This is a genomic window from Nostoc sp. (assembly GCF_036917555.1).
In the GTDB taxonomy this organism is placed as follows: domain Bacteria; phylum Cyanobacteriota; class Cyanobacteriia; order Cyanobacteriales; family Nostocaceae; genus Nostoc.
On sequence record NZ_JBALDD010000024.1, the window covers coordinates 1 to 115343 of the forward strand.

Annotated in this window: 104 protein-coding genes and 2 pseudogenes; 41 read left to right on the forward strand and 65 right to left on the reverse strand. The window is 41.4% G+C overall.

The genetic code is table 11. The annotated features are described in order from the left end of the window. Window positions 1-712 precede the first annotated feature (712 nt). The gene (locus V7K60_RS11420; protein ID WP_334925558.1) at window positions 713-1084 is read left to right on the forward strand and encodes a DUF2237 family protein; all 372 of its coding nucleotides are present in this window, start codon (window positions 713-715) and stop codon (window positions 1082-1084) included. 98 nt (window positions 1085-1182) lie between these two features. On the opposite strand, the gene V7K60_RS11425 is transcribed toward V7K60_RS11420, so the two are convergent. The 5 genes from V7K60_RS11425 to V7K60_RS11445 all read right to left on the reverse strand — a co-directional run bounded on the left by V7K60_RS11425 (window position 1183) and on the right by V7K60_RS11445 (window position 6904). Further along, window positions 1183-3423 carry a hybrid sensor histidine kinase/response regulator gene (locus V7K60_RS11425; protein WP_334925561.1) on the reverse strand — a complete coding sequence of 747 codons (2241 nt, stop codon included), beginning with the start codon at window positions 3421-3423 and terminating at the stop codon, window positions 1183-1185. A 4-nt stretch (window positions 3424-3427) separates the two neighbouring features. Further along, entirely contained in the window at window positions 3428-4000 is a 573-nt protein-coding gene (locus V7K60_RS11430) for a chemotaxis protein CheB (protein WP_334925563.1), read from the reverse strand. Between the two features lie 64 nt (window positions 4001-4064). Further along, window positions 4065-4928 (reverse strand): metal ABC transporter permease, encoded by an 864-nt coding sequence (locus V7K60_RS11435; protein WP_334925565.1) that lies wholly within the window; start codon window positions 4926-4928, stop codon window positions 4065-4067. Between the two features lie 45 nt (window positions 4929-4973). Continuing rightward, a complete protein-coding gene (locus tag V7K60_RS11440) occupies window positions 4974-5753 on the reverse strand; it encodes a metal ABC transporter ATP-binding protein (protein WP_334925567.1) in 780 nt (259 codons plus the stop codon). Between the two features lie 149 nt (window positions 5754-5902). Then, window positions 5903-6904, reverse strand: a complete 1002-nt coding sequence (locus V7K60_RS11445) for a metal ABC transporter substrate-binding protein (RefSeq protein ID WP_334925569.1) — start codon at window positions 6902-6904, stop codon at window positions 5903-5905. 802 nt (window positions 6905-7706) lie between these two features. Here V7K60_RS11445 and V7K60_RS11450 point away from each other — a divergent pair. From V7K60_RS11450 to V7K60_RS11470, 5 genes are all read left to right on the forward strand, one after another. Then, entirely contained in the window at window positions 7707-8207 is a 501-nt protein-coding gene (locus V7K60_RS11450) for a DUF2231 domain-containing protein (RefSeq protein WP_334925571.1), read from the forward strand. After that, entirely contained in the window at window positions 8204-8821 is a 618-nt protein-coding gene (locus V7K60_RS11455) for a DUF2231 domain-containing protein (RefSeq protein WP_334925572.1), read from the forward strand. The genes V7K60_RS11450 and V7K60_RS11455 overlap by 4 nt, the downstream gene beginning before the upstream one ends. A gap of 39 nt (window positions 8822-8860) precedes the next feature. Continuing rightward, the gene (locus V7K60_RS11460; RefSeq protein ID WP_334925819.1) at window positions 8861-9787 is read left to right on the forward strand and encodes a cytochrome c oxidase subunit II; all 927 of its coding nucleotides are present in this window, start codon (window positions 8861-8863) and stop codon (window positions 9785-9787) included. 13 nt (window positions 9788-9800) lie between these two features. Next, entirely contained in the window at window positions 9801-11462 is a 1662-nt protein-coding gene (gene ctaD, locus V7K60_RS11465) for a cytochrome c oxidase subunit I (RefSeq protein ID WP_334925573.1), read from the forward strand. A gap of 95 nt (window positions 11463-11557) precedes the next feature. Further along, the gene (locus tag V7K60_RS11470; RefSeq protein WP_334925575.1) at window positions 11558-12160 is read left to right on the forward strand and encodes a cytochrome c oxidase subunit 3; all 603 of its coding nucleotides are present in this window, start codon (window positions 11558-11560) and stop codon (window positions 12158-12160) included. A gap of 114 nt (window positions 12161-12274) precedes the next feature. On the opposite strand, the gene V7K60_RS11475 is transcribed toward V7K60_RS11470, so the two are convergent. The 3 genes from V7K60_RS11475 to V7K60_RS11485 all read right to left on the reverse strand — a co-directional run bounded on the left by V7K60_RS11475 (window position 12275) and on the right by V7K60_RS11485 (window position 14787). Then, on the reverse strand, window positions 12275-12871 hold the full coding sequence (locus tag V7K60_RS11475) for a hypothetical protein (protein WP_334925821.1): 597 nt from the start codon (window positions 12869-12871) through the stop codon (window positions 12275-12277). Between the two features lie 202 nt (window positions 12872-13073). Further along, the gene (locus V7K60_RS11480; protein WP_334925577.1) at window positions 13074-14435 is read right to left on the reverse strand and encodes a helix-hairpin-helix domain-containing protein; all 1362 of its coding nucleotides are present in this window, start codon (window positions 14433-14435) and stop codon (window positions 13074-13076) included. 217 nt (window positions 14436-14652) lie between these two features. Beyond that, window positions 14653-14787 (reverse strand): hypothetical protein, encoded by a 135-nt coding sequence (locus tag V7K60_RS11485; protein WP_334925579.1) that lies wholly within the window; start codon window positions 14785-14787, stop codon window positions 14653-14655. Here V7K60_RS11485 and gatA point away from each other — a divergent pair. After that, a complete protein-coding gene (gene gatA, locus V7K60_RS11490) occupies window positions 14786-16246 on the forward strand; it encodes an Asp-tRNA(Asn)/Glu-tRNA(Gln) amidotransferase subunit GatA (protein WP_334925581.1) in 1461 nt (486 codons plus the stop codon). The genes V7K60_RS11485 and gatA overlap by 2 nt on opposite strands. A gap of 120 nt (window positions 16247-16366) precedes the next feature. Here the strand turns inward: gatA and V7K60_RS11495 are convergent, their stop codons facing one another. Both V7K60_RS11495 and V7K60_RS11500 read right to left on the reverse strand, forming a co-directional pair. Then, window positions 16367-16831, reverse strand: a complete 465-nt coding sequence (locus tag V7K60_RS11495) for a helix-turn-helix domain-containing protein (protein ID WP_334925583.1) — start codon at window positions 16829-16831, stop codon at window positions 16367-16369. Between the two features lie 294 nt (window positions 16832-17125). Beyond that, window positions 17126-18037, reverse strand: a complete 912-nt coding sequence (locus V7K60_RS11500; RefSeq protein WP_334925585.1) for a Calx-beta domain-containing protein — start codon at window positions 18035-18037, stop codon at window positions 17126-17128. A gap of 634 nt (window positions 18038-18671) precedes the next feature. Here V7K60_RS11500 and V7K60_RS11505 point away from each other — a divergent pair. From V7K60_RS11505 to V7K60_RS11515, 3 genes are all read left to right on the forward strand, one after another. Then, on the forward strand, window positions 18672-18815 hold the full coding sequence (locus tag V7K60_RS11505; protein WP_334925587.1) for a hypothetical protein: 144 nt from the start codon (window positions 18672-18674) through the stop codon (window positions 18813-18815). A gap of 77 nt (window positions 18816-18892) precedes the next feature. Continuing rightward, window positions 18893-20020: an acyltransferase family protein gene (locus V7K60_RS11510; RefSeq protein ID WP_334925589.1), complete on the forward strand. Its 1128-nt coding sequence runs from the start codon at window positions 18893-18895 to the stop codon at window positions 20018-20020. Window positions 20021-20300: 280 nt separating this feature from the next. After that, a complete protein-coding gene (locus V7K60_RS11515) occupies window positions 20301-21011 on the forward strand; it encodes a CAP domain-containing protein (protein WP_334925590.1) in 711 nt (236 codons plus the stop codon). 172 nt (window positions 21012-21183) lie between these two features. On the opposite strand, the gene V7K60_RS11520 is transcribed toward V7K60_RS11515, so the two are convergent. The 8 genes and pseudogenes from V7K60_RS11520 to V7K60_RS11555 all read right to left on the reverse strand — a co-directional run bounded on the left by V7K60_RS11520 (window position 21184) and on the right by V7K60_RS11555 (window position 29860). After that, entirely contained in the window at window positions 21184-22566 is a 1383-nt protein-coding gene (locus V7K60_RS11520; protein WP_334925592.1) for a carotenoid oxygenase family protein, read from the reverse strand. A 245-nt stretch (window positions 22567-22811) separates the two neighbouring features. Beyond that, window positions 22812-23384 (reverse strand): DUF7453 family protein, encoded by a 573-nt coding sequence (locus V7K60_RS11525; RefSeq protein WP_442944384.1) that lies wholly within the window; start codon window positions 23382-23384, stop codon window positions 22812-22814. Continuing rightward, window positions 23385-23810 (reverse strand): hypothetical protein, encoded by a 426-nt coding sequence (locus tag V7K60_RS11530; protein WP_334925595.1) that lies wholly within the window; start codon window positions 23808-23810, stop codon window positions 23385-23387. Between the two features lie 129 nt (window positions 23811-23939). Further along, window positions 23940-24188: a hypothetical protein gene (locus V7K60_RS11535; RefSeq protein ID WP_334925597.1), complete on the reverse strand. Its 249-nt coding sequence runs from the start codon at window positions 24186-24188 to the stop codon at window positions 23940-23942. Between the two features lie 45 nt (window positions 24189-24233). Further along, window positions 24234-24509: pseudogene (locus V7K60_RS11540) on the reverse strand (efflux RND transporter permease subunit); the annotation flags it as partial. A gap of 84 nt (window positions 24510-24593) precedes the next feature. Further along, window positions 24594-26180, reverse strand: a complete 1587-nt coding sequence (locus V7K60_RS11545) for an efflux RND transporter periplasmic adaptor subunit (protein ID WP_334925599.1) — start codon at window positions 26178-26180, stop codon at window positions 24594-24596. A gap of 944 nt (window positions 26181-27124) precedes the next feature. Further along, the gene (locus V7K60_RS11550) at window positions 27125-28414 is read right to left on the reverse strand and encodes a glycosyltransferase family 4 protein (protein WP_334925600.1); all 1290 of its coding nucleotides are present in this window, start codon (window positions 28412-28414) and stop codon (window positions 27125-27127) included. Between the two features lie 867 nt (window positions 28415-29281). Next, window positions 29282-29860: a PEP-CTERM sorting domain-containing protein gene (locus tag V7K60_RS11555; protein ID WP_334925602.1), complete on the reverse strand. Its 579-nt coding sequence runs from the start codon at window positions 29858-29860 to the stop codon at window positions 29282-29284. A gap of 559 nt (window positions 29861-30419) precedes the next feature. On the opposite strand from V7K60_RS11555, the gene glyS reads away from it, so the two are divergent. After that, window positions 30420-32573 (forward strand): glycine--tRNA ligase subunit beta, encoded by a 2154-nt coding sequence (glyS, locus tag V7K60_RS11560; RefSeq protein ID WP_334925604.1) that lies wholly within the window; start codon window positions 30420-30422, stop codon window positions 32571-32573. An 82-nt stretch (window positions 32574-32655) separates the two neighbouring features. Next, window positions 32656-34173: a UDP-N-acetylmuramoyl-L-alanine--D-glutamate ligase gene (gene murD / locus V7K60_RS11565; protein WP_334925606.1), complete on the forward strand. Its 1518-nt coding sequence runs from the start codon at window positions 32656-32658 to the stop codon at window positions 34171-34173. Between the two features lie 139 nt (window positions 34174-34312). Here the strand turns inward: murD and V7K60_RS11570 are convergent, their stop codons facing one another. The 4 genes from V7K60_RS11570 to V7K60_RS11580 all read right to left on the reverse strand — a co-directional run bounded on the left by V7K60_RS11570 (window position 34313) and on the right by V7K60_RS11580 (window position 36547). After that, window positions 34313-34537: a type II toxin-antitoxin system HicB family antitoxin gene (locus tag V7K60_RS11570; RefSeq protein WP_334925608.1), complete on the reverse strand. Its 225-nt coding sequence runs from the start codon at window positions 34535-34537 to the stop codon at window positions 34313-34315. Window positions 34538-34592: 55 nt separating this feature from the next. Continuing rightward, complete coding sequence (locus tag V7K60_RS35220; protein WP_442944385.1) at window positions 34593-34757, reverse strand: type II toxin-antitoxin system HicA family toxin; 165 nt, start codon at window positions 34755-34757, stop codon at window positions 34593-34595. A gap of 372 nt (window positions 34758-35129) precedes the next feature. Continuing rightward, window positions 35130-35738 (reverse strand): hypothetical protein, encoded by a 609-nt coding sequence (locus V7K60_RS11575; RefSeq protein WP_334925610.1) that lies wholly within the window; start codon window positions 35736-35738, stop codon window positions 35130-35132. Window positions 35739-35959: 221 nt separating this feature from the next. Further along, the gene (locus V7K60_RS11580) at window positions 35960-36547 is read right to left on the reverse strand and encodes a thylakoid membrane photosystem I accumulation factor (RefSeq protein WP_334925612.1); all 588 of its coding nucleotides are present in this window, start codon (window positions 36545-36547) and stop codon (window positions 35960-35962) included. A gap of 287 nt (window positions 36548-36834) precedes the next feature. Between V7K60_RS11580 and V7K60_RS11585 the strand changes: the two genes are divergently transcribed. The 3 genes from V7K60_RS11585 to V7K60_RS11595 all read left to right on the forward strand — a co-directional run bounded on the left by V7K60_RS11585 (window position 36835) and on the right by V7K60_RS11595 (window position 39760). Then, window positions 36835-38172: a Mur ligase family protein gene (locus V7K60_RS11585; RefSeq protein WP_334925614.1), complete on the forward strand. Its 1338-nt coding sequence runs from the start codon at window positions 36835-36837 to the stop codon at window positions 38170-38172. Between the two features lie 63 nt (window positions 38173-38235). Continuing rightward, the gene (locus tag V7K60_RS11590; RefSeq protein WP_334925616.1) at window positions 38236-39054 is read left to right on the forward strand and encodes a type 1 glutamine amidotransferase; all 819 of its coding nucleotides are present in this window, start codon (window positions 38236-38238) and stop codon (window positions 39052-39054) included. 82 nt (window positions 39055-39136) lie between these two features. Beyond that, a complete protein-coding gene (locus V7K60_RS11595) occupies window positions 39137-39760 on the forward strand; it encodes a Uma2 family endonuclease (RefSeq protein WP_334925618.1) in 624 nt (207 codons plus the stop codon). A 7-nt stretch (window positions 39761-39767) separates the two neighbouring features. On the opposite strand, the gene V7K60_RS11600 is transcribed toward V7K60_RS11595, so the two are convergent. Beyond that, a complete protein-coding gene (locus tag V7K60_RS11600; protein ID WP_334925620.1) occupies window positions 39768-40055 on the reverse strand; it encodes a hypothetical protein in 288 nt (95 codons plus the stop codon). Between the two features lie 353 nt (window positions 40056-40408). Here V7K60_RS11600 and V7K60_RS11605 point away from each other — a divergent pair, with 353 nt between their 5' ends. Then, on the forward strand, window positions 40409-43090 hold the full coding sequence (locus tag V7K60_RS11605; protein WP_334925622.1) for a COR domain-containing protein: 2682 nt from the start codon (window positions 40409-40411) through the stop codon (window positions 43088-43090). 192 nt (window positions 43091-43282) lie between these two features. Here V7K60_RS11605 and V7K60_RS11610 read toward each other — a convergent pair whose 3' ends face one another. The 5 genes from V7K60_RS11610 to acnB all read right to left on the reverse strand — a co-directional run bounded on the left by V7K60_RS11610 (window position 43283) and on the right by acnB (window position 51262). Continuing rightward, window positions 43283-43888, reverse strand: coding sequence for a Uma2 family endonuclease (locus tag V7K60_RS11610; RefSeq protein ID WP_334925623.1), 606 nt, complete (start codon window positions 43886-43888; stop codon window positions 43283-43285). Window positions 43889-44084: 196 nt separating this feature from the next. Then, window positions 44085-45719 carry an NAD(P)H-quinone oxidoreductase subunit 4 gene (locus V7K60_RS11615; RefSeq protein ID WP_334925625.1) on the reverse strand — a complete coding sequence of 545 codons (1635 nt, stop codon included), beginning with the start codon at window positions 45717-45719 and terminating at the stop codon, window positions 44085-44087. 497 nt (window positions 45720-46216) lie between these two features. Then, complete coding sequence (locus tag V7K60_RS11620; protein ID WP_334925627.1) at window positions 46217-46408, reverse strand: type II toxin-antitoxin system HicB family antitoxin; 192 nt, start codon at window positions 46406-46408, stop codon at window positions 46217-46219. Between the two features lie 107 nt (window positions 46409-46515). Next, window positions 46516-48408, reverse strand: a complete 1893-nt coding sequence (locus V7K60_RS11625) for an NERD domain-containing protein (RefSeq protein ID WP_334925629.1) — start codon at window positions 48406-48408, stop codon at window positions 46516-46518. Window positions 48409-48601: 193 nt separating this feature from the next. Then, a complete protein-coding gene (acnB, locus tag V7K60_RS11630) occupies window positions 48602-51262 on the reverse strand; it encodes a bifunctional aconitate hydratase 2/2-methylisocitrate dehydratase (RefSeq protein ID WP_334925631.1) in 2661 nt (886 codons plus the stop codon). A gap of 333 nt (window positions 51263-51595) precedes the next feature. On the opposite strand from acnB, the gene V7K60_RS11635 reads away from it, so the two are divergent. From V7K60_RS11635 to V7K60_RS11655, 5 genes are all read left to right on the forward strand, one after another. Continuing rightward, the gene (locus V7K60_RS11635; RefSeq protein WP_334925632.1) at window positions 51596-51916 is read left to right on the forward strand and encodes a 2Fe-2S iron-sulfur cluster-binding protein; all 321 of its coding nucleotides are present in this window, start codon (window positions 51596-51598) and stop codon (window positions 51914-51916) included. Between the two features lie 148 nt (window positions 51917-52064). Then, window positions 52065-52244 (forward strand): hypothetical protein, encoded by a 180-nt coding sequence (locus V7K60_RS11640; protein WP_334925634.1) that lies wholly within the window; start codon window positions 52065-52067, stop codon window positions 52242-52244. 102 nt (window positions 52245-52346) lie between these two features. Continuing rightward, the gene (locus V7K60_RS11645) at window positions 52347-53411 is read left to right on the forward strand and encodes a DUF3326 domain-containing protein (RefSeq protein WP_334925635.1); all 1065 of its coding nucleotides are present in this window, start codon (window positions 52347-52349) and stop codon (window positions 53409-53411) included. 30 nt (window positions 53412-53441) lie between these two features. Beyond that, window positions 53442-54038 (forward strand): CPBP family intramembrane glutamic endopeptidase, encoded by a 597-nt coding sequence (locus V7K60_RS11650; protein WP_334925637.1) that lies wholly within the window; start codon window positions 53442-53444, stop codon window positions 54036-54038. Window positions 54039-54261: 223 nt separating this feature from the next. Beyond that, complete coding sequence (locus V7K60_RS11655) at window positions 54262-54882, forward strand: CP12 domain-containing protein (protein WP_334925823.1); 621 nt, start codon at window positions 54262-54264, stop codon at window positions 54880-54882. A gap of 153 nt (window positions 54883-55035) precedes the next feature. On the opposite strand, the gene V7K60_RS11660 is transcribed toward V7K60_RS11655, so the two are convergent. The 8 genes from V7K60_RS11660 to V7K60_RS11695 form a co-directional block, all read right to left on the reverse strand. Beyond that, window positions 55036-56151 (reverse strand): LptF/LptG family permease, encoded by a 1116-nt coding sequence (locus V7K60_RS11660; RefSeq protein ID WP_334925824.1) that lies wholly within the window; start codon window positions 56149-56151, stop codon window positions 55036-55038. A gap of 227 nt (window positions 56152-56378) precedes the next feature. Beyond that, window positions 56379-57107 (reverse strand): LPS export ABC transporter ATP-binding protein, encoded by a 729-nt coding sequence (gene lptB, locus V7K60_RS11665; protein ID WP_334925639.1) that lies wholly within the window; start codon window positions 57105-57107, stop codon window positions 56379-56381. A gap of 30 nt (window positions 57108-57137) precedes the next feature. Then, entirely contained in the window at window positions 57138-57635 is a 498-nt protein-coding gene (locus V7K60_RS11670) for an LptA/OstA family protein (RefSeq protein WP_334925641.1), read from the reverse strand. Window positions 57636-57934: 299 nt separating this feature from the next. Further along, complete coding sequence (locus V7K60_RS11675; RefSeq protein WP_334925643.1) at window positions 57935-58327, reverse strand: DUF309 domain-containing protein; 393 nt, start codon at window positions 58325-58327, stop codon at window positions 57935-57937. After that, window positions 58324-58689, reverse strand: a complete 366-nt coding sequence (locus V7K60_RS11680; protein ID WP_334925826.1) for a ferredoxin thioredoxin reductase catalytic beta subunit — start codon at window positions 58687-58689, stop codon at window positions 58324-58326. The genes V7K60_RS11675 and V7K60_RS11680 overlap by 4 nt, the downstream gene beginning before the upstream one ends. A 206-nt stretch (window positions 58690-58895) precedes the next feature. Beyond that, window positions 58896-60080, reverse strand: coding sequence for a DUF58 domain-containing protein (locus V7K60_RS11685; protein ID WP_334925645.1), 1185 nt, complete (start codon window positions 60078-60080; stop codon window positions 58896-58898). A gap of 63 nt (window positions 60081-60143) precedes the next feature. Then, window positions 60144-60287 (reverse strand): hypothetical protein, encoded by a 144-nt coding sequence (locus V7K60_RS11690; protein WP_334925647.1) that lies wholly within the window; start codon window positions 60285-60287, stop codon window positions 60144-60146. Window positions 60288-60528: 241 nt separating this feature from the next. After that, window positions 60529-61116 (reverse strand): Uma2 family endonuclease, encoded by a 588-nt coding sequence (locus V7K60_RS11695; protein ID WP_334925649.1) that lies wholly within the window; start codon window positions 61114-61116, stop codon window positions 60529-60531. 134 nt (window positions 61117-61250) lie between these two features. On the opposite strand from V7K60_RS11695, the gene V7K60_RS11700 reads away from it, so the two are divergent. From V7K60_RS11700 to V7K60_RS11710, 3 genes are all read left to right on the forward strand, one after another. After that, complete coding sequence (locus tag V7K60_RS11700) at window positions 61251-61655, forward strand: DUF29 domain-containing protein (RefSeq protein ID WP_334925651.1); 405 nt, start codon at window positions 61251-61253, stop codon at window positions 61653-61655. Between the two features lie 300 nt (window positions 61656-61955). Beyond that, window positions 61956-62249, forward strand: a complete 294-nt coding sequence (locus V7K60_RS11705) for a DUF433 domain-containing protein (protein WP_334925652.1) — start codon at window positions 61956-61958, stop codon at window positions 62247-62249. After that, window positions 62246-62386, forward strand: coding sequence for a hypothetical protein (locus tag V7K60_RS11710; RefSeq protein ID WP_334925654.1), 141 nt, complete (start codon window positions 62246-62248; stop codon window positions 62384-62386). Before V7K60_RS11705 ends, V7K60_RS11710 begins: the two co-directional genes overlap by 4 nt. Window positions 62387-62418: 32 nt before the next feature. Here V7K60_RS11710 and V7K60_RS11715 read toward each other — a convergent pair whose 3' ends face one another. From V7K60_RS11715 to typA, 6 genes are all read right to left on the reverse strand, one after another. Then, on the reverse strand, window positions 62419-62721 hold the full coding sequence (locus V7K60_RS11715) for a hypothetical protein (protein ID WP_334925656.1): 303 nt from the start codon (window positions 62719-62721) through the stop codon (window positions 62419-62421). A 140-nt stretch (window positions 62722-62861) separates the two neighbouring features. Beyond that, a complete protein-coding gene (locus V7K60_RS11720; RefSeq protein ID WP_069069125.1) occupies window positions 62862-63095 on the reverse strand; it encodes a hypothetical protein in 234 nt (77 codons plus the stop codon). After that, complete coding sequence (locus tag V7K60_RS11725) at window positions 63092-63355, reverse strand: BrnT family toxin (protein ID WP_442944379.1); 264 nt, start codon at window positions 63353-63355, stop codon at window positions 63092-63094. Before V7K60_RS11725 ends, V7K60_RS11720 begins: the two co-directional genes overlap by 4 nt. Window positions 63356-63440: 85 nt before the next feature. Further along, window positions 63441-63722 carry a hypothetical protein gene (locus V7K60_RS11730; RefSeq protein ID WP_334925658.1) on the reverse strand — a complete coding sequence of 94 codons (282 nt, stop codon included), beginning with the start codon at window positions 63720-63722 and terminating at the stop codon, window positions 63441-63443. 83 nt (window positions 63723-63805) lie between these two features. Further along, a complete protein-coding gene (locus tag V7K60_RS11735) occupies window positions 63806-64924 on the reverse strand; it encodes a TIR domain-containing protein (RefSeq protein WP_334925660.1) in 1119 nt (372 codons plus the stop codon). Between the two features lie 120 nt (window positions 64925-65044). After that, on the reverse strand, window positions 65045-66835 hold the full coding sequence (gene typA / locus V7K60_RS11740) for a translational GTPase TypA (RefSeq protein ID WP_334925662.1): 1791 nt from the start codon (window positions 66833-66835) through the stop codon (window positions 65045-65047). A 613-nt stretch (window positions 66836-67448) separates the two neighbouring features. On the opposite strand from typA, the gene V7K60_RS11745 reads away from it, so the two are divergent. The 3 genes from V7K60_RS11745 to V7K60_RS11755 all read left to right on the forward strand — a co-directional run bounded on the left by V7K60_RS11745 (window position 67449) and on the right by V7K60_RS11755 (window position 71667). Then, window positions 67449-68819 (forward strand): serine/threonine-protein kinase, encoded by a 1371-nt coding sequence (locus V7K60_RS11745; RefSeq protein WP_334925664.1) that lies wholly within the window; start codon window positions 67449-67451, stop codon window positions 68817-68819. Between the two features lie 68 nt (window positions 68820-68887). After that, on the forward strand, window positions 68888-70351 hold the full coding sequence (locus tag V7K60_RS11750) for an ABC transporter substrate-binding protein (RefSeq protein ID WP_334925666.1): 1464 nt from the start codon (window positions 68888-68890) through the stop codon (window positions 70349-70351). Window positions 70352-70614: 263 nt separating this feature from the next. Continuing rightward, on the forward strand, window positions 70615-71667 hold the full coding sequence (locus tag V7K60_RS11755; RefSeq protein WP_334925667.1) for a hemerythrin domain-containing protein: 1053 nt from the start codon (window positions 70615-70617) through the stop codon (window positions 71665-71667). An 81-nt stretch (window positions 71668-71748) separates the two neighbouring features. On the opposite strand, the gene V7K60_RS11760 is transcribed toward V7K60_RS11755, so the two are convergent. The 9 genes from V7K60_RS11760 to V7K60_RS11800 form a co-directional block, all read right to left on the reverse strand. Continuing rightward, window positions 71749-72933, reverse strand: coding sequence for a M20 family metallopeptidase (locus V7K60_RS11760; protein WP_334925669.1), 1185 nt, complete (start codon window positions 72931-72933; stop codon window positions 71749-71751). A gap of 279 nt (window positions 72934-73212) precedes the next feature. Continuing rightward, window positions 73213-73776, reverse strand: coding sequence for a pentapeptide repeat-containing protein (locus V7K60_RS11765; RefSeq protein WP_334925671.1), 564 nt, complete (start codon window positions 73774-73776; stop codon window positions 73213-73215). 462 nt (window positions 73777-74238) lie between these two features. Continuing rightward, on the reverse strand, window positions 74239-75999 hold the full coding sequence (locus tag V7K60_RS11770; protein ID WP_334925673.1) for a serine/threonine protein kinase: 1761 nt from the start codon (window positions 75997-75999) through the stop codon (window positions 74239-74241). A gap of 250 nt (window positions 76000-76249) precedes the next feature. Further along, a complete protein-coding gene (gene rpsU, locus V7K60_RS11775) occupies window positions 76250-76438 on the reverse strand; it encodes a 30S ribosomal protein S21 (protein WP_012407716.1) in 189 nt (62 codons plus the stop codon). 117 nt (window positions 76439-76555) lie between these two features. Next, window positions 76556-76879 (reverse strand): RNA recognition motif domain-containing protein, encoded by a 324-nt coding sequence (locus V7K60_RS11780; RefSeq protein WP_104909692.1) that lies wholly within the window; start codon window positions 76877-76879, stop codon window positions 76556-76558. A gap of 544 nt (window positions 76880-77423) precedes the next feature. Then, window positions 77424-77723, reverse strand: coding sequence for a hypothetical protein (locus tag V7K60_RS11785; protein WP_334925675.1), 300 nt, complete (start codon window positions 77721-77723; stop codon window positions 77424-77426). Between the two features lie 12 nt (window positions 77724-77735). Continuing rightward, a complete protein-coding gene (locus V7K60_RS11790; protein WP_334925677.1) occupies window positions 77736-78143 on the reverse strand; it encodes a hypothetical protein in 408 nt (135 codons plus the stop codon). After that, window positions 78130-78396, reverse strand: coding sequence for a hypothetical protein (locus V7K60_RS11795; protein ID WP_334925679.1), 267 nt, complete (start codon window positions 78394-78396; stop codon window positions 78130-78132). The genes V7K60_RS11790 and V7K60_RS11795 overlap by 14 nt, the downstream gene beginning before the upstream one ends. A 267-nt stretch (window positions 78397-78663) precedes the next feature. Further along, on the reverse strand, window positions 78664-78897 hold the full coding sequence (locus V7K60_RS11800; protein ID WP_334925680.1) for a hypothetical protein: 234 nt from the start codon (window positions 78895-78897) through the stop codon (window positions 78664-78666). 846 nt (window positions 78898-79743) lie between these two features. Between V7K60_RS11800 and V7K60_RS11805 the strand changes: the two genes are divergently transcribed. Beyond that, entirely contained in the window at window positions 79744-79926 is a 183-nt protein-coding gene (locus V7K60_RS11805) for a CsbD family protein (protein WP_334925682.1), read from the forward strand. Between the two features lie 147 nt (window positions 79927-80073). Here V7K60_RS11805 and V7K60_RS11810 read toward each other — a convergent pair whose 3' ends face one another. From V7K60_RS11810 to V7K60_RS11830, 5 genes are all read right to left on the reverse strand, one after another. After that, entirely contained in the window at window positions 80074-81381 is a 1308-nt protein-coding gene (locus V7K60_RS11810; RefSeq protein WP_334925684.1) for a CO2 hydration protein, read from the reverse strand. A gap of 102 nt (window positions 81382-81483) precedes the next feature. Further along, on the reverse strand, window positions 81484-82980 hold the full coding sequence (locus V7K60_RS11815) for an NADH-quinone oxidoreductase subunit M (RefSeq protein WP_334925685.1): 1497 nt from the start codon (window positions 82978-82980) through the stop codon (window positions 81484-81486). Between the two features lie 383 nt (window positions 82981-83363). Further along, window positions 83364-84077 carry a carbonic anhydrase gene (locus tag V7K60_RS11820; RefSeq protein WP_334925687.1) on the reverse strand — a complete coding sequence of 238 codons (714 nt, stop codon included), beginning with the start codon at window positions 84075-84077 and terminating at the stop codon, window positions 83364-83366. Window positions 84078-84128: 51 nt separating this feature from the next. Then, window positions 84129-86006 carry an NAD(P)H-quinone oxidoreductase subunit F gene (locus V7K60_RS11825; protein WP_334925689.1) on the reverse strand — a complete coding sequence of 626 codons (1878 nt, stop codon included), beginning with the start codon at window positions 86004-86006 and terminating at the stop codon, window positions 84129-84131. Window positions 86007-86375: 369 nt separating this feature from the next. Continuing rightward, window positions 86376-86561, reverse strand: a complete 186-nt coding sequence (locus tag V7K60_RS11830) for a hypothetical protein (RefSeq protein ID WP_334925691.1) — start codon at window positions 86559-86561, stop codon at window positions 86376-86378. Window positions 86562-86698: 137 nt separating this feature from the next. Between V7K60_RS11830 and V7K60_RS11835 the strand changes: the two genes are divergently transcribed. The 5 genes and pseudogenes from V7K60_RS11835 (at window position 86699) to V7K60_RS11855 (ending at window position 88536) form a co-directional block, all read left to right on the forward strand. Beyond that, the gene (locus V7K60_RS11835) at window positions 86699-86914 is read left to right on the forward strand and encodes a hypothetical protein (RefSeq protein WP_334925693.1); all 216 of its coding nucleotides are present in this window, start codon (window positions 86699-86701) and stop codon (window positions 86912-86914) included. Continuing rightward, window positions 86904-87026, forward strand: a complete 123-nt coding sequence (locus tag V7K60_RS11840; protein WP_334925695.1) for a hypothetical protein — start codon at window positions 86904-86906, stop codon at window positions 87024-87026. The genes V7K60_RS11835 and V7K60_RS11840 overlap by 11 nt, the downstream gene beginning before the upstream one ends. 85 nt (window positions 87027-87111) lie before the next feature. Then, window positions 87112-87351 carry a hypothetical protein gene (locus V7K60_RS11845; RefSeq protein ID WP_094347747.1) on the forward strand — a complete coding sequence of 80 codons (240 nt, stop codon included), beginning with the start codon at window positions 87112-87114 and terminating at the stop codon, window positions 87349-87351. Further along, a pseudogene (locus V7K60_RS11850) lies at window positions 87348-87806 on the forward strand (HNH endonuclease). The gene V7K60_RS11845 and the pseudogene V7K60_RS11850 overlap by 4 nt, the downstream one beginning before the upstream one ends. A 142-nt stretch (window positions 87807-87948) precedes the next feature. Further along, on the forward strand, window positions 87949-88536 hold the full coding sequence (locus V7K60_RS11855; protein WP_334925697.1) for a Uma2 family endonuclease: 588 nt from the start codon (window positions 87949-87951) through the stop codon (window positions 88534-88536). Here the strand turns inward: V7K60_RS11855 and V7K60_RS11860 are convergent. Then, window positions 88519-88821 carry a hypothetical protein gene (locus V7K60_RS11860; RefSeq protein ID WP_334925699.1) on the reverse strand — a complete coding sequence of 101 codons (303 nt, stop codon included), beginning with the start codon at window positions 88819-88821 and terminating at the stop codon, window positions 88519-88521. The two genes, V7K60_RS11855 and V7K60_RS11860, sit on opposite strands and share 18 nt — an antisense overlap. Before the next feature lie 72 nt (window positions 88822-88893). Between V7K60_RS11860 and V7K60_RS11865 the strand changes: the two genes are divergently transcribed. After that, complete coding sequence (locus tag V7K60_RS11865) at window positions 88894-90966, forward strand: pentapeptide repeat-containing protein (protein ID WP_334925701.1); 2073 nt, start codon at window positions 88894-88896, stop codon at window positions 90964-90966. Window positions 90967-91090: 124 nt separating this feature from the next. Here V7K60_RS11865 and V7K60_RS11870 read toward each other — a convergent pair whose 3' ends face one another. Further along, window positions 91091-91660: a Uma2 family endonuclease gene (locus V7K60_RS11870; protein WP_334925703.1), complete on the reverse strand. Its 570-nt coding sequence runs from the start codon at window positions 91658-91660 to the stop codon at window positions 91091-91093. An 86-nt stretch (window positions 91661-91746) separates the two neighbouring features. Here V7K60_RS11870 and V7K60_RS11875 point away from each other — a divergent pair, with 86 nt between their 5' ends. After that, window positions 91747-93288, forward strand: coding sequence for an FAD-binding oxidoreductase (locus tag V7K60_RS11875; protein ID WP_334925704.1), 1542 nt, complete (start codon window positions 91747-91749; stop codon window positions 93286-93288). 29 nt (window positions 93289-93317) lie between these two features. Further along, on the forward strand, window positions 93318-94022 hold the full coding sequence (locus V7K60_RS11880; protein WP_334925706.1) for an actin-binding WH2 domain-containing protein: 705 nt from the start codon (window positions 93318-93320) through the stop codon (window positions 94020-94022). Window positions 94023-94256: 234 nt separating this feature from the next. On the opposite strand, the gene V7K60_RS11885 is transcribed toward V7K60_RS11880, so the two are convergent. After that, on the reverse strand, window positions 94257-95294 hold the full coding sequence (locus V7K60_RS11885; protein ID WP_334925707.1) for a chemotaxis protein CheB: 1038 nt from the start codon (window positions 95292-95294) through the stop codon (window positions 94257-94259). A 458-nt stretch (window positions 95295-95752) separates the two neighbouring features. Between V7K60_RS11885 and V7K60_RS11890 the strand changes: the two genes are divergently transcribed. After that, window positions 95753-95893, forward strand: coding sequence for a hypothetical protein (locus tag V7K60_RS11890; RefSeq protein WP_334925709.1), 141 nt, complete (start codon window positions 95753-95755; stop codon window positions 95891-95893). A 161-nt stretch (window positions 95894-96054) separates the two neighbouring features. Beyond that, entirely contained in the window at window positions 96055-99864 is a 3810-nt protein-coding gene (locus tag V7K60_RS11895) for a CheR family methyltransferase (protein ID WP_334925711.1), read from the forward strand. 419 nt (window positions 99865-100283) lie between these two features. On the opposite strand, the gene V7K60_RS11900 is transcribed toward V7K60_RS11895, so the two are convergent. After that, on the reverse strand, window positions 100284-100706 hold the full coding sequence (locus tag V7K60_RS11900; RefSeq protein ID WP_334925713.1) for a lysozyme inhibitor LprI family protein: 423 nt from the start codon (window positions 100704-100706) through the stop codon (window positions 100284-100286). Window positions 100707-101454: 748 nt separating this feature from the next. Between V7K60_RS11900 and crtR the strand changes: the two genes are divergently transcribed. Continuing rightward, window positions 101455-102516, forward strand: a complete 1062-nt coding sequence (crtR, locus tag V7K60_RS11905; protein ID WP_334925715.1) for a beta-carotene hydroxylase — start codon at window positions 101455-101457, stop codon at window positions 102514-102516. Between the two features lie 153 nt (window positions 102517-102669). Here the strand turns inward: crtR and V7K60_RS11910 are convergent, their stop codons facing one another. Both V7K60_RS11910 and V7K60_RS11915 read right to left on the reverse strand, forming a co-directional pair. Beyond that, window positions 102670-103596, reverse strand: a complete 927-nt coding sequence (locus tag V7K60_RS11910; protein WP_334925717.1) for a phosphodiester glycosidase family protein — start codon at window positions 103594-103596, stop codon at window positions 102670-102672. A gap of 84 nt (window positions 103597-103680) precedes the next feature. Then, entirely contained in the window at window positions 103681-104940 is a 1260-nt protein-coding gene (locus tag V7K60_RS11915; protein WP_334925719.1) for a DUF4912 domain-containing protein, read from the reverse strand. 637 nt (window positions 104941-105577) lie between these two features. Between V7K60_RS11915 and V7K60_RS11920 the strand changes: the two genes are divergently transcribed. Beyond that, entirely contained in the window at window positions 105578-105775 is a 198-nt protein-coding gene (locus tag V7K60_RS11920; RefSeq protein ID WP_334925721.1) for a hypothetical protein, read from the forward strand. Window positions 105776-106281: 506 nt separating this feature from the next. After that, complete coding sequence (locus V7K60_RS11925; RefSeq protein ID WP_442944386.1) at window positions 106282-111690, forward strand: translocation/assembly module TamB domain-containing protein; 5409 nt, start codon at window positions 106282-106284, stop codon at window positions 111688-111690. Window positions 111691-111762: 72 nt separating this feature from the next. Here the strand turns inward: V7K60_RS11925 and V7K60_RS11930 are convergent, their stop codons facing one another. The 3 genes from V7K60_RS11930 to V7K60_RS11940 form a co-directional block, all read right to left on the reverse strand. Beyond that, window positions 111763-112692 (reverse strand): polysaccharide deacetylase family protein, encoded by a 930-nt coding sequence (locus V7K60_RS11930; RefSeq protein ID WP_334925725.1) that lies wholly within the window; start codon window positions 112690-112692, stop codon window positions 111763-111765. A gap of 579 nt (window positions 112693-113271) precedes the next feature. Next, on the reverse strand, window positions 113272-113610 hold the full coding sequence (locus tag V7K60_RS11935; RefSeq protein WP_334925726.1) for a hypothetical protein: 339 nt from the start codon (window positions 113608-113610) through the stop codon (window positions 113272-113274). Window positions 113611-113876: 266 nt separating this feature from the next. After that, a complete protein-coding gene (locus V7K60_RS11940) occupies window positions 113877-115232 on the reverse strand; it encodes an aromatic ring-hydroxylating dioxygenase subunit alpha (RefSeq protein ID WP_334925728.1) in 1356 nt (451 codons plus the stop codon). Window positions 115233-115343: the final 111 nt, after the last annotated feature.

The following is a 115343-nucleotide window of genomic DNA, read 5'->3' on the forward strand; positions in this document are numbered from 1 at the left end:
GAATCAGGCAGTAGTCTTTGCCTGTGAAACTACTTTACACTGCTTTACAATTTTTAATCAAGTTTTATTACTTCAGTAAATCTGATATGAGTTATCAGGTTTGCTTATTTAAAGGCAAACAATGAGACAAGAATACGCCAAAGTGATATCACATATTTGGTTAGCTCTTTAGAATCGGTGTCTGATTTATGTCTACGATTGCTCAATGGGAGTAACACTCTGTTCACACAGCCTTTCGTGGAAAAGGGAACAAGAAATTCTGATGGTCAGAAGCTACTTCGATTTGTAAAGACTGGCTCCTGTATTACACCAAATTAATTATTTGCTTATTTATCCGGGAATAATAGCTTTGTGTATTACCGCTGTTCTAAAAAAATTAACCTTCAGCTTATTACTGAGGGCTTTTTTTGTTTGGCAAAATGGCATATCTGTAAATTAGAGGGTTGTTATGGTATTGGAGTAGGATACATTCCATGCGAAAGTACTGACTTGCATTACCCCTGGCTAACTACCAGGGGTTTTTATCTAAACTGAGAGCGATCGCTCTTAAATATTCTGCTGAGAAATTTATTTTTAGCGATTTTGAGATAAGTAATTTTAAAATTCCCTGCATTTGGGAATTAATTAAAGATAACGATTTTAATTCAACCAGGGAATTGACAATAAATATAAGCTTATATCAAGTGGAAAAATCAAGTACAACGAATTAACGATGACAGACGCTAAAAATGTAATCGATGGAAACCTAGAGGTTTGCTGTACTTCTCCCGTGACTGGGTTTTACCGCGACGGTTTTTGTCGTACAGGTGGTCAAGATTTCGGGTCGCATGTCGTATGTGCCCAAGTGACATCAGAATTCCTGGAGTTCACCAAATCGCAGGGGAACGATCTCAGCACAGCTGCTCCTGATTTTAATTTTCCTGGATTGAAGCCTGGCGATCGCTGGTGTTTATGTGCTTCTCGCTGGCAAGAAGCTCTAGAAGCTGGTGTTGCTCCACCCATAATACTTTCAGCAACCCATGCTAGAGCTTTGGAAGTGGTTTCTCTAGACGAACTCAAAAAACATGCCCTAACTTCGTCTTAATTGGGATTGGGCGATTGGGCATTGGGCATAAGAGGCAGAGGGGAAAACTACTGTAACTTCTCCTCTGCCCCCCTGCTTTCCCCACTCCCCACTCCAAATCAACTGACTGGAACTTCAATAGGCAGTTCTAATACATTGACAACTGCAGAAATCAACTTATTGGGGTCAATTGGCTTAGATAAATGCTGCTGAAACCCTGCTCTTAGGGCTTCCAAGCGGTCTTCCTCTCGCGTGTATGCTGTTAAAGCGATCGCGGGGATGCGTCCGCCTTTTTCTGGTTCTAAAGATCGCAGTTTCCTAATTAATGTATAACCATCTTGCTCTGACATACCGATGTCGCTAATCAGGATATCTGGTTTTGCTTGTTCAAGTACTACTAGGGCTTCATTAACTGATCCTACCGCAGTGGCAAAAGCCCCATACTCCTCAAACATAAAACTGAGAAAGTTACGGGTATCTGTTTCATCATCTACAACTAAAACTCTTAATCCAGCAAGGGGCGTAGATGCTACAGAGGAGGAAATTTTTCCTGTTGCTTCTCTATTTACCCTATTGTTTTGTAAGAGTGGTAGTCTTACAGTAAAGGTTGCTCCTTGCCCAATGCCTAAACTTTGGGCAAAAATTGTCCCCTTGTGTAGTTCTACTAGATGACGGACGATCGCTAATCCTAGTCCTAATCCATTGTGCGATCGCGTTGTGGTACTGTCTGCTTGCCGAAAACGCTCAAATACTTTGGGTAAAAACTCGGAACTGATACCAATGCCTGTATCGATAACTTGAATTTGGGCGTACTGAGATTTTGAATTTTGAGATTTTGCGGAAAGTTTAAGACTCGGCTCCCGACCATCAGAATTTTCCAAGACAGATTTTAGATTATTGCTTTCTTCAGTGTTTGCAGAGTCTAAATTTTCACTATTAGATTTAAATCCAAAATCGTTCGACTGGGTTGTACTGAGCCTTGTGGAAGTAGCACTTACACCGTTCGCGTAGCGTTCTGCAGGAAAGTCTGAAATCGGCAATCCAAAATGCTTTGACAGCCTGACTTCTACCCTACCACCTTTAGGCGTAAACTTTATTGCATTAGTTAGTAGGTTCCAGACAACTTGCTGTAAACGGGCTGGATCGCCATAGACTGACCCTATCGAAGTATCCAGCACAGTATTTAATTGAATATCTTTTGGCTCTGCTAGGGGACGCACTGCCTCTAAAGCTGCCTCCATCACCGAGATTAGATTCACTGCCGATACGTTTAACCGCAACTGACCACGGATAATCCGGGATACGTCCAAGATATCCTCAATTAGTTGCATTTGAGATATGGCGTTACGTTCGATCGCCTCCAAGGCGCGGGAAGTGGCTTTTTCGTCAAGTTTTTTGGTGCGGAGGATTTTTGACCAGCCGAGCATTGAGGTTAGAGGCGTGCGGAGTTCGTGGGAGAGAACAGCTAGAAACTCATCTTTCATTCGATTCGCAGCTTCTGCTTCCTGTCTTGCTGTTTGTTCGCGAATCACTTGAGCGCGGACTTCTTCTGCTTGCTTGCGTTCGGTAATATCTTCAAGAGTGCCTACATAACCCAACAAGTCTCCTTGACTGGAAAGCATCGGTGATGAACGAACTTGAACCCAACGAATGTTACCGTGAGCAGCTTGAAAGCGAAATTCTTCTGAGTATTCCCGACCTTCACAAATGTAAGCAGACCAACTAGCGATCGCTCGTTCTTTGTCTTCTGGATGAACAGATTCCAGCCATCTCTTTTCTAAACTCTCTGACGCTTTCAAGCCACAAATTGCCTGATAGCGCGGATTAGTATATTTACAGTTACCTTCGGTATCAGTTTCAAAAATGCCAACGGGTGAGCAGGTACTTAGTGATCGGAATCGTTCTTCACTTTGCCTGAGTTCGGTATTCACAGCTACCAGTTGCGCTGTTTGTTGCTTGATGGCTTCTGTTTTCTTAAATAGTTCTACAAATACTGTGACTTTAGAAGTCAAGATATTGGGGTCTAGTGGTTTGAGCAGATAATCAACAGCACCCAAAGCATAGCCTTTAAACAGCATTTGGTCGCTGGTACTAAAGGCGGTGAGAAAGATAATTGGAGTATGACGCGATCGCCCCCGATTGCGAATTAAAGTAGCAGTTTCAAAGCCATCCATCCCTGGCATTTGCACATCCAGCAAAATCACCGCAAAGTCTTGATGCAGCAGACACCTCAAAGCTTCTTCCCCGGAAGTAGCTCTCACGAGATTCTCCCCTAGTTTTTCTAGGATTGCCTCTAGTGCCAGCAAATTTTCTAGTTTATCATCTACTAGGAGGATGTTGACTTTGGGTTCCATCTGCATCGGTTTATTTCTGTAATAATTGACAAAGCTTGACCATCTGGGAAGCAATGTTTGAGAGTGTCAAAATCCAGTCTACTGTAATAGCAGAAATTGCTGCCTCTGGCATAATGTCGCTCTCCGCTGTGGCAGGTTCTTGTACAATGGTAATTCCTCCCCGCGCTTTTATTTTCTTAAGACCTTGCATACCATCTTGGTTTGCTCCTGTCAATATTACACCAATAACTTCCTCTGTGTAGACATCAGCTGCCGACTCAAACAGCACATCAATAGATGGCCTAGCATAAGAAACAGGCTGATCAGTCGAAAGAGCAAAGTGACCTGGTTCAACCAGTAAGTGGTAATCTGCTGGGGCTATGTAGATATGTCCCGATAGTATTTCGTCCTTGTCTTCCACTTCTCGAATTTTCAACAAAGTGGATTCTTGTAATAAATCCTGGAGTGTGTTGCTAGACTCTTTATGACGGTGTTGCACGATTGCGATCGGTACAGGGAAGTCTGCTGGTAAATTACCCAGGACAATTTTCAATGCTGATAATCCGCCTAAAGAAGTACCAATTACCACAATTTTAAACGACACTTGTTTCGCCCTCACACCTGGAGAATGTGGGTTATGTAAATAGCTAAAGCTCTTTCATACTGAATCAGTCAGTATTTTCCTGCTTCTTTGCTCTTACCAGTAACCCATGTTTAGGTGCAAAAATCATTGCTATGACAAACAACAAGGTTTGCAACACCACAATGCAACCCCCTGTTGCACCATCGATATGATAGCTGATGTAAGTCCCCATGACACTAGAAAATACGCCCGATGCCATTGCAATTAGTATCATGTGGTCGAAACGGTCTGTTAATAAATAAGCCGTTGCTCCCGGAGTAACTAACATCGCTACAACCAGAATAATTCCTACTGTCTGGAGTCCGGCGACAGCAGTTAGCGATAGTAATGATAGTAAAATATAGTGTAGTACTCCTGTATTCAAGCCGATGGAACGTGCATGAGTGGGGTCAAAACAAAATAATAGTAGGTCTTTGCGTAAAATAGCTATTGTTACTAAAGTAATTACGCTAATAATCACTGTTTGGATAATGTCTTCATTAGAAATACCCAAGACATTCCCAAACAAAATGTGCGTCAAGTCTACGCTGCTTGGAGTTTTGGAAACTAGTACTAAACCCAAAGCGAAAAATCCTGTAAATACAAGTCCGATGACAGTATCTTCCTTAATTCTCGTCTTCGCTTTGATATAACCGATCGCAATAACTGAACCCACTCCAAAGACAAAAGCGCCTACAGCAAAAGGGATATTTAAAACATAAGCAATTACTACCCCAGGCATTACCGCATGGGAAACAGCATCTCCCATTAATGCCCAACCTTTGAGGGTCATAAAACAAGATAAAACAGAACAGACCACCCCAACCAAGGCACTTACACAAATTGCCTTTACCATGAATTCATGCTGTAGAGGTGTAGTTAACCAGTCTAACATTGCAAGAGTATTCATATTTTTATAACTCTAATCCAAGCAATATCAATTAAAAATTATCAATCAATCAGATTCATTTTTATTTCCACGGATGATCTGACTTTTGCTGAAAGATAAATCTCCAAGAGAACCGCCAAAAGTACGTGATAGATTTTCTTCTGTGAATACTTCGGATGTATTACCATAAGCTAAAATAGTACGATTAATGAGTACTACTTGGTCACAGAAAGTAGTGATAGAGGCTAAATCATGGGTAGAAATTAAAATTGTATGGCCTTCTTCTCGCAATTCCAGTAATAAGTCAATCATCGCTTTTTCTGTTTTGATATCTACCCCAGTGAAAGGTTCATCTAATAGCAAAACTGTTCCCTGTTGTGCTAAAGCACGGGCGAGAAAGGCACGTTTTTTCTGTCCACCAGAGAGTTCTCCAATTTGGCGATCGCGCATTGACCACATTTGCACTCTCTCCAAACTCTCTCTCACCACTCTGTCATCTTTCGCTGACGGAATTCGCAGTATATTCATGTACCCGTAGCGCCCCATCATCACCACATCATGGACACTGACTGGAAAATTCCAGTCCACTTCTTCTGACTGTGGTACATAAGCGACCAAGCTTTTTTTCTGTACAGTTTTTATCGGTAAGCCATTAATCAAAACCTGTCCTGTAACTGGCTTCAGAAAACCCATAATCGCTTTAAATAGGGTTGATTTACCACTACCATTCATCCCGACTAAACCACTAATTGAACCTGCTTGAATTTGCAAATAAGCACCATGTAAAGCAACTTTACCGTGGTAAGCAACTGTCAGATTTTCGACATTAATACTAATAGATTTCACTAAAAATCACCTCTAAGATTAATCATTAGTTTGTAGTAAGTGACTCCAGCATTTTTGCGAACACGTAATGTTTTCCAGAAAACAAAATAGGACTAAAGTCCTTACTACAGGCTAATTTTAAATAATTAAATTTATTCTTACATACTTGCTCACTTTTCCTCTAATCCTTGAGTTAGAGTAGTAATATTAAGTTCTAGCAACTTGAGATAAGTTGGTGCTGGCCCGTTTGCTGGAGACAGCGAATCAACGTAAAACACTCCACCAAACCTTGCTCCTGATTCTCTAGCTACCTGACGTTGCGCTCCATCGTTTACTGTACTTTCACAGAAAACTACAGGTATTTTATTTTGTTTAACTATATCAATGACTTTTTCTAGCTGTTTAGGAGTAGCTTGCTGTTCAGAATTGACTGCCCAGAGATAAGCTTCTTTCAAGCCATAATCGCGGGTGACGTATGAGAACGCGCCTTCACAGCTTACCATGTAGCGCTTGTCTGCTGGAACTACCGACACGCTTTTTCGCAGTTTCTCATCAACTTCTTTAATTTTTTGGCTGTATGTTTTGGCATTGGTATTATAAGTCTCTGCATTCACTGAGTCTAAATTAACTAATGCTTTGCGAATATTCTCTACATAAATCAAGGCATTTTGTGGTGACATCCAAGCATGGGGATTAGGTTTCCCTTTGTAGGTATCCTCCGTAATTTCTACAGGTTTAATTCCCTCACTTAGAGTAACATGAGGTACATTAGGGACGCTGTTATACAATTTCTGTGCCCAACGCTCTAAATTTAGACCATTATTCAAAATTAGGTCTGCTTTTTGCGCCCTCACCAAATCGCTAGGAGTTGGTTCGTAACCATGAATTTCCGCCCCTGGTTTGGTGAGAGATTCAACAATTGCCTTGTCTCCCGCCACGTTTTGCGCCATATCTGCGATGACTGTAAAGGTGGTAAGAACTACTTTTTTACCTTTTTTATCTAGATTGGGGGTGGTAGTTGTGGCTGAGTTTGGACTTAACTGTGGTTGAGAATTAGAGGCTGACGGGTTACACCCAGCCAAACATAGCCCCAATAGTAGCCCAGACGCTATAGCCAATTTTTGTCCGTACTGCGGTAGTTGCATCTGAAACTTATTGATATTAAATTTCATTATAGCAATTTCATAATTTTCTCATTTTTGTCTTACTTTAACAGAAGTAAGACAAGAGTGAAAGAATTATGAAAATAATATTAGAGAAAAAAAAGCGAATTTGTTGCAATCAACTGTATTTCTGGGTTCTGACTTAACCTGGATTTGCCTTGATTCCTTCCTTTTCTCATTTTACGATACTTTTTAAGTAGTTCAAATATTTTTGTTGTTTGGATCACAAACCAATATTTTTTTATTGTGAAATACCTTACAGACAAATCTTATGTTTGGAGTTTTTTGTATTTCAAATAATGCAAAAATCAATACATTGCAAATTTTTTTTTTGTTAGATAACTAACTTTTAAAAGTTTAATATTTATTGTTTTGACAATTCATAAAAATTTACTTAAGCTAAAAGATAGATTAAGCAAATCAACAAACGACAGCGATTTTATTTAGCTACACCAAGAATTGTTGTTACAGACTATTGGCATAAGGAAATGAATCAAAACCAAAATTATTCTATGTAGGGAATTTAACCAGATTTGGCTATAAAAAGCTAAGACATGATTAAGCGTACTTAACCACGCAGATATTGAACAGAATTCGGTCAATTATGGATGGATACTTGTGGTGATGTTAGTGAGTGTCCATCAATTCTTGAAGCTTGACTAACGATTTTAGATTTTTGATTAGGTCTTCTAGTTTATATCTCGTCTGGGACGGAATAAATCTAAAAGACGCTCGCTAAGACTGCGCGATCGCCAATCCAAAATCCAAAATTTATTGACCAAAGTGCGGTAGATATGTCCAGGAGAAGACGATGCTTGAGTATTTTACATCTTTGAACGATCACAATTTGCCCTATCCAGATACGGTTCATCCCATCGTTGTCCACTTCGTAATTGCAATGGTGTTGTTTTCCTTCTTCTGCGATGTAATTGGCTATTTTACTGGTAAATCCGGTCTTTTTGAGGTGAGTTGGTGGAATATGTTGGTTGCTACGATCGCCATCTTCGTCGCGATTATTTTTGGTCAGTTTGAAGCGGGATTAGCACAGCCTTACAGCCTAGCAAAATCGGTGCTAAATTTGCATACGCTAATTGGTTGGTCGCTTTCAGGAATTATCACAGCGATTACAGCTTGGCGCTATGTCATTCGTGCCCGTAACCCGCAAAAAGTACCGATTTATTATTTGGGAGCCGGACTAGTTTTAACCTTGATAGTTGGCTTGCAGGTATATCTCGGCGATGAACTTGTTTGGGTCTATGGATTGCATACCGTGCCAGTTGTGGAAGCAGTAAAGGATGGTGTGTTGCGATGAACTCAGAATTAATTGACCAATTGAGCGGCTCTCTAGGCGCAAACGGATTACCTTACACAATTCCCATTCATCCCAACTTAGTCCATCTGACAATAGGTTTGTTCATCATTGCGATGACCTTTGATATTGTTGGTGTTCTGTTCCCCTTTGAAAAATGGGTTTTCAAATTTTTGGCAATTACTGTGGAACGTGACAATTTATTTGATGTTGGCTGGTACAACATGTTAGCTGCCAGCATCATCACATTTTTCACTGTCGGGGCAGGCTTTTACGAAATGCTATTGGCTACACCACCAGCTGATATGAAGAGTGCCTGGGGATTGCAGGCAATGGAAACTATGCTCTGGCATGGTATGGGTGGTGTGTTCTTATTAGCGTTGATTGTTGGCATGACCATCTGGAGAGCATGGCAGCGCTTCGTTTGGGGCAAACAACCATATAAACAGACAGATAGAGAAGTGCAATGGATCTATCTGTTCGCAGGCATAGCAATCATGTTCATTATGTACATCCACGGCACACTAGGAGCGCAACTAGCCACCGAATTTGGCGTACACAATACAGCAGATAGTTTGCTGCGATTAGGTCAAGACCTGAACACAACACTCAAATAAGTCATTTACCCCATGCCCAATGCCCAATAACTAATGACCATGAAAATCCAGAAGATTTTAAATATTTTGACGCTGCTTACAGGCGCGATCGCAGTGACTTCTATGAGTCTCTGGATTGGCAAACAGGCTTACTCCTGGCTTCCTCCCCAAGCAGCAGCCGAATCCCTACTAATTGATGATTTGATTAGCTTCTTAGTAACCCTCGGTGCCTTCATCTTCTTGGGAGTAACAAGTACTCTGATGTATTCTGTAATCTTCCATCGGGCAGTCAAAGATGACTTCACTGACGGCCCCCCGATTGAAGGAAATATCACCCTAGAAGTTGTCTGGACAGCAATCCCAATTCTATTGGTATTTTGGATTGCAGGCTACAGCTACCAAGTTTATGAACAAATGGGAATTCAAGGCCCATCAGAATTAGTTCATTTGCATAATCCATTAGGAATGCAATCGGCTCATGCAGATCCAAAAGATGCCCCAGCTAACGCCTTAGCAGAATCGGTAGAAAAAATCGACGTACTAGCTAAACAGTGGGCGTGGGTTTTTCACTATCCCGAAAGAGATGTTACTAGTACCGAATTGCATTTACCGAGCGATCGCCGAGTACGTTTAGCGCTAAAATCACAAGACGTTCTCCACGGCTTCTATATACCTGCATTTCGCCTCAAGCAGGATATTATTCCTAACCATGCGATCGACTTTGAATTTACTCCCATCCGCCCAGGACAATACCGATTGACCGATTCTCAATATAGCGGTACATACTTTGCGACGATGCAGGCGAATGTGGTCGTCGAATCTCCTGAAGATTATCAGCAGTGGCTGGCACAAGCTGCAACCCAAAAGCCATCCCTAGCAAATAATCAGGCAGCTTCTGAGTATGCTCAAACATCCAATCAATCAGTCCAAACTGGTTGGGTCACAGTTCCACCTGCTGCACCTCCTCTAGTCAATTCACCTGGTTGAAAGGAAAGTAACCATGACTAATGTTCCTATTGAAGGTATCCTTCTCCCGAATGAGAAGCCTAACCACGAATCTCCGAGTAACTGGAAAGAATACTTCAGCTTTAGCACTGACCATAAAGTTATTGGTATCCAGTATCTCGTTACCTCATTTTTCTTCTTTCTCGTCGGCGGTATCTTTGCAATGGTGATGCGGGGAGAACTGATGACACCCGAATCAGATTTAGTCGATCGCACTGTCTATAACGGGATGTTCACCATGCACGGCACTGTGATGCTGTTTTTGTGGACATTTCCCTCGTTGGTTGGTTTTGCTAACTATCTAGTCCCCCTGATGATTGGGGCGCGAGATATGGCATTTCCCCGCCTGAATGCCGTCGCCTTTTGGATGGTACCAGTAGTTGGGATTTTGATGATGGGTAGCTTTTTTGTCCCTGGTGGCCCAGCCCAAGCTGGCTGGTGGTCTTACCCGCCAGTTAGTCTCCAGAATCCCACAGGTAACTTAATTAATGGTCAAGTTATCTGGCTCTTAGCGGTGGCAATATCCGGCGTATCCTCAATTATGGGGGCAGTCAACTTTGTCACCACAATCGTCAAGATGCGGGCCCCCGGAATGGGCTTCTTTCGGATGCCCATGTTTGTCTGGGGAGTATTTAGCGCCCAGATTATCCAATTATTCGGATTACCTGCACTGACAGCCGGCGCGGTGATGCTGCTACTCGACCTCACAGTTGGCACCGCCTTTTTTGACCCCGCCAAGGGTGGGAATCCAGTTATGTTCCAGCATTACTTCTGGTTCTACTCCCATCCCGCCGTTTACGTGATTATTTTGCCCGTCTTTGCGATTTTCTCAGAAATCTTCCCAGTTTATTCACGTAAACCTCTATTTGGTTACAAAGTAGTTGCTATTTCATCCATCTTGATTGCAGGAGTGAGCGGCATTGTTTGGGTACACCACATGTACGTTAGTGGTACATCAGGATGGATGCGGTTGATTTTCATGCTGACGACGATGTGTGTATCTGTCCCTACAGGAATTAAAGTATTTGCCTGGGTGGCAACTATTTGGGGCGGTAAACTGCGGCTAAATACCCCCATGCTGTTTGCCTTGGGCGGATTAGTCATGTTTGTCTTCGCTGGTATCACAGGCATCATGCTTTCCTCCGTACCAATCGATGTCCACGTTAACAATACCTACTTTGTGGTAGGACACTTCCACTACATCCTCTACGGCACCGTGACGATGGGCTTATTTGCTGCTATCTATCACTGGTTCCCCAAAATGACTGGGCGGATGTACTCTGAAAGTTGGGGTAAAATCCACTTCTGGCTAGCTTTCATCGGCACCAACCTCAACTTTTTACCCATGCATCCCTTAGGATTGCAAGGAATGTTACGCCGAGTTGCTTCCTACGCCCCAGAGTATCAATTCTGGAACATTATCGCTAGCCTTGGCGGATTTCTCTTGGGAATGTCCACCTTGCCCTTCATATTCAACATGGTGATTTCTTGGATGCAAGGCGAGAAAGCACCTGCTAACCCTTGGCGGGCAATTGGACTAGAGTGGTTAGTTTCTTCACCCCCCCCAGTAGAAAACTTTGAAGAAACTCCCATCATCATCTCCGAACCCTACGGCTACGGCAAATCAGAACCCTTAACATCCAACCTCCCAGAATAAACGCAAACTATCGGGAAGACGCAAATAACCCTCCGCGTACCTCTGCGCTTCCCTCTGCATACCTTTGCGTTTCAAATTCCCCCTCAAAAACCAAAATGGACAGCTATATCAATTCCCACGAATTGCCCCATATAAGCGCAGAACACAGCCACGACGAAGAAGGCAACAAAATGTTTGGCTTCATTGTCTTCCTCCTGTCAGAAAGCGTCATCTTCTTAAGTTTTTTTGCTGGATATGCCATCTACAAAACAACAACACCTAACTGGCTACCAGTTGGTGTTTCTGGACTAGAAATAAAAGAACCAGCAATCAACACAGTAATTCTTGTTGCTAGTAGCTTTGTAATTTACTTAGCAGAACGCGCCCTTCAACGCCATGACTTAGTGAAATTTCGCCTATTTCTGTTGGCAACAATGGCAATGGGAACTTACTTTTTAGTTGGCCAAGCGATTGAATGGAAAGGCCTCACCTTTGGTTTCACCTCCGGGGTATTTGGTGGAACTTTCTATCTGCTTACAGGCTTCCACGGTTTGCACGTGTTCACTGGCATCCTGTTGCAGTTAATAATTTTGATACGTTCTTTCCTACCTGGCAACTACGATACAGGTCACTTCGGCGTCAATGCAACTTCATTGTTTTGGCACTTTGTCGATGTTATCTGGATTATTTTGTTTGTCCTTATCTATGTTTGGCAGTAAATATTGATGGGAAGGAAAACCCAGATAATTTCTCTGGGTTGGTGTATGGGGCATTGTTAATTACTTTTATGCCCTATACACCATTCACTGTAATAACTATATTTAGGTCTTAGTTCAACCTTTCAAATTAACCTTCTCCTCAAACTTTGACCCATCTTGATGAGATAAAAATTTTTCACTACTATGATAACTTCTTCGCCATTGTTCGAGCTTATCTATAGATATTGATTTAGATGTGACATTCACACCATTTCCTCGCCAAGCAACTTCTGCATCTGTTGTGAAAACCCCGCACTCTAATTGATCTAGCCTCATATTCCAATATTCGCTGAATCGACCTTTTAAAGTAATAACTTGCTCAAATACCTTGTTTCTATGCTTATTTCTTCTTTTTCGTTCTGTTGCTCCAGTTGCTTCTGTATCAATAAACTTAGTTTCAACTAAAAACAGACTACCTTTAAAGGTCAGGAAGACAAAATCACACTTCCCTAAATCTGTATAATCTGAAATTGGAGATTTTTCAAATAACAGCAATTCAGCGCACGAGGGAAACAACTCTTTAATATTCAGAAATAAATAAGCTTGCAATAGAAGTTCCTTGTCATAAGGAAACAATATCACTCCTTCAAAAAATTTTTGAATGTCCTCGTGAGTTTGGGGTTGAATTTTTTTACAGTATGAAACAAATCTATGTAGCTCGTTGACGATCATCAAGTTCTAACTCCTTCCCCCGGTCGCAGCCTTCAGGGTATTAGCATCAAAAGATACCACTCCCTCAAAGAAATTATCATCCGCATAAGTAACTAAAAAAACGATTAAAATCCTGGATACTTAAGGCAATTTACTGTTGACAGTTCAAGAAAACTAATTTTTAATTTGCTTTTCAGTATTGGTGGATTTTTCACTGCTGGCGTCAGCTACCAGTCAGGGATTTTATATGAGCATGAAAACTGGCGTTTTGTAAAGCTTGAACAGTTATTCGAGAATCTTGTACACAAAATTGCCAACCCAAGCGAACAAGCTTACGAGAAGTTTCAGTTTGGATAATTCCAATCACTGGCATTTTTGCCTTTTCTTTGTCTACTGAGTGATCTTGTAAAATTGTTTTCAAGTGATGTAGGTAATCGATATTACCTGCTTGCTGGGGATTTAACTCCACCATCACCATTTGTACTGTTTCCACTGGTTCTGCATCTTCAAGAATAAATTGAGTTTGCTCGTCACGTCGATCTACTTTTCCCCAAATAATCAATCTCGTATCAACTTGGAGTATGGAACTAATACGTTCATAAGTTTTCGGAAAAACTACAGCTTCTGATTGTGTAGTTAGGTCTTCTATTTGCAAGATTGCCATCTGATCGCCTTTTTTTGTCACCACTTTTTTGACGTTATTTAACATCACAACTGCACAAAGCCTTGTTTCTTCTCTTTGATCTGCCAGTTGCGAAAGGCTAATTGGAGTCAAAAGTGGTACTATTTGCCGTAAGGATTTCAGTGGATGATCTGATACATAAAAGCCTAGTAATTCTTTCTCCTTTTGCAACTTTTCCTGTGGGGTAAAATCCATTATGGGTTTAGATTTTGGAGCATTTTCAAAGGCATTACTTGCTCTTTGATTCTGAGTCGAAGAAAAGCCGTCGCCCAATAAATCAAATAGATTCCCTTGACCACTAGCTCTATCTTTCGCACGAGATTGTGCCCAATCATACACTAATTCTGAGTCGTTAATTAACTGTTGGCGGTTGGATTCAATTTTGTCAAAGGCTCCGCAGTAAATCAATGACTCCAGGGTTCGGCGGTTAACAGCACGTAAATCGACGCGATCGCAAAAATCAGCGAGTGATTTAAACTCTTTAAACTCTCCTGCTTCATTTCTCGCTTCCAAAATACAAGCGATCGCATTTTGTCCTACATTACGCACCGCCGAAAATCCAAAGAGAATCTTGCCTGCCGTTGGGGTAAAATCAACACCAGAACGATTAATATCTGGCGGATCTATGGAAATCCCCATATTTGTACAGTTAGTAATATATCTTTGTACCTTATCGGTATCACCACTATTAGCCGTTAACAGCGCTGCCATATATTCCAATGGGTAATTAGCTTTTAAATATGCTGTTTGATAAGTTACATAACCATAGGCTGTCGAATGGGATTTATTGAAACAATTAGCAGCTATTAAGCCATTTTTTATCGTAAAATTATGGTCACGCTCAACCCCAATGTCATAAACATTTTGTTTGCCTAAATATTTACGTGTGGCTATTTTTATCATCCTACCTTACCTCGAAAAATTTTGTGGAATTGATAAATTGATGAAGTTTGTAGTATTAATAAGGTGGTAATACAAAATTATATCATTAGAAAACACTGCTATACTCTTACACAAAACTAGCCAATATATATGAAAACTTTGGCAAACTATTCAATAGACGGTTGATAGCTATGTATTTGCTGTTTTTCAAAAGTTATTAAACACATTTCAATACATATTAATCCACTTTGTCAGATGAATGGGGAATGGCAAGCAGAGAAGAATAAGCAATGCCCAATGCCCAATAACCAATACCCAATTTTGACCAATATGTACTAGAATCAATGACTTGAGTCACAAAGAGAGCAATCATGGCATCCATCCGCGAGTTGCACCAACAGCTGGTTAAAAAAGAACGTTCTGCCGTTGAAATCACCCAAGAAGCTTTAGAGCGCATTCAAGCGTTAGAGCCGAAATTGCACAGCTTTTTATGTGTGACGGCAGATCGGGCATTAGAGCAGGCTGGTGCTGTGGATGCCAAAATTGCCGCGGGAGAAGAAATTGGGCTGCTAGCAGGCATTCCTGTAGGGATCAAGGACAATATGTGTACCAAGGGAGTTCCTACCACCTGCGCCTCCCGGATTTTGGAAAATTTCGTGCCGCCTTATGAATCAACAGCGACGCAAAAACTGGCAGATGTTGGGGCAGTAATGGTAGGCAAAACCAACTTGGATGAGTTTGCAATGGGTAGTTCTACAGAAAACTCTGCCTATCAAGTCACGGCTAATCCTTGGGATTTGTCACGAGTTCCAGGTGGTTCTTCAGGGGGTTCGGCGGCGGCAGTGGCATCCCAAGAATGTGTAGTTGCTCTTGGTTCTGATACTGGCGGTTCGATTCGGCAACCTGCATCTTTCTGCGGTGTGGTGGGAATGAAACCCACTTATGGTTTGGTTTCTCGTTATGGTTTGGTGGCTTACGCTTCATCTTTAGATCAAATTGGGCCATTTGGAAATACGGTAGAAGATGCCGCAATATTATTAAGTGCGATCGCAGGTTACGATCCCAAAGACTCTACCAGCCTGAAAGTTGCCATTCCCAACTATGCTGCTAGCTTAAAACCAAACTTCAAACCCAGAGGTCAGCTAAGAATTGGTATCATTAAAGAAACTTTTGGTGAAGGTTTAGATGCTGTAGTGGAACAAGCTGTTACCAAAGCAGTAGATCAACTACAAAGTTTGGGAGCGGAAATTCATATAATTTCTTGTCCCCGCTTTCGCTATGGCTTACCCACCTACTACATCATCGCCCCATCAGAAGCATCAGCAAACCTGGCTCGTTACGATGGCGTTAAATATGGGTATCGCGCTCCTGATGCAGATAATCTGCTATCAATGTACACTCGTACCCGTGCCGCTGGTTTTGGTACAGAAGTCAAACGCCGGATTATGATTGGCACTTACGCCCTCTCGGCTGGCTATTATGACGCCTACTACCTGAAAGCGCAAAAAGTCCGCACCTTGATTAAGCAAGACTTTGAAAAGGCTTTTGGCGCGGTTGATGTGTTAGTTTGTCCCACATCTCCCACTACAGCATTTAAAGCAGGGGAAAAAACTACTGACCCCTTGAGTATGTATTTAACTGATTTGATGACTATTCCTGTAAATCTTGCTGGTTTACCCAGTTTAAGTTTGCCATGTGGTTTTGACGATCAAGGGCTACCGATAGGATTACAGCTAATTGGCAATGTCCTGCGAGAAGACCAACTGTTTCAGGTAGCTTATGCTTATGAACAATCTACTACTTGGCATCTGCGTAAACCGCAAATATCTTGATTGAAAATGGGTATGGGGGATGGGGCATGGTATAAGCATCGGTATTCTTCTTGTCTCCCTTGTTCCCCTCATTTTCCACTGCTCCCCACTCCCAACTCCCCACTCGCTCTGCCTTTTTGGTCATTTATTAGTCTGATTACTGACTATTGACTGTTGATTATTGTCTTCTGGAGTCAGGGATTCAGCTGTAAGCTGTGGATTAAGTATATGAAGAAGACCAGCAGATGCACCGACCAATAATAAAATATAGGTCAGAACAAGAGGTATGTATGTATTTTGTTTGTTGTCTGAATTGTGATGAGCATTTTTAGAATCTTGACAGACAACATTGGTTACAAAGCTGTACGATAAGGCATTTCCATCCAGCCCTAAAGCATCTCCATAACGACGGATGAATCCTTGAAGAAAAATTGGCTCAGGCAATTCTTCAAATCTATCTTCTTCTAAAGCTTGTAAAATACCTACTCGAAGCATCGTCTGAGAGGCTATTTCTTCTATGCGGATAGATTTTTCTTGTCTTACTTGTCGCAAGCGTGTAGTTATTTCCTTTAGTTGCTCTACTTGAGCTTCATTTAAGAGCGTCACAGTCTTCTCCTGTATGGGCTAATTCTACTATTCATTGAGAAGACTTCAATCCGCATACGTAAATTTACTGGATATTTGATTTTAGGATAATTTTTTTTGATAATGGCTTAATCCTGGATTTTAAAATGCTAGTCTAACTCTGTATAAGTAAATTTTTAGTTATAATTGATACTTTGTTAGTGAAAATCTGGGCACAAAAATTAACAAGTTGCAACTTAGAATACAAGTATTTTCCCAACGGGTACTCTGGGCTGGAATAATTGCAGCGATCGCTAATGTTCTGCTCAATAACAATTAGTCATAATTCTTGATTGTGCCAACCCCTTGGTTATTATTAAATATGGCATTTGCTGCACCATAGATATTGACAAAAAATGTTTCATTGGGTTCAACTTTATTATCACCTCTGACGCCAATACTAATAACTTTGCTAGTTTCGCCAGAGTCGAAAATAATTGTCCCCAGCCCAAAATTGTAATCTGAGTCAGCAACTTGAGCAGTACCATCACTCGTACTGTAATTTACAATCACCCTTTGATAAAATTCATTAGAGAGAGTGACGACAAAATTAGCATTAGTTATCATCCCTGTTATACCTTCTTTGACTGATACATCTGCAATGCTAATGGCTGGAGGTTGGTCATCATTTGTGATAGTAGCCACTCCCAAGCTATCAGTAATTGTGGTGTTTGTAGCACCGAAGAGATTAACAGAAACTGAGACATCCGAGATGCTGATAGTTGGTTGGCTATCATCGTTAATGATGTTTACTGTAGCCGAACTGTTAGTAATTGTGGAATTTGCCGGCGCAGTTGTGAGGTTGGGGTTATTCAGGATAACAGTAATATCTTCATTAAGTTCAAATGTGTTGTCACCCAAAACATCAACTGTAATTGTCTTAGTCTTTTCCCCAACAGCGAAGTTTAAAGTCCCAGATGCAGCAATTCCTCCACCAGTCACTTGAATATTGTTATAGTCACTGCCAAAAATCGCCGCACTGCTAAAAGCGTAATCTATGGTACTAGCCACGCCAATACCACCACTACGAGTAACCATGAAGGTAACAGCTTGAGTACCGCTATTACCTTCAGTTAAATTAGCTTTGTTAAATTTGAGCCTGTTGCGCCAGCAGTAAAGGAGATGGTAGTGGGGAAAAAGTGTAATCGTTGCCCCTAGGAACTGTAACAGCAGTTTCGGGAGAGGCATCTAAGGTAACAGAAATAGTTACTGTAGTGGCGTACTTGCAACTTTGTAATTACTGAACCTGTATTGTTTTAGAGGTGCAACCCCATAATAAATAGTTTCTGTAGTATCATAAGCTACACAACCAAGTGCCCGGTCTGCGCTCAAACTAAAACTGTACATTGCACCTGTATTATTAGTGCCAGAACCAGCGTTATAATTTGTTCTTGTGGAATACCACCCTGAAATAGTTGAATCATTAGCCTAAGCAATAGATGTTCCCAAAGCAGCTAATGAGTTAAAGTTTTGAGAGTATGTGCCAGTAAAACTAGCTGGCAAAATAGATTGGTAAGCCTGTATTACTTCAGATTTTTAGTTAGTTTGGTAATATTTATCGTGCATAGCAAAATAGAAAGTAAATGACTATGCATTTGCTTTCATTCCCAAATTAAATCGGTAATTAAACCTTTTATCTAATGAGACAAAACCGCAATATTTTTAGTTGTTATATAAGCAAGCACGTCTTGAATAAAGTTAGCTGTTTTTTAGTCACAGATTTTGTTGATAGCAATTTATACTAAGTTTAGTGACAAGACAACTGCATTTCCACTTAAATAACTATAGATAGATTGACTGAAATTTGAGTATATCTAGCTTTATGAACAGTTCTGGTACTACCAATCCTTTTTGGATAGCTAAAACTGTGGTCTGGGTGCGATCGCAACTTCTAGTTTTGTACAAGATAGTATGGGCAGAAACCCGAACTGTTTCAGGAACCTTGATGAAAAACTATATTTGGTAAGTAGACCTATAAATTTTGCTTGATTACCTTCATAAACCAGGGTAACTTAGATACTCATCTAACACAAAATTTCGTCTATGCGCCTAACTTCACTGGATGTTTTTCGTGGCATTACCATTGCTGGAATGATTTTCGTCAATATGGCGGGTGTTGCAGATGATGTATATCCTCCCTTGACCCACGCCGATTGGCACGGCTGCACACCAACGGACTTGGTATTTCCCTTCTTTCTCTTCATTATCGGTGTAGCGATGACTTTCTCGCTGTCAAAATACACCGAAGGCAATAAACCAACCTCAGCTGTTTACTGGCGGATATTGCGCCGCGCCGCTATTCTCTTTGCCTTGGGATTGCTATTAAATGGCTTTTGGAATCAAGGTATTTGGACTTTTGATTTGAATAGTATCCGCATTATGGGAGTGTTGCAGCGCATCAGCCTTACCTATCTGCTAGCTTCCCTAGCTGTTCTCAACCTTCCGCGCAAAGGTCAATGGATACTAGCAGCAGTGCTACTCATTGGCTACTGGCTAACAATGATGTATGTAGCAGTGCCAGAATATGGTGCGGGAGTTTTGACGCGAGAAGGTAATTTCGGTGCTTATGTTGACCGTCTGATTATTCCTAAAGCACATTTATATAAAGGTGATGGTTTCAACTTTATGGGAGATCCAGAAGGACTTTTCAGTACTATTCCCGCCATAGTAAGCGTCCTCACTGGCTACTTCACTGGTCAATGGATACGCAGTCAACCTGTACAGTCTCGCACAAGTATCGGTTTAGGATTATTTGGAGTCGGTTGCTTAATTATCAGTTGGGCGTGGGGGTGGACATTCCCAATCAACAAAAAGCTGTGGACAAGTTCTTATGTAGTATTTACAACAGGTTGGGCGTTACTATTGCTAGCAGCTTGTTATGAACTTATCGAAGTACGGCTGATGCGTCGCTGGAGTAAACCTTTTGAAATTATGGGCTTAAATGCGATCGCTCTTTTCGTTGCATCAGTTTTGTTAATTAAAATTTTAGTCAAAACTACTATTGGCGCTGGCAAAGACGCTCCCAGTACCTACAATTGGATTTACCAGAATTTTTTCGCGTCTTGGGCGGGAGTGCTGAATGGTTCCCTGTTATTTGCCTTAGTCACAGTGTTATTGTGGTGGACTGTTGGTTTTCTGATGTATCGGCAACGCTGGTTTCTGAAAGTATAAAAAAGATTTTTGTTGTTATTTACGTTTTAGTGTTTTCAATGTTACAACAGGTGTTAAGTGATATATTTGTAACACTTTAGGAATAAAGGCAATGTCTACGATGGGCGTAGATGCAGCAACTTTATTCTTGGCGCGTTAATCTGTGCTTTCTTTAGCGAACTTACTTGAGTCCTGATATAGTTTCTAACGGCAGAAGCGTCTACAGACTTATCTGTGCGTTTAAAATTCTTATTTCTTCTAATTCACTAAATTAATCCATAGAAAAATTGTGAGGTAATGGATGCGTCGCATAAAATTTTGGATATTTTTGCCAATTGCCTTTATATTCGGCTGCTCAGATCAACTGTTTCAATCTAACCCGTCTGTAGCCAACTCTAACCCAGCGGTAGTTGAACAAACTAGTCCAAGTCCAACTTTATTAGCAAAGGCGAGTTACCTTTCACCGTTGGAACAACAGGTAATTATTGAAACAAATAAGGTAAGAACAAATCCTAAAGCATACCTCCCCATTCTGGAAAACTATAGAAAGCGCTTTGAAGGGAACCGAGTCAAAATTTCTAATAATACTTATCTGCGAACTCAAGAAGGAGTCAAAGCAGTTGATGAAACGATCGCATTTCTCAAATCAGCACGTCCTATAGGAGCCTTGAGTGCATCTAAGGGTATGTCTTTAGGAGCAAAAGACCATGTAAAAGACCAAGGCCCAAAAGGTGCTATAGGTCATAATGGTAGCGATGGTAGCAACCCATTTACTCGCATCAACCGCTATGGTAAATGGCAAACAACCGCAGGCGAAAATATCAGTTATGGGCCAAAGAGCGCTCAAGATATCGTCATGCAGTTAATTATTGATGATGGTGTGAGCGATCGCGGCCATCGAAAAAACATTTTTAACGGTGCTTTTAAAATCTCTGGTGTTGCTTATGGAACTCACAAATCATATAGAACCATCTGCGTGATTGACTACGCTGGGGGGTATAGGGAAAAATAATTTGCGATCAGCAATAGAGAGTATTATACCTGGCGATTAGAAATCGCGGCTACACAAACCTAGATGCTTTGCGGCTTTCTGCAGGGTAGTCCGCCTGCGCTGACTCAAAGAATTTAAAACCCGCTTAGACGGGTTTTATCTGTGTAGACGCGGTTTCTAACTGCTCATTGAGCTATTCCCCGGCAAACCAAGCACCATGAAACCCATAAGGCACTCGTTGGGGAATTATCACCCGCGCTACAGGTTTAGCCATCACATCTTGGGCATTCACCACTACTAATTCTGAAGTGTTTGAATTCTCATCGTGGACGAAAGTCATAAGCCAACCATCATCCTCAGCCGTTGCACCAGGACGCGGCGCAAACACAGTTTCACCGCTATAGCGTCCCTGTCCAAATTCATGTATTTGGGATTTTCCATTGCTGAAGTCGTATTTGATAATACCTTCAAATAAAGGTACAGGACTGTTTACCGCTTTGTTAGTGTAGCCATATCGGTTTTGTCGCCCCAATCGATTTTCGTTGATGCAGGGAAATTCGGAAGCTACATCATCCAACATCTCTTCACGTACTGTCCCCGTGTTGAGGTTAAATCGCCAACGATGCAGGCGGGGAATATTTGCGTCTGGATCGGGTTGCGAATCATCAGAACTCAAAACACTTGTAGAACTCATCCGACAGGCAATCAGTACTACTTCGTCTCCATCTTCGTAAGCATTGAGGGTATGGAAGACGTAGCAAGCAGGACTTTCAAACCAGCGGATATTACGGTTGTCACCGTGACGTGGTACAATGCCGAAGCGACTAGAGCGATCGCGCTCAAACATCATTACAGGTTCTCCCCGTTGCGATCGCTCAGGGTTAAAAGTCAGCGGCAAATCCATGAAAATCGTGTAGTTTTCAGTGATGGCAAAATCGTGCATCATCACCCCTATTGGCAGTTCAATTGGCACTGTTCGCAACAGTTCACCTTGTGCTGAGACTACACTATATTGCAGATACGGTGGCACAAATAGAGAATAGCCAAAGAAGATCATTTCCCCTGTAACAGGGTCTACCTTGGGATGGGCTGTGAAGGCAGAAACCAGCTTGCCATTGTAGCTATACTCGCCAATTGTTTCTAATTCAGGCAACTTGATGGCGTGAGGTTTACCTCCTTCGTTCAGCGCCAACATCTGACCAGCGTGCCACACTAAAGCAGTATTAGCAGTATTTTTGTAAGCACCGTAAGGATTATCCATCTGTGGTGGTTCTAACAATCCACTCCAGATAGCTTTACCCGCTTCTCGTTCTTTTTTCCATCCGACTGTCTGGACGTAGCGGTTACGATAAGTGGCTATGCCGTTGCTAATTTGCACACCATGTAACATCCCATCCCCATCAAACCAATGATATTGACCGATAGGTGTCCATTGAGGGTTAGGACCATTCCGCACAAATATCCCTGATAGATCAAGCGGTAATTCACCGATGACTGGCAATTTGTCGCTGGTGATTTCTTTATGGACTGGAGCAAAATTGCCATTGAGATAGGGATTGATTGCTATTGTTACCATTGTCTTGATTTCAGCGTACATTCGTACTATACATTTAAGCTTGTCTTCATGCCCACATGGAAATTTTGAGGGCGTTGTGGAATTTTTGCAATCGATACTACAAATTCAATTTTTTCTCTAGCTGTTTAATTGGTTTGATTTATAGGACTTCCATTCATCTTCATAGTAGGGTGTGCTCAAGCAGATATCTAAATATTTAGCGCTCGCTTCTATAGTTGCACGTATTAAGACAAGGACATTATCTGCTATAAGTTATTTATTCTAACCGTTAACTTCTGTTTTAGTTTTCCTTTAAGAGTTAAACCAGTGCTTAAAGCGCTAAAAGCTAGTAGGTTTAATGTAGAAGTAGATTCAGGAATTGATTTAGAAACTGGATCGGCACAGAAAACACCCGTAATAGTCTTACCACTGTCATCTATAAGCTCTGCAAAGAACGGAATTTGACCTGAATTATTAATACTTTCACCGAAAAAAAGATTCGTCACAGTGCCGCCTAAAAGAGAGTCTCCGATACCAATTACTTTATCTGCAATGGGATCTGAACCTGTGAAAATACCGTCGATAAAAACATTTTTTGCCCCATTACGTAATGTTGCACCAAAAGCTAATTGATTGTTGTCATTAATTTCGTTACGAATAAATCTGCTAAAAGAGCTACTGATATCAGCAATAGTTGTAATTGTTTCACCGTTGCCTGTAAATATTCCTTCTTTACCGTCTTTTCGAGAAGCGTCAAATATTACTGTTCCTGTATTGTTAATGCCAACCTCGCTAAATCCACTCAATAAGAGACTAGTAGTATCAGCGATAGTTGTGATTTACCCATCATCTTTGATTGTGAAGACACCTTGTCTTCCATCTTTTAATGTAGTTTGAAAAGCCACTACATTAGCGTCATTAATTGCAGGAGATTGGTCGAAAAACTTAAATAGTCCACTAGTGTCCACCACAGTTGTTAAAGGTTCACCATTGCCAGTAACAATCTTCTGACCAGTACCTAAGTTCTCGAAAACGGTGAAAACCAATATGCTATTATTGTTGAAATTCTTGGGTGTTGGATTAGCATCAAATAAATTATCGCTTTCTGTAGCAATAGTGATTAAACTCTCACCATCACTTATAAAAACTCCTTTTTCAAAGGGACTGGCAATATTTCTGAAGGCTACTGTATCACTATTGTTAATTGCAATACCATTGATAGTATATGAGTATGGTGGATAAGGCTTAAGGGCAGTGGTAAACACACTACTACCGTTACTAATAAAGATGCCTTGACCTGAAGATGTTGTAGCAGCAAAAGTTACTGTGCCATTATCGTTAATAGGGCCACCACCGATAGAGAAAAAGTTTTTATTATCTCTATTATTAACTATTTATGTAAAGGTAAAGTTGCTAGCTTGTGCTGAGTTAACATCTATCGTTACTAAAGTTAGGAAAGTCACAGCTATAGCAGCTAAAATTTTTGGACAACTATTCATGTCAGTATTTGTTAACTGCATTAATTTGTTTTTGATCAATTTGCTTTTACCATCAAAGTAAATATGTAGTCCATATCCCAACAGGAATAAAACGCCGATGTCTTTAACATCGAGTCCAGCAGCATTGAAATTGATTTGTTCCAATCTCTCTAGGTTTGGTGTGATAGATCAACGTGATATACTCAATCCTCAGCTTTTTTTGAATATACAGCAAGCAGTGTTACCATTCAATGACACTGCTTCTGCTGGTAATTCTTGATGCCGATTTGGTTTGATAAATCGCTCTGTTATCGTCTTAATTACGATATACAAAATTGGCACCACAAACAAACTCAAGAAAGTAGCGATTAACATCCCATCAAAAACTGCTGTTCCCAAAGATTGCCGACTTCCTGCACCGGCATCCGTGGCAGTAGCTAAGGGAAAAATCTCCAAGAGTGTAGAAAAAGCAGTCATCAAAATTGGGCATTAGTTATGGGGCATGGGGCATTGGTTATTCTCCTTGCTCCCTTGTCCCCTCATCTCCCTGTGCCCTCATCTTCTCTTCAGCTAAGGCTTCTGGCTATCAACTTCTTGTGTTTCAGGAGTAATGGGAGCGCCATTGGTTAAGTTAAGAATGCCGGAAACAACAATTTTCTCCCCCGCTTTTAGTCCTTGGATAACTTGATAATTATTCCCCTCAATAACTCCTAATTTTACCGGCTTTTGTTGAGCTACTAAAGATGGCGCTCCAGGTTTAGACTTTTCCTGCGGCGCTTGCGCCACAAATACAAAAGTCTCTCCACCCAAGCGAGATACTGCTGTAACTGGAATTAAAATTCCTGGACGTTCGTTCCAGATCACTCTAGTTTGCACTGACTGAAGATTAAGTAGTCGATTTCTCGAATTACCAAAGTTGGCTTTTACCAAAACTGTCTGCGAATCGGAACTAGCGTTTGGGGAGATAAAACTGATTCTACCCTTTGCTATGGGTTTGTCTTGGACATCCAGCATTTGCACAGGTAAGCCTAAGCGCAATTTTTTGGCTTCAACTACCGGAACGGAAATATTTAGTTCTAAAGAGTCGTTTCTAGTTAGTGTAGTGAGCTGATCGGCTTTTTGCACATAATCTCCCACTTTTGCTGGAATATCACCAACAATGCCAGTGAAAGGTGCCAAAACTTTTGTGTATTGCAGTTGGACTTGGGCAGCTTGAACTTGGGCAGCTGCTTGAGTTACTTGCGATTGCGCTTGGGCAATTTCTTCTGGGCGGGAACCATTTTCTAATTGTCTTAAGTTTTGTTTCTGTTGTTCCAAAGCGCCACCTAGCTCGTTGATACTAGATTTTCTGCTTTGGCGGAGTTGATCTAGCCGTTTCTGGGCTACGACCAAGGCAGCTTCAGCGCTTTGCTGTTCTTTGACATATCCTTCTAAGGTATCTTGGGAAACTGCGCCCTCTTTTCTTAATTGTGCATATCGCTTGGCACGTGACTGTGCTAGTTCCACATCAGACTTAGCTGACTGAATTTGAGCCTCAGCTTGAGCAATTTCCTCTGGTTGCGATCCCGATTGGGCATCTCTAAAGCGAGCTTGGGCTTGGGATAACTGCGCTCTAGCTTGGGCAACTTCTTCTTGTCGCGTACCCGCTTTGAGTTCAGCAAGCTTTGCTTGGGCTTCTTGCAGTGAGCCTCTAGCTTGTAACAATTGAGCTTGGACATTATCACTTTGCAGACTAATAATAACTTGTCCTTGTTGAACGCGGTTGCCCTCTTGGATGAAAATCTCGGTAATTCGTCCTTCAACCTGTGGCTTGATGATTACTGAACGTGGAGCCTCTAAGGAGCCAATAAACTCCGAACTATCTTGAACGGTTTCAGTTTTCAGTGTCGCTAACTTGACCGGCACTGCTCTAGGTTGACTTGCATTTGCTTCAGCACCACCTGGTGCATTGCTAGCATTACTAGTTTGCCACCAGCGCCAACCAAAACCTACACCTGCAATTAATAAGACGATTCCTAGTATCAGGGGCCAACGCCGTTTTTGAGGTGGCTTAGGCGATCGCTGTGGCAATTCTTGCGACTCTTGACTAGAATCAGTAACAGCAGGCTGTTCTGTTTCAATGGGTAAGGGAGAGTCAGGGAACTCAGAATGGGACATCTTCGTTTTCTCGTCTTGTGGGTTTAGACTTGGGCAATCTACTCTTCGCTAAAAAAGCATTATTTTGAATATTTTTTTAGCCCTTTTTTCTCTATGTTGGTGAAAAATATGTCTGGGTATTTGGGCGATCGCTCAAGATGTCTAGCACCTAAAATGAACTAATTTTGTTCAGCACATTATGGTTGATTTGTACATTACTTAACTCCGTTCAATTTCTTAAAGTGTAATTTATAATTTTGTGTTGGTCAGTATAAACCTAGTGCTTTAGCTCAGAGAGAAAGCACGGTTCATGTTGTTGTAGCTAAAGCTTTTGCCTGTAAAGCGATCGCTTCGGTAATTAGAGCAAGTTAGTAGTTGCTTTTTAGTTCTGAAAATGACGAAATAAAGTTACCTCATTGACCGCAGCAATACTAGCAATTTATCGCGTTGTTGCTGTGCTTAAACTTGCCGTTGCAAATACCTTAGTTGCTAACTAGATCAAGGGTGCATAAGTTTGTGCCGTACTTGACGCTAAGTTTTCTATGAGTGTTTGCAAGCGCTTGCTTGCATTATAACCACATAGCAGACGAGATTGGTATTAGATACAGATGAGTTTATCGCTCTTGAGTAGTAGTGAATACTGATCTTAAGGAAGAAAAGAGTCTGGAGCGATGCCTTCTCTGCAAGACGCTAGGCGTAGGTTGCTTCCCCGTATAGGTACGGCGGGCTACGCCTACGCTGATTAATTCAGCTCTATTAATCAAGGTTGCGAGTTTCATCAACTTATCCTCACCAAGAACGATGTGCAATCTATCAGTGTTCTCTAGATTCCTATTTTTGAGCAGTCTCAACTTCCTACAGTTAGTTCACCCGATCAGTTGATTTTTAACTCACCCGAATGGGTGATTTAATTATCCCTATTAGGGTTTTGTCTGTATAGCCGAGCCAAAAACCCTCAATCCCCTTCAACCATCCACAACTGATTCCTTAGAATCGAATTTTGGTAAAATACCCACAGTTGATTTTCGGTTGGCAACAACATGAGAAAACAGCCACTCATAGCGATCAAGTGCTTGCTCTAAAGAATAGTTTTCTTGGGCAAACTGTCTTCCTGTTTTACCTAGCTTCGTCCCTAAAGCAGGATTAGCATATAAATCATACACCGCAACAGCCATTGCCTGGGGCGATTCTGGCTCAACAACTATCCCACCACCACTGAGTTCGATCGCTTTAGCAGCAGTACCAGTGGCGGGAACTGAACCCACAATTGGGCGACCACTCGCCAACAACAGTGGTATTTTTGAAGGCATATTGAATGAGATCACATTGTGCTTTTGCACAATTAGCCCGACATCAGAAGCTGCTAGCATTTCGGGTAGTTTTTCTCGCGGCTGTAACGGTAGTAACAAAACATTATCTGCTCCATTTAATAGACAATATTCCTGCAACCTTTGCAATGCTCTTGATTCGCCAACAATGACAAAGACAATATCTTTGATATGACGTAAACAAACGGCTGCTTCTATTACTGTCTCTAAACCTTGCGTTAGAGCAATGTTTCCCGAATAAAGGACTACAAATTTCCCATCTAGTTGATGGTTAGATATCCAAGAGTTGCTCTGTTTCGGTAACGGGCGAATGAAATTTATATTTACCCAATTGGGAATACAAACGATTTTATTAACAGGTACTCCCTTATTTACTAAATTCTCACGAAACCCATCAGTGATCACACTAATAGTGTGTGCAGTCCGATATGCAAATTTCTCTAAAGCTGCAAGAGTTCGGATCATCCACTTGTTTTTTAATAGCCCGATACGCACAGCAGCTTCTGGTAAAATATCTTGCACATTTAGAACTACTGGGCAGTTGTATAACCAGCCCAATGTTGTTGCTGGTAACGTACCTAGTAGCGGTGGGACTGTTAAGATAATCACATCTGGTCGCCCACCTTTAAAGGCTTGGGGTAAGCTTGTGAAAACAAAGCTCAACTCCAGTAACAGCCGATCCACGAGGTTAGGTTTAGACTTAATTCGGACGTAACTTCGCGCAATAGTGACGCCATTTTTTTGTTCCGTAAGATACCATTTATTTTGATACCCATCGTAAATTTCGCGCTGAGGATAGTTGGGCATTCCCGTAATCACTCGCACTTTATGACCTCGCTTTACTAGTCCTTCTGCCAATTCAGTCATTAACGGAGCAATTCCAATTGGCTCTGGATGATAGTTGTAGGAATAAATCAGAATATGCATGAACTATTTGTGAATTTTGTGAAGAGAGCATGAGACGATCGGATTACTTATTAATAGCCAGTGGTGGCTGCTATTTTTATTATTTACAGGACTTTGTTTGGATGAAGTACAAAGCTACCGTTTTGGAGGCAGGAGGCAAAGATAAAAACTGTTTGTATCTGATTTGTATGCCTGCATTTTATTACTTCATTTATTTACAAATACTGTATTTTGACTGGTAGAATTGTTTGATTAAAAAAAATGTGTTAAACATTGGTTATAAATTTTATTCGTGGTTTTAAAAAGATAATTTTTTCCTGCATAAAACACTTAAGAATCAATATAGTGACTTTGTATAAACAGGTTAAGCTATTGATAAATATAAACTTGATTTTCTGGTGATTATGACAATAGTTGGTCTGTTGATTTCCGAACTAATGCTTAAATTTACACTTGGGGAATTGTAACATTATATTCACTGTTATGCATATAACCCTCATTCCGCCTTTTCAACTGGCACATGAAGTATTTTTAACCAAGTCATCAGTATTGTATTCATTGAGGAGAATCCCACTTTTTGAATAGTTCAAAGGCACTGACCAAAACAGTGTTAAGTGCTGAGTAATAAATGCTGAAATAAAAGTAAAATTAATTGCACTCAACACTGAGCTTTGTAGAAGTATTGATGACGAACTAATAGACATTTGGTGAAATTAAATATGCGTTATCCAGAATCCTTGTATAGACTTGGCAGTGCTACACCTCTACATTCTTTTTCATTCATATTTCCAATGAGGTTATATGATAGCCCCACTAATTAACTGAACTAGTAGGGCTAGAATAGAGATTCAGTAAATTTGGCAAGCTCTGACTAGAAAGCCCTAATTTCTAGCAAGAGGCTTGCTTTTTCCTTAAAGTTGAAGCTACACCCAACCCAGCAAATGCTAGCAAACCCAAGAGAGAAGCAGGTTCAGGGACTTGGGATACTTGAATAGAACCAGAATTTTGATCTAGTGTTGTTGACGTTCCCTGTTGATCGACATCCTGACGTAATTGCAAAGAGTCGCCAACCGTTCCCTGGAAGAAATATTCTCCAATTACACCCGTCCCTCCTGCTACATTTAAGGGGCTAAACAATGTCTGAGTGGAAGTATCAAAATTGAAAGCGAAGAAGCTAGATTGTGACACTCCACCACTAACGGTGTTATAGGTTCCCAGAAGATTTTTAGATGGGTCTAAGAAGGAGACATTCAAGAATTGTAAAAAATTGGTGGCTCCACTGCCAGTTTCTGAAATGATTGTTGGTGCTGTAGTTTCGTCGTAGCTGAATGAACCTGTTGCTGAGTAACCAGCATCACCTTGCCAGTTAAAGTTTAATTTAATAGCTTGGGCTGGGTTGTTAGCACCAGTAGCGATCGCAACGCTGGCTGCTGCGCTCGTTAAGGTTTTGGCGAAAATATTTTTCATAGCCATAACTCCAAAATTGATTAATGATGATGCATATATCAATGCATCAACCAACCCTCAGCTTACGATAGAAATATATAACCGTAAATACCGCATAAAACGACGGTATCTAATGTAATGAATCAATGAAGACAAGCATTTGTTTTATAAAGTTTTGCATAAAATGTCAAGTCTATAGTGATGTCTGACGACAAGCTGCTTCTCTACGTTCGCGCAGCGTGTCGCAGACAGACGCTTTGCGAATGCGTCTACGCTCCTTTGTATGCAATCCACTTTGGCTTAACTTCCATTCCTCATTTATCGTAAATTAAAGGGTTTAAGATCCCTGCGTTTTCACGTAGCCCAGTTACTCTGGAGGATCATGCAACAGTAGGGGTTTAAATCCCCGTCTGTTTGCATAGCGTGCCGCAGCCAAAATGTCTTGAATGTTGAATTTTGAATTGTTAACTATGGGGTTTTCCCTTTATTCTATTCAATGAACGATTCAGCTAAAAATCACGAGCGATCGCCTGAGAATAACTGATAAAGTTGAGCTACGCAAAGTTGAAAACAGTGTCCTATGCCTGGGTTTCTATTAGAAGTTGGTACAGAAGAACTACCTGCAAGTTTTCTCAGTGATGCTTTAGTGCAATGGCAGGAACGCATTCCCCAAAGCCTGGAAGCAAACAGTCTCAAAGGCGAAAGTGTCAAGATATACGGTACTCCCCGGCGGTTGGCGGTATTGATTAAAGGGCTACCATCGCAGCAACCAGATCGAGAAGAAGAAATTAAAGGGCCCCCCGTCCAAGCTGCCTTTAAAAATGGTCAGCCAACAGCAGCAGCAGCAGGCTTTGCCAAAAAGCAAGGTGTGGAACTGGATGCACTGTCTGTTCGCCCCACTGACAAAGGGGAATTTGTATTTGTGCAAAAAAGAATTCCCGGTCGTCCTGTGGCAGAAATTTTGACAGAACTTGTTCCCCAGTGGATTTGGGGTTTAGAAGGTAAGCGGTTGATGCGTTGGGGGAATGGGGATGCCAGGTTTTCCCGACCAATTCGTTGGCTAGTGGCTTTGTTAGATGAGACGGTGCTGCCTTTAGAATTAGTCAATGGTTCTAAAACGATTCAGAGCGATCGCATTTCCCAAGGTCATCGGGTTTTGCATCCTGAACCTGTGACAATTGCCCAAGCTACTGATTATGTTGCCACCCTCAAGTCTGCTTATGTCACCGTTGACCCAGAAGAACGGGCAAATCTGATTAAAGAGCAAGTAAATGCAGTTGCAGAGAATTTAAGCGGGTATACAGTAATTTACCCCGATTTGTTAGCGGAAGTAACTAACCTTGTAGAATATCCCTCCGCAGTTGTTGGTAAATTTGAAGCAGAATTTTTAGAATTACCAACTGAGGTAATTACTGAAGTGATGGTTACTCATCAACGTTATTTTCCTGTATTCAAACCAGGTAGTTATCAGCAAGAATTACTACCCAATTTCATCACCATTTCTAACGGTGATCCCAAGAAATCAGATATTGTTGCTGTAGGGAATGAAAGGGTAATTCGTGCCAGATTAGCTGATGGCAGATTTTTCTATGACGCTGATTTAACTAAGCCAATAGATAGCTTTTTACCTCAGTTAGAAAAAGTCACTTTTCAAGAAGAATTGGGTTCGGTGCGTGCCAAAGTAGATAGAATAGTTAAAATTGCCGAACAAATTAGCAGTCAATTAGAATTAGCGGAAAATCAAAGCCAAAGAATCCAACGTGCCGCTTTATTATGTAAAGCAGATTTGGTTACACAAATGGTGTATGAATTTCCTGAATTACAAGGCATTATGGGAGAAAAATATGCCTTAGCCAGTGGTGAAGATGCCGAAGTAGCAAAGGCAATTTCTGAACATTATTTACCAATGGGAGCCAGTGATGTCTTACCTGGAACACTCACGGGTAAAATTGTCGGTTTGGCAGATAGATTAGATACTTTAGTAAGTATCTTTGGTTTAGGTTTAATTCCCTCTGGCTCCTCTGATCCCTTTGCCTTGCGTCGGGCGGCCAATGCTGTAGTTAAAATTACTTGGTTTGATAACTTACCGATAAATTTAGATGATTTATTGGCGCAAATAGCAACAGACTTTGCAGCGAAATATCACAAAGATCAGGCATCATTAACTACAGCGTTACAAGAGTTTTTCTTGCAACGCATCCGCACTTTACTACAAGAAGAAAAACAGATTGATTACGACTTAGTAAATGCAGTTTTGGGAGAAAATGATCCAGAATACACAGAACGGACGTTAAAAGATTTATTGGATGTACGCGATCGCGCCTTATACTTACAACAAATCCGCAACGACAGTACCTTAGATAACATCTACGAAACTGTTAACCGTTCCACACGATTAGCCGCCCAAGGTGATTTGGATACAAAACAACTAGAACCAACAACCGTAGTTCGTCAAGAATTATTCCAAAAACCCTCTGAGATAGCTTTGTATAATGCCTTAATCGAATCAGTACCGCTTTCCTGGGCAGCACAGCAGACACGAAATTATCAACTGTTAGTGGCAGCACTAGCAAAAATTGCTCCGACAGTTAGTAACTTCTTTGATGGCCCAGATAGCGTTTTAGTTATGGACTCCGATCCAGAAGTTAAGCGTAATCGGTTACATCTGCTGGGACTAGTTCGCAATCATGCCCGTGTTTTAGCTGATTTTGGTGCGATCGTCAAAAATCTGTAGCGTAGGTCAACAAAAACTTGTGTAATTTTTGCCAAGAAACGCTACTATAGGGAGTGCTTAACCAGGGACTCTGCTGCAATCTATGTCCAAAGCTCATGTTATTGGATTGGGAAAGTCCGGTGTTGCTGCGGCGAGATTGTTGAAACGGGAAGGTTGGGAGGTAGAGCTGAGTGATGGCAACACCTCCAAAACCCTCCTAGAACAACAACAAGAACTCGCTGCCGAGCAAATAACCGTTAAACTAGGACAATCCCTAGAATTGAATGGTGCTAATTTACCCCAATTGATAGTCGTTAGTCCTGGCGTGCCTTGGGATATTCCCGTATTAGTTGAGGCACGCCAGTTAGGTATTGAAACCATTGGCGAAATGGAACTCGCTTGGCGAAATTTACAATCGCTACCTTGGGTAGGAATTACTGGCACTAACGGCAAAACTACTACTACAGCTTTAATTGCTGCCATTTTCCAAGCAGCAGAATTAAATGCACCCGCCTGCGGTAATATTGGCTACGCCGCTTGTGAAGTTGCCCTATCTCAGGGAGCAGGGAGCAGGCTTGCCGTGAGCGTAGCCGAACGGGAGCAGAGAGCAGGGGGAGCAGGAGAAAAGTTTGATAACTCCTCGATTGATTGGGTGATTGCGGAAGTTAGCAGCTATCAAATAGAATCTTCGAGTTCTCTTGCTCCCCGGATCGGAGTTTGGACGACTTTTACGCCGGATCACCTCAGTCGCCATCAGACTTTGGAGAATTATTACAACATTAAAGCTAAGTTATTACGTCAGTCTGAGTTGCAAGTGTTCAATGGCGATGATGCCTACTTGAGCCAGCTAGGTTTAAGTGCTTGGCCTGATGCCTATTGGACAAGTGTCAGAGGAAAAGATTTTCTGATTAGCGAAAAAGGCTTTTACATTGAAGACGGTTGGGTTGTGGAAAAATTGACTGCAATCTCTGCACCCGAACCGATTGTGAAGGTATCTACCTTGCGAATGGTGGGAGAACATAACCAGCAAAATCTTTTGATGGCAGTAGCAACAGCAAGATTAGCGGGAATTAATCGTGATGCGATCGCGCGTGCAGTTCGGGAATTTCCTGGTGTTGCCCATCGTTTGGAGCATATCTGCACATGGGAAGGTATTGATTTCATTAATGACAGCAAAGCCACCAACTATGATGCGGCTGAAGTTGGTTTAGCATCGGTTAACAGTCCAGCAATTTTAATTGCTGGTGGAGAAGCCAAAGCAGGTGATGATACTGCTTGGCTAGCACAAATTCAAACCAAAGCTGCTGCTGTGTTATTGATTGGCTCTGCTGCACCCGCATTTGCCAAACGTCTTCGAGAGGTGGGGTATCATACATACCATATTGTGGAAACTATGGAAAGGGCAGTTCCCAAGTCGGCAGAATTAGCCAAGCAGTATCAAGCGGCTGTGGTGTTGCTATCTCCAGCTTGTGCGAGTTTCGACCAGTACCCGAATTTTGAGGTGCGGGGCGATCGTTTCCGTCATCTATGCCTTGCTTGGGCAGGAGGTTGGAAACCCGCCAGAGTAGAACTTCCCGAACTTGAAAACTTTAGTCAAGAGTCTATAGTTCAAAGTCGATAAGCATTGTTTGTCTACAAGTTCGTAGTCAGGACTTTAGTGTTTGTTTTCTAAGCACTAAAGTCCTTACTACAAACTCTCAAAACTAATTTGACAAAATACTAGAAGGATTATTTGGTACTAATTTAGTAGTTTTATATAATTATATTTTGCTGTAGTTTGCAACTTCAACCTCATGAGCGATGCTTGTAGGTTTAGGAATAGGTAAACCATCTTCTAGGATTCCTTCTATATGAAATTCAATAGCTTCTGCAATCATCTGCTTGACTTCTTCTAAAGTTTCACCCACAGCTACACAACCTGGTAAATCAGGGACATAAGCAGAGTAATTACCTTCAGCCTTTTCAATCACCACTACATACTGCATTGCGGTTCTTCTTATAACTGTGCTTGCCTCCAAATACTACTGAGAGTACCAGGGGCTAAGTTGTCAGACAATTTACCTGGAACTGAGCCACATTAAGTTTATCAGGATGTTTAAACTGTCGATGACTACCTTTAGTTCTAGCAAAATACCAACTATCAGCTTCTAGTTGTTTGATAACTTTGCGTACTTTTATGCTACTACTTTTCTGTACAGGTAAAATTTCTGTTACAGATAGAGTGCCTTATTGAGAAAGCAACGTAAACAACCTGAGTTCAGGTTAAGCAGGTTGAGATAAAAGCCACTCCATCTGAAGCCTGGGTTTCTTAGGTTGGTGGCAATAAGCGATTAATCCGCACTTAACGCTATTTTCAGCTTACTACCTGTCCCTTTCCTTATCCCGAACTCAGGTTAAACACAATTATGTCGCAATTAGATATCTTCCAAAAGTCCCTAACACCCCTCCCCTTACTAAGGGGAGGGGAGACAAAGCATAGCTTTGGCGGGGTGGGGTTCAAATTTTGTGATTTATGCAAGAGGTCTATTCTGTCCGTCATTTTGTCGTGGGTTTCAGTATTGCTACCCAACACATCAATCAACCAATGGGGCGATTTCCGGGATTGACTGCATGAATATATTCACTACCCGATCGCGGTCTTCCTCGTTTATAATAAGCCTCTTCTGGTTTACCCCATCCTAGCTGCAAAATCATTTCCAAAAAGCTAGAATTTTCCCATTTGCACAAACTTGCCCACTCTGTTCTTTTAACAATTCTTTCTACATCAGATGTGACAATTTGTTGGTGTTGTTTACTATTATTAAAACTCAAGTATAAATCCATCCCTATAGTGACATCATACCAAAATTCTACGATGGAATTTTTAGCAGCTTTTAATATCTCTAAGTCACCATTGAGGGCAATTAACTCAGTATCTATTTCGGGATAGTGCAAGTTTTTTCCTTTAACTGTCACTTCCCGCCAGATAATACCAGAAACTCGATTTTCTCTTTGATAGTCGTGAATTGCAGTTTTGAAATCTTGATACGCAGTAAACTGTTGCAACCCATCAGTGCTGATAAACTGGTCAATTACAGGATTGCCAGAGACTTTTATTTCTAATTTTAAGCGTTTTCCTTTGAGGCAAGCTTGGCGTTCGGCTGCCAAAATTTGAATTAGTTCCTGGGTGGTGTAAACCTTTGACATCAGAATACACTTTAGTTAATTATTGGGCACTTGTACTGAGCGTTCGCGTAGCGTCTCGTAGAGAAGCCGAAGTATTGGGCATTGATTACGGACTATAGACTATGGATTAATTTTCTCAATTGTGAATACAGATATTTCAATATTATGCTTTGACATCGGTGGCAATGTAGTAACAGATATAACTAAAAATTAGGGCAGACCAATTTGACCTGCCCCATAAGTTACTTAGCTAACTCACTACTAAACTCGTTAAAAGCTCGCCGCTTTAGCTGTGCTGTTTCAGTGCGTGGTAATAAATCAAAGATTTTACGAAATTGATCGTCTATCTCTTCAAAAGGTACTTGACCCTTTTTATTCAAAACTACCTCACCTGATTTATTAAACACCACGACTTGAGGAACACCCCCAGAATAGTAATATCCTACTTCTTTAGGGTCGTAGGTCTGTTTAGGCGGGATAGTATCTACATTAATCGGGATAATTTCTGCTACCCTACCATAGAATTCCTGTACCCGTGAAATGGAAATGGCATATCTTTTGGACTCGCTGCTGTCATCTATATAAAAGGCCAAAAATACGGGTTTATGTTCCGCTAAAGACTGTGCAAGTGTCTGTCTGGGAGGAACCAATGAACCATTGCCAGCATAAACGACAAAGATGTTGCCATCATATAAATCATTATTAAGACCAGCACATGCAGGTTGCATACTTATAATGAAAAGACTTACAAGCAACAACAGGCATTTGGACAACCACCTTCGCCAGCTAGTAATTTGTGTATGTAAAAAAAGAAACTTTGTGCTATTCATCAAAAGGAACCTTGCAAGCTACTACTTGTTGTAAGTTTGTGCTGAATTCGGCCAACTGAGCTGGATATGTAATTACGCCCACGCACTATTTTTTAAGATAACGCCTACTGAGATTATCTCTTGCAAGTGGCTGGTATCGCTACGCGCAAGTCAAAACAGAGGTAAAGTAGCGCAACAATCCAAAATTCAAAATTGTGATGACTGGCTTTTTCAGTCAGGATTCGCTAAACTCACAAGATTAAATTTGCACTTTTAATTAGCAACCGCCAGAAGACTAGGGTACAGATGTGGGAAACAAAATACAATTCATAGATAGGCTGCGATTGGGTTTTGCGGTGTCAGTGGCAAAAAGTGTGACGTTTATTGTGCGATCGCTCCGTCTGGGTGCTGCTAGTGTATTACCAGGCTCAATTGCTCGTCGCATTGAACCCCGCCTTTTACAATTATTGAGTCAGCAAGTTAAAAACGGGGTGATTTTAATTGCTGGTACTAACGGCAAAACCACTACAGCGCTGCTTTTATGCACAATACTAGAACGCAAGGGTTTTCGTGTCACTCATAATTCTACAGGTGCAAATCTGGAAAATGGCTTGATGACGGCGCTGTTAGAAAGCACCAACTTACTAGGCACGCTAAATTCTGATTACGCCATTTTGGAAGTTGATGAAAATATTGTACCGAAGGTATTAACGCCACTCCAGCCGCGAATCATTCTTTGTTTAAACTTATTCCGCGACCAACTTGATAGGTACGGCGAAGTAGACACAATTAGTAAGCGTTGGACAAAAGTTATTTCTACCCTGCCACCAGAAACGGTAGTAATTCCCAATGCTGATGACCCAACTTTATCTAACCTCGGTCAGCAGTTACCCCAACGGGTGTTATTCTTTGGCTTGAATGAACCAGAACATTATCTAGAAGCAATTCCTCACGCTGTTGATTCTATTTATTGTCCCAGATGTGGGCATTCCCTAGATTACAAAGGTGTTTATTTGTCTCATTTGGGAGATTTTACTTGTCCCAAGTGTGGTTTTAGTAAAAGTAAACCGACTCTGGAAAGTAATGAATGGTCGCAAATTCTGGTTGGTTTGTACAACAAATATAATACTTTGGCGGCTGTAACTGCGGCTATTGAGTTAGGAGTTGATGAAGCAACAATCAGAGATACTATTAACAATTTTCAAGCTGCCTTTGGTCGGGCTGAAGATTTAGTAATTAATGGTAAACGAGTGCGAATATTGTTATCAAAAAATCCTGTAGGAACGAATGAAACCATTCGCGTAGTTACTCAAAGCACAGATAAAACCACACTGCTAGTATTGAACGATCGCACGCCCGATGGCACTGATGTATCCTGGATTTGGGACGTAGATACCGAGAAATTAGTCGAACGGGGAGGCACTTTAGTAGTGAGTGGCGATCGCGTCTACGATATGGCACTACGTCTACGTTACAGCCAAAAGTCCCCTGAGAGTAACTTAAATTTAATAGTCGAAGAAGATTTGCGACAAGCGATCGCTACTGCATTAGAGCATACACCAGAGAATGAAACTTTGCACATTCTACCTACCTATTCAGCCATGTTAGAAGTGCGAGAAGTTCTGACTGGTCGGAAAATTCTTTAAATTTGTTATTTGTCATTGGTCATTGGTCATTTGCGATCATCCCATTCCCTATTCTCCAAATTTATGAGTTCTCAAAATTTAGAATTAACGATAGGTTGGCTTTATCCGACGCTGATGAGTACTTATGGCGATCGCGGTAATGTAATTACTATAGAACGTCGCGCTCAGTGGCGGGGATACGATGTTAAAGTATTACCCTTGGATCAAAATTCCACAGCCGCAGATATTAAAACTGTCGATGTAATCGTTGGTGGTGGCGCACAAGACCGTCAGCAAGAAATTGTCATGCGCGATTTGCAAGGTGCGAAAGCTGATGCAATGCGCGACAAAATCGAAAATGGAACACCAGGCGTGTTTACCTGTGGTTCACCCCAACTGCTAGGACATTATTATGAACCAGGCTTGGGACAACGAATTGATGGTTTAGGAATACTCGATTTAGTTTCTGTGCATCCTGGTGAAAATACTAAGCGCTGTATTGGCAACTTAGTAATTGAAGTGACAGCTTCCCGTCTGGCGCGAGATTTAAAAGAGATGACAGGTAGCACACCATATTTAGTAGGCTTTGAAAATCACGGCGGACGCACCAAACTGGGAAAAGTGGAACCTTTGGGGCGAGTGGTGTACGGTTTGGGAAATAATGGTGAAGATGGGACAGAAGGAGCATTTTATCAGAATGCGATCGCTACTTATTCCCACGGCCCATTGTTACCGAAAAATCCCTTTGTTGCAGATTGGTTAATTCAAACAGCGCTGCGGCTAAAGTATCAGCAGGAAATTATCTTAACACCTTTTGACGACAGCCTCGCGGCACAAGCACGAGAAGCGATGTTTAAGCGATTGAAAGTCAGTTTACCAAGTGCTGCTGCGGCGAAAGTTTAACCTCAGTTCGCTGATTAAGCCTCTCTCCGTGTCGGGGAGAGGTTTGGAGAGGGGTCAAATTTGACACAAAAGAAGGCAAAGCATGACTCAAACCTTAGGCAAACTAGTAACATTTGATGAATTTATCGCCTGGTATCCCGAATCTTCAGACAGGCATTATGAACTACATGATGGGGTAATTGTTGAAATGCCTAAGCCAACAGGGAAGCACTCAGAGATAGCTGGGTTTATCAATGGTTCTTTGTTTATTGAAATCACCCGTTTGTCTATTCCTTGTTTTATCCCGAAAGAATGCGTCATCAAGTCAGTTAACACTGATTCAGGTTATGAACCAGATGTAATCGTTCTTGATAGACAAGCTGTTATGGATGAACCTCGTTGGAAAAAAGAATCTATTATTACGCGGGGTAGTTCCGTCAAGTTGGTTGTAGAAGTTGTTTCAACCAACTGGAGTGATGATTATGCTTTGAAGCTAGAAGATTACGAGTCTTTGGGTATTCCTGAATATTGGATTGTAGACTATCTAGGCTTAGGTGGTAGGCGCTTTATTGGCAATCCTAAACAACCAACTATCTCAATTTATCAATTAATTGAAGGTGAGTATCAAGTTAGGCAATTTAAGGGAAATGACCGCATTCAGTCGCCAGCGTTCCCAGAGTTTAATTTAACTGCTGAACAGATTTTTCAAGCTGGAGAAGTCGCGTAAAAAACGGCTAAAGAAGTAAAAGAACCATCAAAGACTCATTCACGAGTATCAAAGACTCGTCCGCGAGTATCAAAGACTCGTCCGCGAGTATCAAAGACTCGTCCGCGAGTATCAAAAACTCGTCCACGAGTATCAAAGACTCGTCCGCGAGTATCAAAGACTTGTCCACGAGTATCAAAGACTCGTCCACGAGTATCAAAGACTCGTCCGCGAGTATCAAAGACTCGTTCACGAGTGTCAAAGACTCGTTCACGAGTATTAAAGACTCGTCCACGAGTATCAAAGACTCATTCACAAGCTAATCTGAGCCATTGGTAATGATAAATTCTTTTTAGATTCCGTAAAAATCATTAGCGCTCATGTAGTGCTACATAGGATAGTAAATTGCTTTGATATCTTGTAGCATTCTCAATTAGTAGCCGCGATCACCTGAAACTCGAAGTTCCAGGCTGATAGCTAAAGTCCACTTAATGTGGACTAAAACCTAAGTCTGGAAAGAATTTAGCCCTCTTAAGAGGACTTTTGCTATTAGCCATAGGTTTACAACCTATGACGGTTGTTGGAATTAATGCAAAATATTAATATTAGCGAGATTAGTAAGCGTTCAGGGGCATTACATATAATTTTTGTTAACAGGTGAACTTCATTATGGCAAACACGCCTCAACGTTTCCTTGAAAAAATCAGAGAAGCGAAAGAGAAACGGCTTAAAGAATTAAATTTAAGCAATGATTGGAATACTGATGACAAGGAAAAATTAACAGAAATTCCTGCTGAAGTATTTGAACTGGAATGGTTGGAGGTTTTGAATTTAAGCTACAACCAATTAACGACACTGCCAGAAGCGATCGCTGATCTACAAAAACTCACTTCCCTGGATTTAAGCCACAACCAATTAAGGACGCTGCCAAAAGCGATCGCCCGCCTGCAACAACTCACCTCCCTGAATTTAAGCCACAACCAATTAACGATACTGCCACAAGCGATCGCTGATCTACAAAAACTCACCTCCCTGAATTTAAGCTACAACCAATTAACGACACTGCCACAAGCGATCGCTGATCTACAAAAACTCACCTCCCTGGATTTAAGCGACAACCAATTAACGACACTGCCACAAGCGATCGCCCGCCTGCAACAACTCACCTTCCTGGGTTTAAGCGACAACCAATTAACGACACTGCCACAAGCGATCACCCGCCTGCAACAACTCACTTCCCTGGATTTAATCGGCAACCAATTAACGACGCTGCCAAAAGTGATCGACCGCCTGCAACAACTCACCTCCCTAAATTTAAGCTACAACCAATTAACGACACTGCCAGAAGCGATCACCCGCCTGCCACAACTCACTTCCCTGGATTTAAGCGGCAACCCCATCGAAAAGCCACCGCTAGAAGTAGTTGAAAATGGTATTGAGGCGATTAAACATTATTTCCGGCAACTGAAAGCACAAGGCACAGATTATCTCTACGAGGCAAAGTTACTAATTGTCGGCCAAGGAGGAGCAGGAAAAACAACACTGGCTAAGAAAATTGAAGACCAAAATTATCGACTGCGAGAGGAAGACTCTACGAAGGGAATTGAGGTAATCCGGTGGAGTTTCTCAATGGAAAATAGACGAAAATTTCGAGTCAATATCTGGGATTTTGGGGGGCAAGAGATTTACCATGCAACTCACCAGTTTTTTCTCACCAAGCGTTCCCTCTATGTTTTAGTGGCAGATAATCGCAAGGAAGACACGGATTTTGATTACTGGCTAAATGTGGTGGAACTGTTGAGCGATAACAGTCCACTGCTAATCATCAAAAATGAGAAACAAGACCGCCACTGGGAAATTAATGAACTCCAGTTACGGGGGCAGTTTACTAATTTGAAGGAGACTTTAGCAACAAACCTTGCGACCAACAGAGATTTAAAAAAAGTTTTAGATAAAATCAAGCATTACGTTAAAGACCTACCCCATATTGGCAGCCCGCTCCCAAAAACCTGGGTTAGAGTCCGGCAAGCTTTGGAGAGTAACCCACACAATTACATCCGCTTGGATGAATACCTGAACATTTGCCAACAAAATGGCTTCACCCAAAGAAATGACAATTTGCAGTTGAGCAGCTATCTGCACGATTTGGGAGTATGCTTGCACTTCCAAGAAGACCCACTTTTGAACAAGACCGTTATCCTCAAACCCAAGTGGGGTACTGATGCAGTTTACAAAGTGCTGGATAATGAAGAAGTGATGCGCAACCTGGGCAGATTTACCCGGTCTGGCTTGGCAAACATCTGGCGTGAACAGGAATACACCATGATGCATGATGAACTCTTGCGTCTGATGATCAACTTCAAACTGTGTTACGAAATTCCTAGAAGCCAAGGAGAGTATATTGCTCCACAACTGCTATCTGCTGATCAACCCTTTTATGACTGGAATCCAACCAACAACCTGATCCTGCGTTACACTTACGAGTTCATGCCCAAAGGTATCATCACCCAGTTCATCGTCGTCATGCACGAGTTTATGAATAAACAGTGGAAAAGCGGCGTCGTTCTCAGCAAAGACCAGACGAAGGCAGAGGTGATTGAATATTACGGCAAGCGAGAGATTAAGATTCGAGTCTCAGGTCGTCACAAAAGAGATTTGATGACCATAGTTACACATGAACTCGATAAAATTCATAAATCTTATAAGCTACTGAAGTACAACGAATTAATTCCCTGTAATTGTGTCACTTGCAAAGATAGCCAAGAGCCACAGTTTTATGTACTTAAGGAATTGCAACAGTTTATCGCCGATAAGCAAGACCGGATTCAATGTCGAAATAGCTATCAAATGGTTAATGTCTCGAGCTTAATTGATGATGTGAAGGATAAAAGCAAGTTACTTAAAGTAAAGAATAATTTTATGACAGAACGATCTAAACCAGAAGAAAATTCTCAACCAGAAGTGCATAGACCATCTTCACAAGTTTCACCTGCTGAACGTGGAATAGCGCTTGGTATGGCTCTGGCGGTCTTAGTACTCTTTATTGTTCTTGTCCTTTACCCACGAGCAATGGAAAGTGGCACTCTAGCAATAATTAGATTTTTAGCAGCCGTATTTGCTGCGATATCAGCTTATATCATGTCCGGTAGTCTTCATTTAGAAGCATACGTACCTTTGAGTAAAACTTATATTAAAGCTACAGGGGCATTTGCGGCGTTTGTCCTTGTATTCCTTCTATTCTTTTATGGAATCCCAGCATCCGAAAATTCAGATAAGTCCAAGCCTATTTCAGATGCGAACACAACCATAACGGCGATCGCCAGCGTGAATCAACAGAGCGATTGCACTTAATATTAATAATTAAAAGCGATCGCACCACCTCAACATCTTACTGTTCTTCGCTCTTTTCTTGAAGGAGCGCTCAAACCACATTTTATTGTTGTTGAAGTGCAAACTTCATATCTGTCAACTCTAATTTTCCGAATAAATACTGTTATTGTACTTATGTTAGTCTTTTTCAGTACTGTAAAACTAGCTTATTTCCTACCAAATCTGACTTAAATCCAAAACAAAGCCAGGTAATAACGATTCATCATAAAGTATCTTAGGATCATCTAATTTCTCAACCGGAATATTAGGACGATAAATAAAAACTTGGCGTTGTTTTCTATCAATTAACCAACCAAGTTGTGTGCCATTATCAATATACTCTTGCATCTTGTCTTGCAAAATTTGCAAGTTGTCGCTCTCAGAACGCAATTCAATCACAAACTCAGGACAAATCGGTGCAAATTTTTTTCGCAGTTCCAATGGTATGGCTTCCCAGCAATCGCGTTTTATCCACGCTGCATCGGGCGAGCGCACTGCACCATTAGGCAAAGTAAACCCACCACTGGAACCAAAGCCTACACCTGTACTATCTTGCTTTGTCCAAATACCCAACTGAACAATAATGTCAAAGTTATGTTGATCGGTTTCGGAACCAGTAGGTGGCATAATCATTAATTCTCCCACAGCATTACGTTCGATACGAAAGTCGGGGTTTAACTGACAAAACTCGTAAAATTGATCTTCGGTTAATGCGATCGCAGGTTGCAATTGCAAGACCATTGGTATAATTTCTGTGACTACAGGTAAGTTGGTTGTCATAATTGCTTTTTGGCTACTTCACTTGCCTTCACTATAATCTCTTCACGCTCTAGGGCGAAATGTGGGTTAACTCTGCCCTTACCTAAAAATCTATTTCAACTCAATAATTCCAAAATTTTAGGGGTAGTTATGAAACTACCCCTTTATTCTCCTAATATTTAGAATTTACTTGCAGATCCCTTAATGGTAAGTTAATTTACTCAGAAATGTTAATCAAACTTTCAACTTGAGAAGTAGCCAATGTTGGTGCAGAGAAAATCCGCGAGTATAGACTTGATGGTTGTTGATGAGCAACAACTGGTAGAACTTGACGAGCATGGGTGGCTAATTCTACTGCTTTCACATCATAAGTCTGCGTTGCTAATTTGGGATAAAACCCGATTCCGATGATTGGCAGTAGCAAACAAGCAGTAATAAATATTTCGCGGGGTTTGACATCAGATATTACAGCATCCAAGTGTAACTCTTCTCTGCGAGACGCTACGCGAAGATTTTGCTCACCGTAGAACACTTGACGCAGCATCGATAGTAAATAAATCGGTGTCAAAATCACACCGACTGCTGACAGCAGCACGACTACAACTTTAAAGCTGGAACTGTAAACATCACTGCTGGCGATACCCAGAAACACCATCAACTCACCCACAAAACCACTCATTCCGGGTAAGGCGAGAGAAGCCATTGAACCAATGGTAAATAGAGCAAAGGTTTTGGGCATTACCTTAGCCATACCGCCCATTTGATCCATCATCAAGGTGTGAGTGCGATCGTAAGTCACGCCAGACAGGAAGAACAAGCTAGCAGCAATCAAGCCGTGGGAAACCATCTGTAACACTGCACCACTGATACCCAGCTCGGTGTAAGAGGCAATCCCAATCAGCACAAACCCCATGTGGGCAATTGAAGAGTAAGCCAAGCGGCGTTTGAGATTGGTTTGAGCAAAGGCACAGCAAGCACCGTAGACAATATTAACCACACCCAAAACTGCTAACACTGGGGCAAAAGTTACATGGGCATTGGGCAACATTTCCACATTGAATCGGATCAGAGCATAACCACCCATTTTTAACAACACACCAGCCAAAATCATCGAACCGGGTGCTGATGCTTCACCGTGAGCATCAGGTAGCCAAGTGTGTAAAGGGAAAATCGGCATTTTCACACCAAAGGCAATTAAGAAACCTGCATAAACCAACAATTCCAAAGTTTTGGGGTATTCTTTCATTCCCAGAGTCGCCATGTCGAAGGTGACAGTATCTCCAGAAAAGACAAGTGCAAAACCGGCAATCAAGATAAATATTGATGCAGCGGCGGTGTAAAGAATGAACTTAGTAGCAGCATAACGGCGGTTTTGTCCTCCCCAGATGGAAATCAGCAGGTAAACCGGCACTAACTCGATTTCCCACATTAGGAAGAATAACAGCAAATCTTGGGCAACAAATACGCCAAGTTGGGCACTGTACATCGCTAACATCAAACCATAAAATAATCGCGGCTTGGTAGTAACTTTCCAAGCCGCGAATATTGCGAGGGTATTTATTAAGCCTGTCAGAAGCAGTAAGGGCATCGATAAACCATCAACCCCCACAGCCCAATGCAAACCCAACTGCGTTATCCAAGGATAGTTTTCTATAAGTTGGAGTCTTGAACTCTGGAAGTCATACTTATACCAAAAGGCATAAATTATCAGTCCAAAGTCGGCGATCGCAACTCCCAGACTATACCACCGCACAGTTCTACCTTCCTTGTCTGGGATTAGGGGGATGGCTAAGGTAGCCACCAAGGGTAAGAGGATTATGGCTGTTAGCCAGGGAAATTCAATAGCATTCATCACTTCTGACAATCAATTTGCCTTATCGCTTTTAATTTAATTAACTATATTAAGTAATCAATACTTTTGTAAACATTTTTTAACTCTAAAATATTAAATTTTTGACAAAGATAAGAACATATACTCATTAAATGTCAAATTTTCAGGATAAATAAGAATAAATACTTATCGATTTTTGACGATTCTATTCTAAATGTAAACTTTTGCAACGTCAACTAAAGCCACCGTTACAATACAGTTACATTTCCTGCTTTAGCCGAATTGTCAGGGCTTATGAATTTCGTCGAACAATTGCAGCAAGTCCCAGACTATAGGCACATCCAGGGACGAAGACATGAATTATGGTTGGTATAAAAAATTAGTGAGATGGCGATCATACAGCAATTAATATACGAAGTCTACGATGGGCGACACTTACGCACTTTGACGTAAACTTTCTCGATCTCGAAGATTTATCATACTAATTCAGTGTCTTCCACTGCCAAAAACTCATGTAATTATTCTATATTGAGTAAAGTATGGTAAATATTAGGTTCGATTTTATAGACTTCGACAAAAGAGGCGATCGCTTCATTAAGTTGCTTGATTGCTAATTCTTGATTTATCCCTTGTCCTACGAGTCCATTTTCTAGGCATAAAGCAACCCAGTAACCTGCACTCTTTCGCAAAACTGTTGTGTATAAGTCCATAAATGCTTATTATTGAGAGAATAGCTGAAGTAATATTTAATTCTGGGGGGTTAGGTCTGTGTGCGAAGTGCGAAGGTGCGATCGCATTTTATAATCTTGACGAGTTTTCAAGTTTTCAAAAAATCATTCTCAACAAGTTCTTTAAAGAAACTGTGATATCGAGAATTTCCAATATTAATTATTATGAAATTATGTCTACATCTTGTCAGTCCTGTGTATACCAATTCATCTATCGAAATTTCATGCTCACTATTTTCAGTAACACCAGCTTCAATAATAAGGAATAGCGTATTTATCTCCCAGCCTTTAAAACTATGAATGGTAGATAACTTAACATTTCCTGGATTCATCCAAAAATTAAATTTTTTGTTTTCCCTAAGTTTTTTTATGTCATTTTCAAGGTATTTACTTTGACTGTGTAATTTGTCATACATTTCCTTAGTTTCAAATATTGTCTGAGTCTTCTCATGTTTATGATTTCTGATTAAATAATCTATATCTTTAAGTATTTCTATTCGCGGTGATAAAAAACAGATATCATTAGGATGTTTGTTTAATTGAAATATTAGAGAATAGATATCATCAACTATTGTCCCTATATAAGTTAATTTATCATAATAAATATATTGAAAATATTCTTCTAAAGGGAAAAGACTTCCCTGAGAGTTAATTTTAATGAGTTCATCTACCTCATACTTGCCATCAAAAAAATGTCTTTGGAATTTACAAGCTACATTTGCTATATTCGTTGTAAGTCTAAATGATTCTTTAAAAACATTCCATTGACTATATATACCTGCTGCTTTAAAATCTTTATATTCATTTAATGGTCTATTATAAATATTTCGCTTTACATCACCAAATACTACATACTCTCCACCTTCATCCCAAAAATATTTTCTTATAATTCGCTGCCATTCTACTTTATAGTCTTGAAGTTCATCTATCAAAATTACCTGATACTTCTGTATTTTTTCCTTTACGTCTTCAAAAACTTGTTCATTAGAATAATATTTATTTTCCAAATATTCTGATTTTTTATCGTTACTCAAGTTTTCAAAATCTCGTGGTAATTGAATCTCTATCCCTAAGTTATTAAATTCTGCTGTTAAAAAATTATGATAGTTAGTTATATATAAATTATCCCAATTAAACTCTTCTCTAACATCACTAATTTTATCATAAATATAGTTTTTAAGAGTTATGTTATAAGTCAGAATTAAAACTTTGCTGCCAGTTCTTTTATGTGCATTGACTGCTCTTTGTGCCAATATCTGCGTTTTTCCAGAACCAGCTACTCCTTTAATCTTTCGGCCTGTACGAGTAGTCTCACTTTTAACCAATTTTTTCTGTTGTGAGTTAAAATGAGTTATTATACCTTGTTCCAAAGTATGAAGTGGTGGTTGAAGGTAGCGCCTAAAACTATTATAAATAGTATCATTAAAAAGCGGTGATGGTTTATAAAGCCCTTGCTCACTAAGTATTACTCTAAGTTTTTCAATATTAATAGAGTCATTTCCAAATACTTTTACATATTTGTTGTCATTATCTGATAAAGCATTTAATAGAAAATTGTTTAATGTCTCTTGGTTTGCATTATGGAAGTAAACCGCACAAGAAACAATTCCAAAAAACTTTTGATTGTCTATTTTATTTTCTAACAAGTTTTCAATGTGCAAATTATATAAATTGTCTTTGTAAGTTTGTACTTGAGCAATAGGAGATTTTATAATCGCACCGTTCTGCTTTAATCTCCATTTTTTATTACTATCTATGTAGTAAGATTCTAAATCCCAATCTTTCACTTCTATTATCATCACTCGGTAATTCTTTCGCATGATAATAAAATCTGGCTTATCTCCATTTAAAAAGGGTTGAGAGTATATTTCATAATCGTTTGAAAGAAGATTTTTTAAGGAATCTAGTAAATGCTTTTCTCCCTTAGTTGGTTGAACCTTTAACCGTGTAATATTTTCTTCTGAAGGTAATAGTATTGACATTTTTTATTCCTTGAAAAAGAGTAGAAAATTGCTTTATTCCTTTAGACTTAAACTCAGATTATTATTCATTCTCAAGCAATGACCTCAGTAGTAATCCCTAAAAAATACTATATAAATTACAAAAGCCCGCATTAGCGGGCTTCGTTCGTCTAGCCACAGGTTTTAACCTACGGCATTTCATGTCAATTATTACCTACCTCGCCGCAGTCGGCATACCCAAAATATCCTCAAGTCTCGGCATATCTTCCAACGCAATCACGCGCCCTTCATTCTCAAAACCGACGATTTGATCAAAGTTCAAATACCGATACAAATCATCGGCAAAAGGATGAATTCTCCTCGCTACAACATCCAAGTATTCCTGCACTGTCGGAAGCCGTCCCAGCAAAGCACAAACTGCGGCTAATTCTGCTGAACCAAGATACACTCGCGCATCTTTACCCATGCGATTATTGAAGTTACGGGTAGAGGTAGAAAACACTGTTGTCCCATCAGCAACTCGCGCCTGATTACCCATGCACAAACTGCATCCTGGTATTTCTGTTCTAGCACCCGCAGCCCCAAAAATACTATATACACCTTCTTCTTTTAGCTGGTGTTCATCCATGCGGGTTGGTGGTGAAATCCACAGGCGAGTTTTCACTTCACCTGCACCTTCCAAAACTTTGGCTGTTGCCCGATAATGACCGATATTCGTCATACAAGAACCAACGAATACTTCTTGCACTGGATCATTAGCAACTTCCGATAATAATTTAACATTATCGGGGTCATTGGGAGCAGCTACAATTGGTTCTTTGATTTCGTTCAAATCAATTTCAATTATTTCAGCATACTCCGCATCACCATCGCCTTCTAATAACACCGGATTTGCTAACCATTCTTCCATCTTTGCCACACGGCGTAGCATGGTACGCGGATCATGATAGCCTCGTGCTATCATATTTTTCAGCAGCGCGACGTTGGAACGCAGATATTCAGAAATTGTCTCTACACTCAGCTTAATTGTACATCCGGCACAAGAACGCTCGGCACTAGCATCGGTGAGTTCAAAGGCTTGTTCAACTTTTAAATCTGGCAAACCTTCTATTTCCAGAATTCGCCCAGAGAAAACGTTTTTCTTATTTTGCTTCTCTGCTGTCAGCAAACCTTTTTGAATTGCCACGTAGGGAATGGCATTCACGACATCGCGCAGGGTGATACCTGGTTGCAATTCACCTTTAAATCTTACCAAAACTGACTCTGGCATATCTAAAGGCATCACACCCAAGGCTGCTGCAAAGGCCACTAATCCAGAACCGGCGGGGAAGGAAATACCCAAGGGGAAGCGGGTGTGAGAATCGCCGCCAGTTCCCACAGTGTCGGGTAGCAGCATCCGATTTAACCAGGAGTGGATGATACCATCACCGGGGCGGAGGGCAACACCGCCACGGGAGGCAAAGAAATCGGGGAGTTCGTGATGGGTTTTGATGTCTACTGGTTTGGGATAAGCAGCAGTGTGGCAGAAACTTTGTATCACTAAGTCTGCACTGAAACCAAGACAGGCGAGTTCTTTCAATTCGTCGCGGGTCATGGGGCCTGTGGTATCTTGAGAACCAACAGTAGTAATGATGGGTTCGCAGGATGTGCCGGGACGCACACCAGGTAATCCGCAAGCTTTACCTACCATTTTCTGTGCTAGGGTGTAGCCTTTACCTGTATCAAAGGCTTGCTGGGGACGGGTAAAAACTGTGCTGGCTTCTAAACCAAGTGCAAGACGAGTTTTGTCGGTGAGGGTACGTCCGATAAGTAGGGGGATGCGTCCACCTGCGCGGACTTCATCGAGGATGGTATCAGGTTTGAGGGCAAAGGTGGAAATGACTTCGCCTGCTTCATTTGTGATTTCGCCTTTGTAGGGATGGATGGTAATTACCATGCCAGTTTCCAGTTTGGTGACATCGCACTGAATAGGCAAAGCACCGGCATCTTCAGCTGTGTTAAAGAAAATAGGCGCGATCGCACCACCTAAAACATAACCCCCAGCGCGTTTGTTTGGCACAAAAGGTATATTATTTCCCATGTGCCACAATACGGAGTTGATGGCAGATTTACGCGAGGAACCTGTACCAACTACATCTCCTACGTAAGCTACAGGATGCCCTTTTTTCTTCAACTCGGCAATGGTTTTCAAACTTCCCGGTTGCCGTGACTCTAACATCACTAAGGCGTGTAAGGGAATATCTGGGCGAGTTGTGGCACTTTGGGCGGGGGATAAGTCGTCGGTATTGGTTTCGCCAGGGACTTTAAAAACGGTGACAGTAATCGCTTGTGGTACTGTGGGGCGAAGGGTAAACCATTCAGCTTCCGCCCAAGAGTCAATCACCCGCTTGGCGAAAGGATTGGTTTTAGACAATTCTAAAACATCGTGGTAAGCGTCATACACTAAGAGGATTTTGCTTAAAGCGTTGGCGGCGTAAGCGGCGATGGGTTCCTTTCCTTGTCCACCCATTACTAGAGGTGTTTCGGATGAGTCTGAAACAGATACGGTGGGCCATTGCAGCAGTTCGATTAAAGATTGCACATTGTAACCACCTACCATCGTGCCCAGCAATTGCACCGCTTCTATGCGCGAAACCAAGGGACTGGTAATTTCCTTTTTGGCAATGGCAGTGAGAAATCCGGCTTTGACATAAGCTGCTGGATCAACACCAGGAGAAACGCGATCGCTCAATAAATGCAATAATATATCCTCTTGACCCTTGGGCGGATTTTTCAGTAATTCGCACAGTTCAGATGTCTGCTTTGCATCCAATGGTAAGGGGGGAATTCCCAGTGCGGCTCTTTCGGCAACGTGTTTACGATATGATTCCAGCATTCTTAACTTCACTCCAAATATTTAGTCAAACATTGTTTAAGTGTGTATCATCACTTCCCTAGTTTTTAAAGCATTCAACCTCACAAGTCTTTACAAATAGAATTAACAGGAAGTGAATTTCCTTACTTTAAGTTTTTTGTCTAGCAAGGACTTATAATTATCACTGTATAACTATTTTTCTTGATAAGGCTCTTTGAAAATAATTCTCTTTTCGTCTTTGTTAACTTGGTAATGTGCTTATTTATCAGATAAAATAACCTTCTTGTCCACTGAACTTATGAACGGCCAAAGCCTGAATCTCTAAAGTTCTCGTTGCATCACCTTCCTTTGTATATGTCCAAAACTTACACTGTAGAAATTAATCACCAAGGCAAAATTCATACTTTGCAAGTTCCCGAAGATGAAACGATCTTATCAGTTGCCGATGCTGCTGGTTTGGAACTGCCGAGTTCTTGTAATGCTGGTGTTTGTACAACTTGCGCCGGTCAACTATCTGAAGGAACTGTGGATCAAACTGATGGCATGGGCGTTAGTCCAGATTTACAAAAGCAAGGTTATGTATTGCTTTGTGTTGCGAAACCCCTTTCTGATTTGAAACTTGAGACAGAAAAGGAAGACATCGTTTATCAGTTACAATTTGGCAAAGACAAATAATCTGTGAGCAGTTATTAGTATATCGGATAATTATTCATAACTGAATAACTGTTCACTAAACATTTCCAAATCTGATAAATAACATAAGTATTTCATCGCCACTGACATCAGCTATTCTATAAACTACAAATCAACAGGATTTACCAAGATGACAACTCATTTTATTACCGCAGAAATTGATTTACAAGAAACTCCTGCAGAATTACTAGAAGTAATTGAAAAAGAGTTGAAGAAACAAGGTGAACCCCTCCGTTGGGCAATTACCTCTGTAGACGTTGACGAACAAAAAGCGACAGTTGAAGCTGTGGTGACTACACCTAAGAGTTAGGAGAGATGAGATTAATCGCGTCTGTACAGGAGTTAGGAGTTAGTCTTTGATGGCTTGTGATTCATAAACTCATCATTCATAACTCAGCACTCATAACTTAAGATGAATCGTCTATACACCGCTATCTTAATTGTACCAACTGGCGTTGGGGCTGCCATTGGGGGTTATGCAGGAGATGCTTTGCCTGTTGCCAAAGTTATAGCACAGGTTTGCGATCGCTTAATTACTCACCCCAATGTCCTTAATGGCGCAAGTTTATATTGGAATCTACCAAACGCTTTCTATGTTGAAGGTTATGGGCTTGACAAATTCTCTTCTGGATGCTGGGGTTTACGTCCAGTCCGCACTAATAAAGTAGGTTTGCTTTTAGACCAAGGCATTGAGCCACAGTTACGGCTACGACATATACAAGCCGCCGATGCAGTCAGAGCAACTCTGGGATTGACCTTAACAGATTATGTAATTACTGATGCCCCATTAAATGTAGAATTACGGACTACAGCATCGGGGGCTAGTTGGGGAACAATTGGCAACCCGGATAGTTTATTACGGGCAGCTGAGATATTAATTAAAAAAGCGGGGGCAGAAGCGATCGCAGTTGTTGCCCGTTTCCCTGATGATATGGATAAGGAAGCAGTACAGAAATATCGCCACGGTGAAGGCGTAGATCCTTTAGCAGGTGCAGAAGCCGTAATTAGCCATTTGCTAGTGCGAACCTTTCAAATTCCTTGCGCCCATTCTCCCGCCCTTTTGAGCGAACCTCCACAACCTGATTTATCACCCCGTTCCGCCGCCGAAGAATTGGGCTATACCTTTTTGCCCTGCGTCCTAGTCGGATTAAGTCGTGCCCCACAATTTATAGTAGAGAAAGGAGCAATCGCATCACAGCAAGACGATATCTGGGCAAATGAAGTGGATGCTGCGATCGCACCTGCAACTGCTTGTGGTAGCAGTGCTTTACTAAGCTTAAGCCAAAGACGATGCCAAATAATTACAGTAGAAGAAAATAAAACTCTGATAAAAGTTTCTCCCCAAGTCTTGGGGATCAAATCTATACAGGTAAACTCGTATTTAGAAGCAGTAGGTGTATTGGTAGCACACAAAGCAGGCATCAATCCCTGCGCTCTCCGTCCCAAATTATTACCTTTGCAGTCAATTAGTCATTAGTCATTAGTAATTAGTTGCCCCCTAAAACCCGTGATTGAACAACAAAAGCAAGAGCCAGAAATTCCATACCTGACGCGCATCCAAGTACTTGGGGCGATGGGAGCGACTGCAATCATTTTGTTGATAGTCGCCAAACTTTCGTTATACTTTGGCAACTTTTCGCTATTTTCTTGGGACTTGAATCCAAGAGAGTTGCTGTTAGGTGTAGGGTTGGGGTTTGTACTCACCGCGTTAAGTGGCTTAACTTACCGCCTATGGGCTGCCTATCGTAAGAGTGCAGATTATTACCTAGAAGTAGTACTGAAGCCTTTAGCTTTACCAGATTTAATTTGGCTGGGGTTGTTACCAGGGTTGAGTGAAGAATTGTTATTTAGAGGTGTGATGCTACCAGCTTTAGGCTCTGATCTTACAGCTGTAATTGTATCCAGTCTTTGCTTTGGCATCTTGCATTTTAGTGGTTCCCAACAATGGCCTTATGTAATTTGGGCAACAATTGTTGGGATGATATTGGCATATAGTACCCTGCTCACGGGCAACTTGTTAGTGCCGATTGTCGCTCATATTATTACCAATTGGATTTCTAGCTATTTCTGGAAAATGCGGCAATTTTCGGTAATTAAAAAATAAATATTTGTTGATCGGCAGAATGTTATTACAATTTATGCCTAGTTTTTGGGCATTGGTTACATTGGATAACATCAGAAGTTGACAACTGGTCTAATTTATTGTTGTAGCTGGGCAAAAGTTCAACTTTTTTTACTTTCTAGTTAGCCAACTGTGCGTTGCAATGCTTCGATACGTCCATAAGGGCGCTGTGCTGCACCGGACTATTAACCAGGAGACTACAGCAATGATGAAAGCTGAAGATATCATGAGCAAAGACGTAGTTACCATTCGCGGTTCGGCAACTGTTGCTGAAGCGGTGGGGCTGATGAAGGATAAAGGATTGCGGGCGCTGGTTGTGGATCGTCGCTATGACAATGATGCTTATGGCATTGTCACAGAAACGGATATTGTTTATAAGATAACAGCCTACGGGAAAGATCCAAAGCAAGTGCGGGTTTATGAAATTATGAGCAAGCCCTGCATTGTGGTCAATCCTGATTTGGGTGTAGAATATGTAGCGCGGTTATTTGCTAACACTGGTATTCATCGCGCACCTGTGATTCAAGGCAAGCTGTTGGGCATCATCTCGATTACCGACATTTTGACTAAAAGCGACTTTGTGGAAGCGCCAAAAGCGCTACTGCTGGAAGAGAGAATTCAAAAAGCAATTGAGCAAGCTCGTGCTATTTGCACTGAACAAGGTGCTTATTCTAAACCCTGTGCAGCTGCCTGGGATGAGGTAGAAGAACTTCAGGCAGAAGCAGCTCATCAGAAATCTGAGGGTATGATATCAGCTAAAGTTTCTTTTGAAGAATACTGCAAGGAAAACCCTGATGCACCACAATGTCGAAATTATCACCCGTAATTGAAGTGGGGGATGAAGGAGAATAATAGACATCTGGTGAAAAAGAATGTAGAGACGTACCACTGCTATGTTTCTACAAGGGTTATGCGATAACGCATATTTAATTTCGCCAGATGTTTAATATTGTTTGTGTACTTCCGTATTCCCCTCAATTTACCGTCTGGCAACTCGTATCAATAAGAATAAACCTATTCCCAAAAAAAGAAAGTTGGGCAACCAAGCCCCCATAAAGGGAGAGAGGACACCTGCTTGTGCGATCGCCCCACTAACAAAGAAAATTAAGTAGTACGAAAATATAACTAGGACACTAATCCCAAAGCTTGTACCTCTCCCCGTTCGCTGGGGTATGCTTCCCATCGCTGCACCTACCAAGCCAAAAACCACGCATACAAAAGGCAAAGAGATTTTTTGTTGAATCCGCACTTCAAGTTTACGAATTTTTTGGCGATCGCCACCAAGATTTTCCACTTCTAGTTGATTTAGTGCTTCAGAAATATTCATCTCACCATAATCGCGGCTTTTTTCTGCCAAACTTAATGGCGTGCGCGGTAATAGCAGTTGTTGGTGTTCAAATTTGACGATATTGCGATAAGAGCGATCGGCAGCAACAAAATAGATTGTACCGTTGTAAAAATCCCAGACATTTTGAGAAGGATTCCACTGAGCAGATTCTGATACGACAATTTGATTCAGATTTTTTGTTGAGCGATCTATAATTGTCAACCCTGTCATCCGCTTACCATCAAATTGGTCGGCGTAAAACAAGCGTGTCAATATCCGATTCTTAGAACCATCCGCCTGGGGAACATCCTGGTATTCAGGATAGAAAATATTTTGCTGTTTAAAAGTTGGCTTGTCTGATTTCAAGGCTTTTTCTAAAGTCATCGCCGCTTGATAATTTGCTGCTGGTGCAATTTCTTCGTTAAACACAAATGTCGTTCCTGTGACTACAAGACTTAACATCACAGCAGTTAGCACCATGCGATAGACACTTACGCCACAACCACGCAGGGCAATTAGTTCGCTCTCGCTAGAAAGACGACTGTAGGTCATCAAAGTAGCCAGCAGCGTAGACATGGGGAAAGCTAAAACGATAAAATTGGGAAATTTTAACAAAAAAACTTGAATAGCAATGTCTATGGGTAGCCCAGATTCGACAATTTTTCTGATGAGATCGAATACAGCATCAATGGTGACGCCAATTGATGAAAAAGCTCCGACACCAAAGAAAAACGGCGCTAACAATTCGCTGGCAAGATAGCGATCCATAATCGTAAAAGGCAGCAGCGAATAGAGACTGTTGAAAGACGTGAGCTTCTTTGATATCATAAGCAACTTTAAAATTCAAATATTGGCAACCCTGGCAAAGCAAAGCATCTCTACTGTATTTACTATCAAAATTAAATACTTAATGGCTAAAAGCTAACTAATAAATTCATGCTGAAGAATCAAAAATCAAAATATCCTTTGAAATTTTTAACTAAATAATTATCAATTTAGACTTGAAAATTATCCCCCAAATAATATTGCCGCACCAGGGAGTTGCTGTAGAGTTCGTCAGCAGCGCCAAAAGCGAGAATTTGTCCCTCACGCATGATGTAGGCGCGATCGGTGATAGCGAGGGTTTCGCGGACATTATGATCTGTAATTAAGATTCCCATGCCGCGATCGCGCAGTCGTGCTACGATTTGCTGAATTTCTGAGACTGCGATCGGATCAACTCCCGCAAATGGTTCATCCAAAAGTAAAAATTTTGGCCCTTCTCGTCCAGCAGCTAAAGACCTTGCTAATTCCGTCCGCCGTCTCTCACCACCAGAAAGTTGAATTCCTTTACTCCTAGCTAATTTTTCCAACCGAAACTCCCGCAGTAAAGTTGTGAGTCGTCTTGACCACTCCCATCGTGGCACATGAGTTTGCTCTAGCACCAACAGAATATTATCCTCTACCGAGAGTTGGCGAAAAACACTTGCTTCTTGTGCTAGATAGCCAATACCCAGTCGTGCCCTTTCATGCATTGGCATTCCCGTTACCTCTACATTACCCAGCCAGACTTTTCCTTGATTGGGTTTTTCTAAACCTGTAGCAATGTAAAAGGTTGTGGTTTTACCAGCCCCATTGGGGCCTAGTAAACCAACAACTTCACCCTGAGCAACAGAAAGGTTGACACGATTGACAATTACTCGCTTGCCGTAAGATTTGTGAATATTCTCTAAAACAATTTTCACGCTGGAAGCACCCTTTCTTGGTGGTCAATGCTAATTAGAAGGCTTCAAAGGTGGTGTCTTTGGGGCAGGTGTCGCAGTTTGTCCATTATTATCTGATTCCTGCACCATGTAGATAGACTCTACCTGACGGTTGGATTGGGGTAAAGCAACAAATCGCCCTTGATCAATTAAATAAGTTACTTTCTCCGCCCGAATACTGTTACCGCCCTGTTGCAAAATATAGACGTTGCCGCTGAAATCAATTCGGCGTTCTTTACTAAAATATTGTGCTTGGGCAGATGTTGCCTGAATTTGGCGAGCCGGATACAACATTTGCACATTACCGCGAGCGGTGATTACTTGATTTTTAGCGTCATATTCTTGCACATCAGCACGGATAGTGAGGGGGCGATTTGCCTCAGATGTTTGTGCAGTAGCGGTTTGCACTTGGGTAGGGAAGGCGAAAGCGCTCAAGAGTGCAGCTGGCAGCATTAAAGCTAATCCAAAGCGACGTATTTGGGATAAGGGCAATTGATAGCAGGGCATCATAGCAATTGGGGATTTAGGATTTCAACTTGCATTCTAATTATCTCAAGTACTTTATCCAGATTATGAAATATACAATCTGGAGTGATTTCTGATAACTACTGGCTGAAATAGTGACGCTACCCCCAACCTCAAGGTTTCAGGTAATTGACATAAGAAGTGAAAATGACGTAGGCACAATACTCTTCTTTTAACGGAGACGCTACGCATAGCTTGCTTCCACGCAGTGGTACGGGAAACTTTTGAGTATATGAATTGTGCCTACCGGGGATTTCGGGCAACGCAATAATTTCACCAGATGTCTAATCAGTTGTTAGCACAATTCTAGGCAAAGATAAAACTTGATTTTCACCCAGATTGCCAGCAGCAATCAAGTCTTGCCCTATTTGTTGTAATGTCGTCAACAACACTGCGCTCTGACTCAATAGCTCATCTACGTCAACGCCGCTGTAACTAGATGGGTAACGGCGTAGGCGATTACTGCCTTCTCCCAATAGAATTACAGCACCTCGCCAGTTTTGATTTTCCAAATGATACAGTGCTACAGCAATTTGGAGAATTCCTTGATAAAAAGTTTTTTCCGGTTCGCCAGCTTCAATCCACAAAGCCTCTAAAGTGTCATGACAAGCGTAGAACTGTCCAGAATTGAACTGTTCTACTCCTTGCCAAAACTCTTGGGGGATGATTTCGCTCATCCCATGCTGTCTCGTACTTCTTTGATTGTTTCCAGAGAGATTTCTTGTTTGTCTCCAGCAAACTCGTTGTCAGGGGTGAGGAATAACATGCAATGGCACTCTTTGCGTTCTCTCATTGGCACACAAGGACAGTTCCAATATGTGGCGTGAATCTCAGCTTCTTTATCTTCGTAATGGCGACAAGGACATAAAGGCGCACCTAGATCGTCTTTATGTTTGGCTAGTCCTTCAATCACAACTGCGGTGACAGAAGGTTCAGAACAGAAGTATGTTCCAGTACGCTTGGCGTATTGTTCGGAAAAATGCCGCATTGCCTCTAGGCTTTTATCGCTGGATTTTGCGTTATGTTCTGATGTGATCATGTCGCTCATAATTTAAATATTTTTTTGCATTGTACCTCAGCCTCATGTGGGGATTACTGGGTGTATTTCCCCAACCTTACCTGTTCAAATTGTCTTACCTTTGCTCAAAGGCTGATGTATCCAGTGTGCTGGGATCAGAGAAAATCCCAGAAATCGCAGAAGCTTAAGTTGTCAGCAGTCTTTGAAATTATAAAATTTGAATTGATTTATGAATGTAATGTTTTTTGTAGTTGGGGTTGCAGTGGGCTATCGCTTTGTAAAACTATACCAGGGTGTTCCCAATTAATTACCTCTGGTTCTGCTGGTGAGGAAATATTTGGCCACAAAACCCAGCGACTGCCTTGAGGAAGAGTAGCAAGGCTCAGGGGGTTTTGAGTCAGCCAAATCAAAGGATAGCTTTTAGGAACTACTGAACTGGCATCTTCTAGGGCTGTGGTTGCTGCTAAGGTTTCTAGAACAAAGCGTAGACCTCCGGGCTTGCCATAGGCATCGCCTTTAATTAAATTTGTTGATGCTGTCCACAGTTGCACCTGTAATTGTTGTTGCTGTGCATAAAAGTACAACGAAGCTGCGGCAATTACTGCTTGTTCAAAGTTTTCTTCTTCCCAATTGCTAGCACTGTCAAGGGCAATAACTATTTCTTGTCCACCTGTTACCATTTCTAACTCCCGCACCCTTAATTCGCCATAGCGGGCACTAGTCCGCCAGTGAATCAAGCGAGTAGGATCTCCTAAACGATAAGGACGGAGCGATCGCACCAGGCCTGTTGTCGCTGTCTGCAATGGTCTACCACGAGGATCGCCCCTTTTGCTCTCTTCTTGTCCCATTTCATCCACTAAGGAGCAGGTAGCCAAGGGTAACACTGTGGGATAAACGATCGCTGTAGCAGCACAGTCACGCTGACGGCGACACCAGAACAACCCTAAAGGCGCGCCAGAACCCAGTTCTACTGTGTGCCAGTGATATACGCCCCGGCGCTGAGTAGGGTGATAATATACCCAACGGTAACTACCTCGGCTAGGAATTGTTTCGATGGCCTTTTGTACTGGTTTCCCTAAGACGAAGGGCAGTATATCTTCAACTTGCAATAAGCTTACAGGCTGCTGTGTCTGATTGCAGATTTCTAATTCCACCGTTAGATCGTCGCCTGCTGACACAGGTTGAATGGGACGGCGGGTGATGGATAGATTTGTGAGCGATCGCGGCGGTAAGATGGCTGCTACACCCAAAAGGGCAAAACTAATGCCGCTAATGGCGTAAAGCCAACCAGCCATCGTATTGATACCTGCGCCAAAAAAACAAATTGCCGTTGCTGCTAGTACCCAACCGCCATATGCAGGGGCACAAGCGCGGGTTTCTAACCAATTGGTGATGGGTTTGATAATTTTCATGTTTCTTTTTTAACCCAACACCACCCTAAATTCACAGTCTCTCAGGGGTTGGGCCTGATGTCCTTATCGAAACCGCTCTAGAATTTGGTTTACAAATGTCTCTCCATCAATAGGAGGCGTTTGGTCTGAAGCTAAAATCGCCGCATCAATTTTCTCTCGCACATCTTCGACCCATTTAGCATCGGCGCGATCGTATTCATCAAGCAACCGTAAGGTGATTTCAAGGGCTTCTTCTGCGGATCGATATTTCCCAGCTTAGAGCTTGGTTTGAATAAAGCGTTCTTGATCAAGTGTGAGACTGATACTCATAAAAAACCTCTATTCAGATTATTCACCATTTTAAGTTAAAAAACTCACCCTGCTTTTTCGTTCAGTTAAGGTTTATTCAAGAAATACAGTAAGTCATATTCCCACAAGATGCAGATTTTTTGATTATTGCAAGTTGCTGTCAAACTTTACGCTGTAACCAAGCAAAGACTTCATTAACAGAGAGCGTCAAATTTAAATCTTCTAATACTGGTAATATCTCTTGTCCTGCTAACAAATCTGGTAAAGAATTAGGCTGATAAACTAAAATACAGCGTTCACTCGGATCAATCAACCATCCTAGCTGACTGCCATTTCTCAAACAGTGCAAAATATTGCCAGTTACTTTAGTTTGACTTTGAGCAGGCGAAAGAATTTCTATAACCCAAGGAGGTGCAAAATCAATCCCATTGCTTATAATTTCACCGCTCTCATCCAGTGGTATTTGATTGGTAGAGATAACAACCACATCAGGAACTACTGAACGATTACCGCAGGTACAGCGTAATTCAGGAAAAGCTTCGTAGTTATTGCCCAAGGCATCAATCACTACAACTAAACGTTTTTGCAATAAGCTGTGTTTAGCCCCTCCCATAGGTTTCTGAATTGCCTTTTTGTTAATATATTCCCAAGCTGGTGACTCTTCAATATATGGAAGTTTTAAGAACTCTTCTAGAGTCGTGCTTTCTGGAACTGTAATTTTTCCTTGCGTCAACTCAATATTTTTCATAATTCGGTTACAAGCAAAAGCGGGTCAGTTGTTGGGACAAGTACCATACAAGTTATCTGTATTTTGGTCGTTTGCATCTAGAAATTTATAATTGTATATGATTAAATTATGGAATGTAGGTATAAGGTAAAAATATGACAATTACTACCAACTTAAAACTACTCTATGAAAACGATGATAATTTATGGTTAGAAGAAACTATTGAATTATTAAAAAAAAGGCAGTTTAACCAACTTGATTTAGAAAACTTGATTGAGGAATTAATCAATTTGTGGAAAAGAGATGTAGCTAAAGTCAAAGGTCTTTTAAGGCAAATTATTATTCATATATTATTACTCCAATATTGGCAGGTGGAATATGAAAGAAACTATCGTCATTGGATTGGAGAAATTAAAACTTTTAGATATGACTTAAATAATCATTTAACGACGAATTTAATAAACAAGTTACAGGAGGATTTAGAGAATATTTATCAAAGCGCGGTTGATTTTATGAAAATTAAACCCGATTTAATTATTTTTCTAGAAAAGTGTCCTTAGACTCTTGTACAATTATTAGATGAAAATTATTCGCCTTAAATAGATCAGTCTTATCTGATTTTTGTGAAATGAAAGTAGTACTGAGAGGCGATATCTACGACGAGCTACACCTACGCACTGTAAATGTATGGTTTGGCGATCGCTTTTTGTAAGAATGTCTGCTGGCAGGGTTCAGGCAGGCCGCTTAAGTAGGTTGATCTGACTGCATCTGTAACTTTGTTAGAGCCAGAACTGCTAATGTATTATTGAACTATGGAATAAATGTAAAAGATTCATTGATTCAGTTAGAGGGGAAAAAACATGGTAGCAATAGTTGATATTGGAACCCTAATTGTGAGGACACCTCAAGTTGCTGGAGGTCGCCCTTGCATTGCTGGTACGCGCATGACTGTTCAAAACCTTGTGATGGATTCTCAAGCAGGCTTATCTCCTCAAGATATTGTGACAGAATATCCACATTTATCTCTAGCGCAAGTTTATGCGGCGCTTGCCTATTACTATGCTGCTCAGGAGGCAATGGATAGAGAAATGGCTTTGTATCAAGCAGAATGTAATGCGCTGGAAACGAAGTGGATGTCAGGTAATTTTGCATGAGTCAAATTCGTTTCTATTTAGATGAAGATGCTGGCAAAAAATCTTTAGCTAATGGCTTATACAATGAAGGGATTGATGTAATGACAACGGCTGAAGCAGATAGATTAGGCTCATCTGATGATAGCCAATTAATCTGAAACAACGGAACAGAGACGAGTTATTTGTAGTTTCAATGTTGGTGATTTTTGTCAGTTGCATAAAGCTTATCTCGAACAGCAACAAAAGCATTCAGGTATTGTACTTGCTGCCAAGCAGAGCTATGCAATTGGAGAACAGTTGCGAGGATTGTTGAAGTTGGTAGAAAGTATGGAAGCCGAGGATATGGGAAATCAATTAGTGTTTCTAAGAAAATATATTGAAAATTTTTAACCTGCGATCGCTTTGTGTGAAAATATCCAAAAGAGCGATGTTTACGACGGGCTACGCCTACGCACTGTAAATCTCTGCTATGGTTTTGCGATCGCAGTTTCACGAATAGCCATCACAATTACTTCTGCAAAAATTTTTATTCTGCTAGTTTACCATCTGAATAATTCTCTATTAGATTACCTGCCTGCTGTCTCAATGATTGCCCCTTCATAAATTTGCTCAAATAATCTGATCTGATCCAGATCAGGTCGTTGTGTTGGGCTGCTGGCGCTGGGCGACCTGGATTAACAACCTTAATGCCTCATTCACTGCTTCATCGTTGGGAAAAGCTTGGGCAACATCGGGAGCTAAAAGTACTAGGTTCGTTTTTGTACGATACCGTTCAACATATTTACCTCTAACCCCGCTTGCCATTTGAGCGAAGTCGTACTCAGGACGTAATTCATCTTCCATTTCGTTTTCAACTTCCTTGTTCATAAAACCTCTTCTCTTGGCAAGTAGCATTTCGGGCGCTGATAATTCGTATCTTTTCCCCTCTTATCAGTATGTGCAACAACTAAAAGTTGTTCAAACCTAGATAAGCCAATAATAACGTAGCGACTTTCTCTAATCGAGTGGTCAGGATCAGGAAAAGTTACGGATAGCGCGTCATTAAATACGGTTGCAGCTTCCTGAAAAGAAACACCATGTTTCTCAAGGTTTAGTGTTGCTTTGTCTGGATTCCATTCAAATTCCATTTACAAATCTCTTTGCCTTTCCTTTCCAGAGTTTAACAGGCTGTTTGTTGATCAAAAGCCAGAACGACTTCTGCATCGCACAGGATCATAGCTCTAGCCCTTGTTGCCGATACTTGTTGAGTAGGAGTTGCTGATAGTCGCTGACTGCTTCAGATGGAGATATTTGTAGGCAATCCACAGCCTCAAACCATTGTGACCATTTTTCCACAAGTGGTTCATCAGGCTGACTATCAGCAATTTTAACTTGATGTTTGTGGATAACAAAATCAATGAAATCGGTCACTTCTTGGAGGAGTGGTTCGGAAAGTTGCTGCAATTTTGCGTTAGCGAAGCTCGCCGAAGGCATCACAGTTTCACGAATAGTCATGGGAATAATCCTTTTTCAGTCCTCTTCATTTTTACTCAAGGATTTGACTAAATGCACGGCAAGGGCGATCGCTTCCCACGCGTTCACACCAAGCCTTCACGCTCAAGAACCATACGAACATCCTCAAAACAAGCTTTAATGTTCCCGCGTGGAAAGTTAATATAACCAAGTCCATCAACATTGGAAAAGTTTTCACAGCCTTCTTCTAAAAAAATAATTGCGCGTGTGAAACCCAAGCGTCCTTGAAAAAGACCTGCTTCATGTATGACATTCATTCTTGCACGGAGCGTCAGATCACTTTGTTCATCTTCACCAGTCATTATCAAAAATGCGATCGCTGCACTATCAAGCATCTGGGATAAGCGCACAGTATTATTGATTCCAGCAATTGGAAGCCGATTGAATTCATCCCAAGGTAGTTTTAATCGCTCACTGATAAAGTCTTTGAGATCCCTCCATAACGGTGAGTGTCCGTGTCCAATAAAGACATGTGTACCTGGTTGAGATGAATACATATAAACGCGAGATTTATTGGTTAAGTGCAATGCAAGTTGATTTGCTATTCTCTTTAAACTTTCTGCTATTGTGGCAGGTGATTGAATAGCAAACAACTGTGCTTGAAGATAAATATGCGGCGGGGTTTGAGAACCAGACAGTACAGCAACCATGTCACGCGACAAAAATTGTCCACTTGGTCGAAAATGACCAACAACCTCCCCTACAGAGTATGTTTTACATTGTTCAGCTTCTTCTTTCAGCCGACTTAGGTATGTGTCTTCTCCACGAGCAAGGCAAGAAAAAATTATCGACATCAATTCTTCTCGTAGATCAGGAATCTTTTGTTCTGCATACTTGGCAAGTTCGTTTAGTTGCTCTAGTGAGAGGCTGGCTGTGTTCGATTTTAAAGTGTTATACACATCATCAAAGCTATATTCACACCACTCACCCTTAGTATCGTTGTACAATTTATTTTCGAGTCCCCATTCTTGACTAAATCGTGCACCAGGTGGAACTGGTTGAAGTTGGTTGTAATAGACACGGGAATGATATCCAAGCCATGAGCCAGACCAAGATTTTGCTGCCTGCTTTACTGCTTCTTGAAATGCTTTGACTGACTCAGTTACATCAGAAGATTCAAATTGTGCAACGATTTCAGAACAAATAGATTTGATACGTTCTAGAGAATTACGGAAGTCATCCATCAAAATATATACTTAATCTATATTTGCCATTTTAAATGTAGTTTAACATTTGAAAAATGCCATACCGAACCAACTAAAAAGCCCACTAATGTGGGCTTTCTAAATAAATTAAGTCATGACTTACCGTTTCGCCAACTTCTTCGACATCTTCCGCAGACGAATAGATTGGGGTGTAACTTCCACCAATTCATCGGGGCCAATGTATTCCAAAGCACGCTCTAGGCTCATGTCTATCGGTGCTTGCAGTTGCACTAATTCATCGCCACCAGCCGCGCGGTGGTTCGTCAACTGCTTGGTCTTACAGATATTCAATTCCAAATCTTGGGAACGATTGTGTTCTCCCACGATCATGCCTCTGTAAACCTTTGTGCCGGGAACAATAAAGAATGCTCCTCTATCTTCGGCATTTCTCATGGCGTAGAAGGTAGAAACACCTTCTTCAAAGGATATTAAAACACCTTTGTTACGGGCTTCAATGTCGCCACTGAGTTGACGGTAGTCTAAGAAGCTGTGGTTCATGATGCCTTCACCACGAGTCATCCGCATGAATTCACCCCGGAAACCAATCAATCCACGGGCGGGTATGACAAACTCTAGCTGGGTGCGATCGCCACTACCTGGTTGCATATCTTGCATTTCGCCTTTGCGTTGTCCCAGGCGTTCAATACAGCTACCCACACCATCAGCAGGAATGTCTAACACCAAGAGTTCGTAGGGTTCGCAAGGTTGACCGTTGATTTCGCGGTAAATTACCTGTGGCTGAGATACCTGAAACTCGAAGCCTTCCCGACGCATGGTTTCAATTAAGATACCCAGGTGGAGTTCACCACGACCGGAAACGAGGAATTTATCGGGAGAATCGGTTTCTTCGACACGCAAAGCAACGTTGGTTTCGAGTTCGCGGAATAGGCGATCGCGTATTTGTCTTGATGTTACCAACTTGCCTTCTTGACCAGCAAAGGGCGAATCATTCACCCAGAAGGCCATTTGCAAGGTTGGTTCATCCACTTTAATTAGTGGTAAAGCTTGCGGTTCATTGGGGTCAGTAATCGTTTCCCCAATATAAGCATCAGCGAAACCAGCCACCGCGACAATATAACCTGCGGTTGCTTCTTCCATCTCTACGCGCTTCAGCCCATCAAAGCCCATCAACTTAGTAATTTTACCCTTGACAATAGTACCATCTTCTGTTACTAAAGCTGCTTGCTGTCCTGAGCGGATAGTACCGTTGTGAATTCTGCCAATGACAATCCGTCCCAGATATTCAGAATAATCTAGGGTTGTGACTTGCAATTGCAGAGGCTTATTGCTGTCGCCTACCGGTGATGGAACGTGTTTCAGAATCGCGTTAAACAAAGGTTGCATATCTACCGATTCTGCTTCCAAGGTTTCCTTAGCAAAACCTCCCATACCGGAGGCGAACAGATAAGGAAAATCACACTGGTCTTCATCTGCCCCTAATTCCAAGAACAGATCCAAGACTTTATCGACAGCAACGTGCGGGTCAGTTTGTCCGCGATCGATTTTGTTGATTACAACGATGGGGCGTAGCCCTTTTTCTAAAGCTTTTTTGAGGACAAAGCGTGTTTGGGGCATGGGGCCTTCATTGGCATCGACAATCAGAAGACATCCGTCAACCATGCCGAGTACCCGTTCAACTTCGCCACCAAAGTCAGCGTGTCCAGGAGTATCAACAATATTAATTAGTGTTTCTTTGTAGCGAACCGCCGTATTTTTGGACAGGATAGTAATACCCCGTTCCCGTTCTAGGGCGTTGGAGTCCATAACGCAATCCGGAACGTCTTCGCCTTCGCGGAAAATGCCGGATTGTTTGAGGAGTGCGTCAACCAGCGTGGTTTTACCGTGGTCAACGTGGGCGATAATGGCGACGTTGCGAATTGGGAGCGTCATAGAAGCTTTTGGTGAACTCTAGAGGGGGTTTATAAGATTTACATTTGAATGCTAGGCTGTTTTAACAGAATTGAGAACGATCAGCAAATTCTGTAAAGAACCTTTAATAATTCTAGCGTAATCGTCACAATTGCGCGGAGTTTTGTAAACCCCACAATGGAGATGTGTGGTAATTACGGCGTGGGTGGGATAAAAAAAGCTTCTGTGGCAAACAGGTGTTAACTAAAAGACTGTATTACTTTTGAGAATTGCGGTTGATTCGTACAAAGGAATTTAGTTATTAAAATGCTTTGATAGAAAGTGCGATCTCTGACCAATAGAGATGAAGTTGCTGGCTGCTAAAAGTCAGGTTATTTCTTGTTTGGGATCAATAGAGAAGCGATCGCCAAGGCTTGTTTTTCTTGACTAGAATAGGGTGGGTATCTCTACAAAAATATTCAACTTACACGGAATTATCACAATGTAGAGTTAGGTCAATTGTTTAAAAGAGCAAGAAGCGATGTCTACGACGGGCTACGCCTACGTCATTGTCTATGTGGAGACTTTACAATCTAACCCCTGTAGGGAATTTAAGGTATATTCTAAAAACTAATAAAATGACAGCGATAATTATATGGTCTGCTGCCTAAATCCTAATTGCGAGAATCCCCAAAATCCTGACGGGGCAAATTTCTGCCTCAGTTGTGGTACACAGTTGGTATCGCTATTGAGAAATCGTTACCGAATCATCACACCATTAGGGAGAGGAGGTTTTTCACGCACATATATTGCAGAAGATATAGACAAGCTCAATGAACGATGTGTTGTTAAGCAGCTGGTTCTAAGTCAATTTTATGCCAGTCAGGGTAGTCAGGCACATAAAAAAGCGACTGAGTTGTTTGAACGAGAAGCTAAACGTCTCAAAGAACTAGGAGAACATGTCCAAATTCCTAATTTATATGCATATTTTAAGGAAGCTGAATATCTGTATTTAGTGCAGCAGTTTATCGAAGGGCAAAATCTGTTGCAAGAGTTAAAACAACAAGGGGTTTTTGATGAAGCCAAGATTCGAGATTTTTTAAATGATTTATTATCCGTACTAGTAGACATACATCAACAACAAGTAATTCACCGAGATATTAAACCAGAAAATATTATTCGCCGTCAAAATGATGGGAAATTAGTACTAATTGATTTTGGGGTAGCAAAGCAAAGGACAGAACTTACAAACACTACAATAGGGACAATTATCGGTTCATTAGGTTATGCACCGATTGAGCAAATGCAAACGGGTAAAGTTTTTCTGTCTAGTGATATTTATAGTTTAGGAATAACTTGCTTTCAACTGCTAACCAATATTTCTCCTTCGAGTTTATGGATGAAACAAGGCTATGGTTGGACTTCTAATTGGCGGCAGCATTTAACGCAACCTATAAGTCAAGAATTAGAGATGATTCTTAATAAGTCACTACAAGAAAATCACGAACAGCGTTATCAATCTGCACAGGCTGTTTTACAAGACTTGAATAAGTTGCCACCGCTAAGGTATACATTAGCCTCTACAGTTATTCCACCTACTCTGCCGTCAGGATCGCAACCACCAAATCAACATAAATCAACTCTATATCTACCGCAATTCTCTAACAGTCGATTATTGTCTGAAGCAATAATAGCTGGATCGGGTAGTTTATTTTTAGCGATCGCACTTATAATTTTTCTCGGAACTACTTGGATTAGCTCTGGATTGTGGTTGCTAATTTTAGGAGGATTAGTCTTTATTCAATCTCGCCCACTTCTGGAAAAAGCTTATTTAATTGTTATTGCTATCATCGCAAATTTAATCGTTGTCTTTCTTTTCAGAAATATCTTTACTAATAATCTTATCAAAGCTGGTTTAAATGGACTGCTGCTCGTAGGATTACTAGTTATTCTGGCAGGTTTGTTGACAGTTATTATTGTGGGTGTGTCTGAAATAATCAACAAACTGATTTCTAAATATCTTTAGTTTTTTGTTTTTGCTCAATTGTCAGAAATCTCTTTCAGATAATTTTTTTAAAATCTTGGTAATTATTCATGACAAATAAAAAAGAAAACTTGAGACTGCTTATTTCTCTTGGTCTTGCTGGGGTAATGGTAGCAGCTATTTTATGGTTAATTAGCAAAGTTTTTACTACTATCATAACAACATCATCAAACTCCACACAAACTTCATCTTCATTTACAAATAAGCCTTCACTAATGAATTTGGGTACAAGGATTTTAGTGAAAGTGCAAACATCCCCGGAAAAAACAGATGGAGTTAAAGCTTTTGCTGAGAAAGATTTCAGTACTGCCGTTAAAAAATTTACTGATTCTCTGATAAATAATCGCAATGATCCAGAAACTTTAATTTATTTAAACAATGCCAAAATAGCACGAGATAATTCGTCAGCTATAAAAGTTGCGATCGTCGCACCAATTAACTTTGATCCTAGTTTAGCAGAAGAGATTTTACGCGGTGTAGCTCAAGCTCAAAATGAAGTTAATCACCAAGGAGGAATTAATGGTAAAAAATTGCAAATTGTCATTGCAAGTGCTGATAATAGAGAAGATTCTGTACGCCTAGATAATGAATTAGTTCAAGATAAAAACCTTGTAGCTGCCGTGGGTGTTAGACGTAAAGCAGAAATATATAAAGAGAAAGGTTTGGTTTTAGTCTTGCCCGTCGAGCTACCAAATCAAGCAGAAAATCCAGAAAAATTAGAGAATAATACAGTAAATAGTCAGTTAAATAATTCCAACACTAACTACTTGTTTCATATAAATCCGCTATATGAAAATTTAGTGGATACTCATTCTCGCTACATTGCTCGACAAGTAAGAAATGTTGCTATTTGTGGCGATGTTCGTAGTTCAAGAGATAATTCAACCTCTTCATCAAATCAGATACTTGTAGAACAGTACACTCAAGCTATCAAAAAATATGGCAGTAACGTTATTAGTACGCCTTGCAATTTAGCAGATAAGAACTTTGATCCTAAAGCTTTTGTGGATAAAGCCATAGAAACAGAAAATGCAAGTGGCTTTTTACTAATGCCTTCAATCAGAAATATATATTTTGCCACCAAAGTAGCACAAGAGGTTAAAGGTAGAAAGCCACTGTTTGCTTCTGAAACTATGTACAGTGCTACAACTTTACAAAATGGCAAGGATCTTGAAGGAATGGTTTTACCTGTATATTGGCATCGTGATGCTAATAAAAATAACCCCTTTGCGAAAAATGCCTTTCAGCTTTGGAATGCACAAGTAAATCAGAGAACGGCGGGAGCTTATGATGCGCTCCAAGCAATTATTACTGGCTTAAAACAAGACAGTACCCGCGAAGGATTACAAAGGGTATTGTCTAATCCCAATTTTTCAACATCTGGAGCAACCGGAATGATTCAGTTTTCACCTTCCGGTGAGCGTCAAGGAGAAGCTTTGCTTGTCAAAATTGAGCGTTGTGAGTCTTGTTCTAGTGGAACTAATTACAATTTTGCCCTCTTGAATAAGAAGTAGTTTTTTTAATTTAATTTTCATTCCAAAGATATAGGTTGCTTTCAAATAGGTAATCTATTCAACTTGAATGTTATCCTTAACTACTTGATTTGATTGCAATCAAAAATTGATGCGATCGCTTCAATTCTTCTCTAACAAAAAGTTTTGTTTCTCTACCCAGAGTTGTGAGAGCGATCGCTCAAAAGAAAGATGGAATCTCTCTAACCTCTGTGTCAAAGTTATATCAGTAAGAATTACGAACACTTTGCCGACGGAGAACACAGATGGTAGCTACATTAGATGATACGAAACGCAATGCAATTGCTGTAAAACTTGCAACTCTTAAAGCTCTCCAACAGTTGGCCATCGAAAAGGAACAATCGCTTTTGACACAAGGGCTTGATGCTGAAATTGCCGATCGCATCCGAAATTTTATCAATGACGATCAAAAAAATCTTGGTATTTTAGAAACCGTAATTGGTCAGTATGGCATTCAAGCTGAACCTAAAAAAAATGTTACACAATTCATTGAAAAAGCTCGCGAAATGTTCAAAAGTTCTGAGTTGAGCCTCTATGAAAAGGTCTCTCAGCATGAATTGCTAAAACATCAATTAGTAATGAGTGGCTTGATAGTTCACAAAGCTGCTCAAAAAGTTGGGGCTGATGTGTTGCTAGCGATCGCACCTTTGAATACGATTAACTTTGAGAACCGCGCCCACCAAGAGCAACTCAAAGGCATTCTGGAAATTCTGGGTGTCCGCGAACTCACTGGACAAGATGCAGATCAAGGAATTTGGGCACGTGTTCAAGACGCTTTGGCCGCAGTTAGTGGTGTGGTAGGTAGTGCTGTTACTCAAAACAGCGACAAAAAGGATCTAAATATCCAAGATGTCATCCGCCTGGATCACAACAAGGTAAATACCCTATTCACCGAACTACTACAAAGCAACGATCCACAAAAGATCCAAGAGTACTTTGGTCAAATTTACAAGGATTTAACTGCCCACGCTGGAGCTGAAGAAGAAGTTGTCTATCCAAAAGTACGTCCTTTCTACGGTCAAGATAACACCCAAGAACTATTTGATGAACAAGCTGAAATGAAGCGGGTGTTAGACCAAATTAAGGCTATTAGCCCTTCTTCATCTGAATTCAAAGATCAAGTTACACAACTTATGAAAGCTGTTGGTGACCATATTCGTCAAGAAGAAAGCACAATGTTTGCTGCCATTCGCAACAACTTAAGCACTGAGCAAACTGAACAACTGGCGACTGAATTCAAAGCCGCTAAGACCCGAATTCAAGAGAAATTGGGCGTTGTTAGCGAATCGAATGTGTAGGATGCTTTCGAGCTTTCTATATCCGCTAAAAAAAGTTAGTTAAACAAAAACTCCCAGCACATCAGCGCTGGGAGTTTTTGTTTAAAGATTTTGCTGACAATATTTATAAGCGGCATAAGCCATAGTTACAACGCCGGTGATAATGGCAGATTCATCGACTTCAAATTGGGGATGGTGTAAGGGGTGGTTAATGATTCTTTCTTTGTAGCCTACACCTAAGCGAAACATGGAACCAGGGACGTGTTCCAAATAAATAGAAAAATCTTCAGATCCAAGGGAGGATTCCGGTAAAACTTGAACGTGATCGCTACTCCAAGCTTCTTCTGCGGCTGATTGTAACAATTGCGTCAAGGTATAATCATTTTGGACGCTGGGTACACCCTGGCGATAATTGACTTGATACTTTGCCCCGTAGGTATGGCAAACATTAGATACAATGTTTTCAATCCAATTCGGGAGATGGGCACGGGTTTCGGGATGGAGCGATCGCACAGTTCCCAATAACTGCACTTTATCGGCAATTACATTCGGCGCTCTGCCACCATTAAATTTCCCTATGCTCAATACTAAAGGACGCAAAGGATTTTGTGTCCGGCTGATGGCTTGTTGCAGTGCAGTAATCACTTGGCAAGCAATCCAAATCGCATCAATCGCCTCATGGGGACGCGCCCCGTGTCCAGATTCTCCCATAATCAGAATCTCTAAATCATCAGCAGCGGCTGTCAAAGCCCCGTAACGCACGCCAATAGATCCTGCGGGTATAGAAGGGAAAACATGAACCCCTAATAAAGCTGAGACGTTTTCCATCGCTCCATCTTTCACCATCCAGCTTGCCCCTTGAGCAATTTCCTCCGCTGGCTGAAATAAAAACCGCACTTTACCACCCAACTCCTCTACTACTTGGGACAACACCATTGCCGTTCCTAACCCCACTGTGGTGTGGACATCGTGACCGCAAGCGTGCATAATACCATCTGCACGAGAGGCATATTCTAAATTTGTGCCCTCTTGAATTGGCAAGGCATCCATATCAGTGCGAATTGCCAATAAACGGTCATTTTGACTAGTGCCTTGGAGTTCTCCAATTACGCCCGTTTTACCAACTCCTTCTTGTACGTGTAGCCCACTAGAAGACAAAACACCAGCTACGAAGGCTGCTGTTTGGTATTCCTGACCGCTGAGTTCTGGGTGAGAGTGGATGTGGCGGCGAATTTCAATTAAGCGGGGCGCTAGTTTTGCTGCTAAGTCTTTAATACGGGTAAGCATCGATTTAATTAATCTATAGGCTTTTCTCCCATGATAAAGAAATGTTAACAAACAAAATGCTTTTTGCCATACAAGGATAGAGGTTAAGGAAGAAGCAGAGGGGCAGGGGGCAGAGAGCAAGGGGGAATTATTGAACAACTCTCTTCCTTGTCTTCCCCTCTTCCTTGTCTACCTTGTCTCTTCTCAATGCCCAATACTTCGGCTTACCTCGACTTCGCTCGGTACAAGTCGCTTAGTACAAGTGCCCAATGCCCAATGCTCCATTCCCTACTCCCCAGTTTATTTTGAGTAGCAGGTTGTGGCTAAAGTATTTTCGGGTTTGTACTCGTTACATTCTCTGGGATTTTGACGCTCTAACGACCAACCATAAGGTTTGTCAGAGGTGACAATACCATTATTTAAAGTTGTTAATCGGTAGTTAGCCCCCCGAAAATTAGTAAATTGCAATTTGGCATCTTTTAAGTTCGCTGCTTCTAAATTGGCACTGATGAAGCCAGCAAAAGACAGATCGGCATTTTCCAGGGATGCTGATTTTAAATTTGCTCCTGTTAAAGAAGCACCACTGAGATTCGCCGAATTCAGAACCGCACCTTCTAAATTCGCACCTGTGAGATCGGCATTCGTGAGATTAGCTTGAGATAATGTAGCGCCGCTCAAGTCAGCCCCTCGCAAATTTGCTCCAGTTAGATTCAGCTTAGTTAGGTCAGCGCCACTCAAATTACACCGAGGACAGGCACTTGTTGCCTTCAACTGATCCAAGTCTAGCTGATTTAATGCAAGAGCCTGCTTTGCAAACGCTAAACAGGCTAACAGGGAGACGGTGGCAACAATCTTAAGTTTCATATTTTTACTGATATTTACAAAAATGACAAGTTACGAATATCACGTACTGCCATCCTTACATATACCGCTTCTCTAAGGAAGTGCAGGGATGAAGCATTGATTAAGAAGCTGTAAAAATACTATAAATTATAATAGTAAGACTACTCAAACGGAAATATAGGCTATAGAATCAAATCGTAAGGAACTATACCGAACCAATTATAGACTACCAAATATGTGATCCCCCTAGCTCGATTCAAAAGACGACTAGGGGGATCTTGTTTTTGGGCATTGGGCACTTGTACTGAGCGTACCCCTGCGGGGAAGCAAGCTACGCGTAGCGTCTCGGAGAGAAGCCGAAGTATTGGGCATAAGAAGCAGAGGTGCAAAGGGGAAAGACTTACTGCTACTTCTCCTCTGCTCCCCTGCTCCCTGATCTTCCCTGTCCCCTTGTCCCCCTGCTCCCCTGCTCCCCTGCCTTCTTCATCGCCATCCTAAAAGGCGCAGTCCAGGGACAATTAGGTAATAACTCACTCCTAACCAGAAGCTGATCAAGAAGCCTACAGAGCCAAAAAAAATCAGAGGTAACTTTAACTCCAACCAGGCTGGTTGACTGGTAAATTGGAAAATTGGAGGTGCTAACTTCAAAAGAATTAAAACTGCATAGGCGATCGCACTGCCAAAGGCCGCGAACACCGCGTATACTACATGATGGCTGCGAAGTCCTAAACTCAAGGTGAGTAAGCAAACTGCCACTAAAATCACTGCCACGAAGCCCTCGCCGCTATCTTTTGGGGTGATTAATTGCAAAATCAACCAGCCGAAGCCATAGCTAATCATGCCCATCAGGGAAGCCACTAAAAACCGCCGCCGTTGACCAAAACACCCAGATACTGTCAGCCCCCATGCGGTTCCCCAGCCTGCGGCAACGAACACCAAAATATCTGCACCGAAGACGGGTTGAGTATTTGGCACTAATTGGTTTAGCTGACTCCCAATAAATTCCACAACCTGACGTCCCAAGCTGGTGCGATAGGCCAAAATAAAACCAGCGATCGCACCAAAACAAGCGCCGATACTACTCAGGATCATCGCCCAAATCGTCGCCAAACAAGCTCGGAAAATTTTGATGATTGTCTGAGCGATAAAAATAACGGTTTTGGTGACAGCTTGACTAAAGTTAGCTAAAACTTGTTCAATAGCTTGTGTTATCAGTGTAAGTTTCTGGGAAGCTTGCGTTGAGGCTTGCTTAACTTTGTCTCGCAGTTGAGCAAATACCCCTGCTGGCGGTAATGGTTGAGAAATCTTCGCCAAACGTTTTTGAATTATAGCTGCATTTGCTGGACGCGATCGCACATCCTCCTGCACCATCTCATCTAGCAAATCTGCTAGTTGCGGATTGACATTCACCGTTGTTCGCCAGCGTAATTTACCCGTTTGCTGATCTTCCAACTCTAGCGGGTATTTGCCTGTTAGTAGTTCAATCACCGTTCGACCAAGGGCATAAAAATCGGCACTTGGCCCAACAATACCTCCAATCACTTGTTCTGGTGGACTGTATCCAGAAGAAAATAATCGCGTGGAACTAGACTGAGAACGCAGCTTAGAGGCACTAAATTGTTTTGCTCCACCAAAATCAATTAATACTAAGCGATCGCCCTCTGCTTGCCCTGGAGACGGGGTTACAGATGGCGAAGAAGTGCCCAGCATTAAATTAGAAGGTTTAATATCCCGGTGAAGAATCTGACGTTTGTGTAATTCTTGTAAAATCTGCACAGCTTGGGCAAACCAGTTTAAAACCAAACTCTCTGGACACCCTTGGGGAAACTTTTTTAATATCTCCTCTAAAGTCCGCCCATTGATTTTTTCCATTACCAGACAAGGCAGTTGGTGCGGTTTGGGATTAAACAGGTTTACGTTAAAATAACCATCAGCATCGACTGTGGGAACACCCGGATGCTGCAAGCTAGATAAAACTGCTGCCTCTTGGGTAAATAATTCCAGTGCCTTGGGCGAATCTTCTACCAATACTTTCAACACTTTTTCTGTTTGAGTTTTTTCATCCCAAACGGTGTAAATTTGAGCAAATCCTCCCGATCCCAAGGGCTGAAGTGGAACATAGCGGTCTAACAACTCTAGCGGTGCGCCACAGCTGTTGCAAAATTTGTTTCCCCAAGGCTGAGGATAAGGACGTTGACAATCAGGATTTATGCAGTGAACCGCACTCTGAGTGATGTGGGACACAACCGCTACAATACAAAGGCTGAGTTGATTTTAGCGTTTCTTTAGGTTTCCTGATTTTAAAATAGACAAAAGGAAAACCCTCATAAAATTTATGAGGGCATTCGTTTATATTTACAACAGAATTCAAGGAAGGTGAAGTACACAAGGATTCGTGTCAAAGCAAGATATAAAGCCTGTTTTACTTCTGAATTCAGAATTTTGAATTTAGAATTCTGACTTCTGAATTCTGAATTCTGCTGTATGTCAGCCCTTAATTGCGAAAACTTCTCTTACTTTGTCTGTGCTTGGCAACTTCTTTGCGTTTGCGTTTTTCTAAGGGTGTTTCAAAATGACGATGCTTTCTCATGTCTGGAAAAATCCCCGCCTTGGAAACTTCTCGTTTAAATCGTCGTAAGGCTGACTCAATGTGTTCATTGTCACCTACAATTACTTGGGTCATTATTTCTCCTACTAAGTTGACTTCATCGATGGCTATGCAGGCGGTAAGATTACAAAAAAAAGACAGACTTTTGTTTGTCTGACCTTAAGACTCTTGGTAAGTTTTTTGTTTCCAAGATTAGTAGCGTCCGCCGCGTCCACCGCCGCCACCACCGTATCCTCCTCGGTTGCCACCAAAGGAACCTCTATCACCTCTATCTTCCTTGGGTTTAGCCTTATTCACTTTCAGATCACGACCCATCCACTCAGCACCGTCGAGAGCTTCAATGGCAGCGGTTTCTTCAGCTTCAGTTCCCATTTCCACAAAAGCAAAGCCCCGTGGACGACCTGTTTCCCGGTCAGTAGGTACTTGAACGCGCTTTACAGTACCATATTCTGCAAAAATACCACTTAAATCTTCTTGTGTAACGTCATAAGAGAGGTTACCTACATAAATTGACATCGATTCTCTCCAAAATCATCACTGTGTAGAGATTTTAATTTCTCTCAGAAGTCTGTAAATACTAAAAGGAAAAAGCCTTTCAATACTAAAACCAAAGACATCACTCAATTAACTCTCATAAATCTAGGATGACATACGAGCCAACTCTTTGCACCCAGTAGATAGTTAACCAGTGACGCGATCGCTTAGGTGCGATCGCCCGCCCCCACATACCCTAAGTATAGTCCACCGCAAAAAGGGGTTGGAAATGGAAGAAGATAAATTCTGTAGGGTGATATAAAAAATCAGACATGCAAGGGCGCATCTTTAATATCCGAATTGAACGTTTGACTGCATTAACCATGAAGCATTACTTCAAAATTTTAATACGAAAGGCAAAGTCAGGCAACAAATATAAAACTATTGTGACTTGTACTCTTTTGGAGAACCTGCTATAAAAGCAACTGCGATGCTTACGGCAGCAAGCTACGCGAGTCTTTTTCTTTGGTGCTAGCCTCTCTTTTTGGAAGAGGGGAGTAAGTGGCGTAATATCATGTTCGGCTAATTAACCCGGCGTTGCAATGTTAAATTGCCGAACATCACCTTTCCAAGCCGTCTCCAATTCAGCTTTGACAATTTGAGCGACCTGATCTTTGCCTAGTGCCTGCAAACTTGTCTGCAAGCCAAATAGAGAACGTCCATTATGGGGATATTTTTTTAAATCGGCACGAAAGACTTTCTCAGCTTCTCTATAGTCACCCTTAGCCAAAAGCACAGCACCCGAAGATTCCCGCGTCGGAAAATACCAGTCTGGTGGTTCCACGTAATTGAGGGCATCTTCTGCTGCCACTGCTTTTTCTAGCAATAAAATGGCAGATTAATAATCATGCTTTTCTCTGGCAATTTTGGCGTCTATAACTTTTGAGGCAATGTCTGAAATGCGACTGGTGGGACTGAATCCAATGGTTGCTTTGGTGGAAATTCCCTGTTTGGCAGCTAGTAATGCCCGACTTTCACTTGCTGCATCTTCAAGTTTACCTGTGGCTGCGATCGCCATGCTGCAAGCAAAATGCCAAAGTGCTGTGGTAGTAGGCAATTTAGCTTCGGGAGCAGGAGTTTTTAAGATGGCATCCCAATCACTAAAGCGTGTCTGAATCAGCATTTTGCTGCCCAGGAATCCCTCTAGCATTGGTGCATACGGGTCAATTGCAGTAGCATTTGCAACTAATTTCTCTGCGGATTTAAGAGCATCTTCATATCTTCCTGCTATGCTACTGGCCACCATGAGAAAATTTGACTAGGTTTCCCATTGCTTTGGCGTAGTAAAGCGCTAGTTGATACAAATCAGCATCGGCATCTTGAGAGTAACGTTTTGCTAAGGCGGTAATGTAGTCTCGTTCTTGGGTAGAAAGTGCCAAAGCTTGCTGTACCGCTTGGTAAGCAGCTAATTCCCGATTGGGGTCTATTTGTGAATTAATATTGGGCCCCAACGCTAAAGCAACACCCCAATATGCAATGCGGATTGAGTTTGGCAGCATATTGAAAAGAACGCACTGCCTCATCATGATTGAAAGCGTAAATTAAATTTAATCCCTGATCGAAAAACTCTTGGGCTTGAAGATTAGAAGTAGAAACTGGATGGTGGATTGTGCCAAGTCCAGATATTAAGTTGTAAGGCTGTTTTACTTCAGGATAGACGTGTTGGTGTAAACTCTCGTCGAGAAGCGGCTTGTTGTCAGATATCGCCGCACTAGGAGCAACTAAAGAGAATATAAGCACTCAAATTAGAAATAAGTACTTCATTATTATTTTTCTTCAAGCTCTTTTTTAATATTCAAATGCCACAGTTTCTCTAAAGAAGCAACTTGTTGGCAAAAAACAGCAGCCCGGTGTTTCTTATAAAGATTAAACCCTAGAAACACAATCATTGGAATCAAGATAGAATATCCGATGAAAATGTTAACAGATGAATCAGTTTGCATCCTAGAGTCTATATATTGGGAGTTGGGAGTTGGTTGAGTACTAGAATTTGATTGCATAAATATCTTCATAAAGACTACAAGTAATAAGCTAGAAATAAACGTGAATAATTGTTCCTGCCGTCTTGGAACAGAAATTAGTCACAACTTTTATTAGGTACTTCAAAGCCGCTGCTGAGACTTCTCTATGCCTTCTTCCACTAGCTAAACTATTCTTCAGTTAAAACCTGACAAATTATGTTGATTTCTGCTAACTTTTGTGACAAAATCCTTATTCTATAAGCTACTACTTCTAAAGTATTTACTGAGATTTCAACTATTTTTAGTGTCAGTTATTTCTAATACTTGCTTAAGTAGTCAGAGTTACATAAGTAATATACAGGGGATTGCACGTTCGTAAGTGACTGTTAAGAAAGATGTAACTAATGTATAACCAAGCTATTGGGGAGAGTGCCCGATAGGGCGGGTGGCAATACTTCTCAGTTAGGCATTTTTAATTCAGAATCGGGTTTTGGGAAAAGGGTACTGAATTTGGTTAAAGGTTTTTTCTTTCCCCTTTTCCCCTTAACTGAGAAGTATTGGGGCGGGTGGATAGTGTACTCGACTTAGATAAAGAGCGCTGTATTTACCATATTTAGTGGTATGGCTGTCTACCTGAAGTGATAAATGATTTTATCTGAAGATAGAACAATAAAATGATCCCTTTCCCTCTTTTGAATATTACTTGAATTTCCAAAGATGAATTTAAAGGTTAAATAACTATATACAATGGACACAAATATTTTTCATAAAACTATCATCAGATAGAAGAATTAAAAGTTTTCTAGAAGTAATCTATAAACTTTGCAGCGCTTTTCAAGCAAGCAAGAAGTAATCAACACTTAACAGACTTTAAGAACAAAAAATATGAGTATCGAAGATAGAGCAAAAGCTTTTGCTAAAAACATCGAAGGAAAAGTACAAGAGGGAATTGGCGAAGTAACTGGCAATCCCAAAGATAAAGCTGAAGGTAAAGCTAAACAAGCTGAAGCCCAAGTCCGTCACACCGCTGAGAATATCAAAGATGAAGTTAAAAAGACTTTAGAATAATACAGCATGATAGAGGTTTTCCTCGCTGTAACAAGTTGCTCAAGTAACTAGATTTTGGCGGTACTGTACTAGGTGATAATTTTATTTAGGAAGAATGTAGAGACGTAGCACTGCTACGTCTCTATAAAGGTTTTAAATGGAGATATCTTATCGATAATCTTGACTTTGAATACTCCCCAAACGAGCAGCATCACGAATATTGTAGTCAGCACGGGTAAAGCGATTTAGCTGCATTTCAAAAAACTCTCGATTAGCTTGTAAATGCTTGGGATTTTGGTCATCTAAAGGATATAAAAGTGCAGTTCGCAAGGCTTGAATTACCGCAGAAGTTACACAGTACATTGAGCGTTGAAAACTAACTCCTAACTGAATCAACATATCTTCTTCACCCCGGCAATGTTGGCTGTAATAATCAACAAGATATGGTGGCAAAAAGTGCAACATATCTTGCATTAATAATGTCGGGGGAATGCCAGCAGTACCCACTGGAAATACATCAGCGTAAAGAATACCATAGTGAAAATCTTTTTGGTCTTCTGGCACTTGACGCGCTTGAGCATTATAAGATTTTGTTCCTCGGAAGGGTGCAGTGCGGTAGAAAACTGCTTCTACATAAGGTAATGCGGCTTCGTATAGCCACATGAAACCCTTAGATTTGGGGATAATTTCGTAGCATTTACCACGAATATAAACGTGATGGTAAATCGGACGACCTGCGATCGCAAATATACCATTAACTAAGAAGCTCATCGCCTCTGGGACGCTGCTAATGGTACCTTCATCATAGCGATCGGACATTTCAAAGAATACTGGGGCCATAACTTCCCAGAATAAGCCCAGATTAGCGTAGTATGACATCTGGCGGCACTGTTCCAAAAACATATCGGGGAACAGCTTGTAAAGTCCCAGCATTACTGGGTTCCCTTGGAAGTAAGCTTTAATTGCTCGGTCAGCGTTGGCTTTGTATTCTTCAGAATCTAGGTAAGGGTCAAATTGTCCACCCATCCCTCTGTGCCACAACATCGCCCGCATACAAGCTTCCGCAAATTCCATGTTAATGCGATCGTGCAACAAGTGATGCAACAACTTCGGCATTTTAAAAGTTTCACCCTTCTCAATAAATGCCAAAAGTTCTGGATGTGCAGTAGCTTCGCCGCGCCAAATTCGTAAATCGGCATCATCGCCAGCGTAATGATTATGCAGTTCTAAATACTCATTGGGTAGGAAGTATTTAAAGAAGGGAAGCGGGTTTAAAAATTCCCGTTCGGCAATATAAAGTAGGTCACGCCAGTAAAAATCCATCGGTACAGCATAAGCTTTGTACAAACCGATGATTTGCATCAAATTTTCTGGAGTATCGGGTAACATTGCACCGCCTGCTTCTAAGCGGTGAATTACTTCGGCAAATTCGTGATTAGAAGCAGGTAATTTAATTGCTGTTTTAATTGCAGTCATGGTAATGATATTTACTCAATTGCGTAAACTTCTAGCGAATCGAATTCAAAAACTCTGCGCTACTTTGCGTTAAACTTTGCGTTCCTCTGCGTTTAAAAACTCTTAATTATTTACCACTTCAGAGATAACAGTTTTTTCCAAGGAGGGAATTGCAGCCACCATTGTTGTAGTTGTGGATTCACTCCAACGCACTAACCATGTGGGTTGTACTCCTAAAAAGATGATGAAAGCTGCCAAAATTAAAGCTGGGATTTTCTCAGACCAAAGAACTTTGGGATAGTAGGCGAAGTTATCCAATCTGCCAAAACAGGTGCGGTTAAGGAGGATGACAAAATAGACTGCGGTTAATCCACTAGCGACTACACACAAAATTGTCGGAATGGGAAAGATAGAGAAACTGCCTTGAAAGACGATAAATTCAGCGATGAATCCTGTCAAACCGGGAATACCTGCACTAGCCATTCCACTTAAAACTAGTAAGGCGCTAATTAAGGGTAAACCGCGTATGGGACTCATTAAACCATTGAGTTTATCTAACTCACGTGTGCCGACTTTGGCTTCTACAACTCCCACCAAGTGGAAGAGAATCGCCAGGATGATGCCGTGGCTGAACATTTGGGCGACTGCACCAACGAGTGCTAAGGGAGTACTAGCAGCACCAGCTAGCAAGATATAGCCCATGTGACCAACAGAACTGTATGCTACCATGCGCTTGATATCTTTTTGAGCGATCGCAATTACTGCCCCATAGATAGCGCTAACTGCTCCCCAAATTGCTAAAGTCGGTGCAATAATACTCCAAGCGTGGGGAAACATACCCAACCCAAATCGCAGCAGTCCATAGGTTCCCAGCTTTGCTAACACCCCACCGAGAAGAATGGCAATTGGTGCTGAAGCCTCAACGTAAGCATCAGGTAGCCAAGTATGGAAGGGAACTAAAGGAATTTTAATACCAAAACCTAATACTATTCCTGCTAGTAAAAGGATTTGTTTGGCTGTTGACAGGTTTTCTGTAGAAACTGCATCAAAAGCAAAATTGGTAGAACCACTCAGCCACACCATACCCAAGAATGTCGCCAGAATTAATGCTCCTGAAACAGCAGTATAAATCAGGAATTTAATCCCAGCATAACCCCGTTTTGCCCCTCCCCAAATGGAAATTAGTAAGTAGAAGGGGATTAGTTCTAGTTCGTAGAACAGGAAGAATAGCAGCAAATTTTCTGCTAGAAAAGCACCTGCAACTCCTCCACTAACTAATAAAATCATGGAGTAGAACAGCCGGGGGCGTTCAGTTTCTTTACTACTGCTGTAAATAGCAATCCAGGTGAGCAGGCTATTTAACACCAACATCAAGATAGAAAGCCCGTCAACACCTAATTGATAGCTCAAGCCAAGGGTTTCATTCCAAGGTAAATACTCTTGAAATTGCATTCCAGGATTACTGATATCAAATTTTAGCAGGATAAAAAGGTTCCAGAAGAGAACTATCCCTGAAAAGATTAATGCTATTAAACGAATGCGATATTTAGGAATACTTACAGGTAAGACTGCTATAAAAATAGCAGTAAAGATTGGCAGCCAAATCAAAACACTTAACATGAGAGTTTTGTCCTTTGTCTTTTATGACTCAATACGCTTGGGTTAAGAGAATATTAGGTTGGGTTGAGCGATAGCATAACCCAACAAAGTCTCGATAATGTTGGGTTTCATTCCTCAACCCAACCTACGTCTTCGTCCTTTGTCTTTTGTCCCTTATGACTTACTCTTAGAGAATGTTTGAAAAGCCATGATTGATGTATCAAATATTTTTTTACCCCTCCCTAACCCTCCCCTTATAAAGGGGAGGGAATCTGATTTTTCTTGTTTCCCCCCTTTATAAGGGGGGACTAAGGGGGGTAACAACGCAATTAAAATCACTGCCAATCACTTTTCAAACAACCTCTTAGCCAATGACTAATGACTAATGACAAAGGGTAAAAAAGCTAACTTACTAAACTAATTTCTCCAGTATCTAAATCGTAATAACCACCAACTATTTTTAGCTTTTCTGCTTTGATTAACTCCGATAAAACTGACGATGATTTCAATCTTTGAATTTGCGCCAAAATATTTGCTTTACAAACATTTTCTACCATATCTCCTGATTTATCTTTTGAACTTTCTACACTTGGTTTAATTGCTTCAAGCAAACTTCCAATATTTCCAGGTACTGGAGCACCTTTAATCGCCGCTTGTACCGCACCACATCTTTCATGCCCTACTACCATGATGACTTTGGCGCCTAATACTAAACTGCCAAATTCTAAACTACCAATTTGCTGTGTTGTGGCAATATTACCAGCTATCCGGCAGACAAATAAATCTCCAAGCCCTTGGTCAAAAACAATCTCTGAAGGTACTCGTGAATCTGCACAACCGAGAATAGAAGCGAAAGGCTTTTGACCTTTGGCAACTTCAACTAAACGTGAATAGCTTTGGTCAGGATTACGACGTTTTCTTTTGGCAAACCTTTCATTTCCATCTAATAACTCTTGCAGTGCCTTATCGGGCGTAATCTCTTCTTCTACTGGTTTTTTTTCGGCTGCAAGTAAGTTTGAACTAAGTCCGGCTGTCAATACACCTGTACCGATCGCACCTGCACCAAACTTGAATAAACTTCTTCTAGAAAGATTTATTTGCGGATGTTGTCTGCTCATGGAATTATCCTCACAATATTAAACTGTTAACTTTTATTCGGATAGTTACTGCTACCGAAGTGTCGAGATTTGAAAAACAAAATTTAAAAACTGTACTCCCCAAAATGGCCAAGTTACCCACATTCCTAAAAGACTCACTCCTAGAAGAACTGTGAATGCATAAGACTGGGTTTGTCCAGAGGTGCTGTATTTAAGACCTTCGCCACCTAATAGCGAAAATAAACCAACGAAATTAACAATGCCATCAACCACAAAGCGGTCAATCATATCGGCAAGTTGCGAGATTTTGGCAACGCTGAAAATTATCGTCATCCGATAGAGTTTGGGGGTGTAAAAGTCGTATGCCAGTAAATCTTGTAATCCTTGCCAAGGGAGACGAATCGGTTTGGGAATATTGCCTAAATAAATTACGCCAGTGATGCTGCAACTGAAAATACTCGACCAAATTAAAAGTAGTGCGACATCTTTATTGAGGTTTGTCCAATCTGGTAAAAGTGATAAGCTTTGCAACACTAAAGAAAGATGTAGACTGACACCAAGTAAAATCATTGTTGGCAGAATCATCGGCCAGTGGGCTTCAGGCGATCGCTGACTCATTTGTGTCGGTTTACCACCAAAAATTAAAGCGAATTCTCTGGTTAAACTGACGGCTGTCAAAGCATTTACCGCTATCAATACTCCCACTAACCAAGGTTGGGTTTTCTGTAACGCATCTGCTAATTCCAGCATCGCCGAAAAGCTACCCAGGGGTGGAAAACCAATTAACCCCAAACTTCCAACGATAAAGGCAATTCCAGAAATTGGGCGGCGTTTCCACAGTCCACCAAGTTGGGTTACGTCTTGGGTGATGCTATTCCAGATAATTCCGCCGGTACTCATTACCAATAGTGCTGCGGATATGGCATGGGTGAGTACTAACAACAGTGCTACTTCGTCTTGCTGTACTCCCACAGCGATGAATACTAAACCCATGTATGCGCTGACAGAATAGGATTGGCAGCGTTTAAGATCGATTTGAGCGATCGCAATTAAAGAAGCACCCACGGCTGTCACCGCACCAATCGCAACCATCGCCGAGGAAGCTATGGGCGAGATGGTTAACACAGGTTGCAATTTAATCAGCACCCATGCACCACTAGCTACTACTACCGAGTTCCGCAAAATCGTACTGGGAACAGGGCCTTCCATCGCTTCATCTAGCCAGAGATGCAAGGGAAATTGGGCACATTTACCCATAGGGCCAGCAATTAAAGCTAAACTTACCAGTGCCATAGTTGTCGGGTTGACGTTAGCAGTAGCCGCCCATTCAGCTAGTTCTGTGTAATTCCAAGTTCCAGCTAAAGGCCATAATGCCAACACGCCCATCAGCAAGAATAAGTCTCCCACCCGCTTGGTTAAGAAAGCGTCTCTTGCACCTGAAACTACCAACGGCTGACTAAACCATAAACCAACTAGTAGGTAGGTTCCCAGCGTCAGCACTTCCAAAATTACATAGCTGAAAAACAAGTTATTACACAAAGCAAGGGCGCACAATCCCGCTTCAAATAATCCCAATAAAGAATAGAAGCGTCCCCAACCCCAATCCATTTCCATGTAGCCGATCGCATAAATTTGCGCCAGCAAATTCAAGCCAGTAATCACAATTAAAGCGCCGACACTCACCGAAGATATATCCAAAGCTATAGTCAGGTCTAAACCAGCCGTAGATAACCACGGAATAAATACTTCTTGGGCTGGATAATTCCAAGTTGCTTGGAAGGCGATCGCACTATGTACAAATGCCAAAAATGTCATCACCAAGTTTACATAACCCGCCGGTCTTGGCCCGGTTTTCCGAATGATCCCCGGCGACCAAGGCACGGCTAACAAGCCACCTATTAAGGCATAGCACGGAACTAGCCAAACAGTCTCAAGTAGAAACTGAGCCATCAACTCACCTCTATTATTGTCATCAAAAATTATGGGTTTTAAATCAACTGACGTTGATCCCAGTTAACCTAGCGATGTCCACAACGCGCTATTTAGCGTCGCAGAACAGCAAATTTATCTTTATTTAATTTTCTTAGAAATAGCTTACCGTTATATCTGTCCAAATTGAATTAATTTATCTAAATAAATTTGAGATAACTACTCTAATTATTTCTTATATAATCAACTATTCCGGCAAACAATATAAGTATTTATTCTTATCTATGCATTGGTTCATGGATGAATCAATAGTTATCATTAGTTTTATCAATTGATATAAATGACAAGAGACGCCATTGATTGCGTCTCTACAAATCGACTAAATGTAATTTATATTTGGGTGATTTTGTCAACCTGCCAATGAGAGATAGTAATGGCAGGTGACGAGACAACTTGACTTATGGGTGCGGGTTTCATGTCCCGGTAGTCGAGGAGTTGGACTAGGATCAGGTAGGCGATCGCTAAAATGATCGAAATCGCACCTGTAAGAATGGCAATTATTTTCGAGCGTTCCATCAGTATTTCCTGTAATGCAAGTTATTGTGCAGTGCCTATATCCACATAATAGACTTGGCTATAGTTTCTGAGCGTGAGGGAACCGCAGTTTAGCAGATAAAATATTAACAACCTGAAAGCGACATTGAGCGATCGCCATGACGACGAAACAAGCTATCTTTGACGCTATTGAACAACTGCCAGAGCAACACCTAAAAGAGGTGTTGCAGTATGTTCAACAACTTGCACGTCTCCAAAAATCACCAGCATCCAACCCATCCACCCAAAGCAGCGATCCCCTTGCAGATTTCATCGGTGCAGTATCTCACGGTTCTCTAGCTGCCAACTTAGACAACGAACTCTATGGCGGATAAGCTTTTTATTGATACATGGGGCTGGCTCACGCTCCATGACAAAAGTGAACGTTATCACCAAGAAGCCACAGAAGCTTACCAATATGCAATCGCTCAAAATGGACAAATTTAGACAACAGATTACGTCCTTGACGAAACGATTATTTCTCGCTGTTAAAATATCACCAGTCCGCTAAATTAAACGAGACATACAGCTTATGATTACTCAAATGATGGTTCAACCCTCATTCTGGGTAGATTCTGGAATCAAACTCAGTAAAGTTAGGGACATATATTTGTTTAAATTTACTGAAGAATTACAGTCTCGACTCGAAGAATTGTCTGAGAAAAAGAAAGCTGGATTGCTAACAAGCGAGGAAGATGCTGAATTGGCAGGCATATTGGAACTTGATAGAATTTTTACCTTGCTTAATGCCAAAATCATTTCTCAATCATGACAGTTAATGATTCCACCAAAAAATTAGTCAGACAAAGAGCTAAATTTCTTTGTGAATACTGTCATTCTTCAGAAGAAGCAAGTGCTGCTCTATTTTCTATTGACCATATTACACCGTAGTCTCTTAAAGGTTCGGATGACCCTGATAACTTGGCATTAGCCTGTCAGCGTTGCAATGGATATCGCTACAATTTCACCACTGGAATTGATCCAGATACAGGACAGATGCTACCTCTATTTAATCCACGCCAGCAAAAGTGGTCTGACCACTTTATTTGGTCAGCAGATGGTCTAACAATTATTGGCATTACTTCTGTAGGACGAGCTACAAGTAATCGTTTAGACCTCAATGATGAACGTCATAATGAAGGCTCTATTGTCAAAGCTCGTCGTCTTTGGATCAAAGGTGGTTGGCATCCACCTGATGAAGACCCGCAACAAGTAAAAAAGTATTGATCGCTAAAATAATCGAAATCGCACCTGTAAGAATGGCAATTATTTTTTAGCGTTCCATCAGTATTTCCTGTAATGCAAGTAGAATAACTGTATTGAGTCATCAATGAGGATTGAGTAGGCGCAGCCCGCCGTAGGTATCGCTATGACTGCAACCACAAAAAAATTTACTTTTGCAGAGTATCTTAAGTATAACGATGGCACGGATACCCAATATGAATTGGTAGATGGAGAATTAATTCCCATGAGCCTTGGCACTGGCAAGCACGGTGGCATCTCCAAGTTTTTAGAACGAAGCTTTGATGATGAAAGTGCCAAAATGGGTCAGAATTGGACAGCACAAAAGTTTTCTGTCGGAGTACGTTCGCCACGAGGGGGACGCTGGGACACCTCACGAATTCCAGATGTAGTAGTATTACCAACACAGCAGTGGGAAGCACTTTCTAATCGAGAGGCTGTAATCGAACTCAACGAAACTCCCCCCATATTAGTGGTAGAAGTCGTCAGCGAATCTACACAAACCACAGACTATCGCAGCAAACGTTCTGAATATGCTGTTCTGGAAATTCCCGAATATTGGATTGTTGACCCGATTCAAGAGATAGTAACAATATGCACCCTAGTAGAAGGGTTCTATGATGCTGTTGCATTCCGAGGACAAGAACGCATCATCTCTTTTACTTTTCCACAGTTGGATTTGAGTGCCGAACAAGTCTTAGCAGGACGGAAGTGAACTCTCAATTACTATTACCCAACCAAACCGTATTGGCTGTACTTCAACAATGAGCCTCAGAACCTCGATATTGACCTTCTGAAGCTCGACGATGACCTTCTGAAGCTCGACGATGACCTTCTGAGCCTCGAAGTTGCGCCTTTTATCCTCGAAATTGCACCTTTTATCCTGGAAGCTGCACCTTTTATCCTCGACGTTGACCTTTTGAGGCTCAACGATGACCTTCTGAGGCTCGAAGTTGCGTCTTTTATCCTCGAAGTTGCGTCTTTTATCCTCAATTAACAAATATATCTAACCATTCTTGAATGTACAGGCGTGAGCGTGTAGTAAAATTTGCTCACCTCCGTAAAGTGGAACATGGCTTTAGACTTCTCCGGTCAAAATCTCCGAGGACGCAACTTCAAAGGTAGACAAGACCTTGCGGGTGCAAACTTTAGCTATGCCGACATCCGAGGGGCAAACTTCACTAATGCTAATTTAACAGGTGCAAACTTCAGTCATGCCAAAGCTGGACTGCAACAACTTCAGAAAATAAGTTACCTAGCTCTTATATCGTTGTTATTTTTAATACTGTCAGGATTTTTTTCATATCTAATAACTGATTATTTTTTACCATTAACATTTAAAGCCTCCGGCTTAGAAAAGCATATTGCGGGCTGCACTACTTTAATTTTATTAATTGTCTTCTTTTTAAATACGATTCTTCAAGGAGTAGGGGCTGGTTTAAAAGCCTTCGCTTTTACCTTTGCCGGATTTGTAGGCGTGGCTGCCTCTGCCAAAGGCGGAACAGTAGCTGCTTTTACCGGAGGCGCAGTTGGAGGCTTAACTGTAGCAGTAGTTGTAATTGTAGCTGTAGCCTTTGCTGTAGTCGTAGTAGTTTTTACCGAAACGGTAGCCACGATCGGAGCAATAATCGTAATCGGACTTTTAGTCTCAGCAGTGGCTGTATCCTTTCCCAGACCAACATCTGGCAAAATCATAGTAGTAATTGTAATCATAAGTGGAGCCTTGGCTTTAGCCTTTGCCGTAGCCTTATTTAGCATTTACATCGGTTGGCAAGCAATGAAAGGAGATGAAAAATACGCCTTGATTCGCAATATTGCTGTTACCTTTGCTGCAATAGAAGGTACAAGTTTTTGTGGCGCTAACTTGACTAATGGTGATTTCACTGCTGCGACGCTTAAAAGTATAGATTTCCGAAACACTATACTTACTAACACCTGTTGGCATCAAGCCAAAATGCTTGACCATGTTCGTCCTGGTTCAACTTATCTGCAAAACACACAAGTATGTAAACTGCTGGTTACAGGACAGGGACAGGATAAAAACTTTAACCGTCAAAACCTGCGGGGTATCAACTTACAATCAGCAAATTTAGCAGATGCCAGCTTTATTAGCGCTGATCTCAGTGAAGCTAATTTGCAAGATGCCGATTTGTCAAGAGCAAAGCTGAAGCAAACCCAACTAGACGGCACTGATTTAACGGGTGCAACACTCACTGGCGCGTACATTGAAGATTGGGGCATTACAAATACAACTAAATTGCATGGGGTGAGGTGTGAATATGTCTTCATGCGCTTACCCACCAAAGAAGACCCTGACCCCCTCCGCAAACCTGATAATAAACAAGAAGTATTTGCAGACGGCGATTTTGCCGACTTTATCCAGCCAATTTTTGACACCCTCGACCTTTACCATAATCAAGGCGTTGACCCTCGCGCTGTTGCCATTGCCTTCAAAAACCTTGCCGAAAACCATTCCGAAGCTGAGTTAGAAATCGTGGCAATGGAGAAACGCGGCGATGATAAAATCTTGCTCAGAGCCAAAACCGCCGCAGGTAGCGATAAATCTCAACTGAGCGCAGAATATTTTGATGATTATAATCAACTCAAAGCTTTATCGCAGAGTCAGCAATTATTACTTGTAGAAAAAGATAAGCGCATTATTAGTCTAGAAAATATGGTAGACAATGCTCTCAAGCAGCCGAAATTTTATACTCAAGGAGATACAAATATGTCAGATATCAGCGGCATCAATATTCAAGGTAGCAGTAATGTTAGCGGTATTGCTGGCAATAGTTCTATTGCTAATCTGGGAACCATTAGCGGTAACGTGAGTATTGCCCTCAATCAGTTGCCTGATGCGCCAGATGCCGAGAAACCAGGAATCAAAGAATTATTGTCGCAGTTGCAAGATGCAATCATCCAATCCACATATTTGTCAGAAGAAGACAAAGCTGAAGCGCTAGAACAGGTGAAGACTTTGGCAGAAGCGGGTAAAAATCCTCAAGAATCCACCAAGCAAAAGACGGCAAAAACAGCCATCACCATGTTGAAAGGGATATTTACCGGCTTACCTGCTGTTGCCTCTCTGGTGGAAGCGGGTAATAAATTATTGCCTGCGATTTCTAAATTATTCGGTTTGGGATAATTTACAGCTATTTTCAGGTAAATAGACCACGCGATAGGGGCACAGCATTGCTGTGCCCTTACGACAGATGTGGTTCAAATACATAAAAATTGCTGTAACGTGAGGTCTTTTGAATAAAAAACCCCTAAGCCGTTAATACTTGCTGTGCTGTCAATACTAACTCAGAGAAAGTCGGAGAATATATTTGCTGGTTTCCTGTAAATACTGTTTGGTTATAACGTCCCTGATCTAACAAGCAGACTGTCACCTTTGCTTCCAGAGGATCAACAATCCAGTATTCAGGGATAGAGAAGGCTGCATATTCAAGTGGTTTCCTTTCGTAATCTCGTTTCACAGACTCAGCGCTAACCACTTCTATTGTCAACAGTGAAGGTAACTCAAGCACAGCCGATTTACCCTGAATAGATTGTCGCTGTTCTTCAGTCATCACAATTAAGTCAGGGAGATGGGATTTTTTGACAGAGGTACGAACGCCAGTCCCACTAGGGTGAACCTGCCAGTCCAACCCTAGTCGTTGGATTTCCAGATAGAAGCGGATCAACAAGAAAGTAATGATCGCTTCATGCAAATTTGAGGCTGGAGGTATTTCTAGCAGTACCCCATCCTCAAGTTCATAGCGCTTGTCAGTTCCGTCATCGTAGGTGAGATATTCCTCAAAAGTATACAGACGTTCTACAGGTTTTGTCGTAGACATACTCTTGTAATTCGTAATTGGCCATAATCATATCTACTTTCTTCATTCTCAGGTAGTTTTGGAATGTAGAGTTTAGTTTTTCCAAAATGTCTTTAACTGAAGAAATTCTTTCCCAATTACCCGGCGATGTTTTAGGAGGATTGCGCCAAGGCGATCGCATCTTAACATCTGTGCGCGAAAACACCGCACCAGTACCAACGTTAGTTAAAGAAAGTCAACAGCCTTTAGGCGTTGTAGATTTCGATGTGCTAATCTGCGGTGGCACTTTGGGCATTTTAATTGGTTGCGCCTTGGTGGTGAAGGGGTTGCGGGTGGCGTTGCTGGAAAGGGGAATTTTGCGTGGGAGGGAACAAGAATGGAATATTTCTCGCAAAGAATTAGATGTATTTGTGGAATTGAACTTGCTGAGTGAGGAAGAATTAGCAAGTGCGATCGCCACTCAATATAACCCAGCACGAGTTAGTTTTGCTGGCGGTACAGAAGTTTGGGTAGAGGATGTCTTGAATATCGGCGTAGATCCAGTTTATCTACTAGCTACCTTGAAAACTCGATTTCTCGCTGCTGGGGGAAAGTTGTTAGAAAACACACCCTTTACTGAAGCAGTGGTTCATCCCGATGGGGTGATGGTAAATAACCAATTCAAAACTCGCTTATTAATCGACGCGATGGGACATTTTTCACCCATCACCCAACAAGCACGCCAAGGCAAAAAACCAGATGCACTGTGCTTAGTTGTGGGAAGTTGCGCTCAAGGTTTTCCAGAAAATAACTCAGGCGATTTATTATTATCATTTACATCTTTGCAGAATCAATGCCAGTACTTCTGGGAAGCATTTCCAGCTAGGGATGGGAGAACCACTTACTTGTTTACCTACATGGATGCACATCCCCAACGTTTGAGTTTAGGAGCTATGTTTGAGGAATATCTGCGTCTTTTACCAGAATATCAGGGAGTGGAATTGAGCAAACTAAAATTTCAACGGGCACTATTTGGTTTCTTTCCCACCTATCGCCAAAGTCCGCTAAAAACTCCTTGGAGTCGCATTCTACCAGCCGGAGATAGCAGTGGTAGTCAATCTCCCCTGAGTTTTGGTGGTTTTGGGGCAATGGTGCGTCACCTAAAGCGTTTAACTTATGGCATTTACGAAGCGCTGGAAACAGAACAATTATCAGCAAAAGCGTTAACACTGCTGCAACCTTATCAGCCAAGTTTGACTGTTACCTGGTTGTTTCAAAGGGCGATGAGTGTTGGTGTAAATCAGAAAATTGCCCCAGATCAAATTAACCAATTACTTACAGCAGTATTTCAGGAAATGCAACAGTTGGGTACACCAGTGTTAAAACCATTTTTACAAGATATAGTGCAGTTTTCGGCACTAACGCAAACACTGTTAAAAACTGGTTTATATTATCCTGGAATAGTTGCCAAGATAATTCCGCAAGTAGGTTTGGCAAGTTTGTTAGATTGGATGTTACATTACAGTAATTTAGGTGTATACACTGCCTTGCTTTCGCTAAGTCCAATGCTAGAAACATGGATTAAGAATCAACCGAACGAACAACAATATTATTGGCATCGTTTGATTGATGCTTGGAAGTATGGTTCTGGCGGTGATTACTCAGATTAAACTTAGAATTTTATCGGTGTGAGGATAACATGATTGAACGGAAATCATCAGGAATCAAATACTTTGCAGTGCTGATTGGATTCCTGCGCGATCGCCAAGGTTTTTTAGAAGAAGTTCGCCAAGGTACGAGATTACCAAACAAAATAATTTCTTTGCTAGTTTGCAGTTCTTTATTTATCGCCGCTTATGGCGGAATCATTGGTGCATACCATAGTTGGATGCAAGCTGTGTCTTCTGCCATTAAACTTCCAGCCCTTTATTTAATTACACTTTTGATTTGTATACCGACGTTGTTCTTTGCTAATATTATTTTCGGTTCAAAGCGGACTTTTGCCCAGCATTTAGCATTAGTTTTAACTGCGGTTTCAGTCACGAGCGTACTTTTATTTAGCTTTGCCCCAATCACACTGTTTTTCTTGATTACCACCAATAATTACCAGTTTTTGATTTTGTTAAATGTCTTTATCTTTGCCATAACTGGATTTATTGGTGTTTCGTCTTTATATCAAGCCACGAGTTTAGTTTTAGAACAAGATAATGAAGGTAGCAAAACACGCCAGAGAATTTTACAATTCTGGCTATTTCTTTACGCCTTCGTAGGCAGTCAGTTAGGATGGACTCTCAGACCGTTTTTTGGCACACCTGGTTCTGTCTTTGAACTATTCCGTGAAAGAGAAGGTAATTTCTATTTAAGCGTCATTAAATCTATTGGCTATCTCTTGGGAGTTCATTAATTAGTAATTAGTAATTTCACATAAAAGATAACGGAAAATCAAGGATTTTAAAAATAATTTTCCGTTATTTTTCGTTGATTTGATTGCCAACTCGACTTATGTATACACGGTAGACGGTCGATAAGTCTTTCACCAGACACGATATCACTGGTTGTTCGTGTATCGTCAGTACTAGCACTAATGACGACTGATATCAAAGGAGGTGCTATCACAACACAAGCAAGTCTCTTCTTACTATTGCTGTTCTTCAGTTGACTCTACAATGTCTCGGTTCGTGGCAAGGCCGTTGAGGATTAATCCGCGAATAATTGACACCTCTTTGTCTAAATTACGCGCATAATCTTCATATTTTATTCTTGCTTTCTGCAAATTATAACTTTTCATTTGTTCAGCCATTTGACGCGAAAATGTTACCTTTTCCTCTAAAGCTCGAACAGCTGACCACAAGGCATTTTCAATATGCTCAGTTTGTTCACTCAATAAGACATTGGCAGAAAAAGAATGCCCGGTATGGCAGCGAAATCGCAACGGCTTCGAGTTCTTAATTTGCCAAAGAGTACCATTACATTGAGGACAAGTATAAGTTGTGCGAGTTCCAATCTTTTCTACATTCTCTAAAAACTCTTTAGTATTCATTTGCTGTAGAGCAATGTTTGACTCGATCTCCATTTCTTTTGGTATTGGATAAGCTTTTTCTTCTGCTGCTGGTTCCTTAGTTAAACGGACTAGCAGGTTTGGGATTTCTGCTAGTGTTAGGCAGTAATCGACCTTGACAAACTGTAATGCACTCTTTGCCATACTGGGGTATTGTGCCTCCTGTGGGTCTTGCACTATGGCAACTCCGCCCCGCTTTTTAACCGCTTGTAAACCTACTGTGCCATCATCCAGGTAGCCAGTGAGAATTACACCCACAACCCTGGGGCCATAAGTAATCGCGGCTGAACGAAATAATGCATCAATTGCGGGTCGAAATCCGTTCTCGTGAGGCCCATGCACCACCCGTAGATGTTCTTGGCTGATTAACAAATGATGATCTGGCGGAGCAATGTAAATGTGTCCTTTTTGAATTTTCTCACCATCCTTTGGATGGGATGTGGAAAGAGAGCTTACGCTTTCAAAAATCTGGGGCAGAAGACTCGGTTTGTCTGCTGCCAGGTGTTGAACGATCAACAAAACAGCATCAATGTCAGCAGGCAAAGCACTAATGATGGTACTCAGTGCTTTGAGTCCACCCGCTGAAGTTCCAATAACGATGATATCGTGTCCAGGCATAGATTTCTTTGATCAGTTCTAGTTACACAAAAAGAATATGCCGCCGACAAATTTTCTTCGTTCGTGGATGGCATTTAGCCGTTGTTATTCAATTAAGGTGATAAACCTCAACTTACTGCCATAGCTAAAAATATGCAACTAGCAGAGGAATGAGTTTAATTAAACTCAACAACACCCAGCCGAAATAAGTAGAGGCAATTTTGCATACGCATTTATCCGTCCTGAGTCGAATGTGAATCATGCTGATTCTCAAACGAATGGTATTTTTAAGCTATTGGAGAGGTAGATGTGCTTTTGCACCCATACACTGTTTAATAAACTATTAATTTATATTATAATTATACCAATTCCAAATGAATAAAACCGGATTTGACAAGGGTTTCGGAGGAAAGTAACTGTTGCAGAATTTTGGAGAATTAGTACTGATTAAAGATTGAATTGCATTGATACCATTAATTATGAGTGTCAAATCTCCTACTATCGATATGAATGCCTTGATTTTTCCTGGGCGAAAGTTGTGTGGACTAATACAAGAGCAGTTTGCTGCTAAAGTAGGTGTAACAGTAGTAACGCTCAACCTGGGAAAATTATCGGACTAAACCGATGCCTCTAGCACTCCGATAACTGTAAGCCTTGCTGAATCAAAATGAGTAAGTCTGAGATTAAGGCAAGCCTTGAGAGCGCTTCTTCTCTGCTAAAACAGTATTTTCATAAAGACTGATCAGCCCAGCCCAACAAGACCTCATCTGTTCCTGCTTCTATGACTTCTAACTCACCTGCTCCAGACAATTTATCTATATTGAATACTTCTATTGCATCTGACCTAAGTCAACCCGATGCCCTTTTTCCTGTCGTCGGCATCGCTGCTTCAGCGGGTGGGCTAGAAGCATTTACAGAGATCATCAGTCACCTACCTACAGATACGGGTATGGCATTTGTGCTGATTCAGCATTTATCCCCGGACTACGAAAGCCTGCTGTCCGAAATTCTAGGTAGAGTGACCGAAATGGCTGTGTGTCAAGTGCTAGACCAGATGATGATCGAGCCAAACAAGATTTACGTCATTCCGCCTAACACTCAGATGACGCTAAGGAATGGAATGCTGCATTTGGCTCTCCGCGAGAAAACTCTTGGAAAATATATGCCGGGAGATACGTTTTTCTCCTCATTGGCAGCGGAGCAGGGCAACAAAGCGATCGCTATCGTTCTATCGGGTACTGATGGAGACGGGGCGCAAGGACTGAAAGCTATCAAGGTTGCAGGAGGCGTCACCATTGCTCAGTGCCAAAACACGGCTAGATTTGACAGTATGCCGAATACTGCCGTTGCCACTGGAAACGTTGATTTTGTGCTGCCGCCTGAAGCCATTGCTGAAAAACTGGCAGAGCTTAGTCGTAGTCCCTTTTTGTTTTACTCAGGGTCGCTAACAGTGATCGAACAACCGCCTCAACCAGGTGATGCTTTGACCACCATTTTTGCGCTCCTGCGGACAACCACTGGCGTTGACTTTACCCTCTACAAACCGACAACACTAGATCGACGAATACAGCGACGGATGCTGTTGTACAAGTTAGAAAAGCTGGAAGACTACGCTCAGTACCTGCAAGTGCATTCTAATGAAGTGCAAGCGCTATATGAAGACATCCTGATCCACGTCACCAGTTTCTTCCGTGAGCCAGAAGCCTTTGAATACTTAAAAACCCAGATTTTTCCTAGCATTATTCAAAACAAATCAGCAGACCATCCGATTCGGGTTTGGGTAGCGGGATGTTCAACGGGTGAAGAAGTTTATACGATTGCTATTTGCCTATTAGAGTTTTTTAGCGATCGCGCCAGCGTCCCTCTAATTCAGATATTTGCCACAGATATTAGCGAAATTGCGATCAACAAAGCTCGCTTAGGTTTTTATTTAGACACTCAGTTGCAAGGAATTTCAATGCAGCGCCGCAACCGCTTTTTTGTGCCATTGGCAAGCGGTGGCTATCAAGTTAGCAGCACTGTCCGTGAACTGTGCGTCTTTGCTCGGCATAATTTGGGGAGCGACCCGCCATTCTCGAATCTCGACTTGATTAGCTGTCGCAACGTGCTGATTTACTTATCAGATTCGTTGCAGGAATACATTATGTCCCTGTTTCACTACAGTCTCAACTTGACTGGCTTTCTGATGTTGGGTAGTTCAGAAAGCATCAAAAACTCTTCAGACCTGTTTAATCCTGTCCACGATACCTTCAAAATCTATGCGAGAAAATTAAGCTTAAGCCGTCCTTTGTTTTCGTTCACGACCAGTTCTTACCCCACCATGAAGGTTGAGCGGCAGCGAAAAACTGAAACCATCGCTGCTAATTTTGATTTAGCACGAGAAGTCGAGCAAATAATCTCAAATCGCTACGCGCCTGTATCTGTCGTAGTCGATGACCAAATGCAGATTTTGCAACTGCGAGGAGACGCTGATCCCTACCTGAAGTTGCCTGCTGACACAACCAACTTAAATGTGCTGCTGATGGCAAGAGAAGGATTGACCGTCGCGCTGCAAACGGCAATTTATCAAGCCCAAACCCAAAACCTTTCAGTTCGACAAGAGCAAATCCGCATTGAAGCGAGTGAGCGCTCGACCCTCCTGAATCTGGAAGTGATTCCATTCAAACCCGCGACCGCTACGCCGAAACCTCTCTATTTCCTGCTGATTTTTGAAGCGGCTTTACCTGCGGTTCAACTAAGCTTTGCTATTACTCAAAGCCAAGAATCAGAAAACGAAAGCTTAGAGCGGGAAATTATTCAGCTACGGCAGGCGCTAGCAGCCGCGACGCAACGTGAATTCTCAGTTCAAGCGCATCTGCAAGCGGTGATTCAAGAACACAATTATCTCAACCAAAGCCTGCGAGTGGCGAATGAAGAAGTTCTGTCGAGCAACGAGGAGTTGCAAAGCACAAATGAAGAACTCCAAACGGCTAAAGAAGAGATTCAAGCCACCAACGAAGAACTCTCTACGACCAACGACGAACTTCGCAACCGCAACTTGCGCCAAAACCGAGACAATAGCGATCTGAATAATTTTATTGACAGCATCAGTATTCCGATTCTCATGCTGACCAATGATTTAATTATTCACCGCTTTACGCCCGCAGCCCAGCGACTCTTCAATTTTATCCCTGCCGATGTCGGGCGACCTTTTAGCGACCTCCGCACCAATTTTGACGTTCCCAACTTAAAATTGATCATATCAGAGGTGCTGGAGACACTTAACACCATTGAACAGGAGATTCAAACCCAAGCAGGCTATTGGTATACCCTCCGCATTCGCCCCTATCGCACAACAGAAAATCAGATTGATGGAGTGACAATGGTTTTCCTGGATATTGACGCGCTTAAACGCCATACCGTCACGTTAGAGTTAGCTCGTCAGCAGGCAGAAACCGCTAACCGAGCCAAAGATGAATTCCTCTCGAACCTCTCGCATGAACTCCGCAATCCCCTAAACATCATGCTGGGCTGGACACAAATACTACGCACCCGCGGACTCGATCAAGCCACGGTAACTCGTGCTTTAGAAATCATTGAGCGGAGTGCAAGAATGCAATCTCAATTAATTGATGATATTTTAGATACCTCTCGGATTGTCAACGGTAAGCTCAATCTCAGCACCCACCCGATTGATCTGCTTTTAGTGGTGCAAGCTGCGATCGAGACAGTGCAATTATCAGCCGAAGCAAAAAATATTCAAATCGTTTCAGACTTGAGTTCTGAGATAATCGTCGGCGATGCCGAGCGCTTAGAGCAAGTCCTGTATAATCTTTTATTGAATGCTATTAAATTTACGCCCGAAGGTGGACGAGTCGAAGTTAGGCTCATGTCTGACAGAACTCACGCTCAAATTCAAGTCAACGATACAGGACAAGGAATTTCGCCAGACTTGTTGCCGTATATTTTTGAGCGATTTCGTCAAGGAGATTCCAGCACCACGAAAGCGAAGCCAGGGCTGGGACTAGGGCTATCGATCGTGCAGTATCTGGTTGAACTGCATAGTGGCACGGTTCAGGCAGAGAGTCTGGGTTCAGGACAAGGAGCAACGTTCACCGTCAGGCTGCCAAAAAAATATCTACAAGGGGAGTTTACACTGTCGAGCGATTTAGAGCCGACTGCGTTAGAAGTCGCCCCAGATCGTTCAAGTGATCCTGTCCCCTCATTGTCGGGTTTGCAGATTTTAGCGGTTGATGATCAAGTCGATGCCCGTGACATAGTTAAATTTGTGCTGGAAGACTACGGGGCTGAAGTGCTGACCGTGGCATCTGCAAGAGTTGCTCTAGCGGTTCTAAGTAAAAACCCCAATCGGTATGATCTGCTAATTTGCGATCTTGGAATGCCGGATGAAGATGGCTACTGGTTGATTCGGCAAGTGCGATCGCTGAGTGCAGAAGCCGGAGGGCAAATTCCAGCCATTGTGCTGACTGCCTATGCAAGTGAGTCACAACAACAACTGAGCATTGAGGCTGGGTTTCAAATGCACATTGCTAAACCTGTCGAACCAGATCAATTAGCGTTGTTCGTTGCAGACCTAGCAGGACGAGCTTAGAAAATTGGCAGCAAAGTTTGTTGTGTACGCTTGCTCCCTTCCGATTAATTACGCTTATCCCGCCTACTGTAAGGTACATTCAACAAAACTATAAAATGGCGATCGCACTGTGCCAGTTGCGTAAGTCCTGTAGTTATAATTCGCGCATCTGTGCAAAAAGCAGGAAACCCTCTTTCCCCCTGCTAATAGCCCCCTGCCCCTGGAGCGGTCTTAATGATAAGTCTTTAACCGGACACGATATAAAACCTTATTTAGTCTGCTATTTCAGACTTGTGTGTACACCAATCATATCATGTCCGGCTAATCACTTATGATTACTGTATCTGTGCAAAAATCCCAAAAGCCTCTTTCTCCCTGCCCTCTAAATGATAAGTCTTTAACAGGACATAATATCACATCTCTATGCCGCTACTTCAGGCTTAAGAGTCGGGTTTGAGATATTCTTGTAATTGTTGGGTACGCAGTTTTGTAGTATTTTCCAAACAACCAAAATAAATGCTAGGGGCAATACTTCCGCCCTCATATTTGCTTCTCTCAAACTCACAATTGGTATCTCGAAATTTTATCCATGCTAGCTGTGCAGCAATCAATTTCTGTTTTCTAGGCCTTTCTAATGTAGATACCAATTGTTGATAAACTTGATTCAGTTTTTTATCTGCATTCTGATAAGATAACTTCGTACATTCATTAATTGCTGCTTGAGTTTGAGGATTATTGCAGTTGAGCTTTTGAACTAAGCGTATCTCAGATAAATCAGGCGTTGTGCCTGCTATTGTCATGGCGGAGGTATTTAAACTACTAAGAGTTAGTATAGTGGACAAAACTAGTAATAATTGACGCATAGCAAAACCTTTATTGTTAAGTATATAAATCTAATATTTTAGGTAGTGTCGAACTCACAATCAGATTAGGAAGTGGTATGCTCCACAAATCAGTGTTATGGTTCGCGCTAATTCTGGCTATCACGATACTCCTGCGCTGAGTTTTGGTTAAAAGAGGAAGACAGCAACTGCCCGGAATCGAAAGGGGAGTAAGCGATCGCTAGTATATATACTTATGGTATCAGTTAGGAAAAAAGATGATTTTTTTATTTAAGCAAATAAAATATGCATTTTTGTTAAAAGTATGATATCTATTTATAAAATATTTTTATTATACGTCAAATTCCGACAAAACTCTTGCGTTGATCGTTCAAATAACTGTATTCTTTATATTGTTGAAAATTGTTTTTTACAAAATCAATAACAAAGTGTCATTTCAGCACATCGGAAAAAACATTGCCTGGGCAAATCGATAAATATCGATATCAAACCCAAATCTATGTATGCCGTTGTTGCTGGCATTATGAGTAACAGGACTCACTCCCGAAATGAAAAATCAAATATTTTGTTTATGTATGTAGTGTAGCAAGGAATTCAAAATTTTTCCTATTCCCTATCTCTTACAGTCCATACCTAATTTGAATAGAGAAGAGTATTGGCTAAATTTTCAATCTTTTCATCTCTCTAATCGGGGCAAGAAATCTATTCTGTGCTGGCTGAGTTTTGGATTTCAAACCCATTTTATCAACCAATCAAGACCAGGAAAATTATGACCTCTTTAGATCCTAATTTTTTTGCCATCCCGGACAAAAGCCTAATCATCATCGACCCAGCCGTTGATGACTATAAAAAGCTAAATGGCAACAACTTGGAAGTCATCTTTAAAGACGTAGTAGATACAGAAGTAAGAACAGTAACTTCAAAAGCAGAAAAACTGCTGAAAGCTCCACCAAAGGAATTGTTAGCGCCTCCTGGTGATTTCAATCCTACACTACTACTGTTTTTTGCATCTGTGACAGTACTGGTGTCATCTAACTGCGGTTACTGGCTTTGGCAATGGCCAGACTGGCTGTGTTTTAGTTTTAACACTATTGCTTTGCATTGTGCTGGAACAGTAATTCATGATGCTTGTCACCAATCTGCCCACCGTAATCGAGTCATTAATGCCATATTAGGGCATGGTAGCGCCTTGATGCTAGGGTTCGTTTTCCCAGTGTTTACACGAGTACATTTGCAGCATCATGCTCATGTCAACCATCCCAAAGATGACCCAGATCATTTTGTTTCTACAGGTGGCCCCCTGTGGATGATTGCATTTCGATTCTTGTCCCACGAGGTGTTTTTCTTTCGACGGCGACTGTGGCGCAAATATGAGCTATTAGAATGGTTCATTAGCCGTTTAATTGTTGTTGCAATTGTTTATATCTCAGTTCAATATCATTTTTTAATGTACGTTCTTAATTTTTGGGTTGTACCTTCTGGTATAGTGGGATTAATACTGGGTTTGTTTTTTGATTATTTACCCCATCGTCCCTTTGTTGAACGCGATCGCTGGAAAAATGCTCGTGTATACCCTAGCCCAATTCTTAACATCCTGATTTTAGGTCAGAACTACCATTTAATTCATCATTTATGGACTTGTATTCCCTGGTACAAGTATCAGTCTACATACTATCTGATGAAGCCTTTGTTAGATGAAAAAGGCTGTTATCAAACTTCAGGGTTACTACAAAAGAAAGACTTTTTAGAGTTTATTTACGATATCTTTGTAGGAATTCGCTTTTCTCATCAAAAAACTAAAAATCAAGATGAATCACAAAGTCGTAAATAAGCATTAATTCGTGAATTAGTCATTAGTTATTGGTCATTTGTAAATAACCAATGATATGATGTCCGCTTAATGACTTATTAAACCCGAATCACCCCACCCCGCCAAAGCATTGGGGAGGGGTTCACTTCACTTACTGTGGGAATTATAACTATTTTATTTTTTGTAAATCAAAAAAACTGAACCAATCGGCCCAAGGTTTTCTACATAAGTTTTCTGGTTGTAATACAATCCTGGAGACATACCTCCATCAAATAAAATCCCTTCTTGAATCTTACCTAAACAGTTATTGCTAGCAATAACTTCTAAGACATTATCAAACATATCTGGCAGTAACTCTCGATTAAGTTGAGATAATTCAATATCTGAATTAGCTTTCAAGTCATTAACTAATAAGATTACATAGCCTTGATTAGTGATAGCTGCCAGGGAGCGATTAGTTGCATTTTTACAAGCAAATTCTCCCAAATCTTGACAAATATCTTTAAACTTACCCTGACGATAGAATCTGCCATTACCGCCCACTAAATTGTAATTGAGAATATCATTTTCTCTTCTGCCAGCTTGAATAGTAGCCTGTCGTTGCTGGGGTGTACCTCCTGATATCCCAAAGGAAGAACGTTTATTTTTAAATGCTCCTGAATACTCTACGCCACGAGAAATATTTAAGCCTTGTGGTTTATCATCAGTATCTATATAGTCGGCATTAATTGCGGCAATGGGTAGCTGTCCGTTTAACTTGGCATTTTCATCAGCGATGAGTTCATGAAACTGTTTTGCTACATATTCTTTACGTAGTTTACCTCTATTATCTTTGGCGTAAAGTTTATGAGATAGACCAACATTAACTTTGAAATCTAATTCTGCTGATTTGGGATTAAAAATAATTACATTGTTAATACCTTTGGGATTTTTTTTACCTTGATTATTGGTTTTAAAAAAATCAATACTGAACTTGGCATCTTTGCCAGGGCAACTTTTAGACGCTTTTGGGACTAAATTTGCCTCAATCTTTTGGCAACCTGATAATAAGCTTGCACTAATTATCAAGATAAATAACAAAAATAATTTTTTTGTAGACATAATAATATAAAAAAACCGCTACAGAATCACTATAGCGGGGAATAATTTAAAATTTCAGTTTGGAGTCAATCTCAGAGCCAAAATTTAAGAAAACCATTCTAAGACAGCTTCTTCTTTGGTGTTAGTATTCCGAGACGGTGTCTCACGATTAAATTTCATCTGAATTGACCGGGTTTGCTCACCATCAGCAGCTACAGCCAAAATTGGGTAGTCTATTAAACCGTCCTGGAAGGACATCTGGAAGCGGAATGTTCCATCTGGATTTAGCTTAATTGGACGGCCACCAATGGTTACAGTAGCATCGGGTTCGGTTGCACCGTAGACTATCAACTCAGCATCAGCAATTAACCAGAACTGGCGCGGACGCACTGGTACGGCAGAGGCCGAGAAGCCAACACCTGACATTCCTGCACCGGAAGCGGTTAAGCCAGACACGGTAGGAGTTGCCCACAGACCTACACCAGATGGGAAAATGTAGGAGCTAATGGCTTGTTCAGGACGCGCTGCACCTTGTTGGGAACCGAAGATAGAACCAGCAACCCGTTGTGCTTCGGCAGATTCTGCTAAACCAAATATTTCGTCGTAGATGGGGTTACCGTTGCCATTCACAGCATTACCAACATTACCATTGGCGGTAGCTGCAACCTTTTTGGCAGGGGGAACTAGTTCGTACTGTGTCTGGGCACGCAAATCTTCTTCAAAATTTACAGTGATGAAGACATCTTCAATCCAGTCAGAAGGATAGACAGGAGGAATGTGTACTCTACTAGAACGAGCTAGTACTAACCAGCGACCATCAGCAGCACGATAGCCGATATCGATTACATAATCGCGATCGCTAACTGGAACTGGTAGATACCATTCTCTAGCTAGTTCATCAGCAGGATATTCTTGAATACTATGGGGGCTTTGGTATTCGATATTGATATCGGTGACATCATAAATCCGTAGTGCCAGTTGTTGTCCACCTTGCCGACGCAGTTCCTCTTTGTGTTCATTGGGAATATCCCAGTAAGTGTAAGCCCATTGAGGATCGCGCGGTAAAAGTACAATCCGGCTTTCACCATAGCCAGTGGGCAAATCTGCCAGTCCTTCATCAACATCAGCCAAAGATCCGCCAGTACGATCTTCCTGACCTAATTCAAACTTTGCAGCTTCCACGGTTTCTTGTGCCTCCAATGAACGAGATGGACTGAGTAAGTTTTTGCTACGCTGGACTTCTTGTATTGATGCCAGTAGTTGTGATTTACGCATTCGGCTATAGCGAGAGATACTATATTCGCTAGCAACTTTGCGTAGTTGGCGTAAGGTCATCTCTTCTAGTGGCGGGCGTTCTTTTGCCATTAATTTGGCCTCCAGTAGTTTAAGCGGTAAATGATTTCCCCTGGTTAAAGAATGCTATGTAAAATCTCATCCATTCCAGATGAATTTCTTATTCCTGACTCCTGGTTTTGCCCAGTTTTTAAGTTTTTAATCTGTTTTTAAATTGAGCCAACATCCTTTCAATTCCTTATGATGCCAAAATCAGCACTTCTTTGGGATCGGAGGATTTCTATTTGTTAAGTCTATATTAACCACTAAGTATATCTAGGGATCAAGGGGTAATAAGCAGGTTTTTGCCTGTTTTACGAATTTATCAGCCCTTCCGGGATCTAATTGTCATATTTTCCTGACATTATTAGTTGTTTACGTGTTGAGCAATGGTAACAATATCAATATTTCATGACATTGTCCTCTGGGTTAGCCAAAAACCACAATCCATAAAGAAACGAGTAGGATTCAAAGGGATTGGACACCGCCCTCTTCTTTAGCAGGCTCCAAAGGATCGCAAACCTAAACGTGGGGCAAACTTAGTTAATTGCTTCTTGAGCGATCGCCTTTCTTACCCATCGGTATGTGAAATTAAGTCCCAAGATAGTGTGTACCCCACCATAGAAGAACTTAAGCTTGGCGTATAAGTTTAGGGTTTAGGGAAATAGTTATGAATAAGGAAACAGTTCCTAGTCAAGCTGAAAAGTCTAATCCAGAAGGTGATCCATCACAATTAAGTCCAGAGGTATTGGACAAAATCAAACACCCTGCCAGAATAGACGATGTTATTCGAGAGCAATCACCAGAAGAACGTAGAAGTAACCCAGCTTTAGTACCGGAAATGATTGACGATCCAAGTGATAAATGATTGGGTTTGCCAAAAAGGAATCAAAAAGCTCAGATTCCCGACTTTTGACACAAGTCGGGAATCTTGTTAGTAATTTGTTGCTATGGGGTAAATATATGCATTACAAAGAAACGATATTAAGTAAATAAAATATATCTCAAAGATATCAATTTAAATGATTATAGAATTTCCTTAAAATAAACACTGTTCAAATTTAGGAAGTTATAAATAATTTTCTTAATACCAGCAAAGTTTCAAAATCTGAAGACCAACAAAAATAATATCTGATGATAAACAAATTATTAATCGAAATAGATTGAGGAATTATACAAAATCATAAAACAACATAGATGCACTGCAAATGCATCTTCTTGGCGCAGCTCTCTGAGAAAATAGAAGCAGCTTGCCACAAAGTTCTTGCGTAAGTCATGATATTGTGAAACCATATTTTGTAACTTGCTTATACAACTGTAACTAGCCTGTCTCTCGCCTTACTCTAGAAAAAGTAGTGGCTATTGGTAACAATTATGACGCGATCGCCAAATTCAGAAAACAATCAAAAACCATCTAATCGTCGTCTGTGGCTCCTGCTTTTAGGACGTACCAGTTTGGCTCTGGGTGGGGTTTTGCTAGTTGGAATTATAGTCGGTGCTTGGTGGGCTAGAAACTATGTATACAAAGATTTAGCACCGTTAGTACAGCAAAATCTTGAGCAATTACTGGAGCGTCCAGTAAAAGTTGGGAACGTTGAACGTTTTTCGCTTTCTAGTTTGAGATTTAGCTCTTTATCGATCCCAGCAACTCCCAGCGATCAAGATCAGGTGGTAGCAAAAGCTTTAGAGGTGCAGTTCTCGCCGTTGCAACTCCTTCTTAGCCGAAAACTGGTATTAGATGTCACGTTAGTTCAACCCAATGTCTACGTTCAACAGGATAAAGATGGTCGTTGGGTGACAGCCCAAGTTAAGGCTGGGGAAGGAAAAGGTTTTATTCAAACTCAGTTGCAGTCACTTCAAATTCAAGATGGCAAAGTAGAGTTAATGCCATTTGCTGCACCAACTAAACCGAAAGGCTCAGTAATATTAGATCAATTAGGTGGTGTTGCCCGATTTTATGATCAAAATCAAAGGATCGGTTATGACATCAATACTCAACTCACTAGGGGAGGCGCTGTTAAAATCGTTGGCGAAACCCAAGTAAAAGCTCAACAAACTAACCTCCAACTTTCAGCACAAAATTTACAAGTATCTGAAATTACTAGATTAATTCAGTTACCGATCGCTCTACAAGCAGGGTATTTAAATGCTGACTTAGGAGTTCAGATTCCACCCAAACTTTCAGACATCGCAATTACCGGAACAGCTACAGCTAATCAAATCACCGCTAAAATTCAAAATATTCCTCAGCCGATTTCTAATTTTAATGGGAAATTTTTATTTCAGGGTCAGACAGTTACTTTAGATAATCTGAGTACGAACTTTGGGAAAGTTCCCATTCTAGCTAATGGGACAATTAATACTCAAACAGGTTTTAATGTTTCTGCTCAAATAAAACCAGTTACTGCGAAAAATATCTTAGATACCCTGAAAGTAAATTCGTCAGTCCCAGCTAGTGGCGAAATTCAAGCAAATATTCAGGTAGGCGGCGCACTTAAGCAACCAGTCGTCAGCGGTACGGTAAGTAACACCAAACCGATTCAAGTTGATCGCGTTCAATTTAAAACCGTCAATACTGATTTCCGCTTGAATGCATCTCAAACTGCATCTCAACTTACTGTCTCCAATTTGAAAATAGTCCCCGCAGCTGGCGGTCAAATTACAGGCGGTGGTCAAGCTAATCTGGGAACCAAAGATGGGGTAATATTTAATGCTCAAGCTGATGGGATATCAGGAGATATACTAGCACGGAGCTACGGCGTTACTCTCCCAATCGCAGTTGGCAATGTTTCAGCAAAAGCCCAAATTTCTGGCTCACTTCGCAAACAGCCGTTGAAACTTGATGTTTCTAATGTTCAGATAACGCCACCAGCCGGAGGGAAAATCACAGCCAATGGTCAAATTCAACTCGCTCCCCAAGGTCAGGTAGGCGTAGATATTCAAGCTCAAGGTATTCCCGGAAATGCGATCGCTCAAGGTTACGGTATTTCAACTCCCATTAATGTTGGTGGTATCTCTGCGAACGCTAAAATTACTGGTTCTCTGAGTACACCGTTAAATGTCAATGTTTCTCGCGTTCAAGCAAATCCAGATGTAGGAGGGCAAGTCACAGCTAGCGGACGAATTCAGCTTGCACCCCAAGGTAGGGTGGCGTTGATTGTGCAAGCAAAAAATATACCAGGAGATGCGATCGCCAAAGCCTATAATTCCTCACCCTCCATTACCATTGGGAATGTCTCGGCAAATGCCGATATTTCCGGCACTCTGAGCAATCTGCAAACAGTCGCGCGGGTGCAAGCGCCTAGTGCCACCTATCCCACCACCGGACGAGTTGTTGTTACCAAACAAGGAGAGAATATCGTCTTTCCTGATGCAGTTGTGAACGTGGCAGGGGGGACAATCAGAGCCAGAGGTGAAGTTGCACAACAACGCTGGCAAGGATCTGTCAAAACTTCTCAAATTCAACTCAGCCGTTTTTCACCACAACTGCGAGGACGGCTGAATAGCAATATTCAGTTAGCTGGCACAACACAATCTTTCCAGCTTGCGGATATTCGCGCTGCCGGACAAATCAGCCTTCCCCAAGGAGTCGCGCAGCTGGCAAAACCGCTCACCGCGCAATTTCAGTGGAATGGACAGCAGATTATAGTTGAAAACGCAAGTACCTCAGGATTGAGGGCTAATGGGGCGATCGCTATTCAGTCTCCCCCAACTGGCGCACCCCAAATTGCCGGATTTGATTTAAATGTACTGGCAGAGAATTTTAACTTACAAAATACTGGTTTTAAAGTTCCTGGGGACGTAGCAATAGCAGGACGACTGGATTTTAAGGGAAAAGTTACAGGAACTCCAGATGTACCTCAAGCTAATGGCAATATCCGGCTGCGGAATTTCAATGTGAGTAACTTGGCGTTTGACCCACTTTTAACCGGAAACGTGAATTTTCAAGGGGGACAAGGGGCAAGTTTGCGACTAGCTGGGAAACAAGACCGGATTGCGCTTAATTTAGGTGCAGATTATCGTCCCACTTCATTTTTAGTTAAACGCGATGAGGCAGTTACTACTGGTAGAACTGAGGGAGATAACTTACTTATCAACGCCCAACAGTTTCCCATCGCTCTGGTTGGCGGCTTTTTACCTAACAATCAATTGAAACCACTGGCGGGGCAATTATCGGGTAATTTAGTTGTCAATCTGAATAATTATGCCATTGCGGGGGATGTGGCGATCGCAGGGCCTCGTGTTGCCAGAGTTGCAGCCGATGAATTTCGCGGCAGCATCAATTATGCCGATGGTACGGCTAGCTTGGCTAATGGTCAATTGCGGATTGGCGATAGCAACATCGCCCTTAGTGGCAATGTACAAGCGGGGAATGACCCGCAATTTCAATTCCAAGCTAATTTTGCCCAAGCCAAAATCCAGAGACTTTTACAAGCCTTTAATATCTTCGACTTTCAAGACCTTGGTACTGGGTTACAACCTCCAACCTTAGCTGGAGCAGAAGCACTTCCAACTGAGTCTATCAGCTTGCCCGATGCAGATTTGAAAACACAGTTAGCATATTTCTCGAATATTACAGCAGCACTTGCAAAAGAACGGCAAGCACAAACAAAACAAACCCCATCTTTACCCAGCCTTGCAGAATTAACAGGTGCTTTAAGCGGAGCAATTACAGCCAATGGCTCGTTAAAATCTGGGTTAAATGTCGGCTTTAATTTTCAAGGTGCTAACTGGCAATGGGGTAATTATTCCATCAATCAAGTTGTTGCTCAAGGCACTTTTGCCGATGGTATCGTCACCCTTTCGCCCTTAAGTGTAGGGATTAATCAAGGACTAGTGGCGTTTTCAGGACAGTTAGGAACTGACCAACTATCTGGAAAATTGAATGTAGCCAGTCTGCCCTTATCACTTTTAGAACCTTTTATCGAAAAATACCCCGTAGATATCACTGGTAATGTAAATGCTGATGCCACTTTAGCAGGTAGTTTGCAAGACCCCAGAGTTCAAGGGAAAGTGGCGCTAGCGAATGCGACCCTTAACAAACAACCCGTACAAACAGGACAAGTGAACTTTGATTACAACAAAGCTCGCTTGAATTTTGATAGTACCTTACTAGTAACAGGAACGCAGCCAGTTGCCGTTACAGGTAGCGTACCAGCTCCTTTGCCTTTTGCCAAAGTGCAACCGGATAGCAATCAAATCAGCATCAACGCCAATGTGCAAAATGAAGGATTGGCACTCTTAAATCTGCTTACCAACAATCAAGTCGCTTGGGTAGACGGTCAAGGAAAAGTAGATTTAAATGTTCAAGGTACTTTAACCGAACCAGTTATCAACGGCAACGCCACATTTAATAATGCAACTTTTAGCGCTCAAGCCTTATCCGATCCTTTAACGAATGTCACAGGAACAGCACTATTTAATGGTAGAACGATCAGCGTTGAAAATATCCAAGGTAATTACAATCAAGGGCAAGTAAATGTATCAGGCATCTTGCCAATTTTTGATACTCAACAAGCCGCAGCTAATCCCCTGACAGTATCAATAGCAGATAAACTCAACTTTAAGCTTGCAGGACTGTATGAAGGTGGTGTTGGTGGCGATGTCGTGATTCGCGGCACAGCGTTAAAACCTGTAATTGGTGGAGAGATTCAACTGAGTGATGGTCAGGTAATTATTGGCAACTCGGCTGCTGCAAAGAAAAAATCAGCAGCTACAGTAGAAGCTGATACTAAAGTCATAAATCTAGATAGACAACAGCTAAATCCTAACGTCACACCTACAGCAGAGAATAATGCTAACCCAGTGGTTACAGTGGATGGAAGCACTAACCCAGTGGCAACAGCAGACGCAAGCACTAGCGCCGCAACTCCACCCAATTTGCCTGTAGAGTTTGCAGATTTAAAGTTGATTTTAGGCAAAGATATTCGAGTTACAACTCAGTCATTTCTAAGCTTTGTACCAGGAGGAGCGGCATTAAGTCAGCCTCTATTGAAGTTTGACGCTAAAGGTGACTTGACCATTAATGGTACATTAGCCAAACCGCTTCCTGAAGGAGTCATTCGTTTAACAGGAGGAGGACTGAGCTTATTTTCCACTCAGTTCACCTTGGCGCGGGGCTATGAACAAACTGCGCGGTTTACTCCAAGTCAAGGACTTGACCCGACTTTGGATGTCCGACTGACGGCAATTGTACCAGAAGCATCAGCAAGGAACACTCAAACTTTGGAATCACCCTTGTCTTCTGAAGTCAGCGATGTTTCTGTAAACAACTTTGGGACTTTACGTAGCGTTACCGTTCAAGCTAGGGTGGACGGGCCAGCTAGTAAATTGGGTGAGAATCTAGAACTGACGAGCGAACCTAGCCGTGGTAAAGGAGAAATAGTTGCTTTGCTGGGTGGCTCAATTCTAGGTTCTTTCGGTCAAGCAGATGCAGGCCAAGGGCTGACTAATTTCGCTAGTTCTACCATTTTAGGTAGTTTACAAGGAACTATCACTGCGATCGGACAGGCTGTTGGTTTCAGTGAATTTCGGATATTTCCGACTCCATCTATTAATAATGAAGATTCAAAAGCATCAAGAGCTTCAATTCTTAATTTATCAGCAGAAGGTGTGTTTGATATTAATAAAAATTTCTCTGCCTCTTTATCACGCGCTCTTTCTAGCGATGACTCTTTCCGTCTCAATGTCCTCTATCGAGTCAATGACGAAATTCTGATGCGAGGCTCAACTGATGTAGGGGATGACAATCAACTTCAAGTTGAGTATGAAACCCGATTTTAAATTGCTGCATTTGGCATTGTCAGGCAAACAATCGCATTGTCATACCAATTTGAAAAAAAAATGTCTGGATTCTTAATTTTGAATTTTGAATTTTGAATTTTGAATTGGTATTACTACAGGTGATGCTGCTGTCTCTACACTTTTTTCTTGGGCTTGTATTTCCAGTAGTTGGGGAATTGTCACGAACCTATAGCCTTGGGCTTTTAAACCTGCGATCATTTCTGGTAAAGCCTTGACAGATTTTGAACGGTTGCCGCCCCCATCGTGCATCAATACAATTGCACCGGGTTTTGCATATCTCAGCACATTTTTGACTAGTCCTGGAACTTGAGGCGAACGACGTTGAGCATCTCCCGATTCTTCTGACCACATCATGACAGCGTATTTCTCATTTTTGGCATATTCGGCTAGTCCATTATTCAGAAAACCCCCAGGAGGACGAAATAGAGTAGTTTTCTCTCCAGTAGTCTTGTAGATGATTTCTGCTGTACGATCGATTTCACTAGCCGCAGTAGCTAAGTCCATGTGGCGATACCAATGATGCCATGTGTGATTACCAATTACGTGACCATCAGCAGCCACTTGCTTGGCAACTTGAGGAAAATATTTCACCATTTGCCCGATCATGAAGAATGTGGCTTTTACATCATTTTTCTTCAAGATTTCTAAAATCTGTACCGTATTTTTGGGGCCAGGGCCATCATCAAAAGTTAGGGCAATAACTTTCTCATTCGCTTTTAGTTTCCCTTGATAAACGATTGTTCCCTGAAATGCCTTTGGCACTTCATTCATCTGGTCTGTGACTGGACTTATATTCTGTGCATCTGCACTCATCAGTTTGTTATGACTCGCTTTAGCACTCTCGCTTTTTGGCTTGATAATTCCCAACAAATGCTCAAATCCGCTTGTGGTTAAAAGCAAGCTGATACCTAAACTACTAGCACCAGTAACCAATGTAATAATTATTAGTTTCAATAACAAAGATAATTTACGACTAGACACATTAAATCTCCTCAAATATTAGTTATTAGTTATTGGAGATTGGTTTCTCCCTGATGTTCCCATCCCTTATATGATCATGTCCGCTTGATTACTTATTAAACTGGAATTACCCGCACTTGATATTACTCATAGCCTGTTGTAATTAATATATCTATTGCTGAAAGAAAAAAGAAAACAATAAAATACCTTGAAACATTCCAGCTAAAGCTAAAGGATGTCTCAATTTAATTTGTACTAATTTGCTACGATTATTAAACTGAATAAAATAATACTCAGTAGATTTAGCTGACCAATAGAGCCAGCAATGATAGCAGTATAACCGTAACCTGGAGAAATGCTAAGTAGTCCTTGACCAATAGAGTTAAGGACTTTGCAACTAGTAATGTCAATATTCGCTATTTGCTTGCGATCGTAGTTTTTGCTTATCCTTGTAGAGAGGCAGAAGGGAGAAGATAGGAGAAATGCTGCTCTCTGTCTCATGCTGTGAGCAAAGGGAGGAAAAGTTTAAACTCCCTCACCAAAATCTCCGATCTCCTATAGAAGCCTTATTCAAATTCAACCTTTTACCTCCTGCCCTCTTCAATCTTCGTCAAGGGCTGGGAAAGCTTCTTCAATCTGCCACAATCGATCTTTATTTTCAACGAACCAAATACGAGTTTCTGGAGTTAATTTACTCCAAATGTCTTCAACAGGGATATGAGGAGATGCATACTGGTAACGCTGACCAAGTGATTTGAGATTGTCCGCTACATCACGGGGAATTCCAAATTGTTCCCAGTCAACTGTGATAGTTCTTCCCGAAACTCCGGCTGTAGGGTCGAAAACCAATTGTGCCGATCTGACTAAATCAGCAAAATGTTTCGGTTTGAGTTTGGTGATCTCCTGAATTTGGAGTGATTCGTTATGCTCTTGAGACATGATCGCCGCAGTGGTAAAGATTTATTGGTCTATTGAACTTACTGCCAGAGATTTTTATCCCAATATTTCTACTTTAGCGCAGAGCCATTAACTCGATTGTGACTTAACAAGACTTGAGGTTTGAGAAAATCGTTTAAGGTGAGCAAACTTACTACACATGTATCAGTATAATGTCTAAGATAGTAATGAAAAGTTTGTAGTAAGCACTTTAGTGCTTAGAAAATAAGGACTAAAGTCTTTCCTAGGAACTGTTCTCATTACCTATTTTAGTGACGAGTGTAGGAATGCTCAAAGTGAGTTTTGAGTGTATGAGCCATAACAGACATGACAATTGCTGCTATGGAAACTGATATTGCTGCGATTTTGATTCTAGAATCATCTGCAAGTATTGCTACAGCAGCTAGAGCGATCGCTACCCCAATACAACTTTGCTTAACCCTATTTGTAACTTGATAAGCTCGATTGCAGGAATGACAAATAAGTGTATGTTGCGAGAATCGGTCTAACGCGATCAACTTTTGATCGGACTCGCTACTACCGACATTTTTTGAGGTGGAATAACCTTGATAAAACGGCAAAGATGACCCAAATTTATCTAGCCACTTGCGATACTCAACCACTAAAGTATCAGATGTTTTGAGCGGTAAATACACTTCTTTGAGATTTTGTCCCAAACGCTCAATTTGGGCCTTTTGTTCAACGACTAATTGCAAATCTCCTTCTAAGACTTTGTTTCGGATCAAGATGTGTTCTAACCAGGGAGGCATCAGCTTGATTTTTTGGCTAAAAAAGTTACCATAATTTCTAACGAGAATCCGACATCTATCCTTACTTAATGGAATTGAATATAAGGTTGCGCCCCCAAACTTACCTTGCTGTTCATTACGAGAGTTGTAGAAAATCGAATTAGGAGCAATGAAATCTAATGATATCCAAGGCAGATTGGCTGTCCGTGTTCGCCGCCACCTTCCCTTAATTCCCTGAATGTTGCTCTCAATCACTTCTATTTCCAACGGTTGGGCATCTTCTCGACTTCCTAGGATGCCATCATGGCTGATTGGAATATGAGCGGGGTCAATAACGTTTTCAATAAAATAGCTTTGGTTGTAAGGTAGGTCACGTACATAGTCTAAGTTGAAGCATTCCGGCTTTTCCCAATCAGGTAGTAATGGAATTAGCTCATCAATAGCTGTTTCAGCTTCCCCTGCCCACATCCAAATGATCCCTTGACGTTCCAAGACTTTAAAGGATGATACGCAAGCATTTACCGGAATTTTTGCATCTGTTGGTAATTGGGGAATGTGCAGACATTGACCATTACTGCCAAACTGCCAACCGTGATATAAGCACTCAATTTTGCCGTCAATAATTTGTCCATCAGAAAGTCTAGCTGCACGGTGGGGACAACGATCTGTTAAACAGATAAGCTGTCCATTTTGGTCTTTGAACAAAACGAAGGGTTCATCGTACAACGAAAAGCTATGAGGACGGTTGGCAGGCAAGTCTTGTACAAAGGTGACGGGATACCAGCATTGCCTCCAGTTAAATTCTTGCTTCTCCTCAAGTTTCTCAAAAGTAGGAGTTGGTGGTGTCGCCTGTAGTGTTTCTGTTTCTAAGGACATAGTTTTCTCCAGGTTTCTATTATTTTATACTTTTGGATTAGAAAATTTTTAGTCCCAGAGATAGAACATTTCTAGAGTGAAATTTCAAAAACAGGACTTACGCCAAAAAGC

What these genes read in the sequence shown, in the direction of transcription:
- V7K60_RS11820 (WP_334925687.1), bottom strand. Translation starts at nt 84,077, where the DNA reads ATGAGCAGACAACATCCGCAAATAAATCTTTCTAGAAGAAGTTTATTC.
- V7K60_RS11900 (WP_334925713.1), bottom strand. Translation starts at nt 100,706, where the DNA reads ATGCGTCAATTATTACTAGTTTTGTCCACTATACTAACTCTTAGTAGT.
- V7K60_RS11920 (WP_334925721.1), top strand. Translation starts at nt 105,578, where the DNA reads ATGAATAAGGAAACAGTTCCTAGTCAAGCTGAAAAGTCTAATCCAGAA.
- V7K60_RS11470 (WP_334925575.1), top strand. Translation starts at nt 11,558, where the DNA reads ATGGACAGCTATATCAATTCCCACGAATTGCCCCATATAAGCGCAGAA.
- typA (WP_334925662.1), bottom strand. Translation starts at nt 66,835, where the DNA reads ATGACGCTCCCAATTCGCAACGTCGCCATTATCGCCCACGTTGACCAC.
- V7K60_RS11545 (WP_334925599.1), bottom strand. Translation starts at nt 26,180, where the DNA reads ATGTCCCATTCTGAGTTCCCTGACTCTCCCTTACCCATTGAAACAGAA.
- V7K60_RS11810 (WP_334925684.1), bottom strand. Translation starts at nt 81,381, where the DNA reads ATGACTGCAATTAAAACAGCAATTAAATTACCTGCTTCTAATCACGAA.
- V7K60_RS11620 (WP_334925627.1), bottom strand. Translation starts at nt 46,408, where the DNA reads ATGGACTTATACACAACAGTTTTGCGAAAGAGTGCAGGTTACTGGGTT.
- V7K60_RS11890 (WP_334925709.1), top strand. Translation starts at nt 95,753, where the DNA reads ATGAGTGTCAAATCTCCTACTATCGATATGAATGCCTTGATTTTTCCT.
- V7K60_RS11615 (WP_334925625.1), bottom strand. Translation starts at nt 45,719, where the DNA reads ATGAATGCTATTGAATTTCCCTGGCTAACAGCCATAATCCTCTTACCC.
- V7K60_RS11680 (WP_334925826.1), bottom strand. Translation starts at nt 58,689, where the DNA reads ATGATCACATCAGAACATAACGCAAAATCCAGCGATAAAAGCCTAGAG.
- V7K60_RS11725 (WP_442944379.1), bottom strand. Translation starts at nt 63,355, where the DNA reads ATGGAATTTGAATGGAATCCAGACAAAGCAACACTAAACCTTGAGAAA.
- V7K60_RS11675 (WP_334925643.1), bottom strand. Translation starts at nt 58,327, where the DNA reads ATGAGCGAAATCATCCCCCAAGAGTTTTGGCAAGGAGTAGAACAGTTC.
- V7K60_RS11550 (WP_334925600.1), bottom strand. Translation starts at nt 28,414, where the DNA reads ATGCATATTCTGATTTATTCCTACAACTATCATCCAGAGCCAATTGGA.
- V7K60_RS11510 (WP_334925589.1), top strand. Translation starts at nt 18,893, where the DNA reads ATGCGCCTAACTTCACTGGATGTTTTTCGTGGCATTACCATTGCTGGA.
- V7K60_RS11500 (WP_334925585.1), bottom strand. Translation starts at nt 18,037, where the DNA reads ATGCCTCTCCCGAAACTGCTGTTACAGTTCCTAGGGGCAACGATTACA.
- rpsU (WP_012407716.1), bottom strand. Translation starts at nt 76,438, where the DNA reads ATGACCCAAGTAATTGTAGGTGACAATGAACACATTGAGTCAGCCTTA.
- V7K60_RS11450 (WP_334925571.1), top strand. Translation starts at nt 7,707, where the DNA reads ATGCTTGAGTATTTTACATCTTTGAACGATCACAATTTGCCCTATCCA.
- V7K60_RS11845 (WP_094347747.1), top strand. Translation starts at nt 87,112, where the DNA reads ATGATTACTCAAATGATGGTTCAACCCTCATTCTGGGTAGATTCTGGA.
- V7K60_RS11580 (WP_334925612.1), bottom strand. Translation starts at nt 36,547, where the DNA reads ATGAATAGCACAAAGTTTCTTTTTTTACATACACAAATTACTAGCTGG.
- V7K60_RS11635 (WP_334925632.1), top strand. Translation starts at nt 51,596, where the DNA reads ATGTCCAAAACTTACACTGTAGAAATTAATCACCAAGGCAAAATTCAT.
- V7K60_RS11750 (WP_334925666.1), top strand. Translation starts at nt 68,888, where the DNA reads ATGACAAATAAAAAAGAAAACTTGAGACTGCTTATTTCTCTTGGTCTT.
- V7K60_RS11445 (WP_334925569.1), bottom strand. Translation starts at nt 6,904, where the DNA reads ATGAAATTTAATATCAATAAGTTTCAGATGCAACTACCGCAGTACGGA.
- gatA (WP_334925581.1), top strand. Translation starts at nt 14,786, where the DNA reads ATGGCATCCATCCGCGAGTTGCACCAACAGCTGGTTAAAAAAGAACGT.
- V7K60_RS11940 (WP_334925728.1), bottom strand. Translation starts at nt 115,232, where the DNA reads ATGTCCTTAGAAACAGAAACACTACAGGCGACACCACCAACTCCTACT.
- V7K60_RS11825 (WP_334925689.1), bottom strand. Translation starts at nt 86,006, where the DNA reads ATGGCTCAGTTTCTACTTGAGACTGTTTGGCTAGTTCCGTGCTATGCC.
- V7K60_RS11915 (WP_334925719.1), bottom strand. Translation starts at nt 104,940, where the DNA reads ATGGCAAAAGAACGCCCGCCACTAGAAGAGATGACCTTACGCCAACTA.
- V7K60_RS11455 (WP_334925572.1), top strand. Translation starts at nt 8,204, where the DNA reads ATGAACTCAGAATTAATTGACCAATTGAGCGGCTCTCTAGGCGCAAAC.
- V7K60_RS11480 (WP_334925577.1), bottom strand. Translation starts at nt 14,435, where the DNA reads ATGATAAAAATAGCCACACGTAAATATTTAGGCAAACAAAATGTTTAT.
- V7K60_RS11420 (WP_334925558.1), top strand. Translation starts at nt 713, where the DNA reads ATGACAGACGCTAAAAATGTAATCGATGGAAACCTAGAGGTTTGCTGT.
- V7K60_RS11765 (WP_334925671.1), bottom strand. Translation starts at nt 73,776, where the DNA reads ATGAAACTTAAGATTGTTGCCACCGTCTCCCTGTTAGCCTGTTTAGCG.
- V7K60_RS11645 (WP_334925635.1), top strand. Translation starts at nt 52,347, where the DNA reads ATGAATCGTCTATACACCGCTATCTTAATTGTACCAACTGGCGTTGGG.
- V7K60_RS11655 (WP_334925823.1), top strand. Translation starts at nt 54,262, where the DNA reads ATGATGAAAGCTGAAGATATCATGAGCAAAGACGTAGTTACCATTCGC.
- V7K60_RS11515 (WP_334925590.1), top strand. Translation starts at nt 20,301, where the DNA reads ATGCGTCGCATAAAATTTTGGATATTTTTGCCAATTGCCTTTATATTC.
- V7K60_RS11670 (WP_334925641.1), bottom strand. Translation starts at nt 57,635, where the DNA reads ATGATGCCCTGCTATCAATTGCCCTTATCCCAAATACGTCGCTTTGGA.
- V7K60_RS11885 (WP_334925707.1), bottom strand. Translation starts at nt 95,294, where the DNA reads ATGCCTGGACACGATATCATCGTTATTGGAACTTCAGCGGGTGGACTC.
- glyS (WP_334925604.1), top strand. Translation starts at nt 30,420, where the DNA reads ATGCCTGGGTTTCTATTAGAAGTTGGTACAGAAGAACTACCTGCAAGT.
- V7K60_RS11475 (WP_334925821.1), bottom strand. Translation starts at nt 12,871, where the DNA reads ATGATCGTCAACGAGCTACATAGATTTGTTTCATACTGTAAAAAAATT.
- V7K60_RS11855 (WP_334925697.1), top strand. Translation starts at nt 87,949, where the DNA reads ATGACTGCAACCACAAAAAAATTTACTTTTGCAGAGTATCTTAAGTAT.
- V7K60_RS11790 (WP_334925677.1), bottom strand. Translation starts at nt 78,143, where the DNA reads ATGGTGGCCAGTAGCATAGCAGGAAGATATGAAGATGCTCTTAAATCC.
- V7K60_RS11425 (WP_334925561.1), bottom strand. Translation starts at nt 3,423, where the DNA reads ATGCAGATGGAACCCAAAGTCAACATCCTCCTAGTAGATGATAAACTA.
- V7K60_RS11875 (WP_334925704.1), top strand. Translation starts at nt 91,747, where the DNA reads ATGTCTTTAACTGAAGAAATTCTTTCCCAATTACCCGGCGATGTTTTA.
- V7K60_RS11835 (WP_334925693.1), top strand. Translation starts at nt 86,699, where the DNA reads ATGACGACGAAACAAGCTATCTTTGACGCTATTGAACAACTGCCAGAG.
- V7K60_RS11605 (WP_334925622.1), top strand. Translation starts at nt 40,409, where the DNA reads ATGGCAAACACGCCTCAACGTTTCCTTGAAAAAATCAGAGAAGCGAAA.
- V7K60_RS11575 (WP_334925610.1), bottom strand. Translation starts at nt 35,738, where the DNA reads ATGTCAAAGGTTTACACCACCCAGGAACTAATTCAAATTTTGGCAGCC.
- V7K60_RS11745 (WP_334925664.1), top strand. Translation starts at nt 67,449, where the DNA reads ATGGTCTGCTGCCTAAATCCTAATTGCGAGAATCCCCAAAATCCTGAC.
- V7K60_RS11895 (WP_334925711.1), top strand. Translation starts at nt 96,055, where the DNA reads ATGACTTCTAACTCACCTGCTCCAGACAATTTATCTATATTGAATACT.
- V7K60_RS11695 (WP_334925649.1), bottom strand. Translation starts at nt 61,116, where the DNA reads ATGAAAAATATTGAGTTGACGCAAGGAAAAATTACAGTTCCAGAAAGC.
- V7K60_RS11800 (WP_334925680.1), bottom strand. Translation starts at nt 78,897, where the DNA reads ATGCAATCAAATTCTAGTACTCAACCAACTCCCAACTCCCAATATATA.
- V7K60_RS11840 (WP_334925695.1), top strand. Translation starts at nt 86,904, where the DNA reads ATGGCGGATAAGCTTTTTATTGATACATGGGGCTGGCTCACGCTCCAT.
- acnB (WP_334925631.1), bottom strand. Translation starts at nt 51,262, where the DNA reads ATGCTGGAATCATATCGTAAACACGTTGCCGAAAGAGCCGCACTGGGA.
- V7K60_RS11570 (WP_334925608.1), bottom strand. Translation starts at nt 34,537, where the DNA reads ATGCAGTATGTAGTGGTGATTGAAAAGGCTGAAGGTAATTACTCTGCT.
- V7K60_RS11925 (WP_442944386.1), top strand. Translation starts at nt 106,282, where the DNA reads ATGACGCGATCGCCAAATTCAGAAAACAATCAAAAACCATCTAATCGT.
- V7K60_RS11880 (WP_334925706.1), top strand. Translation starts at nt 93,318, where the DNA reads ATGATTGAACGGAAATCATCAGGAATCAAATACTTTGCAGTGCTGATT.
- V7K60_RS11640 (WP_334925634.1), top strand. Translation starts at nt 52,065, where the DNA reads ATGACAACTCATTTTATTACCGCAGAAATTGATTTACAAGAAACTCCT.
- V7K60_RS11755 (WP_334925667.1), top strand. Translation starts at nt 70,615, where the DNA reads ATGGTAGCTACATTAGATGATACGAAACGCAATGCAATTGCTGTAAAA.
- V7K60_RS11595 (WP_334925618.1), top strand. Translation starts at nt 39,137, where the DNA reads ATGACTCAAACCTTAGGCAAACTAGTAACATTTGATGAATTTATCGCC.
- V7K60_RS11865 (WP_334925701.1), top strand. Translation starts at nt 88,894, where the DNA reads ATGGCTTTAGACTTCTCCGGTCAAAATCTCCGAGGACGCAACTTCAAA.
- V7K60_RS11935 (WP_334925726.1), bottom strand. Translation starts at nt 113,610, where the DNA reads ATGTCTCAAGAGCATAACGAATCACTCCAAATTCAGGAGATCACCAAA.
- V7K60_RS11795 (WP_334925679.1), bottom strand. Translation starts at nt 78,396, where the DNA reads ATGCTGCCAAACTCAATCCGCATTGCATATTGGGGTGTTGCTTTAGCG.
- V7K60_RS11780 (WP_104909692.1), bottom strand. Translation starts at nt 76,879, where the DNA reads ATGTCAATTTATGTAGGTAACCTCTCTTATGACGTTACACAAGAAGAT.
- V7K60_RS11870 (WP_334925703.1), bottom strand. Translation starts at nt 91,660, where the DNA reads ATGTCTACGACAAAACCTGTAGAACGTCTGTATACTTTTGAGGAATAT.
- crtR (WP_334925715.1), top strand. Translation starts at nt 101,455, where the DNA reads ATGACCTCTTTAGATCCTAATTTTTTTGCCATCCCGGACAAAAGCCTA.
- V7K60_RS11735 (WP_334925660.1), bottom strand. Translation starts at nt 64,924, where the DNA reads ATGGATGACTTCCGTAATTCTCTAGAACGTATCAAATCTATTTGTTCT.
- V7K60_RS11760 (WP_334925669.1), bottom strand. Translation starts at nt 72,933, where the DNA reads ATGCTTACCCGTATTAAAGACTTAGCAGCAAAACTAGCGCCCCGCTTA.
- V7K60_RS11910 (WP_334925717.1), bottom strand. Translation starts at nt 103,596, where the DNA reads ATGTCTACAAAAAAATTATTTTTGTTATTTATCTTGATAATTAGTGCA.
- V7K60_RS11700 (WP_334925651.1), top strand. Translation starts at nt 61,251, where the DNA reads ATGACAATTACTACCAACTTAAAACTACTCTATGAAAACGATGATAAT.
- V7K60_RS11830 (WP_334925691.1), bottom strand. Translation starts at nt 86,561, where the DNA reads ATGGAACGCTCGAAAATAATTGCCATTCTTACAGGTGCGATTTCGATC.
- V7K60_RS11625 (WP_334925629.1), bottom strand. Translation starts at nt 48,408, where the DNA reads ATGTCAATACTATTACCTTCAGAAGAAAATATTACACGGTTAAAGGTT.
- V7K60_RS11660 (WP_334925824.1), bottom strand. Translation starts at nt 56,151, where the DNA reads ATGGATCGCTATCTTGCCAGCGAATTGTTAGCGCCGTTTTTCTTTGGT.
- V7K60_RS11590 (WP_334925616.1), top strand. Translation starts at nt 38,236, where the DNA reads ATGAGTTCTCAAAATTTAGAATTAACGATAGGTTGGCTTTATCCGACG.
- V7K60_RS11485 (WP_334925579.1), bottom strand. Translation starts at nt 14,787, where the DNA reads ATGATTGCTCTCTTTGTGACTCAAGTCATTGATTCTAGTACATATTGG.
- V7K60_RS11730 (WP_334925658.1), bottom strand. Translation starts at nt 63,722, where the DNA reads ATGACTATTCGTGAAACTGTGATGCCTTCGGCGAGCTTCGCTAACGCA.
- V7K60_RS11610 (WP_334925623.1), bottom strand. Translation starts at nt 43,888, where the DNA reads ATGACAACCAACTTACCTGTAGTCACAGAAATTATACCAATGGTCTTG.
- V7K60_RS11815 (WP_334925685.1), bottom strand. Translation starts at nt 82,980, where the DNA reads ATGTTAAGTGTTTTGATTTGGCTGCCAATCTTTACTGCTATTTTTATA.
- V7K60_RS11720 (WP_069069125.1), bottom strand. Translation starts at nt 63,095, where the DNA reads ATGAACAAGGAAGTTGAAAACGAAATGGAAGATGAATTACGTCCTGAG.
- V7K60_RS11460 (WP_334925819.1), top strand. Translation starts at nt 8,861, where the DNA reads ATGAAAATCCAGAAGATTTTAAATATTTTGACGCTGCTTACAGGCGCG.
- V7K60_RS11805 (WP_334925682.1), top strand. Translation starts at nt 79,744, where the DNA reads ATGAGTATCGAAGATAGAGCAAAAGCTTTTGCTAAAAACATCGAAGGA.
- murD (WP_334925606.1), top strand. Translation starts at nt 32,656, where the DNA reads ATGTCCAAAGCTCATGTTATTGGATTGGGAAAGTCCGGTGTTGCTGCG.
- V7K60_RS11520 (WP_334925592.1), bottom strand. Translation starts at nt 22,566, where the DNA reads ATGGTAACAATAGCAATCAATCCCTATCTCAATGGCAATTTTGCTCCA.
- V7K60_RS11710 (WP_334925654.1), top strand. Translation starts at nt 62,246, where the DNA reads ATGAGTCAAATTCGTTTCTATTTAGATGAAGATGCTGGCAAAAAATCT.
- ctaD (WP_334925573.1), top strand. Translation starts at nt 9,801, where the DNA reads ATGACTAATGTTCCTATTGAAGGTATCCTTCTCCCGAATGAGAAGCCT.
- V7K60_RS11555 (WP_334925602.1), bottom strand. Translation starts at nt 29,860, where the DNA reads ATGAAAAATATTTTCGCCAAAACCTTAACGAGCGCAGCAGCCAGCGTT.
- V7K60_RS11505 (WP_334925587.1), top strand. Translation starts at nt 18,672, where the DNA reads ATGAACAGTTCTGGTACTACCAATCCTTTTTGGATAGCTAAAACTGTG.
- V7K60_RS11705 (WP_334925652.1), top strand. Translation starts at nt 61,956, where the DNA reads ATGGTAGCAATAGTTGATATTGGAACCCTAATTGTGAGGACACCTCAA.
- V7K60_RS11435 (WP_334925565.1), bottom strand. Translation starts at nt 4,928, where the DNA reads ATGAATACTCTTGCAATGTTAGACTGGTTAACTACACCTCTACAGCAT.
- V7K60_RS11685 (WP_334925645.1), bottom strand. Translation starts at nt 60,080, where the DNA reads ATGAAAATTATCAAACCCATCACCAATTGGTTAGAAACCCGCGCTTGT.